This window comes from Mycobacterium sp. NPDC050551 (assembly GCF_040674075.1).
Classification (GTDB): Bacteria; Actinomycetota; Actinomycetes; order Mycobacteriales; family Mycobacteriaceae; genus Mycobacterium.
In genome coordinates this window covers 243049-355384 of sequence record NZ_JBFARC010000004.1, presented here as the reverse complement: position 1 = coordinate 355384, position 112336 = coordinate 243049, and the positions used below count along the sequence as shown (strand labels likewise).

At 69.7% G+C, this 112336-nt stretch carries 108 protein-coding genes, 4 tRNA genes and 1 pseudogene (1 of these 113 cut by a window edge); 51 read left to right on the top strand and 62 right to left on the bottom strand.

Annotated features, from left to right (window positions below; genetic code table 11):
* Window positions 1-301, bottom strand: partial view of a helix-turn-helix domain-containing protein gene (locus AB0K11_RS18230; RefSeq protein ID WP_364979543.1) — the 5' portion only. It extends 173 nt beyond the left edge of the window; 301 of the gene's 474 nt are visible here — the first part of the coding sequence; the start codon lies at window positions 299-301; its stop codon lies off the left edge, out of view.
* Window positions 302-401: 100 nt separating this feature from the next.
* On the opposite strand from AB0K11_RS18230, the gene AB0K11_RS18225 reads away from it, so the two are divergent.
* Window positions 402-1586 (top strand): thiolase family protein, encoded by a 1185-nt coding sequence (locus AB0K11_RS18225; protein ID WP_364979540.1) that lies wholly within the window; start codon window positions 402-404, stop codon window positions 1584-1586.
* Between the two features lie 48 nt (window positions 1587-1634).
* On the opposite strand, the gene AB0K11_RS18220 is transcribed toward AB0K11_RS18225, so the two are convergent.
* From AB0K11_RS18220 to aspS, 3 genes are read right to left on the bottom strand one after another with little or no spacing between them, the layout of a single operon-like run.
* The gene (locus tag AB0K11_RS18220) at window positions 1635-2060 is read right to left on the bottom strand and encodes a nitroreductase family deazaflavin-dependent oxidoreductase (RefSeq protein WP_364980456.1); all 426 of its coding nucleotides are present in this window, start codon (window positions 2058-2060) and stop codon (window positions 1635-1637) included.
* A gap of 53 nt (window positions 2061-2113) precedes the next feature.
* Complete coding sequence (locus AB0K11_RS18215) at window positions 2114-2566, bottom strand: nitroreductase family deazaflavin-dependent oxidoreductase (RefSeq protein WP_364979537.1); 453 nt, start codon at window positions 2564-2566, stop codon at window positions 2114-2116.
* Window positions 2563-4338: an aspartate--tRNA ligase gene (aspS, locus tag AB0K11_RS18210; protein ID WP_364979534.1), complete on the bottom strand. Its 1776-nt coding sequence runs from the start codon at window positions 4336-4338 to the stop codon at window positions 2563-2565. Before aspS ends, AB0K11_RS18215 begins: the two co-directional genes overlap by 4 nt.
* Before the next feature lie 76 nt (window positions 4339-4414).
* On the opposite strand from aspS, the gene AB0K11_RS18205 reads away from it, so the two are divergent.
* Both AB0K11_RS18205 and AB0K11_RS18200 read left to right on the top strand, forming a co-directional pair.
* Entirely contained in the window at window positions 4415-5302 is an 888-nt protein-coding gene (locus AB0K11_RS18205; RefSeq protein ID WP_364979531.1) for an oxidoreductase, read from the top strand.
* A gap of 25 nt (window positions 5303-5327) precedes the next feature.
* Window positions 5328-5827 (top strand): annotated as a pseudogene (locus AB0K11_RS18200) (SRPBCC family protein).
* On the opposite strand, the gene AB0K11_RS18195 reads toward AB0K11_RS18200, so the two are convergent.
* Entirely contained in the window at window positions 5824-7320 is a 1497-nt protein-coding gene (locus tag AB0K11_RS18195; protein WP_364979528.1) for a carboxylesterase/lipase family protein, read from the bottom strand. The pseudogene AB0K11_RS18200 and the gene AB0K11_RS18195 overlap by 4 nt on opposite strands.
* 73 nt (window positions 7321-7393) lie before the next feature.
* Here AB0K11_RS18195 and AB0K11_RS18190 point away from each other — a divergent pair, with 73 nt between their 5' ends.
* The 3 genes from AB0K11_RS18190 to AB0K11_RS18180 are packed head-to-tail and all read left to right on the top strand — an operon-like array spanning window position 7394 to window position 10443.
* Window positions 7394-8275, top strand: coding sequence for a neutral zinc metallopeptidase (locus AB0K11_RS18190; RefSeq protein ID WP_364979525.1), 882 nt, complete (start codon window positions 7394-7396; stop codon window positions 8273-8275).
* Window positions 8268-9914: a DUF885 domain-containing protein gene (locus tag AB0K11_RS18185; RefSeq protein WP_364979522.1), complete on the top strand. Its 1647-nt coding sequence runs from the start codon at window positions 8268-8270 to the stop codon at window positions 9912-9914. The genes AB0K11_RS18190 and AB0K11_RS18185 overlap by 8 nt, the downstream gene beginning before the upstream one ends.
* Window positions 9907-10443, top strand: coding sequence for a DinB family protein (locus AB0K11_RS18180; RefSeq protein WP_364979519.1), 537 nt, complete (start codon window positions 9907-9909; stop codon window positions 10441-10443). Before AB0K11_RS18185 ends, AB0K11_RS18180 begins: the two co-directional genes overlap by 8 nt.
* Before the next feature lie 11 nt (window positions 10444-10454).
* Here AB0K11_RS18180 and AB0K11_RS18175 read toward each other — a convergent pair whose 3' ends face one another.
* Together AB0K11_RS18175 and AB0K11_RS18170 are read right to left on the bottom strand one after the other, a co-directional pair.
* Window positions 10455-12191, bottom strand: coding sequence for a glycoside hydrolase family 3 N-terminal domain-containing protein (locus AB0K11_RS18175; RefSeq protein WP_364979516.1), 1737 nt, complete (start codon window positions 12189-12191; stop codon window positions 10455-10457).
* A 40-nt stretch (window positions 12192-12231) separates the two neighbouring features.
* Window positions 12232-13122 carry an acyl-CoA thioesterase domain-containing protein gene (locus AB0K11_RS18170; RefSeq protein WP_364979513.1) on the bottom strand — a complete coding sequence of 297 codons (891 nt, stop codon included), beginning with the start codon at window positions 13120-13122 and terminating at the stop codon, window positions 12232-12234.
* Window positions 13123-13265: 143 nt separating this feature from the next.
* On the opposite strand from AB0K11_RS18170, the gene AB0K11_RS18165 reads away from it, so the two are divergent.
* The 4 genes from AB0K11_RS18165 (at window position 13266) to AB0K11_RS18150 (ending at window position 17678) form a co-directional block, all read left to right on the top strand.
* The gene (locus AB0K11_RS18165; protein WP_364979510.1) at window positions 13266-13904 is read left to right on the top strand and encodes a TetR/AcrR family transcriptional regulator; all 639 of its coding nucleotides are present in this window, start codon (window positions 13266-13268) and stop codon (window positions 13902-13904) included.
* Window positions 13905-13994: 90 nt separating this feature from the next.
* Window positions 13995-15224, top strand: a complete 1230-nt coding sequence (locus AB0K11_RS18160) for an amidohydrolase family protein (protein ID WP_364979506.1) — start codon at window positions 13995-13997, stop codon at window positions 15222-15224.
* Between the two features lie 49 nt (window positions 15225-15273).
* Window positions 15274-16416 carry an acyl-CoA dehydrogenase family protein gene (locus AB0K11_RS18155; protein ID WP_364979503.1) on the top strand — a complete coding sequence of 381 codons (1143 nt, stop codon included), beginning with the start codon at window positions 15274-15276 and terminating at the stop codon, window positions 16414-16416.
* Entirely contained in the window at window positions 16413-17678 is a 1266-nt protein-coding gene (locus AB0K11_RS18150) for an acyl-CoA dehydrogenase family protein (protein ID WP_364979500.1), read from the top strand. Before AB0K11_RS18155 ends, AB0K11_RS18150 begins: the two co-directional genes overlap by 4 nt.
* Before the next feature lie 3 nt (window positions 17679-17681).
* Here AB0K11_RS18150 and AB0K11_RS18145 read toward each other — a convergent pair whose 3' ends face one another.
* The 5 genes from AB0K11_RS18145 to AB0K11_RS18125 form a co-directional block, all read right to left on the bottom strand.
* Window positions 17682-18698 (bottom strand): Rv2578c family radical SAM protein, encoded by a 1017-nt coding sequence (locus AB0K11_RS18145; RefSeq protein ID WP_364979497.1) that lies wholly within the window; start codon window positions 18696-18698, stop codon window positions 17682-17684.
* A gap of 24 nt (window positions 18699-18722) precedes the next feature.
* Entirely contained in the window at window positions 18723-20810 is a 2088-nt protein-coding gene (locus AB0K11_RS18140) for a xanthine dehydrogenase family protein molybdopterin-binding subunit (RefSeq protein WP_364979494.1), read from the bottom strand.
* Window positions 20807-21796: a xanthine dehydrogenase family protein subunit M gene (locus AB0K11_RS18135; RefSeq protein ID WP_364979491.1), complete on the bottom strand. Its 990-nt coding sequence runs from the start codon at window positions 21794-21796 to the stop codon at window positions 20807-20809. Before AB0K11_RS18135 ends, AB0K11_RS18140 begins: the two co-directional genes overlap by 4 nt.
* Complete coding sequence (locus AB0K11_RS18130; protein ID WP_364979488.1) at window positions 21793-22314, bottom strand: 2Fe-2S iron-sulfur cluster-binding protein; 522 nt, start codon at window positions 22312-22314, stop codon at window positions 21793-21795. Before AB0K11_RS18130 ends, AB0K11_RS18135 begins: the two co-directional genes overlap by 4 nt.
* A gap of 89 nt (window positions 22315-22403) precedes the next feature.
* Window positions 22404-22823, bottom strand: coding sequence for a hypothetical protein (locus AB0K11_RS18125; protein ID WP_364979485.1), 420 nt, complete (start codon window positions 22821-22823; stop codon window positions 22404-22406).
* A 231-nt stretch (window positions 22824-23054) separates the two neighbouring features.
* Between AB0K11_RS18125 and urtA the strand changes: the two genes are divergently transcribed.
* From urtA to AB0K11_RS18090, 7 genes are all read left to right on the top strand, one after another.
* Window positions 23055-24320: an urea ABC transporter substrate-binding protein gene (urtA, locus tag AB0K11_RS18120; RefSeq protein ID WP_364979482.1), complete on the top strand. Its 1266-nt coding sequence runs from the start codon at window positions 23055-23057 to the stop codon at window positions 24318-24320.
* A 4-nt stretch (window positions 24321-24324) separates the two neighbouring features.
* A complete protein-coding gene (gene urtB, locus AB0K11_RS18115; RefSeq protein WP_302913948.1) occupies window positions 24325-25209 on the top strand; it encodes an urea ABC transporter permease subunit UrtB in 885 nt (294 codons plus the stop codon).
* Window positions 25206-26333: an urea ABC transporter permease subunit UrtC gene (urtC, locus tag AB0K11_RS18110; protein ID WP_364979478.1), complete on the top strand. Its 1128-nt coding sequence runs from the start codon at window positions 25206-25208 to the stop codon at window positions 26331-26333. The genes urtB and urtC overlap by 4 nt, the downstream gene beginning before the upstream one ends.
* Entirely contained in the window at window positions 26330-27163 is an 834-nt protein-coding gene (urtD, locus tag AB0K11_RS18105; protein WP_364979475.1) for an urea ABC transporter ATP-binding protein UrtD, read from the top strand. The genes urtC and urtD overlap by 4 nt, the downstream gene beginning before the upstream one ends.
* Window positions 27163-27855, top strand: coding sequence for an urea ABC transporter ATP-binding subunit UrtE (gene urtE, locus AB0K11_RS18100; RefSeq protein ID WP_364979472.1), 693 nt, complete (start codon window positions 27163-27165; stop codon window positions 27853-27855). The genes urtD and urtE overlap by 1 nt, the downstream gene beginning before the upstream one ends.
* A gap of 124 nt (window positions 27856-27979) precedes the next feature.
* Window positions 27980-28519 carry a hypothetical protein gene (locus AB0K11_RS18095; protein ID WP_364979469.1) on the top strand — a complete coding sequence of 180 codons (540 nt, stop codon included), beginning with the start codon at window positions 27980-27982 and terminating at the stop codon, window positions 28517-28519.
* A gap of 70 nt (window positions 28520-28589) precedes the next feature.
* Window positions 28590-29699 carry an MBL fold metallo-hydrolase gene (locus AB0K11_RS18090; RefSeq protein ID WP_364979466.1) on the top strand — a complete coding sequence of 370 codons (1110 nt, stop codon included), beginning with the start codon at window positions 28590-28592 and terminating at the stop codon, window positions 29697-29699.
* On the opposite strand, the gene AB0K11_RS18085 is transcribed toward AB0K11_RS18090, so the two are convergent.
* From AB0K11_RS18085 to AB0K11_RS18075, 3 genes are all read right to left on the bottom strand, one after another.
* Window positions 29700-30686, bottom strand: coding sequence for an amidohydrolase family protein (locus AB0K11_RS18085; RefSeq protein ID WP_364979463.1), 987 nt, complete (start codon window positions 30684-30686; stop codon window positions 29700-29702).
* 206 nt (window positions 30687-30892) lie between these two features.
* Window positions 30893-32161 carry a histidine--tRNA ligase gene (hisS, locus tag AB0K11_RS18080; RefSeq protein ID WP_364979461.1) on the bottom strand — a complete coding sequence of 423 codons (1269 nt, stop codon included), beginning with the start codon at window positions 32159-32161 and terminating at the stop codon, window positions 30893-30895.
* A 4-nt stretch (window positions 32162-32165) separates the two neighbouring features.
* The gene (locus AB0K11_RS18075; protein ID WP_364979458.1) at window positions 32166-32834 is read right to left on the bottom strand and encodes an MBL fold metallo-hydrolase; all 669 of its coding nucleotides are present in this window, start codon (window positions 32832-32834) and stop codon (window positions 32166-32168) included.
* A 131-nt stretch (window positions 32835-32965) separates the two neighbouring features.
* Here AB0K11_RS18075 and AB0K11_RS18070 point away from each other — a divergent pair, with 131 nt between their 5' ends.
* The 3 genes from AB0K11_RS18070 to AB0K11_RS18060 all read left to right on the top strand — a co-directional run bounded on the left by AB0K11_RS18070 (window position 32966) and on the right by AB0K11_RS18060 (window position 36091).
* Window positions 32966-33865, top strand: a complete 900-nt coding sequence (locus tag AB0K11_RS18070) for a peptidylprolyl isomerase (RefSeq protein ID WP_364979455.1) — start codon at window positions 32966-32968, stop codon at window positions 33863-33865.
* 85 nt (window positions 33866-33950) lie between these two features.
* A complete protein-coding gene (locus AB0K11_RS18065; RefSeq protein ID WP_364980453.1) occupies window positions 33951-34847 on the top strand; it encodes a peptidylprolyl isomerase in 897 nt (298 codons plus the stop codon).
* 98 nt (window positions 34848-34945) lie between these two features.
* Window positions 34946-36091 carry a hypothetical protein gene (locus AB0K11_RS18060; RefSeq protein ID WP_364979452.1) on the top strand — a complete coding sequence of 382 codons (1146 nt, stop codon included), beginning with the start codon at window positions 34946-34948 and terminating at the stop codon, window positions 36089-36091.
* Here AB0K11_RS18060 and AB0K11_RS18055 read toward each other — a convergent pair.
* The 6 genes from AB0K11_RS18055 to yajC form a co-directional block, all read right to left on the bottom strand.
* Window positions 36058-38376, bottom strand: a complete 2319-nt coding sequence (locus AB0K11_RS18055; protein ID WP_364980450.1) for a RelA/SpoT family protein — start codon at window positions 38374-38376, stop codon at window positions 36058-36060. The genes AB0K11_RS18060 and AB0K11_RS18055 overlap by 34 nt on opposite strands.
* 81 nt (window positions 38377-38457) lie before the next feature.
* Window positions 38458-39003, bottom strand: a complete 546-nt coding sequence (locus tag AB0K11_RS18050) for an adenine phosphoribosyltransferase (protein ID WP_364980447.1) — start codon at window positions 39001-39003, stop codon at window positions 38458-38460.
* 29 nt (window positions 39004-39032) lie between these two features.
* Window positions 39033-40676: an ABC transporter substrate-binding protein gene (locus AB0K11_RS18045; RefSeq protein WP_364979449.1), complete on the bottom strand. Its 1644-nt coding sequence runs from the start codon at window positions 40674-40676 to the stop codon at window positions 39033-39035.
* Window positions 40677-40682: 6 nt separating this feature from the next.
* A complete protein-coding gene (gene secF, locus AB0K11_RS18040; protein ID WP_364979446.1) occupies window positions 40683-41981 on the bottom strand; it encodes a protein translocase subunit SecF in 1299 nt (432 codons plus the stop codon).
* Window positions 41982-43847 (bottom strand): protein translocase subunit SecD, encoded by a 1866-nt coding sequence (gene secD / locus AB0K11_RS18035; protein WP_364979443.1) that lies wholly within the window; start codon window positions 43845-43847, stop codon window positions 41982-41984.
* 78 nt (window positions 43848-43925) lie between these two features.
* On the bottom strand, window positions 43926-44312 hold the full coding sequence (yajC, locus tag AB0K11_RS18030) for a preprotein translocase subunit YajC (protein ID WP_364979440.1): 387 nt from the start codon (window positions 44310-44312) through the stop codon (window positions 43926-43928).
* 431 nt (window positions 44313-44743) lie between these two features.
* Here yajC and gabT point away from each other — a divergent pair, with 431 nt between their 5' ends.
* Window positions 44744-46084 (top strand): 4-aminobutyrate--2-oxoglutarate transaminase, encoded by a 1341-nt coding sequence (gene gabT / locus AB0K11_RS18025; protein ID WP_364979436.1) that lies wholly within the window; start codon window positions 44744-44746, stop codon window positions 46082-46084.
* A 10-nt stretch (window positions 46085-46094) separates the two neighbouring features.
* Entirely contained in the window at window positions 46095-47528 is a 1434-nt protein-coding gene (locus AB0K11_RS18020) for a gamma-aminobutyraldehyde dehydrogenase (RefSeq protein ID WP_364979433.1), read from the top strand.
* 7 nt (window positions 47529-47535) lie between these two features.
* Here the strand turns inward: AB0K11_RS18020 and AB0K11_RS18015 are convergent, their stop codons facing one another.
* Both AB0K11_RS18015 and AB0K11_RS18010 read right to left on the bottom strand, forming a co-directional pair.
* Window positions 47536-47907: a hypothetical protein gene (locus AB0K11_RS18015; RefSeq protein WP_364979430.1), complete on the bottom strand. Its 372-nt coding sequence runs from the start codon at window positions 47905-47907 to the stop codon at window positions 47536-47538.
* 189 nt (window positions 47908-48096) lie between these two features.
* Window positions 48097-48864: a hypothetical protein gene (locus AB0K11_RS18010; protein WP_364979427.1), complete on the bottom strand. Its 768-nt coding sequence runs from the start codon at window positions 48862-48864 to the stop codon at window positions 48097-48099.
* Between the two features lie 268 nt (window positions 48865-49132).
* Between AB0K11_RS18010 and car the strand changes: the two genes are divergently transcribed.
* Window positions 49133-52666 (top strand): carboxylic acid reductase, encoded by a 3534-nt coding sequence (car, locus tag AB0K11_RS18005; protein WP_364979424.1) that lies wholly within the window; start codon window positions 49133-49135, stop codon window positions 52664-52666.
* 128 nt (window positions 52667-52794) lie between these two features.
* Complete coding sequence (locus tag AB0K11_RS18000; protein ID WP_364979421.1) at window positions 52795-53883, top strand: GGDEF domain-containing protein; 1089 nt, start codon at window positions 52795-52797, stop codon at window positions 53881-53883.
* Window positions 53884-53917: 34 nt separating this feature from the next.
* On the opposite strand, the gene ruvB is transcribed toward AB0K11_RS18000, so the two are convergent.
* The 4 genes from ruvB to AB0K11_RS17980 form a co-directional block, all read right to left on the bottom strand.
* Complete coding sequence (gene ruvB, locus AB0K11_RS17995) at window positions 53918-55000, bottom strand: Holliday junction branch migration DNA helicase RuvB (RefSeq protein ID WP_364979418.1); 1083 nt, start codon at window positions 54998-55000, stop codon at window positions 53918-53920.
* Between the two features lie 2 nt (window positions 55001-55002).
* Window positions 55003-55593 (bottom strand): Holliday junction branch migration protein RuvA, encoded by a 591-nt coding sequence (gene ruvA, locus AB0K11_RS17990; protein ID WP_364979415.1) that lies wholly within the window; start codon window positions 55591-55593, stop codon window positions 55003-55005.
* Entirely contained in the window at window positions 55590-56183 is a 594-nt protein-coding gene (ruvC, locus tag AB0K11_RS17985; protein WP_364979411.1) for a crossover junction endodeoxyribonuclease RuvC, read from the bottom strand. The genes ruvA and ruvC overlap by 4 nt, the downstream gene beginning before the upstream one ends.
* An 89-nt stretch (window positions 56184-56272) precedes the next feature.
* On the bottom strand, window positions 56273-56596 hold the full coding sequence (locus AB0K11_RS17980; protein WP_364979403.1) for a hypothetical protein: 324 nt from the start codon (window positions 56594-56596) through the stop codon (window positions 56273-56275).
* 136 nt (window positions 56597-56732) lie between these two features.
* On the opposite strand from AB0K11_RS17980, the gene AB0K11_RS17975 reads away from it, so the two are divergent.
* Together AB0K11_RS17975 and AB0K11_RS17970 are read left to right on the top strand one after the other, a co-directional pair.
* Complete coding sequence (locus AB0K11_RS17975) at window positions 56733-57965, top strand: mechanosensitive ion channel domain-containing protein (RefSeq protein WP_364979400.1); 1233 nt, start codon at window positions 56733-56735, stop codon at window positions 57963-57965.
* 44 nt (window positions 57966-58009) lie between these two features.
* Complete coding sequence (locus AB0K11_RS17970; protein WP_364979397.1) at window positions 58010-58411, top strand: nuclear transport factor 2 family protein; 402 nt, start codon at window positions 58010-58012, stop codon at window positions 58409-58411.
* On the opposite strand, the gene AB0K11_RS17965 is transcribed toward AB0K11_RS17970, so the two are convergent.
* Entirely contained in the window at window positions 58412-59164 is a 753-nt protein-coding gene (locus tag AB0K11_RS17965) for a YebC/PmpR family DNA-binding transcriptional regulator (RefSeq protein ID WP_264014244.1), read from the bottom strand.
* A 112-nt stretch (window positions 59165-59276) separates the two neighbouring features.
* Window positions 59277-59711 carry a hypothetical protein gene (locus AB0K11_RS17960; RefSeq protein ID WP_364979393.1) on the bottom strand — a complete coding sequence of 145 codons (435 nt, stop codon included), beginning with the start codon at window positions 59709-59711 and terminating at the stop codon, window positions 59277-59279.
* A gap of 72 nt (window positions 59712-59783) precedes the next feature.
* On the opposite strand from AB0K11_RS17960, the gene AB0K11_RS17955 reads away from it, so the two are divergent.
* A complete protein-coding gene (locus tag AB0K11_RS17955) occupies window positions 59784-60995 on the top strand; it encodes an acyl-CoA dehydrogenase family protein (RefSeq protein WP_364979390.1) in 1212 nt (403 codons plus the stop codon).
* Window positions 60996-61146: 151 nt separating this feature from the next.
* Window positions 61147-62748, top strand: a complete 1602-nt coding sequence (locus AB0K11_RS17950) for a hypothetical protein (protein ID WP_364980444.1) — start codon at window positions 61147-61149, stop codon at window positions 62746-62748.
* Between the two features lie 58 nt (window positions 62749-62806).
* On the opposite strand, the gene pdxT is transcribed toward AB0K11_RS17950, so the two are convergent.
* From pdxT to AB0K11_RS17890, 12 genes are all read right to left on the bottom strand, one after another.
* Window positions 62807-63388: a pyridoxal 5'-phosphate synthase glutaminase subunit PdxT gene (gene pdxT / locus AB0K11_RS17945; RefSeq protein WP_364979388.1), complete on the bottom strand. Its 582-nt coding sequence runs from the start codon at window positions 63386-63388 to the stop codon at window positions 62807-62809.
* Complete coding sequence (gene tesB / locus AB0K11_RS17940; protein ID WP_364979385.1) at window positions 63385-64227, bottom strand: acyl-CoA thioesterase II; 843 nt, start codon at window positions 64225-64227, stop codon at window positions 63385-63387. Before tesB ends, pdxT begins: the two co-directional genes overlap by 4 nt.
* Before the next feature lie 3 nt (window positions 64228-64230).
* Complete coding sequence (pdxS, locus tag AB0K11_RS17935) at window positions 64231-65148, bottom strand: pyridoxal 5'-phosphate synthase lyase subunit PdxS (RefSeq protein WP_364979382.1); 918 nt, start codon at window positions 65146-65148, stop codon at window positions 64231-64233.
* A gap of 66 nt (window positions 65149-65214) precedes the next feature.
* Window positions 65215-66243, bottom strand: a complete 1029-nt coding sequence (locus AB0K11_RS17930) for an NUDIX domain-containing protein (RefSeq protein WP_364979379.1) — start codon at window positions 66241-66243, stop codon at window positions 65215-65217.
* The gene (locus AB0K11_RS17925; RefSeq protein ID WP_364979377.1) at window positions 66240-67427 is read right to left on the bottom strand and encodes a glycosyltransferase family 4 protein; all 1188 of its coding nucleotides are present in this window, start codon (window positions 67425-67427) and stop codon (window positions 66240-66242) included. The genes AB0K11_RS17930 and AB0K11_RS17925 overlap by 4 nt, the downstream gene beginning before the upstream one ends.
* 31 nt (window positions 67428-67458) lie before the next feature.
* Window positions 67459-68361 (bottom strand): phosphatidylinositol mannoside acyltransferase, encoded by a 903-nt coding sequence (locus AB0K11_RS17920; RefSeq protein ID WP_364979375.1) that lies wholly within the window; start codon window positions 68359-68361, stop codon window positions 67459-67461.
* A complete protein-coding gene (gene pgsA / locus AB0K11_RS17915) occupies window positions 68358-69068 on the bottom strand; it encodes a phosphatidylinositol phosphate synthase (protein WP_364980441.1) in 711 nt (236 codons plus the stop codon). The genes AB0K11_RS17920 and pgsA overlap by 4 nt, the downstream gene beginning before the upstream one ends.
* Window positions 69065-69697, bottom strand: a complete 633-nt coding sequence (locus tag AB0K11_RS17910) for an HIT domain-containing protein (protein ID WP_364979373.1) — start codon at window positions 69695-69697, stop codon at window positions 69065-69067. The genes pgsA and AB0K11_RS17910 overlap by 4 nt, the downstream gene beginning before the upstream one ends.
* A complete protein-coding gene (gene thrS, locus AB0K11_RS17905) occupies window positions 69694-71748 on the bottom strand; it encodes a threonine--tRNA ligase (protein WP_364979370.1) in 2055 nt (684 codons plus the stop codon). Before thrS ends, AB0K11_RS17910 begins: the two co-directional genes overlap by 4 nt.
* Window positions 71749-71864: 116 nt before the next feature.
* A complete protein-coding gene (locus AB0K11_RS17900; protein ID WP_364979367.1) occupies window positions 71865-72356 on the bottom strand; it encodes a TIGR02611 family protein in 492 nt (163 codons plus the stop codon).
* The gene (locus AB0K11_RS17895) at window positions 72353-72988 is read right to left on the bottom strand and encodes a PaaI family thioesterase (RefSeq protein WP_364979364.1); all 636 of its coding nucleotides are present in this window, start codon (window positions 72986-72988) and stop codon (window positions 72353-72355) included. Before AB0K11_RS17895 ends, AB0K11_RS17900 begins: the two co-directional genes overlap by 4 nt.
* Before the next feature lie 24 nt (window positions 72989-73012).
* Entirely contained in the window at window positions 73013-73885 is an 873-nt protein-coding gene (locus AB0K11_RS17890) for an aldo/keto reductase (RefSeq protein ID WP_364979361.1), read from the bottom strand.
* A gap of 37 nt (window positions 73886-73922) precedes the next feature.
* Between AB0K11_RS17890 and AB0K11_RS17885 the strand changes: the two genes are divergently transcribed.
* The gene (locus tag AB0K11_RS17885; RefSeq protein ID WP_364979358.1) at window positions 73923-74420 is read left to right on the top strand and encodes a DUF1990 domain-containing protein; all 498 of its coding nucleotides are present in this window, start codon (window positions 73923-73925) and stop codon (window positions 74418-74420) included.
* On the opposite strand, the gene AB0K11_RS17880 is transcribed toward AB0K11_RS17885, so the two are convergent.
* Window positions 74407-75495 carry a hypothetical protein gene (locus AB0K11_RS17880; protein WP_364979356.1) on the bottom strand — a complete coding sequence of 363 codons (1089 nt, stop codon included), beginning with the start codon at window positions 75493-75495 and terminating at the stop codon, window positions 74407-74409. The genes AB0K11_RS17885 and AB0K11_RS17880 overlap by 14 nt on opposite strands.
* Before the next feature lie 61 nt (window positions 75496-75556).
* On the opposite strand from AB0K11_RS17880, the gene AB0K11_RS17875 reads away from it, so the two are divergent.
* The 3 genes from AB0K11_RS17875 to AB0K11_RS17865 all read left to right on the top strand — a co-directional run bounded on the left by AB0K11_RS17875 (window position 75557) and on the right by AB0K11_RS17865 (window position 77111).
* Window positions 75557-76270, top strand: coding sequence for a GAF and ANTAR domain-containing protein (locus AB0K11_RS17875; protein ID WP_364979353.1), 714 nt, complete (start codon window positions 75557-75559; stop codon window positions 76268-76270).
* Between the two features lie 107 nt (window positions 76271-76377).
* Window positions 76378-76779 (top strand): phage holin family protein, encoded by a 402-nt coding sequence (locus AB0K11_RS17870; RefSeq protein WP_364979350.1) that lies wholly within the window; start codon window positions 76378-76380, stop codon window positions 76777-76779.
* Complete coding sequence (locus tag AB0K11_RS17865) at window positions 76776-77111, top strand: DUF3618 domain-containing protein (protein WP_364979347.1); 336 nt, start codon at window positions 76776-76778, stop codon at window positions 77109-77111. The genes AB0K11_RS17870 and AB0K11_RS17865 overlap by 4 nt, the downstream gene beginning before the upstream one ends.
* Window position 77112: 1 nt before the next feature.
* Here AB0K11_RS17865 and AB0K11_RS17860 read toward each other — a convergent pair whose 3' ends face one another.
* Window positions 77113-78258: a glycosyltransferase family 87 protein gene (locus tag AB0K11_RS17860; RefSeq protein WP_364979344.1), complete on the bottom strand. Its 1146-nt coding sequence runs from the start codon at window positions 78256-78258 to the stop codon at window positions 77113-77115.
* Between the two features lie 181 nt (window positions 78259-78439).
* Window positions 78440-78514 (bottom strand) — tRNA-Val (locus tag AB0K11_RS17855).
* Window positions 78515-78805: 291 nt separating this feature from the next.
* Here AB0K11_RS17855 and AB0K11_RS17850 point away from each other — a divergent pair.
* The 3 genes from AB0K11_RS17850 to AB0K11_RS17840 all read left to right on the top strand — a co-directional run bounded on the left by AB0K11_RS17850 (window position 78806) and on the right by AB0K11_RS17840 (window position 79066).
* A tRNA-Gly gene (locus AB0K11_RS17850) sits at window positions 78806-78878 on the top strand.
* 28 nt (window positions 78879-78906) lie between these two features.
* A tRNA-Cys gene (locus tag AB0K11_RS17845) sits at window positions 78907-78980 on the top strand.
* 11 nt (window positions 78981-78991) lie between these two features.
* Window positions 78992-79066 (top strand) — tRNA-Val (locus tag AB0K11_RS17840).
* 59 nt (window positions 79067-79125) lie between these two features.
* Here the strand turns inward: AB0K11_RS17840 and AB0K11_RS17835 are convergent.
* The 5 genes from AB0K11_RS17835 to AB0K11_RS17815 form a co-directional block, all read right to left on the bottom strand.
* Complete coding sequence (locus tag AB0K11_RS17835; protein WP_364979341.1) at window positions 79126-79452, bottom strand: hypothetical protein; 327 nt, start codon at window positions 79450-79452, stop codon at window positions 79126-79128.
* A 275-nt stretch (window positions 79453-79727) separates the two neighbouring features.
* Window positions 79728-80150, bottom strand: a complete 423-nt coding sequence (locus AB0K11_RS17830; protein WP_364979338.1) for a hypothetical protein — start codon at window positions 80148-80150, stop codon at window positions 79728-79730.
* 151 nt (window positions 80151-80301) lie between these two features.
* Window positions 80302-80748: a hypothetical protein gene (locus tag AB0K11_RS17825; protein ID WP_364979336.1), complete on the bottom strand. Its 447-nt coding sequence runs from the start codon at window positions 80746-80748 to the stop codon at window positions 80302-80304.
* A gap of 117 nt (window positions 80749-80865) precedes the next feature.
* Entirely contained in the window at window positions 80866-82464 is a 1599-nt protein-coding gene (locus AB0K11_RS17820; protein ID WP_364979333.1) for a protein kinase family protein, read from the bottom strand.
* 89 nt (window positions 82465-82553) lie between these two features.
* Complete coding sequence (locus AB0K11_RS17815) at window positions 82554-82964, bottom strand: helix-turn-helix domain-containing protein (protein ID WP_364979330.1); 411 nt, start codon at window positions 82962-82964, stop codon at window positions 82554-82556.
* Window positions 82965-83018: 54 nt separating this feature from the next.
* Here AB0K11_RS17815 and AB0K11_RS17810 point away from each other — a divergent pair, with 54 nt between their 5' ends.
* Genes AB0K11_RS17810 through AB0K11_RS17780 form a run of 7 tightly spaced genes read left to right on the top strand, consistent with a single transcriptional unit; the run spans window position 83019 to window position 86927 of the window.
* Window positions 83019-83495 carry an SRPBCC family protein gene (locus AB0K11_RS17810; RefSeq protein ID WP_364979327.1) on the top strand — a complete coding sequence of 159 codons (477 nt, stop codon included), beginning with the start codon at window positions 83019-83021 and terminating at the stop codon, window positions 83493-83495.
* Between the two features lie 57 nt (window positions 83496-83552).
* Entirely contained in the window at window positions 83553-84272 is a 720-nt protein-coding gene (locus AB0K11_RS17805) for a Clp protease N-terminal domain-containing protein (protein WP_364979324.1), read from the top strand.
* A gap of 41 nt (window positions 84273-84313) precedes the next feature.
* Complete coding sequence (locus tag AB0K11_RS17800; RefSeq protein ID WP_364979320.1) at window positions 84314-84790, top strand: sigma-70 family RNA polymerase sigma factor; 477 nt, start codon at window positions 84314-84316, stop codon at window positions 84788-84790.
* Window positions 84787-85380: a methylated-DNA--[protein]-cysteine S-methyltransferase gene (locus AB0K11_RS17795; RefSeq protein ID WP_364979318.1), complete on the top strand. Its 594-nt coding sequence runs from the start codon at window positions 84787-84789 to the stop codon at window positions 85378-85380. The genes AB0K11_RS17800 and AB0K11_RS17795 overlap by 4 nt, the downstream gene beginning before the upstream one ends.
* Window positions 85381-85416: 36 nt before the next feature.
* A complete protein-coding gene (locus AB0K11_RS17790; protein ID WP_364979315.1) occupies window positions 85417-85845 on the top strand; it encodes a PPOX class F420-dependent oxidoreductase in 429 nt (142 codons plus the stop codon).
* A gap of 48 nt (window positions 85846-85893) precedes the next feature.
* Window positions 85894-86385: a hypothetical protein gene (locus tag AB0K11_RS17785; protein ID WP_364979312.1), complete on the top strand. Its 492-nt coding sequence runs from the start codon at window positions 85894-85896 to the stop codon at window positions 86383-86385.
* On the top strand, window positions 86373-86927 hold the full coding sequence (locus AB0K11_RS17780; RefSeq protein ID WP_364979309.1) for a GNAT family N-acetyltransferase: 555 nt from the start codon (window positions 86373-86375) through the stop codon (window positions 86925-86927). Before AB0K11_RS17785 ends, AB0K11_RS17780 begins: the two co-directional genes overlap by 13 nt.
* Here the strand turns inward: AB0K11_RS17780 and zapE are convergent.
* Window positions 86894-88003 carry a cell division protein ZapE gene (gene zapE / locus AB0K11_RS17775; protein ID WP_364980438.1) on the bottom strand — a complete coding sequence of 370 codons (1110 nt, stop codon included), beginning with the start codon at window positions 88001-88003 and terminating at the stop codon, window positions 86894-86896. The genes AB0K11_RS17780 and zapE overlap by 34 nt on opposite strands.
* Here zapE and AB0K11_RS17770 point away from each other — a divergent pair.
* The 3 genes from AB0K11_RS17770 to aftC are packed head-to-tail and all read left to right on the top strand — an operon-like array spanning window position 88002 to window position 91711.
* Window positions 88002-88775: a pyrimidine reductase family protein gene (locus AB0K11_RS17770; protein WP_364979306.1), complete on the top strand. Its 774-nt coding sequence runs from the start codon at window positions 88002-88004 to the stop codon at window positions 88773-88775. The genes zapE and AB0K11_RS17770 overlap by 2 nt on opposite strands.
* Before the next feature lie 31 nt (window positions 88776-88806).
* Window positions 88807-90378, top strand: a complete 1572-nt coding sequence (locus AB0K11_RS17765; RefSeq protein ID WP_364979303.1) for an alpha/beta hydrolase — start codon at window positions 88807-88809, stop codon at window positions 90376-90378.
* Between the two features lie 43 nt (window positions 90379-90421).
* Window positions 90422-91711, top strand: coding sequence for an arabinofuranan 3-O-arabinosyltransferase (gene aftC / locus AB0K11_RS17760; protein ID WP_364979300.1), 1290 nt, complete (start codon window positions 90422-90424; stop codon window positions 91709-91711).
* Between the two features lie 27 nt (window positions 91712-91738).
* Here aftC and AB0K11_RS17755 read toward each other — a convergent pair whose 3' ends face one another.
* Together AB0K11_RS17755 and AB0K11_RS17750 are read right to left on the bottom strand one after the other, a co-directional pair.
* Window positions 91739-92311 (bottom strand): class I SAM-dependent methyltransferase, encoded by a 573-nt coding sequence (locus tag AB0K11_RS17755; RefSeq protein WP_364979297.1) that lies wholly within the window; start codon window positions 92309-92311, stop codon window positions 91739-91741.
* Between the two features lie 24 nt (window positions 92312-92335).
* Window positions 92336-93097 (bottom strand): helix-turn-helix domain-containing protein, encoded by a 762-nt coding sequence (locus AB0K11_RS17750; protein ID WP_364979294.1) that lies wholly within the window; start codon window positions 93095-93097, stop codon window positions 92336-92338.
* A 92-nt stretch (window positions 93098-93189) separates the two neighbouring features.
* Between AB0K11_RS17750 and msrB the strand changes: the two genes are divergently transcribed.
* Entirely contained in the window at window positions 93190-93600 is a 411-nt protein-coding gene (msrB, locus tag AB0K11_RS17745; RefSeq protein ID WP_364979292.1) for a peptide-methionine (R)-S-oxide reductase MsrB, read from the top strand.
* A gap of 80 nt (window positions 93601-93680) precedes the next feature.
* Here msrB and AB0K11_RS17740 read toward each other — a convergent pair whose 3' ends face one another.
* The 6 genes from AB0K11_RS17740 to AB0K11_RS17715 form a co-directional block, all read right to left on the bottom strand.
* Entirely contained in the window at window positions 93681-93992 is a 312-nt protein-coding gene (locus AB0K11_RS17740; RefSeq protein ID WP_364979289.1) for a hypothetical protein, read from the bottom strand.
* A 59-nt stretch (window positions 93993-94051) separates the two neighbouring features.
* Window positions 94052-96400, bottom strand: coding sequence for a bifunctional diguanylate cyclase/phosphodiesterase (locus AB0K11_RS17735; RefSeq protein WP_364979286.1), 2349 nt, complete (start codon window positions 96398-96400; stop codon window positions 94052-94054).
* 214 nt (window positions 96401-96614) lie between these two features.
* The gene (gene hemQ, locus AB0K11_RS17730; protein WP_364979283.1) at window positions 96615-97310 is read right to left on the bottom strand and encodes a hydrogen peroxide-dependent heme synthase; all 696 of its coding nucleotides are present in this window, start codon (window positions 97308-97310) and stop codon (window positions 96615-96617) included.
* A gap of 4 nt (window positions 97311-97314) precedes the next feature.
* The gene (locus AB0K11_RS17725) at window positions 97315-98679 is read right to left on the bottom strand and encodes a protoporphyrinogen oxidase (protein ID WP_364979280.1); all 1365 of its coding nucleotides are present in this window, start codon (window positions 98677-98679) and stop codon (window positions 97315-97317) included.
* A complete protein-coding gene (gene hemE / locus AB0K11_RS17720) occupies window positions 98676-99740 on the bottom strand; it encodes a uroporphyrinogen decarboxylase (RefSeq protein ID WP_364979277.1) in 1065 nt (354 codons plus the stop codon). The genes AB0K11_RS17725 and hemE overlap by 4 nt, the downstream gene beginning before the upstream one ends.
* A 45-nt stretch (window positions 99741-99785) precedes the next feature.
* Window positions 99786-101288 (bottom strand): hypothetical protein, encoded by a 1503-nt coding sequence (locus tag AB0K11_RS17715; protein WP_364979274.1) that lies wholly within the window; start codon window positions 101286-101288, stop codon window positions 99786-99788.
* A gap of 175 nt (window positions 101289-101463) precedes the next feature.
* Between AB0K11_RS17715 and AB0K11_RS17710 the strand changes: the two genes are divergently transcribed.
* The gene (locus AB0K11_RS17710; RefSeq protein ID WP_364980435.1) at window positions 101464-102000 is read left to right on the top strand and encodes a DUF3000 domain-containing protein; all 537 of its coding nucleotides are present in this window, start codon (window positions 101464-101466) and stop codon (window positions 101998-102000) included.
* Between the two features lies 1 nt (window position 102001).
* Window positions 102002-103294, top strand: coding sequence for a ribonuclease D (locus AB0K11_RS17705; protein ID WP_364979270.1), 1293 nt, complete (start codon window positions 102002-102004; stop codon window positions 103292-103294).
* Here the strand turns inward: AB0K11_RS17705 and dxs are convergent.
* A complete protein-coding gene (dxs, locus tag AB0K11_RS17700) occupies window positions 103291-105204 on the bottom strand; it encodes a 1-deoxy-D-xylulose-5-phosphate synthase (protein WP_364979267.1) in 1914 nt (637 codons plus the stop codon). The genes AB0K11_RS17705 and dxs overlap by 4 nt on opposite strands.
* 186 nt (window positions 105205-105390) lie before the next feature.
* Here dxs and nhaA point away from each other — a divergent pair, with 186 nt between their 5' ends.
* Window positions 105391-106734: a Na+/H+ antiporter NhaA gene (gene nhaA, locus AB0K11_RS17695; protein WP_364979264.1), complete on the top strand. Its 1344-nt coding sequence runs from the start codon at window positions 105391-105393 to the stop codon at window positions 106732-106734.
* Here nhaA and AB0K11_RS17690 read toward each other — a convergent pair.
* On the bottom strand, window positions 106731-107957 hold the full coding sequence (locus AB0K11_RS17690; protein ID WP_364979260.1) for a class I SAM-dependent RNA methyltransferase: 1227 nt from the start codon (window positions 107955-107957) through the stop codon (window positions 106731-106733). The two genes, nhaA and AB0K11_RS17690, sit on opposite strands and share 4 nt — an antisense overlap.
* Window positions 107954-109948, bottom strand: coding sequence for an APC family permease (locus tag AB0K11_RS17685; RefSeq protein WP_364979257.1), 1995 nt, complete (start codon window positions 109946-109948; stop codon window positions 107954-107956). The genes AB0K11_RS17690 and AB0K11_RS17685 overlap by 4 nt, the downstream gene beginning before the upstream one ends.
* 102 nt (window positions 109949-110050) lie before the next feature.
* Here AB0K11_RS17685 and AB0K11_RS17680 point away from each other — a divergent pair, with 102 nt between their 5' ends.
* Both AB0K11_RS17680 and AB0K11_RS17675 read left to right on the top strand, forming a co-directional pair.
* Window positions 110051-110725 (top strand): TrkA family potassium uptake protein, encoded by a 675-nt coding sequence (locus tag AB0K11_RS17680; protein ID WP_364979254.1) that lies wholly within the window; start codon window positions 110051-110053, stop codon window positions 110723-110725.
* Window positions 110722-111387: a TrkA family potassium uptake protein gene (locus tag AB0K11_RS17675; protein ID WP_364979251.1), complete on the top strand. Its 666-nt coding sequence runs from the start codon at window positions 110722-110724 to the stop codon at window positions 111385-111387. Before AB0K11_RS17680 ends, AB0K11_RS17675 begins: the two co-directional genes overlap by 4 nt.
* 7 nt (window positions 111388-111394) lie before the next feature.
* Here AB0K11_RS17675 and AB0K11_RS17670 read toward each other — a convergent pair whose 3' ends face one another.
* The gene (locus AB0K11_RS17670; RefSeq protein ID WP_364979248.1) at window positions 111395-112228 is read right to left on the bottom strand and encodes an MFS transporter; all 834 of its coding nucleotides are present in this window, start codon (window positions 112226-112228) and stop codon (window positions 111395-111397) included.
* Between the last annotated feature and the right edge of the window lie 108 nt (window positions 112229-112336).

The window sequence follows — 112336 nt, the reverse complement described above, 5'->3', positions numbered from 1 at the left end:
TGAAATCGGTGCCGGCGTCGGTCAGCACGTACTCGTCACGGCTGCGCTGGCCCGGCACCTGGTAGGGGCGGCGGGTGAGCAGGCCGGCGTCGACGAGTTCGGACAGCCGCGCCGACGTGGCGGCCTTGGTGATGCCGACCCGACGGGAGAAATCGTCGAAACGTGTGGTGCCGTAATAGGCCTCGCGCATGATCAGCATCGCCGACTTGGTGCCCAGCAGGGCCATGGTCTTCTCGATCGGGCATTCCCCCACCGCCGACCAGGCGTCGCGATCGGCGAGCGGCCCCTGCAGCACTGCCATTGGAATCAAACCCCATCCCTGAGTTGTTCTAACTATACCCAGGTGGTATATCTGGGTCCACATCAGAATACTCAGCGCTGAGCATCAGGAGGCCATTCACATGACTGGATTCGCAGGACGGGACGCCGTCATCGTCGGAGCCGTGCGCACCCCGGTAGGCAAGGGCAAGGCCAGCGGCGCCCTGCACGACGTGCTGCCCGTCGACCTGCTCGCCCACAGCCTCAAGGAACTGATCGCCCGCACCGGCGTCGACCCCGCCGAGATCGACGACGTGATCGCAGGCGCCGTGACACAGGTCGGCGACCAGGCGGTCAACATCGCCCGCAACGCGGTGCTCGGCGCCGGCCTCCCCGAGACCTTGCCCGGCACCACCATCGACCGGCAGTGCGGCAGCAGCCAGCAGGCCATCCACTTCGCCGCCCAGGGCGTCATCTCCGGTGCCTACGACATCGTCGTCGCGGCCGGTGTGGAGTCGATGTCACGCGCCCCGATGGGCTCGAGCGTGCTGCCCGGCAGCGACCCGTTCGGGACCGGCTTCGCCGCGCGCTACCCCGAGGGGCTGGTCCCCCAGGGCATCAGCGCGGAGCTGATCGCCGCCAAGTGGGGTCTGTCGCGCACCGAACTCGACGAGTTCTCCGCAGGCAGCCACGAGAAGGCAGCGACCGCCACCAAGGAGGGCCGGTTCGACGCCGAACTGGCACCGATCGCCGGGCTGAGCACTGACGAGATCATCCGGCCGGGCACCACCGTGGAGACACTTGCCGGCCTCAAGCCCGCGTTCTACAACCCGGCGTACGAGGCCCGCTTCCCGCAGATCGGGTGGTCGATCACGCCGGGCAACTCCTCGCCGCTGTCCGACGGCAGCGCCGCGGTGCTGATCACCACCACCGAGGCGGCCAACCGGCTGGGCCTGCGGCCGCTGGCCCGCATCCACTCGATGACGGTGGTGGGTTCCGACCCGCTGTACATGCTCACCGGTGTCATCCCGGCCACCGAGAAGGTGTTGACCCGCGCCGGCCTGACGCTCGCCGACATCGACCTGTTCGAGGTGAACGAGGCGTTCGCGCCGGTGGTTCTGGCCTGGGCCCGCGACACCGGCGCCGACCTGTCGAAGACGAACGTCAACGGCGGCGCCATCGCGATCGGGCATCCGCTCGGGGCCAGCGGCGCCCGGATCATGACCACGATGGTCAACGCGCTCGAGCAGCGCGGCGGCCGCTACGCCCTGCAGACGATGTGTGAGGGCGGCGGCATGGCCAACGCGACGATCATCGAACGGTTGTAGCGATTCCGGCGCGGTTTCGTTTCCCGAGCGAACGAAACCGCGCCCGAATCACGCCCGGACGAGCTCGAAGAGCGGGATGATCCGGTCGGTCTTGGCCTGATACTCGCCGAACTGCGGAGCCAGCTCGACGACGCGGGGGTACAGCGCGTTGCGCTCGTCCAGCGGCAGCTCGTGGGCGTCGGCGTCGAAGGCCTCGGTGCCGATCTCCACGTGCACCCGCGGATTCGCCCGCAGGTTGTGCACCCACGCGGGAGCCTTCGGTGCGCCGCCGAAGGAGCCGGCGATCAGGATCCGGCCGTCGACGTCGAAGTACACCAGCGGCGACACCCGCGGCTTCCCCGACTTGGCGCCGACATTGGTCATCAGCACGATGTCGGAACCCTCGAACGGCCCGCCGACCTTGCCGCCGTTGGCGCGGAACTCCTCGACCACCTTGCGGTTGACGTCGTCGAGCACGTCGCGGTCGGTTGCCATGTTCTCTGTGTTGATCTCAGTCACGACACAAGTCGACCGCGGCGACGGAAGATCTATTCCCGGCGGGTCAGCTCGAACAGCGGGATGACCCGGTCGGTCTTGGCCTGATAGTCGGCGAACACCGGTGCCAGCTCGACGATCTTCGGGTAGGCCGCGTCGCGTTCGCCTGCGGGCAACTCGCGCACGTCGACGTCATAGGCCTCGGTGCCCACCTCGATGTGCGCCTGCGGATGGGCGCGAAGGTTGTGCACCCACGCCGGGTCCTTCGGCGCACCGGCGTAGGAGCCGATGATCAGCATCCTGCCGTCGACCGTCAGGTAGGCCAGCGGCGAGAGCCGGGGCTTTCCGCTCTTGGCGCCGGTGGTGTGCAGCAACAGCAGGGTGGCGCCCTGGAAGGGGCCGCCGACCTTGCCGCCGTTGGCACGGAACTCTTCGACGATGGCCTTGTTGAAGTCGTCGAGCGCCGCGGTGTCCGCGACGAGCTTGTTCTTGTCGATGTCGCTCATGGTTGATCAGACTTCTTCGGCTTGGCGTCTATTCCCGACTCCCGACGCTGCTGGGCGGTGATCGGCGCGGGGGCACCGGTCAGCGGGTCGGCCCCGCCGCCGGACTTCGGGAACGCGATCACCTCACGGATCGAGTCCGTGCCCGCCAGCAGTGCGACGATGCGGTCCCAGCCGAACGCGATGCCACCGTGCGGCGGGGCGCCGAAGGTGAACGCCTCCAGGAGGAATCCGAACTTCTCCTGCGCCTCGTCGTGGTCGATGCCCATCATCGCGAACACCCGCTCCTGGACGTCGCGGCGGTGGATACGGATCGACCCGCCGCCGATCTCGTTGCCGTTGCAGACGATGTCGTAAGCGTTGGCCTTGGCGGCGCCGGGATCGGTGTCGAAGGTGGCCTCGGACTCCGGCTTGGGCGCCGTGAAGGCATGGTGCACGGCGGTCCACGCCCCTGAGCCGACTGCGACATCGCCTGCCGCCGTTGCCTCTTCGGCCATCTCGAACAACGGCCAGTCCACCACCCAGGTGAACGCCCAGGCGGTCGGGTCGATCATGTCGAGGCGCTTGGCGATCTCGATGCGCGCCGCACCGAGCAGGGCGCGCGCCGAGCGGGCGGTTCCGGCGGCGAAGAACACGCAGTCCCCCGGCGCCGCGCCGACGTGCGCGGCCAGGCCGTCGCGCTCGGCGTCGGTGAGGTTCTTGGCGACCGGACCGCCGAGGGTGCCGTCCTCGGCGACCAGCACGTAGGCCAGCCCCTTGGCGCCGCGCTGCTTGGCCCACTCCTGCCAGCCGTCGAGCGTCCGCCGAGGCTGCGAGGCGCCGCCCGGCATCACCACCGCACCGACGTAGGGCGACTGGAAGACCCGGAACGGCGTGTCGGCGAAGTACTCGGTGCACTCGACCAGTTCCAGGTCGAACCGCAGATCGGGCTTGTCGGAGCCGAAGCGGCGCATCGCGTCGTCGTAGGTGATGCGCGGCAGCGGCAGCGGCAGGTCATAGCCGATCAACGCCCACAGCGCGCGGAGCACCTGCTCGGAGATCGCGATGACGTCCTCGGCGTCGACGAAACTCATCTCCATGTCGAGCTGGGTGAACTCCGGCTGCCGGTCCGCCCGGAAGTCCTCGTCGCGGTAGCAGCGGGCGATCTGGTAGTAGCGCTCCATGCCCGCCACCATCAGCAGCTGCTTGAACAGCTGCGGGCTCTGCGGCAGCGCGTAGAACGAGCCGGGCTGCAGCCGGGCAGGCACCAGGAAGTCGCGCGCGCCCTCCGGGGTCGACCGCGTCATCGTCGGCGTCTCGATCTCGACGAAGTCGTGCTCGGCGAGCACCCCGCGCGCGGCGGCGTTGACCCGCGACCGCAGCCGGATCGCCTGGCCCGGCCCCTCGCGGCGCAGGTCGAGATACCGGTACCGCAGCCGGGCCTCTTCGCCTGCGACCTCGTCGAGCTGGAACGGCAGCGGTGCGCTCTCGCTGAGCACGGTCAGCGAGGTGGCGTTCACCTCGATCTCACCGGTCGCGATCTCGGCGTTCGCGTTTCCCTCGGGCCGGGTCTCCACCACGCCCTCGACCGCGACGCAGAACTCGGCCCGCAGCCGGTGCGCCGCCTCGAGCACCCCCGCCTCGCGGAACACCACCTGGGTCACCCCGGACGCGTCGCGCAGATCGATGAAGATGACGCCGCCGTGGTCGCGCCGGCGCGCCACCCAGCCGGCCAGCGTCACCGTCTGACCGGTGTCGGCGGGCCGCAACGAACCGGCGGCATGACTGCGCAGCACGAAATCTCCTGGGGGTTGCCTGACAAGACGACCGCCACAGTCTAGTGGTGGCGTTCGCGTCGGTAGCTTGGCGCGTATGGGCACACGCGTCGCGGTCATCGGTCCCGGGGCCATCGGCGCCACCGTCGCCTCCTACCTGCACGCCGCCGGCCAGCCGGTGCTGCTGTGCGGCCGCAGCGCCCGTGACGGCGTCGAGGTGCGCCGCGACGACCGGGACCCGATCGTCGTGCCGGGGCCGGTGCACACCGATCCCACTGCCGTCGAGGGGGCGGTCGACGTCGTGCTGCTGGCCGTCAAGGACACCCAGAACGAACAGGCCGGCCACTGGCTGGCCCGGCTGGCCGACGAGAACACCGTGGTCTGCGCGCTGCAGAACGGGGTCGAGCAGACCGAGCGGGTGGGCCGGTACTGCCCGGCGGCGACGGTGGTGCCCGCCGCGGTGTGGATCTCGGCCGAGGTGCAGCCGCAGGGCTGGGTTCGACTGCGCACCGACGCGCGGCTGGTGCTGCCCGACACCCAGGCGGCGGGGACGCTGGCCGACCTGCTGCGGCCCACCGGGATGACCGTCGAGCTCGATCCGGACTTCATCTCCGCCGCCTGGCACAAGCTGCTGGTCAACGCCGTCATCGGGTTGATGGTGCTCACCGGCCGGCGGACCGGGATGTTCCGCCGCGACGACGTCGACGCGCTGGCGCGGCGCTACCTCGACGAGTGCCTCGCGGTGGCACGCGCGGACGGCGCGACCCTCGGCGACGGCGTTGCCGACGAGATCCTCGGGATGCTGCGGCAGTCGCCTCCGGACATCACCACCTCGATGCTGACCGACCGCGAGGCACACCGGCCGCTGGAGTGGGACATCCGCAACGGCGTGATCGCCCGCAAGGCGCTGGGCTACGGGGTGGCGACGCCGGTCAGCGACGTGCTGGTGCCCCTGCTGGCCGCGGCCAGCGACGGCCCCGGCTAGACACCGTGCCCTAGGGTGTATGCCCATGTTCCCCTGCGAGCGCGTACCCCTGACGTTCATCGACACGGCGCCGTACCGCTTCGTCAGCACCGTCGACCTCGCGATCACCCCGGAGCAGGTGTTCGAGGTGCTCGCCGACGAGACGTCCTGGCCGCAGTGGGCGACCGTGATCACCAACGTGACGTGGACCAGCCCCGAACCCCGCGCCGTGGGCACCACCCGCCGGGTCGAGATGCGCGGCGGCATCGTCGGCGACGAGGAGTTCCTGGCCTGGACGCCGTTCAGCCACCTGGCCTTCCGCTTCAACGAGGCTTCGACCCGCAGCATCGCCGCGTTCGCCGAGGAGTACCGGGTGTCCAGACGCCCGGCGGCAGCCACCTCACCTGGGTGATGGCGATGAAACCGAACGGCGTCGCCGCGCGGCTCGGCATGACGCTCGGCGGCCCCGTCATGGGTTGGCTGTTCCAGCGCTTCCTGCACAACCTGCGCCGCTACACCGACGAGCGGTATCCGGCGGCCGGCTAGTACATCCCCGCCCACGCGCTGCGCCGGACCTCGTCCGGGTCGTCGACCGAGACGTCTCGGGTGGACCGGATCACCCGCGTACGGCGCTGCTCGCCGTCGTAGCGCGGCCAGTCCTCGCGCCACACCTGCCCCGGCGCCCAGCCGCGGGTGGCGAAGTCCAGCCAGGTGCGCTGCATCCGCCGCCCCACCGCCGGCTGCACCCGCCTGCCCAGCGGATGGATCTTGCGACCCAGGTACGACGCGTAGCTGTGCTGGATGTGCACGATCTCGCTGCCGTGGGTGGCGCCGAGCCGCAGTGCCCGCAGCGTCCAGGTGGTGTGGTCGAAGCGGTAGACGTAGGTCGGCGCGTGCGCACTGTAGGCGTCGGCGAACGCCCACGTCGGCGCGCCGAACATGACGTCGGAGCCGAAGGCGATGAGCGCGCGGCGGCGGGGGAACTCCGGGTAGGCGGCCAGCAGCCGGTCCCGCACGTCCGGCGGCCTGCGACGCAGGTAGGCCTCGACGCCGGCCACCGTCGTCGGCAGCATCGGCGGCTTGCCCCAGGCGAACATCGACGCCTCGTGGCTGTTGGTGCCGATGATCAGCGGCACCGGGGCGACGGCGCCGGCCCGTGCCGCGTCGATCGGGTGCTGCGGCAGCAGGTCGACACCGTGGGTGAGCCCGTAGGCGAGCGTCGGACTCTCGGCGGCGCTCTCCAGCTGCAGCTGTCCCGCGGCGCGGCGTAACTGCCGCTGCGGCAACGCTTTCAGTGAATCCGGAGCGACGCCAGCCAGCTGCAGGAACCGCTCGGACCGGCGGGCCCTGATCTCCCGGTCGGCGATGAGTGGCAGTGCGGGGCTCTGGGCGATCGCGCGATGGAACAACCCGCCGGCGGCCGGGCTGGCCAGCAGCGCGAGCACCGAGGTGGCGCCCGCGGATTCGCCGAACACCGTCACATGGTCGGGGTCGCCGCCGAACGCGGCGATGTTCTCGCGGACCCAGCGCAGCGCGGCGATCTGGTCGCGCAGACACAGGTTGTCGTCGAAGCCGTGCCCCAGGTCGCCCAGTTCGAAGCCGCCGAAGACGCCGAGCCGGTAGGTCACGTTGACCACGACGACGTTGCCGTTGGCGGCCAGCCGCGACCCGTTGTAGAGCTGCAGCTGGCCGGCGCCGTAGACGAACGCGCCGCCCGGGATCCACACCATCACCGGCAGCCGGCCACCGGTGGCCGGCGACCACACCGTCAGCGTCAGGCAGGCCTCGTCGCGGATCTTCGGGTCGTCGCGGCCGCCGCCGACGAAGGACCTGCCCTGCGGCGGCAGCGGTCCGTGCTCGACGGCGTCGCGCACCCCCGTCCACGGCTGCGGCGGCAGCGGTGCGGTGAATCTGCGCTCACCGACCGGCTGGCGGGCGTACTCGATCCCGCGCCAGACGGCGACGCCGCCCTCGGTGGTGCCGCGCAGCCTGCCGAGCGTCGTGTGCGCGACGGTGGGCACTTCGGCGACGACGGACACGCCTGAATCGTAGTGTGGCAAGCTGAACGCGGCGTATCGCCGAGCATTTCGGCCAGTACAGATGAGGTGTGCGATGACCTTCAACGAAGGTATGCAGATCGACACGAGCACCACATCCACCGGCGGAGGGGGTCGCGGCCCGGGCCGCGGCATCGCGGTCGGTGGCGGTGGGCTGGGCTTGATCGTGCTCGTCGTCGCGCTGTTCCTCGGCGTCGACCCGAGCACGGTGATGCCGCAGCAGGGCGCACCCGGCGCCGAAGCGGAGGGCTTCGACACGAGCCAGTGCCGCACCGGGGCCGACGCCAACCGCATCGCCGAGTGCCGGGTGATCGCGACGGCGAACTCCCTCGACGGCATCTGGCCGCAGCTGCTGCCGGACTACACCCGGCCGCGGGTCAAGCTGTTCACCGGCCAGGTCAACACCGCCTGCGGAGCGGCATCGAGCGAGGTCGGACCGTTCTACTGCCCCGGCGACCAGACGGCGTACTTCGACGTCGGGTTCTTCGACGTGCTGAAGGACCAGTTCGGTTCCAGCGGTGGGCCGTTGGCGCAGGAGTATGTCGTCGCCCACGAGTTCGGCCACCACGTCCAGCAGCTGCAGGGCTCGCTGGTGCGGGCCCAGGAGGATCCCGAGGGTGCGACCGGCGGCGGTGTGCGCACGGAACTGCAGGCCGACTGCTATGCCGGCGTGTGGGCGCACTACGCCGCCATCACCAAGCAGCCGGGCACCGATGTGACGTACCTGGAACCCCTCACCGACAAGGACATCGCCGACGCCCTGTCGGCGGCGTCGGCCGTCGGCGACGACCGCATCCAGGAGGCCGCCACCGGCCGGGTGAACCCCGAGGCGTGGACGCACGGCTCGTCCGAGCAGCGGCAGAAGTGGTTCACCGAGGGCTACCGGACCGGCGATCCGGCGTCCTGCGACACCTTCGCCGCAACCGACCTTGGGTAGGGCGGCCACGGCCGTCGACGCCGTCGCGGAACGCTACCTCGACACCGTTGCAGCCCTGGATCCCTGCGCCGCAACAGAAATGGGCATCGTCGGCCACGACGACGACATCACCGACTACTCCCCCGACGGGGTGAGCGCCCGCGCCGAGGCCGCCCGCGCCGCGCTGCGCGAGCTCGACCGGGTGAGGCCGGTCGACGAGGCCGACCGGGTGACCATTGCCGCCATGCGGGAGCGCCTCGGCGTGCTGATCGACCTGAACGACGCCGGCCTCGACCTCGGCGAGCTCAACGTGATCGCGTCGCCGCTGCAGTCCATGCGCGACGTGTTCGACCTGATGGCCACCGACACCGAGGACGACTGGGTGCTGATAGCCCGGCGCCTCGCCCGGCTTCCCGACCGGGTGGCCGGTTACGCGCAGGCCCTGCGCACCGCTGCCGAGAGCGGTCACGCGCCCGCGGTGCGCCAGGTCGCGCGCGGCATCGAACAGGCCGCGGGGATCCAGCACCTGCTGGTCGACATGGTCGCGGGCGCGGCGCCGCAGAGCGCCGCGCTGTACGAGGATCTGCAGCAGGCGGCCGCCAACGCCGCGAACGCCTACCACGAGCTGGCCCGGGTGCTCGGCGACGACATCGCCCCGCAGGCCGAGCCGGACGACGCGGTCGGCCGCGACCGATACCGGCTGTGGTCGCGGAGCTTCCTCGGCGCAGCGGTCGACTTCGACGAGACCTACGAGTGGGGACTCAAGCTGCTCGACAGCATTGTGGCCGAACAGAAGTCGATCGCCGACCGGCTCTATCCCGGGTCGTCGGTGGCCGGCGCACTGAGGCAGCTCGAACACGAGCCGCGGTACGTGGTGCACGGCACCGACGCGCTGCAGGCGTGGATGCAGGACCTCTCGGACCGGGCGGTCGAGTCGCTGGCGGGCGCCCACTTCGAGATCGACCCGGCGCTGCGCAACCTGGAGTGCCGGATCGCACCGACGCACACCGGCGGCATCTACTACACCGGGCCCTCGGAGGATCTGAGCAGGCCGGGCCGGATGTGGTGGTCCGTCCCGCAGGGGGTGGACGTCTTCCACACCTGGCAGGAGACGACGACCGTCTTCCACGAGGGTGTTCCCGGGCACCACCTGCAGATCGGACGCGCGGTGGTGTTGGCCGACAGGCTCAACCGCTGGCGCAGGCTGGGCTGCTTCGTCTCGGGCCACGGCGAGGGCTGGGCGCTCTACGCCGAGCGGTTGATGGCCGAACTCGGCTGGCTCGACGACGACGGCAACCGGATGGGCATGCTCGACGCGCAACGGTTCCGTGCCGCCCGCGTCGTCATCGACATCGGCGTGCACTGCGGGATGACCGCTCCCGACGGCGGCACCTGGGACGCCGAACGGGCATGGAACTTCCTGCAGTCCCACAGCGCGATGGCCGAGGAGAACCTGCGCTTCGAACTCGACCGCTACCTTGGCTGGCCCGGGCAGGCGCCGTCGTACGCGATCGGTCAGCGGATCTGGCAACGACTGCGCGACACCACGCTGGAGCGCGGAGTCGACCTCAAGGAATTCCATCGTCGCGCACTGGATCTCGGCGGCCTGCCGCTGGACGTGCTGAGCGCAGCGGTGTCAGGCGATTTCGCCGATGGCTGACGGCGCGCTCGAACCCGACACCAAGGACTGGACCTGGGTGCTGTCGCGGCCCTGCCCGGAATGCGGATTCGACGCCGGTGCCGTATCGCATCTCGACGTCGCCGATCGCATCCGCTCGGATGCCGACGAGTGGCTGCGCCGGCTGGGGGCGGCCGACGCGGCGATCCGGCGCAGGACGGCGGTGTGGTCCACCCTCGAGTACGGCTGTCACGTGCGCGACGTCCACCGGATCTTTCACACCCGCGTGCAGTCGATGCTGACCCAGACCGAGCCACTGTTCCCCAACTGGGACCAGGACCAGACCGCACGCGACGACGACTACGCCGCGCAGAGCCCGGCCGTGGTGGCGGGCGAACTCTTCGACGCCGCGGTCATTGTCGCCGACACCTACGCCGCGGTCCCGCCGGACGGCTGGTCGCGCCGCGGTCTGCGCAGCAACGGAAGCGAATTCACCGTCGCCTCGATCGCCGTGTACCACCTGCACGACGTCGTGCACCACGCGTACGACGTCGACGTCGCAGGACGCTGAGGCCGGCCGCCTCAGCGGTAGCGCAGGCCGTGCCCGAACCGGAACACCGGGTCGGCCGTGTCGAAGGCGACGTCCGTCCGGCTCGCCGCCACCGCGGCGTCCGAACGCGGCAGGTCGAACGGCAGCGATCCGCGGGGCGCCGACTCCCCGAACAGCACCTCGATCAGGGCGTCGGCGGCGACGCCGAAGTTCGCGATGATCGCACCCGCCGAATCGACGATCGGCGTGAGCACGGCGGGCCGCTCCAGGTAGACGTCGACGACGGTGGGAACGACGGCGCACACGTCGTCGACCTGCTGCAGCACATCGGCGGCGAACTCCAGTGAGCCGTGGTGGAACATCGCCGCGATGCCGTCGCCGGCCGGCTCGTAGGGCGTGGCCAGCCGCAGCAGCGCGACGTCGGCCTGCTCCGGGTCGGCGACCAGGGTGGCGCGGCCCCCGACGTCGTCGGGCGACAGCTCCGGGGCGTAGAGCCGGATGCCGGGTGTCAACGGCAGCAACGGTTTTCCCGCCGCGCCGTTGGTCAGCAGGGTCAGCGCGTCCTGCTGCGCACGGCGCCCGGCGGCGACGAAGTCGGCACGCCCGACCGTGACGGCGGCGTGTTCGGTGTCGGCGAACGGCTCGTCGAAGAGTCCGAGCGCGACCTTCACCCGCAGCAGCCGGCGCGCCGACCGGTCGATGCGTGCTTCGCTGACACGGCCGTCGGCGACGAGGTCCAGCAGGACGTCGGTGCAGTGCTCCCCGCCGAACTGGTCGACGCCGGCATCGAGCACCGTGAGCATCCGCTCGTGCCGGTCGAGGTGCTCGACGCCCCAGGCCCGCGCCGTGCCGAGGTCGCCGAGTCGGGGGTTGTCGGTGATCAGACCCCAGTCGGTGCACACCACGCCGTCGAACCCGAGCTCGTCGCGCAGCACACCGGTGATCACCGACCGGTTGAAGCCGAAACCCACTTCGTCCCAGTCGGTTCCGACCGGCATGCCGTAGTACGGCATCACCTCGGCCGCGCCGGCCGCCAGCGCGGACCGGAACGGCCGCAGGTGGTACTCCCGCGCCCCGCCGGGGTAGACCTGTTCCCGGCCCCATGCGAAGTGCGGGTCCTTGCCGTCGCGTTGCGGCCCGCCGCCGGGAAAGTGCTTGACCATCGCGGCCACCGACGTGGTGTTCAGCGAATCCCCCTGCAGTCCGGCGACATAGGCTGCGGCCAGAAGTGACGTCAGGTCGGCGTCCTCGCCGAACGTCGCGTTGATGCGCGGCCAGCGGGCCTCGGTGGCCAGGTCGATCTGCGGGTGCAGCGCGACGCGCAGCCCGACCGCCAGGTACTCCTGCCGGGCGATGTCGGCGAACTCGCGCACCCGCTCCGCCGACCCGATCGCCGCCAGCCCCAGCGGTTCCGGCCACCGGGAGTACGCCCCGGCCATCATCTGTGCCAGCGGGTTGTCCGTGAAGTGGTGCCGTGGATCGGTCGAGAAGGTCACCGGGATCCGGTGCGGCCGCTGCAGAGCGCGGCGTTGCACACCGTTGGCCCAGTCGGCGAACTCGCGACCGTCCGGGCTGGGGCCCAGCAGGTTGAAGTGCGTCAGCCCCAGGTCGAGCAGCGTCTGCACGGACGGCAGCGGCATCCCCTCGAAGCCGTCGCCCGGATCACTGATCACGGCCATGGTGTGGAACATCAGCGCGACCTTCTCGCCGATCGGCAGCCGGGCGAGCAGGTCGTCGACGCGCTGTTCGAGGTCTGCTCCGTCGGTCACCGAATCCAGCGTGCCGGAAGTCCGGCAGCGGTGCCAGCGGCTACAGCCTGGAGTGCTCGGCGATGCCGGTGTCGGTGGTCCGCAGCGGTCGGATCAACGCGTCCTGGCTGAAGGAGGCCAGCAATTCGCCCGCCTCGGTGTGCACGGCCCCGCGGACATAGGACATGCCCGCGCCCACCTGGGTGCTCTCGTGGGAGTAGAGCAGCCACCCGTCCCAGCGCACCGGCTCGTGGAAGCTGACGGTGGCGGTCATCGGCGCGGTGGACACCGTCAGGTGCGCCTGCGCGGTACCGATACCCTCGTGGGCCCGCATGGTCGTCGAAATGCCCAGGTGGCCCGTGAAATACGCGATGAGCGCCTTGGCCAGCTCGTCGCGGGCGGGGATCGGGTCGTAATGCAGCCAGGCGTAGAGCTCCGGCGGGCCGACCTCGTCGGGGCTGTTCACGTCCAGCACGTCGACCAGCCGCACCTGGCGGCCGGTCATCGGCATCGAGGCCTCGTTGGCGTCGTCGGGGCCTGCCACCTCGGGACGCGGCAGATGGTGGCGGATGACGTCACCTGACGGCACGTCGGTGAACACCGTCACCGTGATGGCGCGCTTGCCGTTCTGCGACGCCGACACCACGGCGGTGGCCGTCGACCGGCCTTCGGCCACCACGTCGATCTCGAGTTCCACCGGCGGGCCGACGAGCACCGCGCGGGCGAAAACCGCGTGCACCGAACGCACCGACTTCTCCGGGAAGCGTTTGGCCGCAGCGACGATCGCGGCGCCGAGGATCTGCGTGCCCTCCACGACCTGGCGTTCGTCGACTCCGGCGATACCGGTCTGCACGGTGAACCGGTTGTCTCCGGCCGGTTCGGCGTCGAACAGGTCGAGCAGCATCCCGATCGTCCACTGCGCCTGCGCGGACTCCGTCGATTCCGTCGTCATAGGTCTTGACCCCTCGTTCCGTGATGTCGCGTCGGTGCGCCGTCGGCCTCGTGCGAGGAACACAGTAACCGGAAGGCGCACGAGCCTCTACAAAAGCGGTAACGTCATTCTCGCAGCTGCAGCCGGACGGGAAGGGTGCTCCCATGGCGAACGCGAACGGCCGGGCGGCGACCCCGGGCCGGGTCGACTCCGAAGCGCGCGCCGCGCGGTTCATGAAGTCGGCGCTGACCATCCTCGGCGAGACGGGCCGCACCGACTTCACCGTGCTGGAGGTGGTGGAGCGGTCCAAGACCTCGCTGCGGTCGTTCTACCAGCACTTCTCCACCAAGGACGAGCTCCTGCTGGCGCTCATCGAGCGGATCATGGCCGAGTCGACCCAGCACTGGCGGGCCCAGACCGACGGCCTGGACGGTGTCGAGGCGCTGCGCGTGCTGATCGACCGGATCTGCACGCCGGCCGAGAGCAGCACACAAGACCGGGTGAACCGCGGCCTGACCTTCTACAACGACCATCTCTCCGAGAGCCTGCCGCAGGACTACGCCCGCGTGCTGTCGCCCCTGCACCGGCTGATCGGCGACATCATCGGCCGCGGGATCGCCGAAGGCGCGTTCCGCGACGACGTCGACGTCGACAGCACCGCGGCGCTGATCATGCAGAACGTGCTGGGTGCCATGCGCTTGCGGGTGCTGGGCGCCGAACTGAACGGCGTGCCGATCGAAGGGGGGCACATCTTCGACTTCTGCTCGCGCAGCCTGCTCGCACAGTCAGGTCGAGCCACCTGACGGCGTTACACCTGAGGCCGGTTTCGTCACCCGCCCGAAAGTGGTAACTTCATTACCACTTGCAGCCAACAAGACTTCCAGGAGGCGGACATGCCCTCACGCGATCTGTCATATCCCGTGTTCGACGCTGACAACCACTTCTACGAGCCGCAGGAAGCGCTGACGCAGTTCCTGCCGGACAAGCGCAAGGGCATCATCGACTACATCGACGTCAAGGGCCGCACCAAGATCGTCGTGCGCAACCACATCAGCGACTACATCCCGAACCCCACGTTCGAAGTGGTCGCCAAGCCCGGAGCCCAGGAGGAGTACTTCCGGCACGGCAGCGGCGGCAAGAGCTTCCGCGAGATCATGGGCAAGCCGATGAAGGCCATCCCGGCGTTCCGCAACCCCGAGGCCCGCCTCGAGGTGCTCGACGGCCTCGGCCTGGACTACACGATCATGTTCCCGACCCTGGCCAGCCTGGTCGAGGAGCGGCTCAAGGACGACCCCGACGCGATCCTCGACATCATCCACGCGCTCAACCAGTGGATGTACGAGACGTGGCAATTCAACTACGAGGACCGGATCTTCTCCACGCCGGTCATCAACCTGAGCGTCGTCGACCGGGCACTCGAAGAACTCGAGTGGTGTCTGGAGCGCGGCGCCAAGACCGTGCTGGTGCGCCCGGCGCCGGTGCCCGGCTACCGCGGCACCCGCTCGATGGGGCTGCCCGAGTTCGACCCGTTCTGGGACGCCTGCGTCAAGGCCGGCATCCCGGTGTGCATGCACGCCTCCGACAGCGGCTACGCGGAGTACCTGAACGACTGGGAGCCCGCCGACGAGTACCTGCCGTTCAAGCCGACCGCGTTCCGCATGGTCTCGATGGGCAAGCGGCCCATCGAGGACACCATGGCGGCGCTGGTCTGCCACGGCGCACTGACCCGCAACCCTGATCTGCGCATCCTCTCCGTGGAGAACGGCGCGTCCTGGGTGCCGTACCTGTTCTACCAGTTCAAGGACGTCTACTCGAAGATGCCGCAGGAGTTCCCCGAGGACCCGATCCAGGCGTTCCGGCGCGGCGTGTACGTGGCGCCGTTCTGGGAGGACGACTTCAAGAAGATGGGCGAACTCTGCGGAATCGACCGCGTCATCTTCGGCTCCGACTGGCCGCACCCCGAGGGCCTTGCCGACCCGATCAATCTGGTCGGCGACCTGGAGGCGCAGGGCCTCGACGAAGAGGGCATCCGAAAGGTGATGGGCGGCAACCTGGTCGACCTGTTCAAGGTGCCGAACAAGAAGGTGTTCAAGCCCGACGTGCCCGCGCTCGTCATCGCCTGACCCGTGCGCTGAGCACCCCACCCATCCCCACGAAGGCTGAACGGATCTCATGACCGAAGTGGCAAGTCCAGAACAGATGCTGTTCGCCTCCACCGCGCAGGCCTTCCTGGAGAAGGAGGCGTCGCTGACCCGGGTGCGGGAACTGCACGCCGAGGGCGCCTCCTTCGACCCGGGGTGGTGGCGTCGCGCCGCCGAGCTCGGTTGGACCAGCCTGCTGGTTCCCGAGGAACTCGGCGGCGGGAGCGTGTCGGGCGACGGCGTCGCGGACCTCGCACTGGTCGCCGAACAGATCGGCCGCACCGTCGCGCCGGGGCCGCTGCATCCGGTCAGCACGGTGCTCGCCGGGCTCGTCGACGCATCCGACTCCGAACGCCACGCCGAGTTGATCGAAGCGCTGGTCGCCGGTGAGACGGTGGCGTCGTGGGCGGTCTGTGAGCCCGGTACATCCTGGAATCCGTTGCACGCCAAGGTGACGGCGATGCTGACCGATGGCGGCTACCGCATCGACGGCGTCAAGGACCGGGTGGAGGCGGGCGCCCAGAGCGCCGTGCTGCTGGTCACCGCGCGCGTCGGCGACGATCTGCGGCAATTCCTGGTACCGACCGACGCGGCCGGTGTCTCGATCACCGAGCAACGTTCGGTCGACCTGGTGAAGCGCTACGCACGGGTCGAGTTCGACGGCGTCACCGTCGACGAGTCGGCGACCGTGGGGACGGCGGCCGACACCGCTGCGCTGATCGACCGGCAGACTCAGGTCGCGCAGATCCTGCAGTGCGCCGAGGTGGTCGGGATCCTGGACACCGTGGTGGGTTTCACCATCCAGTGGGCCTTCGACCGGCACTCCTTCGGCCGGCCGCTGGCGTCCTACCAGGCGCTCAAGCACCGCTTCGCGGACCTGAAGATCTGGCTGGAGGCCTGCCGGGCCGCCACCCGCGCCGCCGTCGCGGCGGTGGCCGGCCGCTCCCCCGACGCGGCGTTCGCCGTCAGCGTGGCGAAATCCTATGTCGGAGAACACGCCGCACCGATGATCCAGCACGCCGTACAGCTGCACGGCGGCATCGGCGTCACCTGGGAACACGACCTGCACCTGTATCTGCGCCGCGCCACGCTCTACCGGTCGATGCTCGGCACGCCCGAAGACCACAACCTGCGCGTGTATGCGCTGTCCGAGGAACTGGAGTCCGCGTCATGACCGAGACCGCATCGCAGGATCAGGCGACTCCGGCGGTCGGCGAGTCCGTCGAGGAGTTCAAGGCGAGGGCCAAGGCCTGGCTGGCCGACAACATGCCCCGTATCGACCCGGCGAACCCGCCGGACTCCGACCGCGGCGAGGAGGCCCCGTGGCTGCGGGCCCGGGAACTCCAGAAGAAGTTGCACGCAGGCGGATTCGCCGGAATCTGCTTCCCGCGCGAGTACGGCGGCCTGGGTTACCCGATCGCCTACCAGCGGGCGTTCGACGCGGTGTCCAAGGACTACGAGCTGCCGATCATCCTCAACACCCCGACGTTCACGATCTGCGCGGCGACGATCCTCGACACCGGTACCGAGGAGCAGAAGCGTGCGCACATCGCCGGGGTGATCCGTGGCGACGAGATCCTGGTGCAGCTGCTGTCCGAACCCAGCGGCGGATCCGACCTCGCCGGGGTGATCACCCGGGCCGACCGCAAGGGCGACACGTGGGTGATCAACGGCGCCAAGACGTGGAGCACCAGTGCCTTCGCCGCGGACTACGGCCTGCTGCTGGCCCGCACCGACTGGAACGTGCCCAAGCACGAAGGGCTGACGATGTTCATGGTGCCGCTCGACGCACCGGGCATCACGATGCGGCGCATCAAGCAGGTCGACGGCGGCGACGAGTTCTGCGAGGAGTTCTTCGACAACCTCGAGCTCGGTGACGACGCGGTGGTCGGCGAGGTGAACAAGGGCTGGGAGGTCGCCTCCCGGCAGCTCTACCACGAGCGGCGCGCGGTGGGCGGTGGCTCGGAGTTCGCCAGCGGCATCGGCCCGGAGGGTGTGACCGATCAGCCGGTCGACTACCGGGCGCTGCTGGCCGAGACCGGCCAGGCCGACAGCGAACGCGCTCGCGAGATGGCCGGGCGGGCGCTGGTGCGGCGCGCGGTGCAGGAGCAGCTGATCGACCACGTCTACCACGGAGTGCTGGACGGATCGCTGCCACCGGCAGCCGGATCGATCATCCGGATCACCCACGCCGAGTCGATCCAGTTCGAGATCGACACGGCCGTGGCGCTGTCCGGCGCGGCCGGCGTGGTCGACGCGGGCGACCGGCTGATCCGCTACGGCGACCGCTACCTGTCGCGGCAGACCGCGTCGCTGGGCGGCGGTACCACCGAGATCGCCCGCAACATCATCGGCGAACGGGTGCTCGGCTTCCCCCGCGAACAGGCCGCCGACCGCGGCGTACCGTTCAAGGACGTCAAGCGCAACAAGGCCTGACCCCTAGAACAGGGTCGGCTGTACCGGCACCGCCGCGGCGGCCACGGGGACGATGTCCGGCGTCGTGATCCGCCGGTCCCTCGCCAGACCGTGCCGGGCGATCAGCGGCGCCGCCCGCTCGTGCAGCGACCGGCGGTAGTCCTCGGGCAGATACGCACCGCGGCGGTACAACTCGCGATAGCGCCCGACCAGATGCGGGTGTGAGCGCGCCAGCCACGACATGAACCACCCGCGCGTGGAGCCACGCAGGTGCAGCCCGAACACCGTGACACTGTCGGCGCCTGCGGCCGCAATCTGTCCGAGCAGGCCGTCGAGGTGCTCGGTGGAGTCGGTCAGATGCGGCAGCACCGGCGCCACCATCACATGGCACGGCAGGCCGGCGTCCCGGATCGCGGCGATGAGACCGAGCCGGGCCTGCGGCGACGGTGTCCCCGGTTCGACGTCGCGGTGCAGGTCCGGGTCGCCGACCGCGAGCGACACCGCGACGCTCACCGGCACCCGCCGCGCCGCCTCGGCCAGCTGCGGCAGGTCGCGCCGGAGCAGTGTCCCCTTGGTGAGGATGGACATCGGTGTCCCCGAATCCGCCAGCGCGGCAATGATTCCCGGCATGAGCTCATAGCGGCCCTCGGCTCGCTGGTAGGGGTCGGTGTTGGTGCCGAGCGCCACCGTGTCCCTGGTCCACGACGGCCTGCGCAGTTCGCGCCGCAGCACGTCGACGACGTTGGTCTTGACCACCACCTGGGAGTCGAAGTCGACGCCGTTGTCGAAGTCGAGGTATTCGTGGGTGGGGCGGGCGAAACAGTACCGGCAGGCGTGCGAACACCCGCGGTAGCCGTTGACCGTGTACTGGAACGGCAGCATCGAAGAGTTCGGCACCTTGTTCAGCGCCGACTTGCACAGCACCTCATGGAACGTGATGCCGTCGAACTGCGGCGTGCGGACACTGCGGACGAAGCCGATGCGCTGCAGGCCCGGCAGCGCTCCGTCATCGACGCCGACACCCTGCCCGTCCCACCGCACCCCTTCATTCGAACTTGTGTTCGATCAGATGTCAAGTAGCGCGTCGCACATCACCGGCAGGTCGCGGACCCGGACACCGGTGGCGTGGTGGACGGCGTTGACGACGGCGGCGGCCGCGCCGACGATGCCGATCTCCCCCGCACCCCGCGAGCCCATCGGATTCGCGTGCTCGTCGACCTCGTCGAGCCACCGCGCCTCGATCGCCTGAACGTCGGCGTGCGCGCTGATGTGGTAGGTCGCCAGATCCTGGGTGACCACATGACCGAAGCGGTGATCGCGCACGCTCTCCTCGTGCAGCGCCATCGACAGCCCCATCGTCATGCCGCCGATCAGCTGGGAGCGCAACGTCGCCGGGTTGATCGCCCGCCCGATCGAGAACACCCCGAGCATCCTCGACACCCGGATCTCGCCGGTGAACCGGTTGACCCGGGCCTCGACGAAGTGCGCCCCGAAGGAGTACATGCTGTACTCCTCGGATTCCGGGTTGTCCGGCGCCTCGGCGGTGACTTCTGCGCCGGCCGCAGGCGCGTCGCCGTGCTGCTCACGGAACGCGCGCACGGCGTGGACGATCGCACGTCCCCAGGAGTTGATGCCCGACGAACCGCCGGCCACCGACGCCTCGGGGAGGTCGGTGTCGCCGATCTGCAACTCGACGGAGGTCATCGGGCAACCGAGAGCGTCCGCGGCGATCTGGGTCAGGGTGGTCCAGGTGCCCGTGCCGATGTCGGCGGCGCCGATCGCCACGACGTAGCGGTCCGGCCCGGTGCAGGAGATCCGGGCGGAGTTGCCGGGCATCATCATCGCCGGGTACACCGCCGCGGCCACCCCGGTGCCCACCCACCACTCCCCCGACTGGGTCGTCCGTGGAGCCGGATCGCGCTGCGCCCAGCCGAATTCGTCGGCGCCGCGCCGCAGGCACTCGACCAGGTGGCGGCCCGACCACGGTTTACCCTCCTCCGGGTCGACGTCGGGTTCGTTGCGGACACGCAGTTCGATGGGATCCATGCCGACGGCCGCGGCCAGCTCGTCGATGGCGACCTCCGCCGCGAACATGCCCGGGCACTCACCCGGTGCCCTCATCCAGAACGGCACCGGAACGTCGAGCGCGGCCAGCCGGTGCGACGTGCTGCGACTCGGCGAGGCGTACATCATCCGCGAGACGATCGCGGTCTGCTCGGCGTACTCCTTGACCGCCGAGGTCAGCTCGACCGCATCGTGGGAGACGGCGGTGAGCCGGCCGTCCCGGTCGGCGCCGAGGCGGATCCGCTGGTGCGTCGGTGTGCGGTACCCGACGAGGGAGAACATCTGCTGGCGGGTGAGCGCCAGCTTCACGGGGCGGCCCTCGGTGCGCTGGGCGGCCAGCAGCGCCAGCACCTCGTGCGCATGCGGCGACCCCTTGGAGCCGAAGCCGCCGCCCACGTGCGGTGAGATCACCCGCAGCTGTTCGGGTTCCAGCCCGAAGATCGGCGCAAGGCTCTTTCGGGCGGCGTGCGTGCCCTGGATCGAGTCGTAGAGCGTCACCCGCGGGCCGATCTCCCAGACCGCGATGCAGGCGTGCGGTTCCATCGGGTTGTTGTGCTCGATCGGCGTCGAGTACCACTGGTCGACCACATGGTCGGCCGCTGCCAGCGCGGCCGCCACGTCGCCCTCCGCGGTGTCCGGCGGGTGGGACGGATTGACCTTCTCGGGCGTGTACAGCTTCGGGTCGTCGACGCGCAGTTCGGTGTCGTGACCGTCGACGTCGTACTCGACGCCGATCAGGCCGGCGGCCTGACGTGCCGTCTCGGCCGTCTCCGCGACGACCCCGCCGATCAGCTGCCCGCGAAAATGCACCTCGGCGTCCTGCAGTATCGACAGCTCCCCGTCGGAGTCGTCCGCCAGCGCGGGCGCGTCGAACACGGTCAGCACGTCCACCACACCGGGCAGGTCGCGGGCCGCGGCGACGTCCATGGCGGTCACCCGGCCACGGGCCACCGTCGCCTGCACCGGATGCACGTACAGCGGCTGCGTCACCGGATGTTCGAACGCATAGGGCGCGGTGCCGCTGACCTTTGCACGCCCGTCGAGCCGGCGCACCGGTGTGCCGATCTCGTTGATCTGCACGGCGGTCATGCGCCGTCACCCCCTAGCCCCAGCAGTGTCGCGGTGATCGCCCCGCGCGTGAGTCCGATCTTGAACTCGTTGCCCTGCAGAGGATGTGCCTGCTCCATCTCGGCTGCTGCTGCGCGGGCGTAGTTCGCCTCGGTGGCCGCCGTGCCGATCAGGGAGCGTTCGGCGACCCTGGCGCGCCACGGGCCGTGCGCCACTCCGCCCAGCGCGATCCGCGCCGAGCTGACGACTCCGTCGTCGACCACCAGCTCGGCGGCCACCGACGTCAACGCGAACGCGTAGGACGCCCGGTCACGCACCTTGCGGTACTCCGACCGCGCTCCCACGGGCGGCGGCGGCAGTTCCACAGCGGTGATCAGCGCTCCGTCGGGCAGTACGGTGTCGCGCTCGGGGTGGTCGCCGGGCATCCGGTAGAAGTCGGTGACCGGGATGCGGTGCTCACCGTCACCGTCGAGCGCCACCACCACGGCGTCCAGCGCTGCCAGCGCCACCGCCATGTCGGACGGGTGCACCGCCACACAGTGTTCGGATGCGCCGAGGATCGCGTGATAGCGCACGTAACCGCCGATTGCGGAGCAGCCGGTGCCCGGCTCCCTCTTGTTGCACGGCGTCGTGACGTCCTGGAAGTACACACACCGGGTGCGCTGCAACAGATTTCCACCGGTGGTGGCGAGGTTGCGCAACTGTCCGGACGCACCGGACAGCGTCGCGCGGGCCAGCGCCGGGTACCGGCTGCGGACGACGGGGTCCACGGCCACCTCGGTGTTGCGCTCGTTCGCGCCGATGCGCAGCCCGCCGTCTTCTGTCGGGGTGATGCCGGTCAGCGGAAGGCGGCTGATGTCGACCACCAGCTTCGGCTCCACCACACCGAGTTTCATGTGGTCGACGAGATTGGTTCCGCCGCCGAGGAAGACCGCGTCGCTGCGCCCGGCGAGCGTCCGCACGGCGTCTTCGGCGGTGTCGGCGAGCTGGTAGGTGAACGGGATCACGGGTTCGCCGCCTGACGGATCGCGGCGACGATGTTCGGATACGCCGCGCAGCGGCACAGGTTCCCGCTCATCCGCTCACGGATCTCGTCGTCGGTGAGTTCGGGGTCGGCCTCCAGGTCCTCGGTGACGAAACTGGGTTGGCCGGCCTTCACCTCGTCGAGCATGGCCACCGCCGAACAGATCTGACCCGGGGTGCAGTACCCGCACTGGAACGCGTCCTGTTCGACGAACGCCTCCTGCATCTCGTGCAGGGCGTCCCCCTCCGGCAGCCCCGCGGCGGTGGTCACCCGCGCGCCATTCTGCGCGACGGCGAACGTCAGGCAGCTGATCGCCCGCCTGCCGTCGAGCAGCACGGTGCACGATCCGCACTGCCCGTGGTCGCACCCCTTCTTCGGCGACGTGATGTGCAGGTGCTCGCGCAGCAGGTCGAGAAGCGTGACTCGATTGTCGACGTGCACCGTGTGGTGACGACCGTCGACCTCGATCGTGACGTCGGTGGTGGAGACGGGAACGGTCATCGGGGCGGGGTACCCGGGGCCCGGTGTCCGAAACGGTGACCGCCGGCCCGACCCGGCCTCATGTCGTCGCGGGCTGAGCCGCTACCGCGCTACCACTGCGACCCGAAGCACTGCGGGCTGTAGGGATGGTCCTGCGCGACGATGACCTGGCCGCCGGCGGTGACCTCGCAGTGCGCGTTGGGCGCCGCCACACCGCCGCGGGTGGCGCTGCTCACCTGGAGGAACGCCCACTGCGGATCCTCGAGCGACGTCTCGAACACCCACGGCGCGCCCGGCGTGATGGTCAGCTTGTCGCGCTTGATGTAGGCGTACGCGTCGGCGTTGTAGGCGTCCATGCTCGGCGGCTGAGCGGTCAGGTAGGTCAACGTGAAGTCCGCGGGCCCGGCCACCGCGAGGGTGTAGGTGACCTTCTGCCCGGCCGGCTGGGCGACCGACGTCGCCTGACTCACCGCACATCCCGCGGCCGCCACCACGAGTGCCGCCCCGATCCGCGTCGTCGCTGTTCGCATGTCCGTCACATCGACCCAAGCTACCCGAGCGTTACAGCCGCGCGCGGTACCCGGTGTCGGACAGGACAACACACGCTGACCAACAGGTTAACCGGTTCGTCACACGGTGACATTTCGCAGAAACACCAGCGCTCTAACGTGCCGATTCGACACCGCCACGGTGCCCCACCTGCGTGTTCCCCGGCAGAGATATTTCGGAGAGACCGCAGTTGACATGACGAAAGGCTGTTCATGCGACTACCTCGACGTGCTGCGTTCACCCGGTCCGCCTTGGCGACGGGAAGCATCGCGCTGGCCACCGCGATGGTGCTTGCGGGCTGCGGCACCCGTGCCGGCGACACCGAGGCCGCCGGCGCCGAATCATGCGCGGACACCTCGGGTCCCACCATCAAGGTGGGGTCGCTGAACTCGCTGTCCGGCACGATGGCCATCTCCGAGGTCACCGTCCGCGACGCCATCAAACTCGCGGTAGACGAGATCAACGCCGCCGGTGGCGTGTCCGGCAAGCAGATCCAGCTCATCGGCGAGGACGGCGCGTCGGAACCGACCGTCTTCGCCGAGAAGGCCGAGAAGCTCATCAGCAGTGACTGTGTGGCCGCGGTCTTCGGCGGTTGGACGTCGTCGAGCCGCAAGGCGATGCTGCCGGTCTTCGAGAGCGCCAACTCGCTGCTGTACTACCCGGTGCAGTACGAGGGCCTCGAGTCGAGCAAGAACATCTTCTACACCGGAGCCACCACCAATCAACAGATCGTGCCCGCGCTGGACTACCTCAAGCAGCGCGGCGTCAAGTCGCTCTACCTCGTCGGCAGCGATTACGTGTTCCCGCAGACCGCCAACCGGATCATCAAGGCATACGCCGCCGCCAACGGCATCGAGATCAAGGGCGAGGACTACACCCCGCTCGGCTCGACGGACTTCTCGACGATCGTCAACAAGGTGCGCACCGCCGACGCGGACGCCGTCTTCAACACCCTCAACGGCGATTCCAACGTGGCGTTCTTCCGGGAGTACAAGAACGTCGGGCTCACCCCGCAGGCAATGCCGGTGGTGTCGGTGTCGATCGCCGAGGAGGAGGTCGGCGGCATCGGTGTGCAGAACGTCACCGGCCAGCTCACCGCGTGGAACTACTACCAGACCATCGACACCCCGGTGAACAAGGCGTTCGTGGCGGCCTACAAGAAGGCCTACGGCGCGAACAAGCCCACCTCGGACCCGATGGAGGCCGCCTACGTGTCGGTCTACCTGTGGAAGAACACCGTCGAGAAGGCGAAGTCGTTCGACGTCAAGGCCATTCAGGACAACGCAGGCGGTGTCTCGTTCGACGCACCGGAGGGCAAGGTCACCATCGACGGGGAGAACCACCACATCACCAAGACCGCCCGCATCGGCGAGATCCGGCCCGACGGGCTGATCTACACGATCTGGGAGTCGCCCGGCCCGATCGAGCCGGATCCGTATCTGAAGTCCTACCCGTGGGCCGCCGGCCTGTCCAGCTGATCCCATGGATGTCCTGATCGGGCAGCTGGCAACGGGATTGAGCCTCGGCTCGATCCTGTTGCTGGCCGCACTCGGACTCTCGCTGACCTTCGGTCAGATGGGGGTCATCAACATGGCCCACGGCGAGTTCATCATGGCCGGCTGCTACACCGCGTACGTGGTGCAGCAGCTCGTCACCAGTGCCGGTGCGTCGCTGCTGATCTCGCTGGCGGTCGGATTCGTCGTGGGTGGCGCGATGGGCGCCCTGCTCGAGGTGACGCTGATCCAGCGGATGTACCACCGGCCGCTGGACACCCTGCTGGTCACGTTCGGCGTGGGGCTGGTCCTGCAGCAGGTGGCCCGCGACATCTTCGGCGCCCCCGCGGTCAACGTGGTGGCTCCGGCGTGGCTGTCGGGGGGCGTCGAGATCTTCGGCGCGGTGGTGCCGAGAACCCGGATCTTCATCCTGGTGCTCGCGGTCGCCTGCGTGGCCGTGCTCGCGACCCTGCTCAAGGCCAGCCCGATGGGCAGGCGCATCCGCGCGGTGGTCGCCAACCGTGACCTCGCGGAGACGAGCGGGATCTCCTCCCGCAAGACCGACATCACCACCTTCTTCATCGGTTCGGGCCTCGCGTCGGTGGCCGGTGTCGCGCTGACGCTGATCGGCTCCACCAGCCCCACCATCGGACAGAGCTTCCTGATCGACGCCTTCCTGGTGGTGGTGGTCGGCGGGCTCGGCCAGATCAAGGGCACGGTGATCGCGGCGCTGGCGCTGGGCTTCTTGAACTCGTTCATCGAGTACAACACCACCGCGTCGCTGGCCAAGGTGATCGTGTTCGTGATCATCGTGATCTTCCTGCAGGTCCGCCCGCAGGGCCTGTTCACCGTCCGGACCAGGAGTCTCGTATGAGGACCATCATCGGACGGTGGCAGACGTGGGCGGCCTTCGGGGTCGCGGCGCTCGTGTTGTTCGTCGCGGCGCCCGCCGTGCTGTCGGACTTCCGGCTCGGCCTGCTCGCGAAGTTCCTGTGCTTCGCGATCGTGGCCGTCGGCATCGGATTGGCGTGGGGCCGCGGCGGAATGCTCGTGCTGGGTCAGGGCGTCTTCTTCGGCCTCGGCGGCTACATGATGGGCATGCACCTCAAGATCGCCGACGCGCAGATCCGCGGTGACGACGTGCCGGACTTCATGCAGATCGCCGGCGTGCGCGAACTGCCGGCCTACTGGGCGCCGTTCGCCTCGCCTGCGTTCACCCTGCTGGCGATCGTGGTGGTGCCCACGGGCATCGCCGCCGTTCTCGGTCTCGGCGTGTTCAAGCGCCGCGTCAAGGGCGCGTACTTCGCGATCCTGTCGCAGGCCCTGGCGGCGGCACTGGCGATCCTGCTGGTCGGCCAGACGGGTCTCGGTGGCAGCAACGGGCTCAGCGGCTTCCGCACCTTCTTCGGGTTCACCCTCAACGACCCGGTGAACCGGCGAATGCTGTTCTTCATCGCCGCGGCCACACTGCTGGTCGTGGTGGCGGTGGTCCGGCAGTTGATGCAGAGCCGATACGGCGAACTGCTGGTGGCCGTGCGTGACGGTGAGGAGCGGGTACGTTTCCTCGGCTACGACCCGGCCAACATCAAGGTGGTGGCGTACACCGTGGCGGCGCTGTTCGCGAGCGTCGCGGGCGCGCTGTTCACCCCGATCGTGGGCTTCATCGCGCCGTCGCAGGTGGGTATCCTGCCGTCGATCGCGTTCCTGATCGGCGTGGCGATCGGTGGCCGCACCACACTGCTGGGCCCGGTGCTCGGCGCGATCGGGGTGGCCTGGGCGCAGACGCTGTTCTCCGAACGCTTCCCGTCGGAGTGGATCTACGCCCAGGGCCTGCTGTTCATCGTCGTGGTGGGCTTCTTCCCGGCCGGTTTCGCCGGGCTGAGCGTGCTGGCCCGCCGCTACCGGCGGCGCAAACCCAATGCGCCGCAAACGAATCCGACGTCGTCGGAACAGGTCGGCGAGCCAGAACCCGACACCAGAGTGGGAGCCGCGACATGACCACCGCGCAGGCGCAGCCGCAGCCGGTGGCAGGCGGAAACATCGGCATGGGCACCGAGTACCTCGAAGTACGCGGGCTGACGGTCGATTTCGACGGGTTCAAGGCGGTCAGCGACGTCGACCTGACGCTGTTCCAGGGCGACCTGAGGTTCCTGATCGGACCCAACGGGGCCGGCAAGACCACGGTGATCGACGCCATCACCGGCCTGGTTGCCGCCTCGGGTTCGGTGAACAAGTCGGGGGTCGAACTGCTCGGTAAGAAGGTGCATCGGATCGCCAGGCAGGGCGTCGGTCGCACCTTCCAGACGGCCAGCGTGTTCGAACAGCTCACGGTGCTGCAGAACCTGGACATCGCGGCGGGCGCGGGCCGCTCACCGTGGACGCTGCTGCGCCGGCGTTCCGGAGTGCTGCCCGCCATCGAGGAGGCCCTGGAGACCATCGGCCTGACCGACCTCTCGGGCAAACCGGCTGGAGTGCTCGCCCACGGGCAGAAGCAGTGGCTGGAGATCGGCATGCTGCTGGTGCAGAACGCCGACGTGCTGCTGCTCGACGAGCCGGTAGCCGGGATGAGCACCGAGGAACGCGAGGAAACCGGGAACCTGTTGCGGCGCATCGGTGGTGAGCGCACCGTCGTGGTCGTCGAGCACGACATGGATTTCATGCGCGCCTTCGCCACCTCGGTGACGGTGCTCGCGCGCGGCCAGGTGATCGCCGAGGGTTCGGTGGCCGAGGTCCAGGCCAATCCCAAGGTGCAGGAGGTGTACCTCGGCACCGCCGCGGCGGGCGCCGAAGGCATACCGGACGAACTGATCGAGGAAGTTGGCGACTGATGCTCGAACTCATCGACGTCCGCACCGGCTACGGCCGGTCGGAGGTCATCCACGGTGTCAGCCTCGAGGTGCCGTCCGACGGGGTCGCCGCGGTGATGGGCCACAACGGCGCGGGCAAGACGACGTTGTTGCGCGCCGCGGTGGGGCTGCTGAAATGCACTGCGGGCACGGTGCTCTTCGACGGTGAGGACATCACCAGGCTGCGACCCAGCGCCCGGGTCGCGCGCGGCCTGGCGTACGTACCGCAGGGCCAGCAGTCGTTCGGGCAGTTGACGACGGCGGAGAACCTGCAGGTCGTCGCCGACGGGCGCAAGAACGGCAGGAAACTGATCGACGAGCAGCTCGACCTGTTCCCCGCCTTGAAGGAACTGCTGACCCGGCGAGCGGGCCTGCTCTCTGGCGGTCAGCGTCAGCAGCTGGCGATCGCCCGTGCGCTGATCACGTCGCCGACGTGCCTCATCCTCGACGAGCCGACCGAGGGCATCCAGCCGTCGGTGGTCGCCGAGATCGAGGCGGCGATCACCGCGCTGACCGGGCGGGGCGATCTCGGCGTGCTGCTCGTCGAGCAGCACATCGGTTTCGCGCTCGAATCGTCGCAGCGCTACTACATCCTGGAGGCCGGCCGGGTCACCTCGAGCGGCGCCGGCGGATCGGCGTCGGAGGCCGACGTGCGCGCCGCGATGGCCATCTGACCTGCAGGTGCCACCCGCGAGCGTGCCGGGTGCGCCCCCGCTTGCGTGGCGTGTGTTGGACGACACGCGGCTGAATCCGGGCATCCGCGCACGATCACGCCCGTCGAGCGGGCACACTCTCCGCGTGACCGAACCATCAGTGTTTGCGGACTCCGGCAGATTCGTGGTCGCCGAGGACGGCCCGAAGGTGCTGGTCATCGACCGTGGCCGTACGGCGCCGGAGGTGATGGTGCTGGTGTTGACGATCTTCAGCCTGGTCTTCGGCGGGTTCGGCGTCGTCTCGCTGTTCTCGGCCTTCACCGGCACGCTCTCGCTCCGGTCGTTGGTGATCGGCGGCTTCTTCTTCGCCATCGGGGTGGTGTCGCTGCTGGTGATGAATCGGATCAACGAGTCCATCGAGCGGGCGCGGTCGATGCCGCTGAGCACCATGCGCCCGGTGGCCGTGTTCGACCGCAGACACCGGGTGTACCTCGACGCGGACGGCGAAGTCGTCGCGCCGCTGGATCAGGTCCGTTTCGAGCGCAGGATGCAGATGACGTCGAGCGCGTCCAAACTGGTGGCGGTCACTCCCCGCGGCGCGCGGGACCTGCTGCGCGGCACGCCGTTCAACGGCGTCGGCAAGCTCGACGGGGTGCTGACGGATCTCGTGCACGCCGGTCGATAGCGGTTTATTGACGGCCGAGACTGTCCACGTTCGGGTCACGGCGGCGTCGCGGTGACCTAGCATCACGCTCATGGCCGATGCGGACGGTTGCGGGTGCTCACAGCCGTTGTCCGCGTTGTCACGCCGGGCCATGATCACGGCGTCGGTGTCGGCGGTGGTCGGGGGCGCCGCCGTCGGCTCGGCGGGCTTCGGTTCGGCGGCACCGCCCCTGGCGCAGACGCTGCCCGAGAACGCGCTGGTCACCCTCGGAGTACAGGCGGGGCCACCACCCGTTCCGCACAGGACCGGCGTCTCGTCGGCACTGAAGATCGGCGCCGCCGTCTATCAGATCGATTGCGGGCTGGGCTCGTTGAACGCGTTCACCGACGCGGGCTTCCGGTTCGACGATCTACAGAGCATGTTCATCACCCACCTGCACACCGACCACATCGTCGACTACTACAGCTTCTTCCTCTCCGGTGGCTACACCGCGGCCAAAGGCAAGGCGGCGGTGCGGGTTTACGGTCCAGGGCCTGCGGGCGGCCTGCCGCCGAGCGAGGTCGGTGACCCGCAGCCGGCCACGGTCAACCCCGCTGAACCCGCTCCGGGACTGGCCGCGACCAGCCGGGCGCTCCTGCAGGCCTACGCCTACACCAGCAACATCTTCATCCGCGACATGGGCACCGTCGACATCGAGGATCTGATCGATGTGCACGAGATCGCGGTGCCGCCGGGCTCCAGTCATGTCGACAGATCACCGAGAACCGCGCCCTTCCCCGTGATGTCCGACGACAACGTGACCGTCACCGCGACGCTGGTCTCGCACTACGACGTGTACCCGGCGTTCGGCTTTCGCTTCGACATGAGGAAGTCGCCGGTCTCCGTGACGTTCTCGGGTGACACCACCAAGTCCGACAATCTGGTGGAACTGGCCCGCGACACCGACATCCTGGTGCACGAGGCGCAATTCAGCCTCGACGACGCCTACTACAACGACAGGTTCCCGCCCGACTACCTCGTGCGGTCACACACCTCGGCCGAGCAGGTCGGTGAGGTCGCGGCGGCGGCGAACGCCGGACACCTCGTGCTGAGCCACTACTCCCCCACCGACCTACCCGATTCGCAGTGGCTCGCCGCGATCGGGAAGCACTACACGGGCCCGGTGACCGTGGCCAGGGACGGCCAGGTGTTCGCGCTCTGATCAGCCCAGCCGTGCGGGCAGGCGAGCACCGAACAGCCGCACCGCGTTACCGGAGCCGACCATCCGCCGAGTGGCGTCGTCCATCGGGAATGCGGCAAGGAAGTCGGCTCCGGCCTGGTTGTCGTCCATCGGGTAGTCGACCGAGAACATCACCCGGTCGGCGCCCATCACCTCCAGCGTGCACGCGAATGCCGACGGACAGAAGTTCCCGCTGGTGGTGACGAAGACGTTGCGGCGCAGATACTCCGACGGCAGGTGCTGCAGCCGGTTCGCCGAACCCGAGCCGCCGAGCCCGTAGTAGCGGTCGGTGCGGTACGCGGCGAACGGCAGCATCTCCCCGAGGTGGCCGATGATCATCTGCAGTCTCGGGAACTTGTCGAACAGGCCCGAATAGATGAGCCGCAGCAGGTGCGTGCCGGTCTCGACGGCGAAGCCCCACGACGCCAGGTGCAGGCCGGCATCGACGTAGGGTGCGAACCAGGCGTCCATCACCGCGGGGTGCGGCGTGGTGGGGTGCAGGTAGATCGGAACCCCGAGCGCCTCGGCCTGTCCGAAGAGATCCTCGTAGGCCGGATCGTCGAGATACCGGCCGCGACTGTGCCCGTTGACCAGTGCGCCGACCAGTCCGAGTTCTGTGACCGATCGGCGGAGTTCGTCCGCCGCCGCACCGGGGTCCTGAGTCGCGAGGGTGGCGAAACCACCGAAGCGATCCGGGTGTGCGCGCACGGTCTCGGCCAGGTCGTCGTTCGCCAGGCGTGCCAACTCGACGGAGCGCGCGACGTCGTCCTCCTGCTGGACGCCCGGATCGAACAGAGACAGGATCTGGAAATCGATGCCTGCGGCGTCCATCTGCTCCAGCCGCAGCGGGCCGCGGTCGTAGAGCCTGTCGTAGGCCACGGTGTCGTGGGATTGCAGCCAGGTGCCCACCACGTTCCCGACGCTGGCCGGGTCCCACGCGTAGTGCTCCTCGAGCGCGATCAGCGACATCGGCACCTCCGGCGGGTCGGTGACCGGACCCTACCGCGACGCCCCGCGCGGGTGGAGGGTTCGCGCGGATGCGGGTGTCAGCGCAGGTGATGGCGTAGCGGCGCCAGAATGCCCCGACTGAATCCGGTTCCGCGCGGGCGAGTGTGCGACGTGTCGTCGTCCAGCTGCCGATCAAGCGGCAACACGCCGCGCGGTCGATGAGAGAGTCAGCCCAGACGGGTCAGCACGTCGGCGACCACGCCGTCGATCGGCACGTCGACCTGCGCACCGGTGGCGAGGTCCTTCACGCCGACGGTGCCCGCGTCGATGTCCCGGTCACCGGCGACCAGCGCGAGCACCGCACCCGACCGGTCGGCGGCGCGCAGCGCGCCCTTGAGCCCGCGGTCGCCGTACGCCAGGTCGACGCTCACCCCGGCGCCGCGCAGTTCGGCGGCCAGCACCGCGAGCCGGAGCTTGGCCCGCTCCCCGAGCGGCACCCCGAACACGTCGACCGCCCGGGCCCGTCCGACCTGCTTGCCCTCGGCCTGCAGCGCCAGCAGCGTGCGGTCCACCCCCAGCCCGAAGCCGATCCCGGACACGTCCTGCCCGCCGAGGCGGCGCATCAGGCCGTCGTAGCGCCCGCCGCCGCCGATCCCGGACTGAGCGCCCAGCCCGTCGTGGACGAACTCGAAGGTGGTTTTCGTGTAGTAGTCCAGACCACGCACCATCCGCGGGTTGATCACATACGGCACGCCGAGTGCCTGCAGGTGGGCCTGCACGGTCTCGAAATGCTGCCCGGCGCTGTCGGAGAGGTGGTCGAGCATCACCGGTGCGTCGGCCGTCATCTCCCGGACGTGCGGCCGCTTGTCGTCGAGCACCCGTAGCGGGTTGATCTCCGCGCGGCGCCGGGTCTCCTCGTCGAGGTCGAGCTCGAACAGGAACTCCTGCAGCAGCCGGCGGTACTGCGGTCGGCAGGTGTCGTCGCCGAGGGAGGTGAGCTCGAGCCGGAAGCCGTCGAGTCCCAGCGACCGGAAGCCGCTGTCGGCGACCGCGATGACCTCGGCGTCCAGCGCGGGATCGTCCACGCCGATGGCCTCCACGCCGACCTGTTGCAGCTGCCGGTACCGGCCCGCCTGCGGTCGCTCGTACCGGAAGAACGGCCCCGAGTAGCAGAGTTTGACCGGCAACGCGCCGCGGTCGAGCCGGTGCTGGATGACCGCGCGGATGACGCCCGCGGTGCCTTCGGGCCGCAGCGTCACCGACCGGTCGCCGCGGTCGGCGAAGGTGTACATCTCCTTGGACACCACGTCGGTCGACTCGCCGACGCCGCGGGCGAACAGCGCGGTGTCCTCGAAGATCGGCAGCTCCACGTCGCCGTATCCGGCGCGCCGCGCCGTGGCCAGCAGGCCGTCGCGCACGGCGACGAATCCCGCCGACTCGGGCGGCAGGTAGTCCGGGACACCCTTGGGCGCCTGGAAGGAAGACGGATCCGTCACGTTGTCAGCCTCTGAGGAACGGGTTGGTGCGGCGCTCGTCGCCGATCGTGGACTTCTCGCCGTGGCCCGGCAGTACCACGGTGGCGTCGTCGAGCACCAACAGTTTGGTCAGGATCGAGCCCAGCAGGTCGCGGCCGCTGCCGCCGGGCAGGTCGGTGCGTCCCACCGACCGGCGGAACAGGGTGTCGCCGGTCAGCGCCACCTCGGTGGCGTCGCCCTCGAGCCGGAACACCACCGAACCCCGGGTGTGGCCCGGGGTGTGGTCCACGGTCACCACCATGTCGCCGAGGTCGAGCTTCTCGCCGTCGGCGTCGAGTTCGATCACCTGCCGCGGTTCGCGGAACACCGCGCCGAAGGCCATCCGGCCCAGGCCGCCGAGGAAACCCGAGGTGAAGTCCTTGACGGGATCGGTCAGCATGTACCGGTCGTCGGGGTGGATGAACGCCGGGCAGCCGTACATGTCCGCGACCTTCTGCGCCGACCAGATGTGGTCGATGTGGCCGTGGGTGAGCAGCACCGCCGCCGGGGTGAGGCGCTGTTCGTCGAGGATGCGGCGCAGCGGGCCGAACGCCCGCTGGCCGGGGTCGACGATCACGGCGTCCGATCCCGGCCGCGGGGCCAGCACGTAGCAGTTGCACTGCAACATGCCCGCGGGGAAACCGGTGATCAACACGTCCACGAGTTTCCCATGCCGGATCTCCCGCGCCGATCCCGTGGGTCGTTCACCGTCCACTCAGCAACCTTTGGCACACTCGGTGCCGACCGGACGCGACGAGCGGCGGAAACGAGAAGGGACTACCGGCGGTGCCCACCAACGAACAACGACGTGCAGCGGCCAAGCGCAAGCTCGAGCGACAGCTGGAGCGGCGGGCACAACAGGAACGCAGGCGGCGCCAGCTCACGATCATCGGATCGGTGGTCGGCGTGCTCGTGGTCGTCGGCGCCGCCGTCTTCGGCTTCCTCTTCCTGAAGGACGACTCGAACTCCGACACCGCCTCGGCCGCACCGAGCAGCTCGACCACCCCGGCCGCACCGACGCCGTCGGCAGACGGTCTGCTTCAGCTGCCGGCGTTCGCCGCACCCGCCGGTCTGGGCTCGAAGTGTGAATACCCGGCCGGCCAGGAGCCCGCGAGCAAGAAGGTCAACCCGCCCCGCGCCGGTGCGGTGCCCACCGACCCGGCAGAGGTCAGCGTCAGCATGACCACCAATCAGGGCAACCTCGGCCTGGTGCTCGACAACGCCAAGGCGCCGTGCACCGTCAACAGCTTCGCCAGTCTGGCGCAGCAGGGTTACTTCAACGACACGGTGTGCCACCGGCTGACCGCGTCCACCGGCCTCAAGGTGCTGCAGTGCGGGGATCCGACCGGCAAGGGCACCGGCGGACCGGGTTACGGCTTCGACAACGAGTATCCGACCAACCAGTTCCAGCCCGACGATCCGGCGCTGCAGAGCCCGGTGGTCTACCCGCGCGGCACCCTGGCGATGGCCAACACCGGCGCCCCCGGCTCCAACGGCAGCCAGTTCTTCCTGGTCTACGGCGACTCGCAGCTGCCGCCGAACTACACGGTGTTCGGCAAGATCGACGAAACCGGGCTGGCCACCCTCGACAAGATCGCCGCGGCGGGCGTCGTCCCCGGCGAACGTGGGGCCGACGACGGCGCACCGACCAACGAGGTGAAGGTCACCTCGGTTCTGCTCGACTGAGTCCGGCACACCCGACGTGACCGCGCCGCCGCCCTACGGCGGGTACCCGCCCTATCCCGGACCGCCGCCCCGGTCGACGAACGCGATGGCGATCGCCGCGCTGGTGTGCGCGTTCCTGTTCGCGCCGCTGGGCATCATCTTCGGCCACATCTCGCTGGCGCAGATCAAGCGCACCGGAGAGGACGGCCGCGCGCTCGCCTTGACCGGGCTGATCGTCGGCTACGTCGCGACCGTGCTGAGCATCGTCTTCGTCGTGCTGATGGTGCTCTTCCTCGTCGCGGTGTCACATGAGATCGACAACCGGCCGAGTGGCCCGGTCTACACCGCCGCTCCGCCGCCATCCGGGTCGGCGTTGCCGGCGTTCGACCCTCCGCAGCCGCCGGGCACCAACTGCCAGTACCCCGCCACGCCTGCCGCGGCGAGCAAGCGGGTCACCGCGCCACGAACCGGCAGGGTGCCCACCGAGCCGGCGACGGTCGATGCCGGCATCGAGACCAGCCGCGGCAACATCGGCCTGACGCTGGAGAACGCCAAGGCGCCGTGCACCGTGAACAACTTCGCCAGCCTGGCCCAGCAGGGCTTCTTCGACGGCACCACCTGTCACCGGCTGACGACCTCACCGGTGCTGAAGGTGCTGCAGTGCGGCGATCCGTCGGGCACCGGCGCCGGCGGGCCGGGTTACCGCTTCCCGAACGAGTACCCGACCAATCAGTACCGGCTGTCCGATACGGCGCTGAAGCAGGCGGTGACCTATCCGCGCGGGACGGTGGCCATGGCGAATTCGGGTGTGGGCACGAACGGCAGCCAGTTCTTCCTGATGTACGCGGACTCCCAGCTGCCGCCGACCTACACGGTGTTCGGCACCGTCGACGAGACCGGGCTGGCGACGCTCGACGCGATCGCGGCCGGCGGTGTCGCCGACGGCGGCGACGACGGCCCGCCGGCACGCGCCGTCACGATCACGCAGGCGCGGCTGGACTGACACCCGCCGGTGGTGGTGGAATTCGCCGCCGCGCGTCCGCCGCCGGCCGGGGTGTAATGGTGTGACCCCGTTCGCGGGTCGGTGAGGGGGACGGTCCGATGAGCATGGCGCCACCACCCGGCGGCCCGTGGCCGCCTACCGGCACCGCTCACGGTCCGTGGCAGCCGGCGCCACCGCCCGCTCCGAAGCGTGCGTTGCGCTGGCTCGTGATCGCCATGCTGGCCGTCATCGTCTGCGGGTATGCGTTCGCGCTGGTGCTGACCCGGGACCGGTGGGCGCCGGGCGCCACCTCCGGGGACCGCACCGAGCTGACGCTGCGGCCTGCGCCGGGATCGTCGGCCTCCGCGGATTCCCTCGAACGCGCCCGCGGCGTCCTCGAGGCGCGCGCCGCCGCCCGGGGCGGGCGCGGCGCGCGGGCGACGGTGAGCGACGACGCGATCATCCTGTCGGTGCCCGGGACCGACGACGAGTGGGGCGACATCGGTGCGGCCGGGCGACTCGATCTGCGTCCGGTCATCCACGCGACCGAGGCACAGTCGGCAGGCGGACCGACGGACAGGCCGAAGACGCCGAGCCCGCAGGCGGTGGCCGACGAGAAACAACTGCGGCAGAGCGCCGACCCGTCGATCCAGCTGCTGGCGTTGCAGTTCCAGGCGACCCGCTGCGGCGACAACGACGCGCTGGCGGGCCGCGACGACCCGGACCAGCCGTTGGTCACCTGCTCCCAGGACGGCAAGACGGTTTACCTGCTCGGCAAGACGATCATCGATGGCGAAAGCATCCAGAGCGCGGGCCGCGAATACGACGAAGGAAGCCGCCGATGGGTGGTGGACCTCGAATTCGACAGTGCGGGCGCCGGCCGCTGGGCACAGTTCACCGCTTCCAACATCGGCACGCAGGTGGCCTTCACACTCGACACCGCCGTCCTCAGCGCACCCGAGATCATGGAGGCCATGCCCGGCGGACGCACGCAGATCGCCGGGAACTTCACCGAGGACGACGCCCGCGACCTCGCCGCTGCGCTGCAGGGCGGGGCGCTGCCCTTCCCGCTGACCCTCGAGTCGTCGACCACTGAAACCGTTCCGCTGCAGGACAACTCAACGGCTTGGCGGATCGGGCTGCTCGCCGCAGGGGCCGTCGTCGTGGCACTGGTGATCGGCGGCGTGCTGCTGGTGGTCGGTGCCGGCCGCGGCCGGGGCGCGGCGCCCGGCTACGCCGCCGACGTGACGCGGTACACGTCGTAGACGCCCTCCACGTTGCGCACCACGCCGAGCAGGTGGCCCAGGTGTTTCGGGTCGCCCATCTCGAAGGTGAACCGGCTGATCGCCACCCGATCGTTGGACGTGGTCACGGACGCCGACAGGATGTTGACCTTCTCGTCGGCCAGCACCCGGGTGACGTCGGACAGCAACCGGTGCCGATCGAGCGCCTCGACCTGGATCGCCACCAGGAACACCGACGACGGCGATGGCGCCCACTCGACGTCGATCAGTCGTTCTGCTTGCAGCCGAAGGGAATCGGCGTTGGTGCAGTCGGTGCGGTGCACACTCACCCCGCCACCGCGGGTGACGAAGCCCATGATGTTGTCGCCGGGCACCGGGGTGCAGCACTTGGCCAGTTTCGTCAGAACCCCGGGCGCGCCGGGCACTGCGACACCGGTGTCGTCGGTGCTGCGCTGACGCATCGGCATGGTGGCCGGTGTCGACCGCTCGGCGAGTTCGTCCTCGGCCGCCTCGTCGCCGCCGAACTGGGCGAGCAGACGCTGCACCACGTGGCGGGCCGACACGTGGCCCTCCCCCACCGCGGTGTAGAGCGCCGACACGTCGACGTAGCGCAACTCGCGCGCCAGCGCCGCCGTCGACTCCGCATTCATCAACCGCTGCAACGGAAGTCCACCGCGACGCACTTCGCGGGCGATGGCGTCCTTACCGGCCTCGAGCGCCTCCTCACGGCGCTCCTTGGCGAACCACTGCCGGATCTTGGCCTTCGCCCGCGGTGACACCACGAAGCTCTGCCAGTCACGTGACGGTCCCGCGTTGGGCGCCTTGGACGTGAAGATCTCGACCACTTCGCCGTTCTCGAGCTTGCGCTCCAACGCCACCAACCGGCCGTTCACGCGCGCACCGATGCACCGGTGACCGACCTCGGTGTGGACCGCGTACGCGAAGTCCACCGGCGTGGAACCGGTGGGCAGTGTGACCACGTCACCCTTCGGGGTGAACACGAAGATCTCCTGCACCGCGAGGTCGTAGCGCAGCGACTCCAGGAACTCGCCGGGGTCGGCGGCCTCCCGCTGCCAGTCGAGCAGTTGGCGCATCCAGGCCATGTCGTCGATCTCGGCGGCGGCGTGCCCGGCGGGAACCGCGTTGCGGCCCTTGGACTCCTTGTACCGCCAGTGCGCGGCGATGCCGTACTCGGCGGTGTGGTGCATGTCGCGGGTGCGGATCTGCACCTCGAGCGGCTTGCCCTCGGGTCCGACGACGGTGGTGTGCAGCGACTGGTACACGCCGTACCGGGGTTGGGCGATGTAGTCCTTGAACCGGCCCGCCATCGGCTGCCACAGCGAGTGCACCACGCCGACCGCGGCGTAGCAGTCCCGGATCTCGTCGCACAGGATCCGCACGGCCACCAGGTCGTGGATGTCGTCGAAGTCGCGGCCCTTCACGATCATCTTCTGATAGATCGACCAGTAGTGCTTGGGCCTGCCCTCGACCACGGCGTTGATCTTGGACTTGCTCAGCGTGGCGTTGATCTCGGCGCGGACCTTCGCCAGATAGGTGTCGCGCGACGGCGCCCGGTCGGCGACCAGCCGAACGATCTCCTCGTACTTCTTCGGGTGCAGGATCGCGAACGACAGGTCCTCGAGCTCCCACTTGACGGTCGCCATGCCGAGGCGGTGTGCCAGCGGCGCGATGACCTCGAGCGTCTCGCGGGCCTTGCGCGCCTGCTTCTCCGGCGGCAGGAAGCGCATGGTGCGCATGTTGTGCAGCCGGTCGGCGACCTTGATCACCAGCACCCTGGGGTCGCGGGCCATCGCGATGATCATCTTGCGGATGGTCTCGCCCTCGGCGGCGGTGCCCAGCGCCACCTTGTCCAGCTTGGTCACACCGTCGACGAGATGGCCGACCTCGCTGCCGAACTCGGCGGTCAGCGCGTCCAGTGTGTAACCGGTGTCCTCGACGGTGTCGTGCAGCAGGGCGGCCACCAGCGTGGTGGTGTCCATGCCCAGCTCGGCCAGGATGTTGGCCACCGCGAGCGGATGGGTGATGTACGGGTCGCCCGAGCGCCGCAACTGGGTGGCGTGCCGCTCCTCGGCCACCTCGTAGGCCCGCTGCAGCAGCTGCAGGTTCGCCTTCGGATGGATCTCCCGGTGCACCGCGACGAGCGGCTCGAGCACCGGGTTGAGCGTGCCGCGCTGGGCGGTCATCCGGCGCGCCAGCCGGGCGCGGACACGCCGCGACGCGCTGGAAGTCGTCTTGGGGGCCTCCGGCGGCGCGGCCTGCTCGGCCTCCGGTGACACCACCGGCATCGGCTGGGTCTGCGTCAGGGACCCGTCATCAGCCACTGTCACACCTCCTGCCCACGTCGCCGTCCGTGTCGAGGATATCCCTCACACCGTGTGCAAGCTGGTGACCGGGAGCGGGGCCACCACCTCGCGGCCACCGAGTGCGGTCAGTTCGAGCACCACGGCGGCGCCCAGCACGGTCGCGCCGCCGCTGATGAGCAGCTTGTTCGCGGCCGCAACCGTTCCCCCGGTGGCCAGCACGTCGTCGATGATCAAGATGGTGCGCCCCGTCAGGTCGAGGCCGTCCGCCGGGATCTCCAGCGTGGCGGTGCCGTACTCGAGCTGATAGGTCTCCGTGTGCACCGGTGGCGGGAGCTTGCCGCCCTTGCGCACCGCCAGCACCCCGGTGCCCAGCCTGATGGCGACCGCGGCGCCGAGCAGGAACCCGCGGGCGTCGATGCCCGCGATCAGGTCGGCGCCGTCGGCGGTGGCGGCCAGGGCGTCGGTGACCGCGGACAGCCCGCCCGCGTCGGCGAGCAGCGGCGTCAGGTCCTTGAACTGGATGCCCGGCTCGGGGAAGTCGGGAACCTCGCGCATCATCGTCGCGACGAGCCGGGAGATCTCGCTCCGCTCCTGCCCGCCGGTGCCAATCCCCGAGTCGCTTCGCTCCTGCCCGCCGGTCACTGCGACAGCCGCCAGCGGTCCATGTTCCAGCCCGCGCCCCAGCGCGTCGGATTACTGCTCACCGCATACATCTTGTCCGAAGTCAGCAGCGTGCGCTGCTGGCGGTACAGCGGCAGCGTCGGCACGTCCGCCCACAGCACCGGCGCGCCCTCGCCGATCAGCCGGGCGAGCTCCTTGGGGTCGGACGTCACCGCCAGCGAGCCGGTCACCCCGTCGATGCGCGGATTGGAGTAGCGCGGCAGGTTGTTGCCGTTGCCGGTGTGCAGCGCATAGGCGTCCATCGCCGACGAGCCCGTCGAACCGCTGCCCGCCGCGCCGCCGGTGCTCGCCAACAGGACGTCGATGTCGTTGTTGCGCAGGGACAGCGGGCCGATCCCCGCCCCGGCGGAGTCCTGAACGGTGATGCCTGCCGGTGCGCACGCCTTGGCGATCGCGCCGACGGTGGCCGCCAGTCGCGCGTTGGGTGTCTGGTAGCCGATCCGCACCGTGAGCGGCCGATTGTTCAGCGCGGCCCGCGCGGCGACCGGATTGGCCGCCGTGAACTGCGCCGCCTCCGGCACGTTCTCGGTGGCGCCGAATGCGTCCTCGTTGGCCGGGTTGAGCCGCGAATTGGCAATGGGGAGTTGGGCGTTACGGGCGATGACGTCGCGCGGCGTGCACAGCGCGACCGCACGACGAGCCGGCGGGGCGGCCAGCGGTCCCACGGGCGCGAAGATGAGCTGCTCGATGCCGGCCGACGGGCTGTCGCTGCGGACGTAGTCCTCGGGCAGATTGAGCGTGCCTGACGACCCGGCCGCGATGTCGACCACGTCGAAGGCGCCCTCGTTCACCCGGTCCTGGATGTCGGCGCCGCGCGGCCACACCGTGATGCGTCCGGTGACCGGCTTGGCGCCCCACCACTTGTCGTTGGCCACCAGCACCACCGCGCCGTCGCCGGTCACCGACTCCAGCTTGTAGGGCCCCGACGACGGGAACTTCTTCAGGTCCACATCGGGCCGCAGATCCCAGGTGGTGTTCCACGCCTGCGCGATGCGGTCGATGGTGCCCAGATCACCGGACTGCAGCGCGGTGGTGACGTCGACGCCGAGTTCGTCGGCGAGGACGTGCGAGGGCATCAGTGCGGTGGCGGCGAACAACTGGCCGAAGTCCACGAATCCCCGGTCGGGCGCGAACGACACCCGGGCCCGTTTCTGGCCGGGAGCGCAGTCGACCGAGGCGATGTCGCTGTAGCCGGACCGGTTGGCGGCGTCGAAGCCCGGGAACCGGCCGGACTGGGCGACCCACGCCAGCACCAGGTCGTCACAGGTGATCGGCTTGCCGTCGGAGTACACCGCCTTGTCGCTGATCTGGTAGTCCAGCACCAGCGGCGTGCGGCCGAACACCGAGATGGTGCCGAAGTCGTGGTCGCCGACGATCTGGCCGTCGGGCCCGTGGTAGTTGAACCCGGTGAGGACACGGGCGAACGCCTGCGGTCCGCCCGACGCGGCGCCGGTCACCGTGTTGGTGTTGTACGTGCTCAGCGACCCGTCGACGGCGTAGTCGATGGAGTCGGCCGAGCTGCCCGAACACGCTGACGCGAGCAACGCGGTGATCGACAGCGCCGCCGCCAGCGCGACGGCGCGCCGCTTGAGGGCTGCCATCGGCGTCTACCGCCGGGGGCTCCGCTTGCCCGCAGGCCGCCCGGTCTTGCTGGCGGTCGGGCGCACCGGTCGCGCGCCCACAGCGGGTTTGGTGCCGGCCGATGCGGTGACCGTCTCGGTCTGCTCGGCCTTTCTGTCGTCGGCTTCTGTGGCGTCGTCGGCCTCGGTGTCGATGTCGTCCGCCGCGCCGGCGTCGGCGGCCGCCGCCGAACTCTTGGCTGCGGCACCCGTCCGGCGCCGCAGCACCCGGCGGTTGTGCGTGCGGACCTTGTCGGTGCGCTCCCGCAGCGTCACCAGCAGCGGGGTGGCGAAGAAGATCGACGAATAGGTGCCGACGATGACGCCGACCAGCTGGACCAGCGCGAGATCCATCAGGGTGCCGACGCCGAGCAGCCACACCGCGATGACCATCAGCGCGAGGATCGGCAGCACGGAGATCAGGCTGGTGTTGATCGACCGCATGAAGGTCTGGTTGATCGCCAGGTTGGCATGTTCGGCGAAAGTGCGCCGGGTGGTGTGCTCGAAGCCCTCGGTGTTCTCCTCCACCTTGTCGAACACGATCACCGTGTCGTACAGCGAGAAGCCGAGGATGGTCAGCAGGCCGATCACGGTCGCCGGGGTGACCTCGAAGCCGACCAGTGAGTACACACCCGCCGTGACGATCAGGTCGAAGAACAGCGTGACGATCGCGGCGACCGCCATCCACAGTTCGTAGCGCACACCGATGTAGAGGGCCGCCAGCACCAGGAACACCAGCAGGGCGATCAGCGCCTTCTGGGTGATCTGGCCGCCCCACGTCTCGGACACCGCGGAGTCGCTGATCACCTGTTCGCTGGGCTGCCCGTCCGCGCCCTTCGGCTGGAACTCGTCGAACAGCGCGCTGCGCAGATTCGCGGCCTCGTCGTTGCTCAGCGTCTCGGAACGGATCTGCACCGTCGCCGAGTCACCGCTGCCCACCACGACCACCGATTCCGGCGGCCTGCCGACGGCGTCGGTGAACACGGTCTCGACCTGGGTGGTGGTCGCCGTGCCGTTGACGCCGTTGACCGGCATCGACACCTTGGTGCCGCCCTCGAAGTCGATGCCGAAGGTGAAACCGCGGATGACGATGCTGAGGAGGCAGACCGCCACGATGCCGCCGCTGATCAGGTACCACAGCTTGCGGCGCCCGATCACCTCGAAGGCGCCGGTGCCGGTGTAGAGCCGGACGAAGAAACCGTGTTTCGGCGCGGTCGAGCCCGCTTCGGCGGGCGCCGCCTCGACGGCGGTCGACGACTTCTTGGTGTTGCGGTTGATGGCCGCCATCTACTGTCCCCGTCCCGTGGTCGCATGCGACGCGGCGCGTCGTTCCCGGGCGATCTGCTGCACCGCGCCGAGCCCGTTGAACTTGGGCTTGGCCAGCGTCGGAGACGTGGACGCCAGGTACACCAGCGGCCACGTCACCAGGAACACCACGACGACGTCGAGGATGGTGGTCAGCCCGAGCGTGAACGCGAAGCCCTTGACCTGCCCGACGGCCAGGAAATACAGCACCGCGGCGGCCAGGAAGCTGACCGCGTTGCCCGACAGAATCGTCTTGCGCGCCCGCGCCCAACCGCGTGGCACCGCCGAGCGGAACGACCTGCCCTCGCGGATCTCGTCCTTGATGCGTTCGAAGAACACCACGAACGAGTCGGCCGTGGTGCCGATACCGATGATCAGACCGGCGATACCGGCCAGGTCGAGCGTGTAGTTGATGTATCTGCCCAGCAGCACCAGGATCGCGAAGACCATCGCGCCCGCGGCCACCAGCGACAGGGCGATGAGCAGACCGAGCACGCGGTAGTAGAGCAGCGAGTAGAGCAGCACCGCGGCGAGGCCGACGGCGCCGGCGATCAGGCCGGCGCGCAGTGACTGCAGCCCCAGCGAGGCCGACACCGTCTCGGCCTCCGACGACTCGAACGACAGCGGCAGCGACCCGTACTTGAGCACGTTCGCGAGTTCGCGCGCGGTGTCGTTGGTGAACGACCCGGTGATCTGGGTGCGGCCGCCGGGGATCGCCTCGCGGATCTCGGGTGCGCTGACCACCTGCGAGTCGAGGGTGAACGCGGTCTGGGTGCCGACGTTGGCCGCGGTGAAGTCGGCCCAGATCTTGGCGCCCTCGTCCTTGAACTGGACGTCGACGACGTACTGGCCCTGCTGCTGGTCCAGCCCGGACGTGGCGTCCTGGATCTGCTCACCGCTCATGATCGACTTGTTGAGCAGGTAGACCGTCTGGCCGTCGGTGGAGCAGGTGATCAACGGCAGGTTCGGGTCGTCGTTGCCGGCCAGCACGTCCTCGTCGCCGCAGCGGGTGGCCTGGAACTGCAGGGCCAGCAGCTGGATCGACGGGTCGGCGCTCTGCCGCAGTTGCTTCTCGTCGGAGATCCGCTGCGCGAGGTCTTTCCGCTCGTCACCCTGACCGGGCGGGTTCTGACCCGGCGGCGCCTGGCCCGGAGGGGCCTGACCCGGAGGGGCGTTCTGTGCGGGCGGCGCCTGCTGGCGCGGGGTGGCGGGCGCGGGTTCGGTGGTGGGGTCTCCCGGCGCCGGCTGCTGCGGGTAGGGCCGCGGCTGTGGTGCGGGCTGCTCACCGGCTGGCGGCGCCGGCGCGACGACGCCGGGCGGCAGGCCTTCGGGCCCACCGGGCAGGATGCCGGGCGGCAGGCCGCCCGGTCCGCCGGGCAGGCCGGGTGCGCCCCCGGGTCCGCCGGGCAGTCCGGGTGCGCCCTCGGACGGCGGTTGTCCCTCGGCGTTGCCTTCACCGGGCGCCTGGGCCTGGATCGCGTGGATGACCGGGCGGATGTAGAGGCGCGCCGTCTGACCCAGGTTGCGGGCCTCGTTGCCGTCGTTGCCCGGCACCGTGATCACCAGGTTCTCCCCGTCGACCACGACCTCGGATCCGGAGACACCGAGGCCGTCGACGCGGGAACTGATGATCTGCTGGGCCTGGGCCAGGGCGTCACGGGTAGGCGGCGAGCCGTCCGGGGTGCGCGCGGTCAGGGTGACCCTGGTGCCGCCCTGCAGGTCGATTCCGAGCTTCGGGTCGGGCTTCTTGTCTCCGGTCAGGAACACCAGGAGGTAGACGCCGACGAGCAGCACCAGAAAGAGCGTCAGGTAGCGGGCAGGATGCACCGGCGCCGAAGACGATGCCACGTTGGTTGGGTCTCCTCGAGATCGAGATCAGTTGCTCAGCACGGCAAAGAGTACGTGCTCGGGCTGAGTGCTCTGCTGTCAGTCTTTCTTCAGCCGGTCCGAATCGGCGGTGGAGTCGACGACGGGAGCGCTCTCGGTCACCTCGGTGGCCGACGAGGTGAGCTCGGTGGGCGCGTCGATGTCATCGTCGTCGTCGTAGTCCTCGGCGTCGGAGGTGATGCGGTCCCGCACGGCCAGCTTCATCCAGGTGGTGACCACGCCGGGGGCGATCTCGAGGTCGATGTTGTCGTCGGTGATGCCGGTGACGGTGCCCTGCAGGCCGGACGTGGTGTGGATCCGGTCGCCGATCTGCAGCGACTCGTGCAGATCGATGGTGGCCTGCATCGCCTTCTTCTGGCGGCGCGAGGCGAAGAACATGAATGCGCCCAGGATGATGAGCAGGGGCAGGAAAACGACCAGGTCCATAACGGCAACAGTCTTTCGTGTCGGCTTGTGCGGCGACGGCGCCCCGGTTCAGTCAGGTCGCGATGCCTCGTAGTTGTCCAGTGTGCCATTCCGGCAGCTGGCAGCAGACTGCCCCGTGCCTTCGCTTCAGCACGGCGACGGCCTGCGCCCCCTGAGATGGAAGCGATCGGACCGATCCTGCGCAGGACGACGCCGGGGCCACACCGTCCGGTCTGGCTCGGTTCCCGGCGTTCGGCTATTCCGTCACACAATGCCGGCGTTCACCACCGATATCGCAATTTTTCGCCCATTCTGATACGAATTCCCTAGCGCGTTGGGTCGGCGGGCGCCGTTTCCAGTCGCGTCGGGCCCGTCGCCGACTAGGCTCGGTGCCGAAGCCGAACCCCCTCGCCGTGCCTTCAGAAACGCCCCGTGATCGCAGGAGTCGTGCCGTGACCAATCTCGAGCAGAGCCGCCACCTCGTCACCACAGTTCCCGGTCCGAAGTCGCAGGCGCTCATCGACCGCAAGGCAGCAGCCGTGTCGCGCGGCGTGGGCACCACCATGCCGGTGTACGCGGCGCGGGCCGGCGGCGGAATCCTCGAGGACGTCGACGGCAACCGGTTCATCGACCTGGGCTCGGGCATCGCCGTCACCACCATCGGGAACGCGTCGCCACGGGTGGTCGACGCGGTGCGCACGCAGGTGGCCGAGTTCACCCACACCTGCTTCATGGTCACGCCCTACGAGGGCTACATCGCGGTCGCCGAGGCGCTCAACCGGCTCACCCCGGGCGACGAGGACAAGCGCTCGGCACTGTTCAACTCGGGCTCGGAGGCCGTCGAGAACGCGATCAAGATCGCCCGGGTCTACACCGGCAGGTCGGCCGTGGTGTCGTTCGACCACGCCTACCACGGCCGCACCAACCTGACGATGGCGCTGACCGCGAAGGTGATGCCCTACAAGCAGGGCTTCGGCCCGTTCGCCCCCGAGGTCTACCGCGCGCCGCTGTCCTACCCGTTCCGCGACGCGGAGTTCGGCAAGGAGCTGGCCACCGACGGCGAGCTGGCCGCCCGGCGCGCCATCGACGTGATCGACAAGCAGGTCGGCGCACCGAACCTGGCCGCGGTGATCATCGAACCGATCCAGGGCGAGGGCGGCTTCATCGTGCCCGCCGAGGGTTTCCTGCCCACCCTGCTCGACTGGTGCCGCCACAACGGGGTCGTGTTCATCGCCGACGAGGTGCAGACCGGCTTCGCGCGCACCGGGGCGATGTTCGCCTGCGAGCACGAAGGCATCGCGCCCGACCTCATCGTCACGGCCAAGGGCATCGCCGACGGCCTGCCGCTGTCGGCGGTCACCGGCCGCGCCGAGATCATGGACGCACCGCACGTCTCCGGGCTGGGCGGCACCTACGGCGGCAACCCGCTGGCCTGCGCCGCCGCCCTGGCCACCATCGAGACCATCGAGTCCGACGGGCTGGTCGCGCGCGCCCGCGAGATCGAGACGCTGATGAAGGACCGGCTGCACCGGCTACAGGCCGAGGACGAACGCATCGGCGACGTGCGCGGCCGCGGCGCCATGATCGCCGTGGAGCTCGTCAAGCCCGGCACCACCGAACCGGACGCCGAGCTCGCGAAGAAACTCGCCGCCGCCGCCCACGCCGCCGGGGTCATCGTGCTGACCTGTGGCACCTACGGCAACGTGCTGCGGTTCCTGCCGCCGCTCGCCATCTCCGACGACCTGCTCGTCGAGGGACTCGACGTGCTCGCCCTCATCCTCGCCGACCTGTAAAGGAGCCCCTATGACCACGGTGCAGAACTTCATCAACGGCGAACTCGTCGACTCGGTGTCCGGCGCCACGATGCCGCTCGTCGACCCGTCCACCGGCGAGGAGTACGGCTCCGCCCCGGTGTCCAACGAGCAGGACATCGACAACGCCTACGCGGCGGCGTCGACGGCCTTCAAGACGTGGAAGAAGTCCACTCCCTCCGACCGGCAGAAGGCGCTGCTCGGCCTGGCCGACGAGGTGGAGAAGGCCGCCGCCGATCTGATCAGGGCCGAGGGCCGCAACACCGGCAAACCCGACCATGTGACGGCGGCCGAGGAGATCCCGCCGATGGTCGACCAGATCCGGTTCTTCGCCGGCGCCGCGCGCGTCCTCGAGGGCAGGTCGGCCGGCGAGTACATGGCCGATCACACGTCGTGGATCCGCCGGGAGCCGATCGGCGTGATCGGCCAGGTCGCGCCGTGGAACTACCCGATGATGATGGCGATCTGGAAGATCTGCCCGGCGATCGCGGCGGGCAACACCGTGGTGATCAAGCCGAGCGACACCACGCCGGTCACCACCGTGATGCTGGCCGAACTCGCGGCCAGGCACCTGCCGCCCGGTGTGCTCAACGTCGTCACCGGCGACCGCGTCACCGGCGCCAACCTCGTCTCCCACCCGACGCCGGAGATGGTCGCGATCACCGGGTCGGTGGCGGCCGGCCGGGCCGTGGCGGTCAGTGCCGGCGGCAACCTCAAGCGCACCCACCTCGAACTCGGCGGCAAGGCGCCGGTGATCGTGTTCGACGACGCCGACATCGCGGCCGCGGCCGAGGGCATCGCGACCGCCGGCTATTTCAACGCCGGCCAGGACTGCACCGCGGCCACCCGCGTGCTCGCGCCCGCCTCGATCGCCGGCGACCTGACCGAGGCACTCGCCGAGCAGGCGAAGGCGGCGACGACGACGTTCGGCAGGGCCGCCGACGACGAGGACGCCTGGGTGCCGCCGGTGAACAACGTCAACCAGATGCAGCGCGTGCTGAGCTTCTTCGAGGACGTGCCCGGCCACGCGAAGGTGGCCGCCGGCGGAAACCGGCAGGGCGACAAGGGTTTCTACGTGGAACCGACCGTGGTGGGTGGCCTGCTGCAGGACGACCGGATGATCCAGAACGAGATCTTCGGCCCCGTCATCACGGTGCAGAGCTTCTCCGACGAGGACGAGGCGCTCGGCTGGGCCAACGGCGTGGAGTACGGGCTGGCGTCGTCGGTGTGGACCAGGGACGTGTCCCGTGCGATCCGCATGTCGAACGCGCTGGACTTCGGCTGCGTGTGGATCAACACCCACATCCCGCTCGTCGCCGAGATGCCGCACGGCGGGTTCAAGTCATCGGGCCACGGCAAGGATCTGTCGATGTACGGCCTGGAGGACTACACGCGCATCAAGCACGTGATGGTCTACACCGGCTGACGCGCGACTAGGTGGTCAGTAGCGCGACGACGATGGCGCGCAGTTCGTCGGCGGTGAACCCGTCGCCGTCGACCTCGGCGGCGATCAGGTCGGACAGCAGATCGTCGGCCGGCCCCGCGCAGCGCGCCGCGACCATCACGTCGATGTAGGAGCCGAGCGCCTCGAGAGCGAACTCGTCGGCCTCGTCGGCCCAGCAGGCGACCTGCACCCAGTCGCGGCTCGGCAACCCGAGGGCACTGAACAGCACGCAGGACCACCGGCCCAGTGCGATCTCGGCGATCTCGTCATGGCTCTGCTGTGCCGCCGACGGGTTCAGGCGTTCGGACAGCGCCCGGTGCACCTGCTCGGAGAGACCGTGCAGACGAAGTGGCGTGGTCATCGAAAGCCTCCTGTTCTCGGGACGGCACTGCGGTACGTCACCACCGTCAGGTAACCACTTCGTCGGGCTAACCACCATCAAAGGTGTTGTGGAACACAAAGTTCCAACCTTCGTTCGGTCTGCTGGTGTGGGAAGTATCACAGAACGGCCGCCGAGCGCAATGCTCGGCGGCCGTGACTGCACAGCGGTTCAGCGGTGAGCCAGCGTGTTCCCACTACCCCGGTTGCGGAGCCGGCTGAGCAGACCGCGACGCCGCGGGGCGGCTTCCACGGGCTGACCGGTCGGCCCGTAACCGGTCGGCTGGCCGACGGGCTGCTGCCCGATCGGCTGCTGGCCGATCGGTTGCTGGCCGACGGGGCCTTGCCCGACCATCGGCTCGTGCGTGCCGTGCTGGTCGACGACGGGCTGTGAACCCGTGTTGGTGGTGAGCGGCGCATCGACCGGCCGCTGCGCATAGGCGATGTCACGCGCGCTGCGGACGGACAACCGGCCGATCGCGAGCGCGCCGAGGAACACGATGAGTGCACCGAGGCCGTAGAAGTAGGTCAGTTCCAGCCAGACCCGCTTGGTGTCGTTGGTGGCCACCGGCGCGCCGGCGTTGCCGAGGCCGAGCGGACCGGCCAGTGCGCGCCCGACGACGAACCATGCGCCGGCCGCCACGCTCAGCCAGCCACCGAGCATCGCCGTCGCGCGATTGCGTGAGGTCAACATCAGGAAGCCGCCGACCACGGTCACCACGCCGGGCAGGACTTCGAGCCACCCGCGGGCCGTCGTCCACGCCCAGACCTGGTCCGGGGTGAAGGCGAAGTCGAAATAGGGGCCGATGAAGGGGACGAGCGCACCCCAGAGACCGAGCAGGATCAACAGGAATCCACTGGTCGCACCTCGGCTGCGCGGAATGCGCATCCGTCCTCCCCGAACGCGCGCCGGGGTGTCCGTGCTGTCGTAGTCCTTCATGGTGCCTCCTTTGTTGAGGCGGGAGTACCCGTCCGGTGCCCTGCTGTAACGCCGCCGCGCGACCCGCGCCACCTGTTGTTACGCCGGTTTCGGCCGCTGGCGCGACGCCGCGACCGGGTGCGCGATCCGACGACCCACGAGAGCGACATCACAATACATTGACAGCCTATGTACAGCTGATCTGGGAATAACCTTAGTTTTACTAACGTAGTTCTGATCAGGCGCAGCGTCGCGTCACAATCTGCACCGATTGCACTGGAGATCGCGCATGTCCACTGAGACCCCCGACGAGCGGCTCGCTCGTCGTATCGCCCAATTGACCGCCACCGACCCGCAATTCGCCGCCACCACCCCGCTCGCGGACGTCAGCGCCGCAGCCGCGGCGCCCGGCCTCCGGCTGCCCGAGGTCATCGAAACGGTGATGACCGGCTACGCCGACCGGCCCGCACTCGCCCAGCGCACAGTGCGCCTCGTCGAGGACCCGTCCACAGGCGACACCATCGCCGAGCTGCTGCCGTCGTTCGACACCGTCACCTACGGCGACCTCTGGGCGCGCGTGCAGAACCTGGCCGCGGTCTGGCAGGACAACCCCGTTCACTCCGGTGACCGCGTCGCCATCCTCGGCTTCACCAGCGTCGACTACACCGTCGTCGACACCGCCACCATGCTGCTCGGCGCGGTATCGGTGCCGCTGCAGACTAGCGCCCCGGTCGAGCAGCTGCGGCCGATCGTCGCCGAGACCGAACCCACCCTGATCGCCGCAGGCATCGACATGCTCGACGACGCCGTCGAGCTGGTCCTCACCGGACACCAGCCCGCCCGCCTGGTGGTCTTCGACTACCGGCCCGAGGTGACCGCACAGCGCCAGGCCTTCGAGGCCGCTCAGCGCAGGCTGGCCGACGGCGATCGGGATGTGCCTGTCGAGACGCTCGTCCACGAGCTCGCCCGGGGCGCCGGATCGCCGACCGCGACGACGGCGCCCGCGGCCGACGCCGACCCGCTGAGCCTGCTCATCTACACCTCGGGCAGCACCGGCGCCCCCAAGGGTGCGATGTACCCCGAGCGCAAGGTCGCCGACATGTGGAAGGCCGCCAACAACAACGGCTTTCACGAGCAGAACCCCGTGGTCCCGTCGATCACGCTGAGCTTCATGCCCATGAGCCATGTGATGGGCCGTGGCATCCTCGTCGGCACGCTCGCCGCAGGCGGCACCGTCTATTTCGCCGCCAGGAGCGACCTGTCCACCCTGTTGGAGGACCTCGCGCTGAGCCGGCCGACGCAGCTCAGCTTCGTCCCGCGGATCTGGGACATGATCTTCCAGGAGGTCACCAGCGAGGTCGACCGGCGCACCGCGGACGGCGCCGACCGGTCCACCGCCGAGGACGAGGTGCTGGCCGAGACGCGCCGGAACCTGTTGGGCGGGCGCTTCGTCGGGGCCATGACGGGTTCGGCGCCGCTGTCCGCCGACATGAAGACCTGGGTGGAACGGTTGCTCGACATGCACCTCGTCGACGGCTACGGCTCGACCGAAGCCGGCGCCGTGTTCGTCGACGGCGTGGTCCGTCGGCCACCGGTGATCGACTACAAGCTCGTCGACGTCCCCGATCTCGGGTACTTCCACACCGACCGGCCGCATCCGCGCGGCGAGCTGCTGGTCAAGTCGGAGCAGCTGTTCCCCGGCTACTACCGTCGGCCCGAGCTGTCCGCCGAGATGTTCGACACCGAGGGCTATTACCGCACCGGCGACATCGTCGCCGAGCTCGGACCCGACCGGTTGCAGTACGTCGACCGCCGCAACAACGTGCTCAAGCTCTCGCAGGGCGAATTCGTGACGATCGCCAAGGTGGAGTCGGTGTTCGCGACCAGCGCACCGGTGCGCCAGATCTACATCTACGGCAACAGCGCGCGGTCCTACCTGCTCGCCGTCGTCGTGCCGACCGAGGACGTGCTCGCCGAGCACGAGCCGGCCGAGCTCAAGGCGCTGCTCACCACCGCCCTCCAGGACGCCGCGAAGGCGGCCGGGCTGCAGTCCTACGAGATCCCCAGGGACTTCATCGTCGAACCGCAGCCGTTCACCCTGGAGAACGGGCTGCTCACCGGCATCCGCAAGCTGGCCCGCCCGAAGTTGAAGCAGCACTACGGCGAACGGCTCGAGCAGCTCTACGTCGACCTCGCAGAAGGACAGGCCGACGAGTTGCGTGCGCTGCGCCGCGACGGTGCCGGCCGGCCGGCTCTGGAGACCATCGGCCGGGCGGCGGGCGCTCTGCTCGGCGCGGCGGCATCCGACGTGCGGCCCGACTCGCACTTCACCGACCTCGGCGGCGACTCGCTGTCCGCGCTCACCTTCGCCAACCTGCTCAACGAGATCTACGGCATCGACGTGCCGGTCGGCGTCATCGTCAGCCCGGCCAACGACCTGCAGGCGCTGGCCGGCTACATCGAAGCGGAGCGCACCTCGGGCACCAGGCGGCCCAGCTTCGCCGCGGTACACGGCCCCGACACGGCCGAGGCGCATGCCCGCGACCTCACCCTCGACCAATTCATCGACGCCCGTACGCTCGCCGACGCCGCGTCCCTGCCCGCACCCCGCGGCGAGGTGCGCACAGTCCTGCTCACGGGTGCGACCGGATTCCTCGGCCGCTACCTGGCGCTGGACTGGCTCGAGCGGATGTCACTCGTCGGCGGCACTGTGATCTGCCTGGTGCGCGCCAAGGACGACGACGCCGCACGGCAGCGCCTGGATCAGACGTTCGACAGCGGCGATCCCGAGCTGCTGCGGCACTACCGCCACCTCGCCGCCGATCACCTCGAGGTGATCGCCGGTGACAAGGGCGAGGCGAATCTCGGCCTGTCCGAACAGACCTGGCGCCGACTCGCCGACACCGTGGATCTGATCGTCGATCCCGCCGCCCTGGTCAACCACGTGTTGCCGTACAGCCAGCTGTTCGGGCCCAACGTGGTGGGCACCGCCGAACTGATCCGTCTCGCGCTCACCGCCAGGCTCAAGCCGTTCACCTACGTGTCCACCATCGGTGTCGGCGCAGGCATCGAACCCGGCAACTTCACCGAGGACGGCGACATCCGCGTCATCAGCCCGGTGCGCCGGATCGACGACAGCTATGCCAACGGCTACGGCAACAGCAAGTGGGCAGGCGAGGTGCTGCTCCGGGAGGCGCACGACCTGTGCGGCCTGCCGGTCGCGGTGTTCCGCTGCGACATGATCCTGGCCGACACCACCTACGCCGGGCAGCTCAACCTCCCCGACATGTTCACCCGCACCATCCTGAGTCTGGTGGCGACCGGCATCGCGCCGGCGTCGTTCTACGAACGCGACGCCGACGGCGGGCGCAGCCGCGCCCATTACGACGGCCTGCCGGTCGAATTCATCGCCGAGGCCATCGACACCCTCGGCGCCCAGGCGGTGGCCGAGCGCGGGGCGGGCTTCGAGACCTACCACGTGATGAACCCCTACGACGACGGCCTCGGGCTCGACGAGTTCGTCGACTGGCTGGTCGAGGCCGGCTACCCGATCAGCCGCATCGACGACTACCGCGCCTGGCTCGACCGGTTTGAAACGGCCATGCGCGGGCTGCCACAGCAACAACGTCAGTATTCGCTCCTGCCGCTGCTGCACAACTATCAGCAGCCGGAGAAGCCGATGCGTGGCTCGCTCGCACCGACGGATCGATTCCGCACGGCGGTGCAGGAGGCCAAAATCGGGGCCGACAAGGACATTCCGCATGTCACGCCGTCGGTCATCGTCAAGTACGCCACCGATCTGCAGCTGCTCGGATTGTTGTGACGTCACCGGCAGATGCCGGATGCTGACACATTGCTGATGTTCAGCAAACCGGTCGTTGAATAGGTAACATCCCGTACCAACGCCGACGCGAGGGCAGTTGCGCGGCGAACCGTACGGGGGCGCGAGTAGTGGGACGGATCCGCCAGTGGTGGGGGCAACCCGACAACTTCCACTGGCTCTCCGAATATCTCGGCGCGCGTCAATTGCAGCGCTTCACCCGGTTCATGATGGGCACCATCGTGGCCGCGCTCGGCGCGGTGCCGGTGCTGATGCTGTGGAGTCCGTCCGGCCCGCACTCCCCCGTCGGCCGCGCCGTGGCGGTGCTCGTGGCGGTGTGCTGTGCCGCGATGGCGACGATGTGGTTCACCCGGTGGCCGACGCATCAGCAGTCCGCCACGTTCGCGGTCCTGTCCAACGGGTGCATCGCCGCGTCCTGCCTGATGGAGGTCAATCCCGAGACGGCGCTGCTGGGTTCGATGGCGTTCGCCGCCCTGGCCGGATACGTCGCGTTCTTCCATTCCGTGCGGTACCTGACGCTGACGCTGTTCACGGCCGCGGGCACGGCACTGTTCGCCGCCTGGGAGATCGCCGCAGCCGGTGACGTGGCCATGGCGGCGGCCAAGCTGCTGGTGGTCTTCGTCGGCGTGCTCGCCGTGCCGTTCTCGGGTCAGGTGCTCGTCCACCTGCTCAGCGCCGACGCACTGAACGCGAACACCGACCCGTTGACCGGACTGCGGAACCGGCGCGGTTTCAACCGGGGCGCGCGGGAACTCATCGCCGCCTCGACCGGGGATCCGCCGCCGTGCTTCACCGTAGTGATGCTCGACCTGGATGGGTTCAAGAAGGTCAACGACACCCAGGGCCACGCGATCGGCGACCGGATATTGATCGCCGTCGGTGACAGCCTGCGGCGGGCCAGTCCCGCCGGGTCGGTGGTCGCCCGCGTCGGCGGCGAGGAGTTCCTCGTGGCCGAGACGACGCCCGCGAGCGAGGCCCAGGTGACCGCCGAGCGACTGCGCCGGGCGGTCGCGGCCAACCCGTGGGGCGTCACCGCGAGCCTCGGCGTTGCCAGCGTGACCTTGCTCAGCATCGACGGCGACACCACCCGGCGCATGGTCGGCCATCTCGTCGACTCCGCCGACGCTGCCATGTACGAGGCGAAACGGGCGGGCGGCAACCGGATCCGGCACAGCGGGGCGGCCGTCTTCCGCACCTGAGATCGCCTGCGCCGCCGCCTATCTCGTGCTTCTGCTACTCGAACAGGTCGGGCTGACCCAGTGCGGTGGCCCGACTCGGCGGTGACATGCCGAGGTGGGTCCAGGCCTGCGCGGTGGCCACCCGGCCGCGCGGGGTGCGCGCCACCATGCCGGCCCGCACCAGGAACGGCTCGCACACCTCCTCGACGGTGGTGGCCTCCTCCCCCACTGCGACCGCCAGCGTCGACACTCCGACCGGTCCGCCGCCGAAGCTGCGGGTCAACGCCGACAGCACCGCCCGGTCCAGCCGGTCGAGGCCTAGTTCGTCGACGTCGTAGACCGCGAGCGCGGCCTTGGCGATGTCGCGGGTGATCACGCCGTCGGCCCGCACCTCGGCGTAGTCGCGGACCCGGCGCAGCAGCCGGTTGGCGATCCGCGGCGTGCCGCGCGAGCGCCGCGCGATCTCGGCGCCCGCATCGCCGCCCAGGGTGATGCCGAGGATGCCGGCCGACCGGGCCAGCACGCGTTCGAGTTCGGCCGGTTCGTAGAAGTCCATGTGCGCGGTGAACCCGAACCGGTCGCGCAGCGGGCCGGTCAGCGCGCCCGACCGGGTGGTGGCGCCGACGAGGGTGAACGGTGCCACCTCGAGCGGAATCGACGTTGCGCCGGGACCCTTGCCGACGACCACGTCGACGCGGAAGTCCTCCATCGCCAGGTACAGCATCTCCTCGGCCGGCCGGGCGATGCGGTGGATCTCGTCGATGAACAGCACGTCACCCTCGACGAGGTTGGACAGCATCGCTGCGAGATCGCCGGCACGCTCCAGCGCAGGACCCGACGTCAGCCGCAGCGACGATCCCAGTTCGGCGGCGATGATCATCGCCAGCGACGTCTTGCCCAGCCCCGGCGGGCCGGACAGCAGGATGTGATCCGGTGTGCCGCCCCGATTCTTGGCGCCCTCGAGCACCAGTTGCAGCTGTTCGCGCACCCGGGGCTGGCCGATGAACTCGCGCAGCGAGCGCGGCCGCAGGCTGGCGTCGACGTCGCCCTCGCCGACGGTCAGCGCCGCGGAGACCTCGCGCTCGTCGGGTGCCTCGGCGGAATCGGAGTCCTCCGGGCTGTTCGCGAAGCGGCCCATCGCTACTTCTTACCCAGCATCGACAGCGCGGCGCGCAGGGCGGCCGCCGTGCTCGCGCCCGGATCGTCGGCGAGCACCTTGTCGGTGGCCTCCTCGGCCTGCTTGGCGGCGAAGCCGAGGCCGACGAGGGCCTCCACGACCGGTGCCCGGACCGCGTGACCGCCGACCGCCGAACCGCCCGCGGCCGGGCTGACCGGTCCGATCTTGTCGCGCAGTTCGAGCACCAACCGCTCGGCGCCGCGCTTACCGATGCCCGGCACGCGGGTGAGCGCGGTGACGTCGCCGTCGGCCAGCGCCTGGCGCAGCGCCTGCGCATCGTGCACCGCGAGGGTCGCGAGCGCGATCTTCGGACCGACACCCGACACGCCGAGCAGGGTGAGGAACAGGTCGCGGGCCTCGGAGTCGGCGAAGCCGTACAGCGTCATGGAGTCCTCGCGCACGATCATCGCCGTGATGAGGCGGGTCTCGGCGCCGCGCCGCAGTGTGGACAGCGTCGACGGGGTGGCCATCACCTTGTAGCCGACGCCCGCGGCCTCGACGACCACATGGTCGAGCGCGATGTCGATCACCTCGCCGCGCACCGACGCGATCACGTCGTGCTCCGCGACGGCGCCGGGGACGAACCCTTCTTCGTCTTCGCCTTGAGCGTGGCCCGGTATCGGCGCTGCTGTTCGGCCGCCAGCGCCTCGGCGGCGGCCATCCGCGCGATCATCGGCGCGCGCCAGCAGTGACAGATCGCCAGTGCCAGGGCGTCGGCGGCGTCCGCCGGCGTTGGCTTCGCTTGTAACGCAAGGATTCTGGTGACCATCTCGGTGACCTGCGCCTTGTCGGCCCGGCCGTTGCCGGTGACGGCGGCCTTGACCTCACTGGGAGTGTGGAAGTGCACGTCGATGTCACGCCGGGCCGCGGCAAGCGCGATCACGCCGCCGGCCTGCGCCGTGCCCATCGCGGTGGACGCGTTCTGGTGGGCGAACACCCGCTCGATCGCGATGACATCGGGCCGGTGGGTGTCCATCCAGTGCTCGACGGCGTCGCTGATCGCCATCAGCCGGCGCGCCAGCGGCTCGTCGGCGGCGGTGCGGACCACGTCGACGTCGAGCGCGACCACCTGGCGGCCCTTGCCGCTCTCGATCACCGACAGCCCACAACGGGTCAACCCGGGGTCGACTCCCATCACGCGCACGCCAGCCCCTTCCCGAACAGCTGTTCGACACCCTAGCGCGCCCGCGCTGCCGGGCCGGGTGGCGACACGCGGGCATCGCGGCGTCCGGGTCAGAGCGTGAAGTGCCCGGACCGGCTGCCCTGGCCGATCTCCAGGGCCAGGTCGTTCAGCCTGCGACCCGAGGCCGACCAGCCGCGCACCAATTCGTCGCCGACCTGGGCGTGGGCCCGCTCGATGATGATCCGCCACCGCTGCAGGCCGAGGAATTTCGTCGCCAGCCAGAACGGCCACACCAGCAGGAAGGGTGCGGCGATCAGCAGTGCGAACCAGCCGAAGAAGTCGATGTCGGCCCAGTCGCCGATGTCGCCGAACGGCCACCATTTGCGCTTGAGGTTCCACTGGACACCGTTCGGATCCGTCACGACTACCGCCACGCGGCAATTGTGCTGCCAGTGAGCGAATTCCGGGTGATATCCGGGCAGCCGCCCGTTGCGCGATGTGACGTCGCGGGCAACCGCCGCTACCGTCGCGGGGGACCTGACCTCGATCCGTGGAGCTGATTTCACCCCGATGCCAGACGAGAACGAATTCGAGTCCGCCACCAATCTCGCCGTCACCCTGGCCTGGGCCTGTGGGGCCGTGGTCGCCGCGTACCTGGTGGGAATCGTCCTCACCTGGGGGGTGCGGCGGATCGGCCGCCGCAGTGCAGTGCTCTGCGACGTCGCGACGCTCACCCGCAGGCCGCTGCGGGCGACGCTGATCGTCTTCGCGGCGTCAGTCGCCGTGCAACGCACCTCCGACGACGCCGACCCGTGGCGCGGCTGGGTCGACCACACGATGCTGATCGTGAACATCGCCACCGTCACCTGGCTGTTGACCAGCCTGGTGATGGTCGTCGAACGCCGGATGATCGCCCGCTACGGCGGCGGCGCGGAGGACGAGGTGACCGACGCCGACCGCGTGTGGCGCCGGATCCGCACCCAGGTGACGGTGTTGCGCAGGCTCGCCATCGCCGTCGTCGTCATTCTCGGCATGGCGGCGATCCTGATGACGTTCCCGTCGTTCTCCGACATCGGGACCACACTGTTCGCCTCCGCCGGTGTGCTGTCGGTGGTCGCGGGCCTGGCCGCGCAGACGTCGCTGGGCGCGGTGTTCGCCGGCATGCAGATCGCCTTCTCCGGCGCGATCCGGGTGGGCGACGTGGTGGAACTCGAACAGGGCCAGTGGTGGGGCCGCATCGAGGAGATCACGCTGACCTATGTCGTGGTGCGACTGTTCGACGAGCGCCGGCTTGTGCTGCCGTGCACCTACTTCACCACCACCCCGTTCGAGAACTGGACGCGCAACGCCACCGAGATCATGGGCACCGTCGAGTTCGACGTCGACTTCTCCGTCCCGTTCGACGAGATGCGCGCCGAACTGGACCGCCTGCTGGCCGCCAGCGACCAGTGGGACGGCCGCCGCGGCGTGCTGCAGGTGACCGACGCCGTCGGCGGGGTGGTGCGGGTGCGCATGATGGTCAGCGCCCCCAACGCCGGGGCCCTGTTCGACCTGCGGTGCGCGGTGCGCGAGGGAATGGTCTCGTGGGTGCAGCGCACCCCGCACGCCGTGGTGCCCGCCCAGCGCATCAAACCGGCGCCTGCCGAGGCCGAACGGCCGGCTCGCCGCGGCCGGGACACCGAGACCGCCCGCGTGGCGGCCGGCCTGTTCACCGGGAGCCCGGAGGCCGAGGAGCGCGGCCGGGCGTTCGACGACACTGTCGACTACGCGGACGAGCTGGTCACGCCGAACGGACGCGCCTGACGCACTCGCCCTCGTGCGCGTGGGCACCGATCTACCATGCGCTCATGGCATTCACCGGCCCGGCCGCCGACCGGCAATCCGTGCGCGAGCGGCTCGAGCTCTACAGCGACGCCGTGGTCCGGCAGGACCTCGAGGCCTATTTGGGGTGCTGGGCCGAGGACGGCCGTCGAACCGGCGCCGGCGGTGAGTGCCAGGGCATCGATGAGCTGCGCACCCACTGGAGCGAGGTGTTCGGCGCCGTCGAGAAGATGGCGTTCTTCGTCCAGGTCGCGGCCATCGAGATCGACGGCGACCGGGCCCGGGCGCGGTCGAGCAATCTCGAGATCATGCAGTTCCGCGATGGCCAAGCGATGCGACTGGTCGGCGAGTACATCGACGAACTGCGCCGCGATGCCGGCGAGTGGGTGTTCACCCACCGCGACTACCAGGTGCAGCTGACGTTCTAACTACTCCTCGATCTGGGCGAGGATCTCGTCGGGGATGTCGGCGTTGGTGTAGACGTCCTGCACGTCGTCGCTGTCCTCGAGCGCGTCGACGAGCTTCATGATCTTGCGCGCGCCCTCGGCGTCCAGCGGCACCGTCACCGACGGCTGGAATCCCGCCTCGGCGGAGTCGTAGTCGATACCGGCTTCCTGAAGGGCGGAGCGGACCGCGACGAGATCGGTCGGCTCGGAGAGGATCTCGAAGCTGTCGCCCAGATCCGTGACATCCTCGGCGCCGGCGTCGAGCACCGCGGCGAGCACGTCGTCCTCGGCCAGGCCGTTCTTCTCCAGCGTGATGACGCCCTTGCGGGAGAACAGGTAGGACACCGAACCGGGGTCGGCCATGTTGCCGCCGTTGCGGGTCATCGCGACGCGCACCTCGCCCGCGGCCCGGTTGCGGTTGTCGGTGAGGCACTCGACGAGCACCGCGACCCCGTTGGGGCCGTAGCCCTCATAGGTGATGGTCTGCCAGTCGGCGCCGCCGGCCTCTTCACCTGCGCCGCGCTTGCGCGCGCGCTCGATGTTGTCGTTGGGCACCGAGTTCTTCTTCGCCTTCTGAATGGCGTCGTAGAGCGTCGGGTTACCGGCCGGATCGCCACCGCCGACGCGCGCGGCCACCTCCACGTTCTTGATCAGCTTGGCGAAGTTCTTGCCACGCCGGGCATCGATGATCGCCTTCTTGTGCTTCGTGGTGGCCCACTTGGAATGGCCGCTCATCGGGGACTACCTCGCTCTGGTCGGTGCTCTGCTCGATCGGTGGCAACCCGACGATTCTACGTGCCGCGATGCCGGCCGTGAGTGGGCAACGCGCGACGCGGGCCGCGCAGCCTCAGCGGACCGCCTCGAGCGGGGTCAGCGCGACGACGCGGTAGCCGACACCGGCCGGCCAGCCGATGTGCGCCTGCAGCCAGACGTGGATCCACGTCGGCGCCCCGGACGGGTCGTCGACGAAGGTCGCCGAGGTGTTGATCACCGCACCGGTGTCGCCGGTCGCCTGCAGTGTCATCGACAGCGTCAGCGTCGCGTCGCCGAGCGCCGCGCGTTCGTAGGCAAGGCTGTCGGGCAGGAAGAAGCCTGCCTCGAAGGTCGCGTTGCGCAGTCCGCGCGGCGCACTGCGGGAGCGTTGCATCGCCGGTCCCGAGACGTACGGCTTACCGTCGAACCAGGCCGTTCCGGTGTATTCGGTGCGGCGTGCCTCGCCGCCGCCGGGCATCCGCACCACGGTGTCGATCCTCGGCTGGGGTTCCACCTCGACCAACGTCATCGGCCCACCTCACCTCTGTTACATGCGCCACAGCACTACTGCGGTGAACTTACTCCGGAGTAAGATCGGCCCATGTCGTTCTCCCTAGAACTGTCCCCCGACCTCATCCACGTCCGGGACTGGGTCCACGATTTCGCCGCCGACGTCATCCGCCCGGCCGCCGCAGAGTGGGACGAGCGCGAGGAAACGCCCTGGCCGATCATCCAGGAGGCCGCCAAGGTCGGGCTGTACTCGATGGAGTTGTTCGCCGAGCAGGCGGGCGAACCCACCGGCCTCGGCCTGCTCGTGGTGTTCGAGGAGATGTTCTGGGGCGACGCCGGCATCGCGCTGTCGATCCTGGGCACCGGGCTGGCCGCCGCGTCACTGGCGGCCAACGGCACGCCCGAGCAGCTCGGCGAGTGGCTGCCGCAGATGTTCGGCACCGTCGACGACCCGAAGGTCGCCTCGTTCTGCTCGTCGGAGCCCGGCGCCGGCTCCGACGTCGGCGCCATCCTGACCAAGGCCCGCTACGACGAGGCCACCGACGAGTGGGTGCTCAACGGAACCAAGACGTGGGCCACCAACGGCGGCATCGCCAACGTCCACATCGTCGTGGCCTCGGTGCACCCGGATTTGGGCACCCGCGGCCAGGCGACGTTCATCATCCCGCCGGACACACCGGGTTTCACGCAGGGCCAGAAGTTCCTCAAGCACGGCATCCGGGCGTCGCACACCGCCGAGGTGGTGCTCGACGACGTCCGCATCCCGGGCCGGCTCATCGTCGGCGGCAAGGAGAAGTTCGACGAGCGCATCGCCAGGGCGCGCGAGGGCAAGAGCTCCAAGGGCCAGGCGGCGATGGCCACGTTCGAACGCACCCGGCCCACCGTCGGCGCGATGGCCGTCGGGGTGGCACAGGCCGCCTACGAGTACGCACTCGACTACGCCAGGCAGCGGGAACAGTTCGGCCGCAAGATCGGTGAGTTCCAGGCGATCGCCTTCAAGCTCGCCGACATGAAGGCCCGCATCGACGCGGCGCGCCTGTTGGTCTACCGCGCCGGCTGGATGGCCCGCAACGGCAAGACGTTCGACAACGCCGAAGGGTCGATGGCCAAGCTGGTCGCCAGCGAGACCGCGGTCTACGTCACCGACGAGGCGATCCAGATCCTCGGCGGCAACGGCTACACCCGCGACTACCCGGTGGAGCGCATGCACCGCGACGCCAAGATCTTCACCATCTTCGAGGGCACCAGCGAGATCCAGCGGCTGGTGATCGGGCGAGCGGTCACCGGTCTGCCGATCCGCTGACCTGGGCCGGCGACACCGGCGACACGGATTGCTGCAGACGGAACATCGCCGTCACAGACCCGAAACAAAGTCGCCCTAATTTTGCCGAATGACTCAAGAGCTCAGCGACGAGGTGCGGCGCAACGAGGCGGTCGAGGCCGACCTCGACACCATGACCGCCACCAAGGAGACGCTGGAGGACTACACGCTGCGCTTCGCGCCGCGCAGCTACCGCAAGTGGTCCACCCGGGTGGTGGGCATCTCGGCCCTCGGCGGCATCGCCTATCTTGCGGACTTCGCGATCGGCGCCAACATCGGCATCGCCTACGGAACCACCAATGCGCTCTGGGGAATCCTGATCTTCGCGGTCGTCGTGATGGTGACCGGATTCCCGGTGGCGTACTACGCGGCGCGTTACAACATCGACCTCGACCTGATCACCCGCGGCAGCGGATTCGGCTACTACGGCTCGGTGGTCACCAACGTCATCTTCGCGACGTTCACGTTCATCTTCTTCGCCCTCGAGGGCTCGATCATGGCCCAGGGTCTCGAACTCGGTCTCGGCATCCCGCTGTGGGCCGGCTACGCGCTGTCCACCATCATCATCTTCCCGCTGGTGATCTACGGCATGAAAGTGCTGTCCACGCTTCAGGTCTGGACCACCCCGCTGTGGCTGGTACTCATGGTCGCGCCGTTCGTCTACCTGGTGGTCAGTCATCCGGAATCGGTCGGCGACTTCTTCGCCTACCAGGGTGAGAGCGGAACCGGCGGCTTCGACCTCGGCATGACGCTGCTGGCGGCGGGCGTGTGTCTGTCGCTGATCGTCCAGATCGCCGAGCAGATCGACTACCTGCGGTTCATGCCTCCCCGCACGCCGGAGAACAGCCGCAGCTGGTGGACCTGGATGTTCCTCGCCGGACCCGGCTGGGTGATCTTCGGCGCCATCAAGCAGGTCGTCGGCCTGTTCCTGGCGGTGTACCTGATCGCCAACGTCTTCGACGGCGCCGTGGCGAACGCCAACGAGCCGGTGCACCAGTTCCTGGAGATATACCGGAACTTCCTGCCGCCATGGCTGGCGATGACCCTCGCGGTGATCCTCGTGGTGATCAGCCAGGTGAAGATCAACGTCACCAACGCCTACTCCGGGTCGCTGGCGTGGACCAATTCGTTCACCCGGGTCACCAAGCACTACCCGGGCCGGCTGGTGTTCCTCGCGTTCAACCTGGTGATCGCGCTGATCCTGATGGAAGCCAACATGTTCGCGTTCCTGAACTCGATCCTGGGTTTCTACGCCAACTGCGGTATCGCCTGGGTCGTCGTGGTGGCGTCGGACATCGTGTTCAACAAGTACCTGCTGAAGATCTCGCCGCTGCAACCCGAGTTCCGCCGCGGCATGCTCTACGCGGTCAACCCGGTCGGCTTCGTGTCGCTGTTCGTCGCCGCGGGGGTGTCGCTGCTGACGTTCTTCGGAGTGCTCGGCGAGGCGATCCGGCCGTACTCACCGCTGGTCGCCATGGTGCTCGGACTGGTGCTGCCGCCGATCCTCGCCGTCGCGACCAAGGGCAAGTACTACCTGCGGCGCACCGACGACGGCATCGACCTGCCGATGTACGACGAGCGGGGCAACCCGTCCGGCGAGCACCTCAAATGCCATGTCTGTTATCACGATTTCGAGCGGCCGGACATGATGAAGTGCGCGACGCACGACGCGTTCGTCTGCTCGCTGTGCCTGTCCACCGACAAGGTCGCCGACCACGTCCTACCCGCCTCCTGAGTGATTTCGGCGCGCTTTCGATCGGTCAGCGATCGTGAGCGCGCCGAAATCGCCAGATCTAGAGGGAGTCGACGAAGAGCTTGTGCACGCGGCGGTCGCCGGTGATCTCCGGATGGAACGCCGTCGCCAGCACCGGGCCCTGCCGCACCGCCACCGGATGGCCCGCGGCCGTGGCCAGGACCTCGACGTCGGGCCCGACCCGTTCCACCCACGGTGCCCGGATGAACACCGCGTGCACCGAACCGTCGAGGCCGGTGAAGTCGATGTCCCCCTCGAACGAGTCGACCTGACGGCCGAAGGCGTTGCGCCGCACCGTGATGTCGATCGCCTTGAGCGGGTCGGCCTGCCTGCCCGCCGCGCCCGCGTCGAGGATCTCGGTGGCCAGCAGGATCATCCCCGCGCACGACCCGTAGGCCGGCATGCCGTCGGCGAGGCGGGCGCGCAGCGGGTCGAGCAGGTCGAGCTCACGCAGCAGCAGGCTCATCGTGGTCGATTCCCCGCCGGGGATCACCAGCGCGTCGACCGCCTCGAGTTCACCGCGCCGCCGCACTGTCACCGCGTCGGCGCCTGCCTCCTGCAGCGCCGCCAGATGCTCGCGGGTGTCGCCCTGCAGTGCGAGCACCCCGATCCGGGGGCTCACTCCCCCGCCGGCGAATAGTCGCGCTTGAAGCGGGTCAACCCCTCCTGCATCACCGCCGCGACCATCTCGCCGTAGCGATTGAAGAGCTTGCCCTGCGTCAGCGCACGACCACCGCACGCCGACGGCGACGACTGGTCATAGAGCAGCCACTCGTCGGCGCGGAACGGCCGCATGAACCACATCGCGTGATCCAGCGAGGCGATCATCAGATGCTTGCGCTCGTCGGGATGGTTCACCTGCGCCGAGCCGAGCAGCGTGAGATCGCTCAGGTAGGCCAGGGCGCAGATGTGCAGCACCGGATCGTCGGGCAGCGGGTCGGTGTGACGGAACCACACCTGCTGCTGAGAAGCCTTGCCGGGCAACCGGTGTACCTGCTCGCGCGGCACGATGCGGACGTCCCACTCGGCGAACTGGGCGAATCCGGCGTCGTCGAACGCCCCACCGGAACGGAAGCTGGGCAGGTCGTCGGGCGGTGGCGCGCTGGGCATCACGTCCTGGTGTTCGATGCCGCTCTGGTCGGCCTGGAACGACGCCGACATCGAGAAGATCGTCTCGCCGTGCTGGATCGCGCTGACCCGCCGGGTGCAGAACGAGCCGCCGTCGCGGAGCCGCTCGACGATGTACACCGACGGCGCCTTGGCGTCACCGGGCCGCAGGAAATACCCGTGCAGCGAGTGCACCTGGAACAGCGGGTCGACGGTCCGCACCGCGGACACCAGCGACTGGCCGGCCACATGCCCACCGAAAGTGCGCTGCAGGAAACCGGATTCGGGACTGAACACACCGCCGCGGTAGATGTTGACCTCGAGCTGCTCCAGGTCGAGGATCTGTTCGATCAAGGCTTACCAGCCGCGTTCGGCCAGCCGGTGCGGCTGCGCGATGTCCTCGACGTTGATGCCGACCATGGCCTCGCCCAGCCCGCGCGACACCTTCGCCAGCACGTCGGGGTCGTCGTAGAAAGTGGTGGCCTTGACGATCGCGGCCGCGCGCTCGGCGGGATTGCCCGACTTGAAGATGCCCGAGCCGACGAACACGCCCTCGGCACCGAGCTGCATCATCATCGCCGCGTCCGCCGGCGTCGCGATGCCGCCCGCGGTGAACAGCGTGACGGGCAGCTTGCCCGCCCGCGCCACCTCGGCGACCAGTTCGTAGGGCGCCTGCAGCTCCTTGGCCGCTACGAACAGCTCGTCCTCCGACAGCGACGTCAGCCGGCGGATCTCGCCGCCGATCTTGCGCATGTGGGTGGTGGCGTTGGACACGTCGCCGGTACCGGCCTCACCCTTGGAGCGGATCATCGCCGCGCCCTCGGTCAGCCGCCGCAGCGCCTCGCCGAGGTTGGTGGCGCCGCACACGAACGGCACGGTGAACTTCCACTTGTCGATGTGGTTGGTGTAGTCCGCCGGGGTCAGCACCTCGGACTCGTCGATGTAGTCGACGCCGAGGCTCTGCAGGATCTGCGCCTCGACGAAGTGGCCGATGCGGGCCTTGGCCATCACCGGGATGGTGACGGCGTCGATGATGCCCTCGATCATGTCGGGGTCGCTCATCCGCGAGACGCCGCCCTGGGCCCGGATGTCTGCGGGCACCCGCTCGAGCGCCATCACCGCCACCGCGCCTGCGGCCTCGGCGATGCGTGCCTGCTCGGGGGTGACCACGTCCATGATGACGCCGCCCTTGAGCATCTCGGCCATGCCGCGTTTGACCCGGGCGGTACCCGTCTGCGCGGACCCGTTGGTCGACCCGTTCGATGCGGTTTCCACTACTATCTCCTCCGAAGCGCTACTGATCCAGTCTAAACGAGCTGCCAAATCGATTAGATCCGCAGTTCAGCGGATCGACAGCAACTCGCGGTGGACGGACCCGTCCGCCAGTTCGTTCGCCTCCGCCAGCAGCTCAGCGAGCTGCCGGGGATACACCGCCTCGCCGGCGGCCACCAGTTCTCCGATCATTGTCGCATCGCACCAGCGGTGGCCGTGAATGTAGCGGCGCTCGAGGTCCGTGCGGTGGACCGCCGACACCTCGAACCGCCGGGTCCGGTACACGAAGAACAACTCCACGCTGCGCATCACCGAACCGTTGAAGTCGATGGTCGCCTCCCGATGCCACACCGGCCCGATCAACTGCGACCGGTCGATGCGCAGGCCCGTCTCCTCGAACACTTCGCGCACCGCGGTGTCGGGCAGCTCCTCACCGGGAGCCACCGCGCCCCCGATCGTGAACCACCACCGTGGCGGGTCGGCGTCGACCGACGCCGGGTCGGAGCCGCAGAACAGCAGCACCGCGCCCGAATCGTCGAGCAGCACCACGCGCGCCGACGTGCGACGGCTGACCGGACCGGCGTCGTCGGCCGACACCTCCGCGCGTTCGGCGATCTCGAAGTACGTCGGCAGCGCCGCCGTGCCGCCGAGCCGCAGCAGGCGCACCGCGAAACGCTCCCGCAGCGCCAGGGTGTCGCGCACCGCGTCGTTGTGGAACCGCCGCGCCAGCAGCACCCGCGCCTCGGCATCGGCCAGTTCAGCGAGCAATGGCACCGGAACGGCCGCCGGGTCGACCATCGTCAGCGCCGAGGACAGGTCGTTCTCTGAGGCCTCCCGAGCCGACCGCGGCGCCCGCTCGGCGGCGTCGGCCAGCGCAGCCAGCCGCTTGCCCTGCGGTGCGCCGGCATAGGCGTCCACAGCCACCGCGCGGGCCACCACCGCCCGGCGAGCCAGCGCCGCGTCCAGCGCCTGCCAGCTCAGGTCGTAACGGACGTGCAGTCGGTTCAGCCGGTTGGCGGTCTGGAACGCCCAGCCGCCGACCAGCAGCAGCGTCACCAGGAGTATCGCGACGAGGACGATCACGAGCCATCCGGTCACGTCGCTTCACCGGCTGCCCTGCTCCTGGCCGCCGCACTCGCGGCCCGGGGCGATTCCCCCTCGCCCGCCACTCGCACCTTGCGCCCCGACCCGGCCACCGTCTCGTAGACCCGCAGGATCTGCCGCGCCACCACCGACCAGTCGTAGCGGCGGACGGCGTCGGAGGCGGCATCGATGTAACGGCGCCGGACGGCGTCGTCGTCGAGCACCTCGACCAGCCCGGCCGCCAGCGCGTCCGCGTCGTCGACCGTCACCAGCCGCCCGGCCGCCCCGTCGAGCAGCACCCGGCGGAACGCATCGAGGTCGCTGGCGACCACCGCCGTGCCCGCGGCCATCGCCTCCACCAGCACGATGCCGAAGCTCTCCCCGCCGGTGTTGGGCGCGCAGTACACGTCGGCGCTGCGCATCGCCGACGCCTTGGTCGCGTCGTCGACCTGCCCGAGGAACCGCAGGTGCCCGGCGAGATCCTTGGCGTCTTCCCGCAACTCGTCCTCGTCGCCGCGCCCGACGACCAGGATCTCGATGTCGGGGAAGCGCTCGACCAGCGCGGGCAACGCCCGCAGCAGCAGCGCCATCCCCTTACGGGGTTCGTCGAAGCGGCCGAGGAACAGCACCGACCGCCCCGGCCTGGGGTAGCCGTCCAGCAGCGGCGCCTCTGCGAACGACGCCACGTCGACGCCGTTGGGGATCTCGACCGCGTCGGACCCGAGCGCCTCCATCTGCCAGCGCCGCGCGAGATCCGACACGGCAATGCGGCCGACGATCTTCTCGTGGTACGGCCGCAGCAGGCCCTGGAACACCGACAGCGTCAGCGATTTCGTGGTCGAGGTGTGGAACGTCGCGACGATCGGCCCCTCGGCCGCCTGCAGCGCCAGCATCGACAGGCTCGGGGCGTTGGGCTCGTGCAGGTGCAGCACGTCGAATTCGCCCTGCTGCAACCACTTCTTGACCTTGCGGTGGGTGGCGGGGCCGAAGCGCAGCCGCGCCACCGAACCGTTGTACGGGATCGGCACCGCCTTGCCGCCGGACACCACGTAGTCGGGCAGTTCCACGTGCGGCGACGACGGCGCCAGCACGCCGACCGTGTGGCCGCCGGCGCGCATCACCTCGGCCAGTTGGAGCACGTGCGACTGCACCCCGCCCGGCACGTCGAACGAATACGGGCACACCATGCCGATTCTCATCAGCGCACCCTGTTCTTCGCGCAAGCGCTCATCACTGCGCCTCCCGCAGGCGTGCCTGACGTGCCTCCGACAGGTCCGCCAGCCACTGCGGCTGCATCATGTGCCAGTCGGCCGGGTGCGCGGCGATGTTGTCGGCGAACCGGTCGGCGAGTGCCTGGGTGACGACGGTGACGTCGGCCGACGACACGTCCAGCGGCGGGAACACCCGCATCCCCCACCCGTCATCGGTGAACCAGCAGTGCACCGGCAGCAGCGCCGCCCCGGTCGCGATCGCCAGTTTCGCCGGCCCGGCGGGCAGCCGGGTCGCCTCCCCGAACAGGTCGACCTCGACGCCCGTGCGGGTCAGGTCCCGCTCAGCCATCAGGCACACCACGCCGTTGTCAGAAAGCCGTTCCCGCAGTACGTCGTACGGCGGTCGCTCACCGCCGGTGTGGGTGATCACCTCGAATCCCAGGCTCTCCCGGTACGCGATGAACCGGTTGGCCAGCGACTCGGGCTTCAGACGCTCGGCCACGGTGGTGAAGGGCCCGTGATTCTGCACCAGCCACACACCGGCCATGTCCCAATTCCCGCTGTGCGGCAACGCCAGCACCACGCCGCGACCGGCCTCGAGTGCCTGCCACACGTAGTCGATGTCCTGCACCTCAAGCTGGCGGCCGATTTTCTCGTGATCCATCGTCGGCAGCCGGAACGCCTCGCGCCAGTAGCGGGCGTAGGACGACAGCGAGGCCTCGACGAGCGCCGCCGGAACGTCCTCGGCGGACGTGCCGATCACCCGTGCCAGATTCTTGCGCAGCTGCTCGGGCCCACCGTCGCGGGCGGCGTACCACGCCCCGAGATCGAAGGCGTTGCGCGCCACCAGCTCCGGCATGGCGCGCACGAGCCGCCAGCCGCTGGCATAGCCGAGATCCGTCAGCCGGCCGCCGAGACTCACCGCTCGCTCGTCTCCGGTTCCCCGCCCCGGTCGGTGTCGTCGGCGCCCTCGTCCGCGGCGCCTGCTTCGTCCTTCGCGGGTATCGGATCCATCGCACCCGCCGAGAGCCGCACCGAGTGCAGCCGCTGCAGCACGGTCACCACGCTGGCGACCGCCAGCACCCACATCGCCACCTGCACCAGCCACGGCACGTGCAGGAACGGCACGCCCGAGAGCCCGGTGCCGATCAGCACGATGACCAGCCGTTCCGGCCGCTCGATGAGGCCGCCGTCGCCCTTGAGGCCGCTGGCCTCGGCCCGCGCCTTGATGTAGGAGATCACCTGGGAGGTGACCAGGCAGATCAGGGTGGCGACCACCAGTGCCGGGTTGTCCATCCCGAACGCCGCCCACCAGGCCAGACCACAGAAGATCGCACCGTCGGCGATGCGATCGCAGATCGCGTCGAGTGCGGCGCCGAAACGGGTGCCGCCGCCGCGCTCGCGGGCCATCGCGCCGTCGAGCATGTCGGCGAGCACGAAGAACGCCACCGCGAAGGCGCCCCACCACAGCTGTCCCATCGGGAACAGCGTCAACGCCGCGATCACGGTGCCCGCCGTGCCCAGGATGGTGATGCTGTCGGGGGTGAGCCCGACGCGCAACGCGCCCTTGGCGATCGGGCGCGACAGTTTTGTGTACGCCGCGCGCGTCATCAGATAGAAGTTGCTCAGTTCCCCGACCCCCCATCGCTGCGCTCACCCAGCGTCGCAGCCCCGGTGCGCTCCGACTGGCCCGCCGCCCACTCGGTGGCCAGCAGCTCGCGGGTCTCCCGCAACAGCTGCGGGATGATCTTCGATCCGCCGATGATCGTGATGAAGTTGGCGTCGCCGCCCCACCGCGGCACCACGTGCATGTGCAGGTGCTCGGCCAGCGATCCGCCCGCCGAGTGGCCCAGGTTGAGCCCGACGTTGAAACCGTGCGGGCTGGACACCGCCTTGATCACCCGAATCGCCTGCTGCGTGAACGACATCAGCTCGGCGCTCTCCGCGTCGTTGAGGTCCTCGAGCTCGGAGACCCGCCGGTACGGCACCACCATCAGGTGGCCGGGGTTGTACGGGTAGAGGTTGAGCACCGCGTAAACCTGGGCGCCGCGCGCCACCACCAGGCCGTCCTCGTCGGGCATGGTGGGGATGTCGGTGAAGGGCTGCGACGACATCGACGAGTCGGACCCCTTCTTCATGGGGGCCTCGGCGATGTAGCTCATCCGGTGCGGCGTCCACAGCCGTTGCAGATGGTCGGGGTCGCCGACGCCGTGGTCGACGATCGAGCGGTTGTCCGCGTGGCTCGCGTCACCTGTCACGTCTGCGCGCCCACCTTCACCAGATCCGCTGTCGGGGCGGCATTCTCGCGATCGGCGATCCACTTCACGATGGTCGCCACCGCCTCGTCGCGCGGCACCCCGTTGATCTGCGTGCGGTCGCCGAACCGGAAGCTCACCGCACCGGCGTCGACGTCCTTGTCGCCGGCCAGCAGCATGAACGGCACCTTCTGATTCGTGTGATTGACGATCTTCTTGGCCATCCGGTCGTCACTGGAATCCACCTCGACGCGCACTCCGCGCGCCCGCAGCGCGGCGGCCACCTCGTCGAGGTAGGCCACGTGCGCGTCGGCGACCGGCACGCCCACCACCTGCACCGGCGCCAGCCACGCCGGGAAGGCGCCGGCGTAGTGCTCGGTGAGGATGCCGAAGAACCGCTCGATGGAGCCGAACAACGCACGGTGGATCATCACCGGGCGCTGCCTGCTGCCGTCGGCGGCGGTGTACTCGAGTTCGAAGCGTTCGGGGAAGTTGAAGTCCAGCTGGATCGTCGACATCTGCCAGCTGCGGCCCAGCGCGTCGCGGGCCTGCACCGAGATCTTCGGGCCGTAGAACGCCGCACCGCCCGGATCGGGCACCAGCTCCAGGCCCGACTCGGCGGCCACCTCGGCGAGGGTGGAGGTGGCCTCCTCCCAGATCTCGTCGGACCCGACGAACTTCTTCGGGTCCTTGGTGGACAGCTCGAGGTAGAAGTCGGCGAGGCCGTAGTCGCCGAGCAGGTCGAGGATGAACTGCAGCAGCGACGCCAGCTCGCCGCGCATCTGGTCGCGGGTGCAGAAGATGTGGGCGTCGTCCATGGTCAGGCCGCGCACCCGGGTCAGGCCGTGCACCACGCCGGACTTCTCGTACCGGTACACCGCGCCGAACTCGAACGCGCGCAACGGGAGTTCGCGGTAGGACCGCCCCCGCGCCCGGTAGATCAGGCAGTGCATCGGGCAGTTCATCGGCTTGAGGTAGTAGTCCTGGCCGGGCTTGCGTACCGTGCCGTCCTCGTTGAACTCGGCGTCGATGTGCATCGGCGGGAACATCCCGTCGGCGTACCAGTCGAGGTGTCCGGAGGTGTGGAACAGCTGCGCCTTGGTGATGTGCGGGGTGTTGACGAACTCGTAGCCCGCCTCGATGTGCTTGCGACGGGAGTAATCCTCGAGCTCGCGCCGGACGATGCCACCTTTTGGGTGGAAAACCGGTAGGCCCGAACCGATTTCGTCAGGGAAGCTGAAGAGGTCGAGTTCGGATCCGAGCCTGCGGTGGTCGCGGCGCTGTGCCTCCTCGAGGAGTTCGAGGTGCCGGTCTAGCGCCTCCTGCGACTCCCACGCCGTGCCGTAGATGCGTTGCAGGCTGGCGTTCTCCTGGTCGCCTCGCCAGTACGCCGCCGAACTGCGGGTCAGCTTGAACGCCGGGATGTACCTGGTGGTCGGGATGTGCGGGCCCCGGCACAGGTCGCCCCAGATACGTTCCTGGGTGCGAGGATTGAGGTTGTCGTAGGCGGTGAGCTCGTCGCCACCGACCTCCATCACCTCGGGATCGCCGGACTTGTCGTCGACGAGTTCGAGCTTGAAGGGTTCGGCGGCCAGTTCAGCGCGCGCCTCGTCCTTGGACGCGTAGACGCGCCGGGAGAACAGCTGGCCGTCCTTGACGATCTTGCGCATGCGCTTCTCCAGCGCCTCCAGATCGTCCGGAGTGAATGCGCGCGGCACGTCGAAGTCGTAGTAGAAGCCGTCGGTGATCGGCGGGCCGATGCCCAGCTTGGCTTCGGGGAACATCTGCTGAACGGCCTGGGCGAGCACGTGGGCGGCCGAGTGCCGGATGACGCTGCGGCCGTCCTCGGTGTCGGCCGTCACCGGCGTGACATCGGCGTCGGCTTCGGGCGTCCAGGCCAGGTCGCGCAGCCGGCCCTCGCCGTCGCGGACCACGACGACGGCGTCCGGTGCGCCCCGGCCGGGTAGCCCCGCCTCCCGGACCGCCGCCCCGGCGGTGGTCCCGGCAGGCACCCGGATCGGGGCTGCTGGGGCGGGACTGGCGGCGGCGCTCATCGCGGACTCTCCGTTGTGTCGAGGGTGGTCGGAAAACTCAGGTCGCGACCATGCTATCGGGGTGCCATCGTGGTCACACGGCACGCCCTGAACCCACTCGAAGCGCCCGCCTGCCCCTAGGAGCCCAACCCGATCGGGCTGTTCAGCCAGGGATGGTCGATGCCGAACAGTTCTCCGGTCCAGTCGACGGCGCCGAGCAACCACAGCGTCGCGAACACCACCAGCGCCGTGAGCAGCCCACCCAGGATCTGGACGACGGCGCCCTGGCGGTGGAACCAGTCCATCACCTTGTCGTAGCGCTCCTTGGCGTAGGCCAGCAGTCGCCGCGCCCAGTCGAACTCGGTGGCCAGGATGCCCAGGCCGATGAAGACGATGGCCCAGCCGGGTCCGGGGTACGGGATGGCGAGGATGCCGAGGCCGAACACGGCCAACCCGATCACCCCGACGGCGATGCGATAGAAGAACTCGACCCGAGGACGCTCGTGCAGCCGGTCCCGCCACCGCGCCCAGCGGCGTTTGACCGCCGAGAACCGCGACTCGTCGTCGGTGTCCGTCTCCGCGGTGTCCCTCTCCGGGGCCGTCTCGTCGCGCTCTGGCGTGGTGCTCACGGCTGTCCCGGGTTGAGCTTGACGAACAGGGCCTCGGCCTCGGCCAGCACGTGCTCGCCGTCGAGCAGTCGGCCCGTGACGAAGATCTTGCGGCCCTCGATGCGGTCGATGCCGGCGTCGACCTGCAACTTGCGCTCCACCGGAGCGATCTTGCGGTAGTTGACGTGCAGGAACGCCGTGCGCTGGTAGCGGCTGCGGGTGAGTTTGTAGGCGGCGTAGCCGAGCACCGAGTCGAACAGCAGCGCCACCGCTCCCCCGTGTGCGGCGCCGTTGCGGCCCAGGTAGAAGCGGCGGAACTCGGCCTCTCCGGTGATCCGGTCGTCGTCGGTGCGGCGCAGCAGCATCGGCACCTGCAGGATGTTCCCGCGGTTGGGCAGATCCATCCGGCGGCCCGACGGGGCGTGCCACTCGTCGGCGCGGTGCGGCGCCAGCAGTGCCGAAACCCGCTCGATCAGGTCGGCGGCCTCGCTGATCACCTCGTCGGGCGCGTCGACGCACCGGGCGTCGTCCTGCAGGGTGCGCACGGCGTCGACGAATCTGCCGTAGTCGGGGCCGCCCCGGGTGGTGGGGACCGGCGGGTTGAAACCGCCGCCGGTCGCCGGTGTCGACGTCTGCGTGGAGTCGGTGCTCACCCCGTCACCGTATGGGTCGCGGGGTCAGCCGGCTTCGCCGGCACGGCTGAGCGTCTCGAACTCGTCGTCGGACAGCGTGATCTGTGCGGCGGCGACGTTCTCCTCGAGGTGGGCGACGCTCGACGTGCCGGGAATCGGCAGCACCACCGGCGAGCGCTTGAGCAACCACGCCAGGGCGAGCTGCGACGGCGTGGCGCCGTGGTCGTCGGCGATGCGCTGCAGCGGCCCGCCCGGAGCGGCCAGAGGGCCCGCGGCGAGGGGGAACCACGGGATGAAGCCGATGCCCTCGTCGGTCACCTTGTCCAGCAGTGGTTCGGCAGTGCGGGTGCTGACGTTGTACATGTTCTGCACCGAGACGATGGTGGCGACCTTCTGAGCAGCCGCGAGCTGGTCGACGTCCACCTCGGACAGGCCGATGTGGCGGATCTTGCCCTCCTGCTGCAGCTTGCGGAGTTCGCCGACCTGGTCCTCGGCGGGGAACTTGCTGTCGATGCGGTGCAGCTGGAACAGGTCGATGGTGTCGACGCCGAGGCGGCGCAGGCTGGTCTCGCACTGCTGACGCAGGTACGCCGGGAAGCCGAGCGGCGTCCACTCGTCGGGTCCGGTGCGCAGCAGGCCGGCCTTGGTCGCGATGACCAGCCCGTCGGTATAGGGGTGCAGCGCCCGGCGGATGAGGTCCTCGGAGACGTAGGGCCCGTAGGAGTCGGCGGTGTCGATGAAGTCGACGCCGAGTTCGACGGCGCGGCGCAGCACCCGGATGCACTCGTCGGGGTCGGCGGGTGGGCCCCACACGCCCTTGCCCGCCAATCGCATCGCGCCGAATCCGAGCCGGTTGACGGTCAGATCGCCGCCGAGGGAGAACGTTCCGGATGCGCTTACGACGGTTTCGTTGGCCACGACAACGACCGTACGCCGCGGGTGAGAAGGTGGCGGGGTGAAGCTCAGCGACCTCGCCGGACTGCAGTTGACCTACGACGAGGTGGGCGCGACGGCCGGCCCGTTGCCCGCGGGTTACCACCACGTGGTCGAGTCGGCGGTGATCGGGCATGGCAGGCAGCGCTTCGACGAGGCCGGCGCGGCGGTGATGCGGTGGGGCATGCTGCGCGGGGCCGGGGTGCGGGTCGACGCGAGCTCGGAGGTCGCCGCGGTGGGGTCCGAGGTGGTGGTCGGAGTCGGGCCGGTGCGGGCGCCGTGCCGGGTGGTGTACGTGGTCGACGAGCCCGACCGGCGCGGGTTCGCCTACGGCACGCTGCCCGGCCATGCCGAGTCGGGTGAGGAGTTGTTCTCAGTGCGCTTCGACCCGGCCACCGAGCAGGTGTACGCCGAGGTGCGGGCGTTCTCCCGGCACGGCACCTGGTGGAGCAGGCTGGCGGCGCCGGTGACGTCGCTGATGCAGCGCATCATCACCCGGCGCTATCTCACGGCGCTGTAGAGAGCGGGACGCCCGGCCCGGCGGCGGGGAGTTCGGCGCGCGCCGCGACATCGAGGTGGTAGGTCAGCACCGCCAGGGTGAATACCCCGATCGCGAGTCCGATCAGCGCCGCGAAACCGACGGTCGCGAAGTCGACGAGCGCGTTGAGGAAGGTGAACAGCAGGGCGGCGTTGCGCAGCCACCGCAGCGGCCACACCTCGGCGGTGCGCCTGCGCGCGACCATCGCGGGCACCGCCATCGCGGCGGTCAGTGCCGCGCTGACGACCAGCAGGATCGACGCGACGCCCGCCCCGTCGAGATGCAGCGTCAGGTCGTCGTCCTGGTAGTCCCAGCCACCGAGCGCGATGCCGAGCAGGCCGAGCACCAGGCTGCCGAGTGCGCCCACGACCAACAGCCAGCCGACCACCGTTATCCATCGGGGACTGCGCAGGAAGCCCGGAACCACCCGGGGTGCCCACTGCTGCAGGCGGTGCACCCGGTCGCCCGCCGGGTCGGCCGACCGCAGCAGCGACCGGACGTGATCGACGTCGGCGGGGTCTGCTCCCTCCTGCTGCGCACGTTCCACCAGCACCAGCCCGACGGTGCGGCGGTGGTCGGCCAGGCCGCGGGCCAGCCCGTCGGCGGCGATGGCGGCGGCCGAGGCTAGGCACTCGCGACCCGACAGTGGCCGGAAATCCCGGAAGATCCGCGCGCCGACGAGGATGAGCACCACCAGCACGTACATGATCTCGGCGGCCGGGCCGTAGAAGTAGTCGTTGTCCTTGGTGACGAACTTGCCGACCTCGTCGAGGAACAGCCCGAACCCGATTCCGCCCATGACGACGGCGACGATGCGGGTGCCCGCCCCCAGCGTCAGCCAGCCCAGCAGCAGCGCCAGCATCATCAGCGCACCGCCCCACAGTGCGTGCGCGATGTGCAGGTCACCGCCCCCGACCTGGGGGTAACCGGTCAGCTGGAGGTACAGCCGGGTCAGCAGAATCGTGGCGATCGCGATGAGCACGAACGCCTCGGCAGCGCCCGGGCCGGTGGCGTGGCGGGTGATCGCGCCGCGGGGGGTGTGACCTGGGTTCTTCATGCATCCTCCCCGTGGTGCAACGCGTATTGTTGAGCAACCTATCGGAGGAGACGCTTTCAGGATGGTGCTGGTGAACGAGCCAACGGGGGCAGAGGGCACCCACCTCCGCATCGCCGAGATCGTGCAGGAACTGCACGGCCGTTCGGACACGGATTCGGAGACCGTGCTCGCCGAGCTCGTCGAACACGCCGCCGTGGAGATCCCCGGCGCGCAGTACGCCGGCATCACCGTCACCCGCGACGCCCGCCACATCGACACCCCCGCGGCCAGTCACAAGTGGCCGATGATGCTCGACGAGATCCAGCAGCGTCACGGCGAGGGGCCGTGCCTGACCTCGGCGTGGGACGAGAAGACGGTTCTGGTCGACGATCTCGAGCATGACGACCGCTTCCCGATGTACCGCCGGGATGCGTTGGAGCAGACGCCGATTCGTACGATCATGTCGTTTCAGTTGTTCATCGCCGGCGAGACGATGGGAGCACTCAACGTCTACGCCGAGGAACCCGGCGTCTTCGGCGAACAGACCCGCGACATCGGCCTGGCCTTCGCCGCGCACTCGTCGGTGGCGTGGAATTCCGCGCGGCGCGAAGAGCAGTTCAAGCGAGCGCTGGCCAGTCGAGACATCATCGGCCAGGCCAAAGGCATGGTGATGGAGCGCTACGGGGTCGACGCCGTGCAGGCGTTCGCACTGCTGCGGAAGCTGTCGCAGGATGCGAACGTGCCGCTGGCCAAGATCGCCGAGGACCTGATCGAGACGGCCCGCTCGGCGCACTAGCCGACGCTGCGTCCAACAGACACGCGATCAGCGGGCGACCGGGGGTTTGTACGGCGTCCGGCGGGGGCATGCCACGTCCAGCAGGCTAAACGGAGGTTGGGTGTGCCATGAGTGTGGAATCGAAGCCGGGCGCAGACGCGTCGGTCGGCGAATTGATGAGCCAGCTGTCGGCACAGACGTCGCGGTTGGTGCGCGACGAGTTGAAGCTGGCGCAGAAGGAGTTTCAGGAATCGGCCAAACACGCCGGCATCGGCGCGGGGCTGATCAGCGTCGCCGGATTGTTCGCTGTCCTGGGGCTGATGACCGTGATCGCAGCCGCGGTGGCGGCGTTGTCACTGGTGCTCGACGTCTGGGCGGCCGCGCTGATCGTCGCGCTGGTGCTGTTCGTCGTCGCGGGCATCGCCGCATTGATGAGCAAGAAACAGGCCGAGCAGGTCACGCCCGCGGCGCCGCGGACCGCGGAGACCGTCAAGGCCGACATCCAGGAAGTGAAGGACGCGCGCAAATGACCGCACCTGAGCCCAATCGCCCCGAGCCCGGCCCCGACGCCGGCGTCGAGGACATCGAGAAGGACATCGAGGCCACCCGCCAAGAGCTCGGCGAGACGGTCGAGGCACTGTCGGCGAAGCTCGACGTCAAGCAGCAGGCGAAGGACAAGGTCGAGGACACCAAGGCGCAGGCAAAGGCCAAGGTCGATTCGGCCAAGCACGCCGCGGTCGACAAGGCACACACCGCTCAGCATGCGGTGGCCGACAACCCGCAGAAGGCGGTGCCGGTGGCGGCCATCGTGGTAGCGGTCGCGGTGGCGGCAGGCATCGTCATCTGGCGACGACGCCACTGAGCTAGCCTGCCGCAGCGCAGTTTTCGCTGTTTTGGTCACGCCGGATCAGGCACGCCGCGATCACGGCGCCCACCATCAGGGCGAGACCGGTGATGACCTGCGCATTGCCGACGACCTGGCGAATCACGGCCTCTGCGCCCGTGGTGTCGGCGCGCGGCAGCGCGAAGTACGGGCCGACCGCGAACACGACACCCGCCGCTGCCAGCCACGGTCGCCAGCTTCGGTGCTCTCGGGTGAAGACCAGCGGGACGAAGATGACGACGTAGGCCCAGTGGTGGGTGACTGCCATCGGCGCGGCGAGCAGGGCGGCCAGTGCCACGACGGCGACAGCGGCTACGTGCATTCCGGCCTGAGTGAAGCGGTGACCAGCGAACACAGCCGCCGCGACGATCATCGCGACACCGAGCAACCAGAGGACGGTGCCTGCGAGTCCGGTGGCACCCAGTCGGGTGATCAGACCGGTGAGCGCCTGGTTGCGGTCGAAGTCGTGATTGCCGGCGCGATCTGTGCGGAAGAACTCCGTCGCCCAGAAGTAGAGCGATGCCTGAGGACGAACCAGGAATCCGATCGCCACAGTCGCAGCGAAGGCGGCCAGCGCCCTTGCCGCGCCGGCGAAGTCACGCCGGAGCAGCAGCACCAGGCCGAATGCCGCCGGGGTGATCTTCACGCCGGCGGCGATGCCGATGCCTATGCCGCGGAATCTGCGCGGGAGCACACCGAAGCAGTCGGCCACCACCAACGCCATCAGCACGATGTTGATCTGCCCGAACTCGAAGTTCGACCTGATCGGCTCCAGCACCAGCGCCGGTCCGAGCGCGGCCACGGCGGCCCAGTTGGTTGACGGCACGCGCAGTCGGGCCAGAACCGTGCGCAGAATCCACCACAGCAGGAACAGGTTGAGGGCGCTCCACCCGATCTGCAGCACCGCGAACGGCACGGCCACCATCGGAGCGAACAGGATCGCCGCGAACGGCGGGTAGATGAACCGGAATCCCGACGCGCTCGGGAACTGCTCGGAATACAACGGCAGGTTGCGAACGATGGCGTAGCCGGCGTCACGGAACACCGACAGGTCCAGATACGGGTGAGTGACGGCCTGCTCCATGTAGCCCACGCACATCGTCAGGCCCAGGAGTGCGCCGACCACCCATAGGGGCCGTTGCCAGGGATGCCTCTGCGAACGTCCGTTCTCCTGGATGTGCCGATCGACTTCAGCGTCGACCAGGTCACCTGGCGGGCTTTCCACGATGCGAGCGTTACCCCCGAATGCTTGTCGGAAAACCGGGTATCGAGCGGCCTCGCCCGGCTACTGGTTCTGGGGGGCTTGATGGTGGTCCCGGCTGGTTTCGAACCAGCGACCTTCCGCGTGTGAGGCGGACGCTCTCCCACTGAGCTACGGGACCTGGTGGGCCGGCCAGAAGTGCGCGGCCGAACGGTGTGGAAGATTATCACGCGCGGACTTTTCATCTGGAATCCGCTGGTCACCAGGTCGGCGAAGCTACAGTCGCCCCCGGGCGCGGCGGTGCGTGCCGGCGAGGGGGTTCTGCCGCGATTCGGAGACCGGCCACGGCTTCTCGCTGTCGCGGGGAGGCGTACCGGCTGTTCCGAACCCCCGGGTCGAGGGGATTTGTATAGCCAGGCTCGGGTGGACTATCGTCGTGCTTCGCGACGGGCGACGATCTCGCCCGTGGCGTGCGGATGTAGCGCAGTTGGTAGCGCATCACCTTGCCAAGGTGAGGGTCGCGGGTTCGAATCCCGTCATCCGCTCGAAGGTGCAGAAAGCATCAACCCCAGCGGTGGAGTGGCCGAGTGGTGAGGCAACGGCCTGCAAAGCCGTGCACACGGGTTCGATTCCCGTCTCCACCTCCAGCAGGAACCCGGCGCGATTAGCTCAGCGGGAGAGCGCTTCCCTGACACGGAAGAGGTCACTGGTTCAATCCCAGTATCGCGCACCACGCGTTATCGCAGTTCAAGGGTAGATGTGAAGACCTAATCGGCCCTCATGGTCGCTGCCTCAGCGGCAACCAAAGTGCTGGCGGTCAATCACTGCCTGATCGATGAAGCTCTGCGCTTCTGCCTCTGCTTCCGCGTCCCCGTCCTGCTGCGCCTGGAGGGATTGATCTGTTGCGGCTTCGATGATCAGACTGAGCATTTCGCACAGAATGGCTTTGCCGGAGCCCTTCTTGGGTTTCTTGGGTTTGTATACGACCGGCCCGACGCTGACTTGCCACTCCGACAAGTTCTCCCCAACCCACACCAACTCAACCTTCCGAGCACGATCCACAGGATCGTTCCTGCCGTGCTCCTCTTTCGGATTTTTGACCGGCGTGTTCTGCTTCATGATCTTCACCTCTACAACTCGGGTGTCGCCGATACGGCGCCACTACTAGGTAGTGTCTGCTCGCCGGCGCCGATGGGAGCGGGTAGTTCAGTACGTGCATTCGGCAACATCTGCACAGCAGATACCTGCACGCAGGCGGCACCGAGGAGACCGGTCGGGTGTGGTCCATCCTCGACATCACGCCGCTCGGCTGGTGGGAAGACTGGCAGGACGTGCCTTCCGGGCGGCCGCAAGGCACTCCCCGCAAGTGGTTCTGCCTTCGGAGCGGCTGTCGATCAGTCACCGACCCGGTTGCCGGTCCCGGTGACCGGGCCGACGACCGCACACACCGCGGGGTTCGCGAAAGTCCCGACGAGGGTGAAACTCTGGACGATGCCGTCGACGTCCGCGACCGGCGTGTAGACGGTGGTCTGAGGTCCGCAGCCCGCGACGGTGGTGAAGTGCCAACCGGCACCGATCCACGTGAGCTGTTGCGTGACACCGTCCGCGGTCACCGTCCCACCGCAGCGCCCACAATCGGACGCGAACTTCGCCACCGTGGTGGGCGTGGCAGTCCCGTAATGCGTGGTGACCGCATAAGTCCCGCTCAATATCGGTCCGTCGGCGTTGGCCGTCGCGGGCGACACCACTCCGGCGACCCCGGCGAGCAGCACGCCGCCGACGACGGCAGCCCCCAACGTGCGGGCAATCCTGATCATGTGCGCTCCCCCAGCCGCTCGCCCGACCCGATCGCCCATTCAGACCATGCCGAGAAGTGTCGCATCGGCAGGTCGCGGAGTCACTCGCTCAGCGAAATTCCCGGACCGGCTTGACCTGGGACCTTTCCTGATCAAGCAACGACGCAGGAGCTCAGGGCAGCCGGATGATGTTGAACGCCGCGGGCCGCATCGGCAGCACGCCCCGCCCGCAGTCCGCGGAGGCGACGTTCTGTCCCGCCGTGAACTCCGGGTTGATGAACGTCGTCTGCTCCGCACCGACCACCTGGCCATTGTCACAGGTCACGGCATCGTCCTTGTAGCGGGTGAACTTCCACGCATTGTTGACGAAGCGGTACTCGACGATGTTGTCCGGGCCGAAATCCATTGTCAGACAATCATTGCCGCATGAGGTGATGGTCACGTTCTCCTTGAACGGCGAACCCGTGTACCAGTCGAAGACGTACCTGCCGTTGACGGCCGGATTGGCCGAGGCCGGGCCCGCCAGCGCCGTGCCCGCCGCCGCCATGCCGGCGACAGCCGCGGCCACCGCAATCGAATTGACGGTCCCGGCAAATCGCCGCGCCTCGTGTCCGCCCATGTTGTCTGCCTTCCCGCCGCACCCGGTGGCCACCGGTTCGGCAGCCTCGACCGTACGAACCTATCCCGCCGCCGCGGCTCGCGCAGCAACTTCTGCGCGGCCTGTGGACAAACGTTCTCAGGCGGGCGGCGCCGCCGCGATCAGCCGCACCTCGGAGATCTCCGTCCGGCTCTTGCCGTCCATCGTGCCGAGCGTGGAGATCCAGACCACGACGTTCGACGTCGCCGCCCCGGCAGGCACCGGGATCCGGTTGCTGCCCGGCTGCACGGGAACCGGCGGGGTCAATTCGGTGGTGTCGGCCAGTGCACCGGGCGCACCTGTTGTCGCCGAGCGGATCTGGATCACCGTGCCGCTGCTCGCCAAATCAACGGTGACCGCGCTGAGGGTCGCGGGCTGACGAAGCTTGATCGACAGGCCGAGGCCCTCTTTGAACGTCGGGAACGGCACGGCGTCCCGGTAGGTGTCGGTGGTCCACGCCGTCGCCGGGTCACGGTCGACGGCCTTGCCCGCGTCGCCGGGGTTGTCGGGCGAGCCGCCGGGCGCGAACACCACGGCCTCGGCGACGTCGATCGGCGCGTCGGCTGCGGCCGCCCTCATCGTCTGACTGGTCGGCGGGGCGGCAGTGGTCGGGTTGAGCCCGAGCCGCTCGGCGTCCAGCGCGGAGTCCGAGTCGGTGTCGAGCACGTTGGTCAGCGATGACACGACCGCCACCACCGCGATGATGACGGTCACCGCCGCCGCGGCCAGCGTCACCCGCGTCAGTTGTCGTTTCGCGGTATCGGCCTGCTGCTCGGGTCCGACGTTGCCGAACCCCGCATAGCCGCCCGGAACCGAGGGAGGCGGCGGAGCGCCACCCGAGTCGTCCCCACCTCCGGCGTCGTCGGCCCGTGCCTGCCGCAACAACGTCATCAGCGTTGCGGCGCTGGTGATCCCGCCCTCGCGGACCAGTCCGGCCGCGGCGGCGGAGACCAGGAACGGTATGGCGGGGTCGATGGCGGCGGGCTCCTGAGGGCGACCGGTGGCGTCGGCGTCGACGGCCGTCCAGCCCGCCGGCATCGGGTCCTGAGCCGGCCAGCGGTCGACGAGCAGGGCGTAGAACGCGCCGCCTATCCCCCGCAGGTCCCCGCGCGGTGTCGCCTCGGGCGTGGTGCCCGGGAACGCCAGCACCGCATTGCCGTCGGTGCTGAGGCGCACCCGCGCCGGATGGTCGATGCTCAGCACCAGCCCGGCGCGGTGTGCGGCTTCGGCCGCGACGGCCAGCGACTGCATCGCACCGGCGACGCCGAGCGGCGACGGGTTGGTGTCGGCGACCTGGCGCAGCGTGCCGCCCGGCACCCAGTCGGACACCACCACGCCGAACGTGCCGGTGTGGAAGACCTCGCGCACCGCGGCGATCCCCGGCATGTCCAGGCCGCGTTGGCGCACGGTCAGCGAGAGCACCTCGTTCACCCGGTCGACCGTCAGCGACTCGTGCGGGTCCACCAGCGTCAGCGCCACCATGCGCCCGGCCGCGAAGTCGAAGGCCTGCCAGAACTGCAGATGACCGTGCCCGCCCTGCAGCGCCACCAACCGGAACCGGCCGTCGGCGATCAGCGCGCCCGCGGTGAACGGCCCCTCGTTGTCCACGACGGTGTCCACCGGGCCGAGGGCCGGGATGGCGGCGGTGGCATCATCGGCGTCGACGGACTGGTCATCGGGCATGTCATCGGTCTCCACCGCGCCGTCTCACCTCATCCCCTCACACAGGACCCTCGAGCTACTGCCGCAACGGATTACCCACGGATCGGCACTTCACGCGGCCGACCTCAGCGTCGGCCGGCGGAAGGCGACCGCATCACCCGAGCGGGCCGCCGCCAGTCACTACGCAGCGTAGCGCTCGGCGGCGTGCCGAACATCTCGCGGTAGGCCACGCTGAACCGCCCGGCATGGGCGAAACCCCAACGACCGGCGATGGCGGTCACCGTGTCGACCGAGGGGTCGGCCGCGAGGAGGTCGCGGTGCGCGCGGTCCAGACGGACGCTGCGCAGATACTCCAGCGGGGTGACACCGAGGTGGCGGCGGAACAGGTACTGCACCGATCTTGGGGTGAGTTGCGCAGCCGCGGCGATGTCATGCAGACCGATATCGGTGTCCGCGTTCTCGTGGATGAAGGCGACAATCCGGCGCAGTGCCGGTGGACGGGAAGCGCCGGAGGTGAGATCGAAGTGCCTGGACATCTCGGAAGCGGTTACCCGATAGCAAACTCGACAAAACACTGACACGATCGCTGTATGACCGACCGCTTCGAAGTCCAGCGCACCATTGCGGCGCCGCCGTCCGATGTCTTCACCGTTCTCTGCGACCCCCAGGGTCACGTCGCCATCGACGCCGCGGGCATGCTGCAGGATGCCGACGGCGAGCCGGTGCGCGCTGTCGGGGACAGCTTCGTGGTGCACATGGACCGCGAGGCGCTCAACGACTTCCCGCTCGGAAAGTACGACGTCACCATCAAAATCACGGACTTCGAGGCGGACCGGCTCGTGGCGTGGACGATCCTGGGCGATCTGAAGCCGCCGATCGGGCATGTCTACGGGTACCGGCTCGAACCGGTCGACGAGGGCACCCTGGTGACCTCGTTCTACGACTGGTCCGACATCGACCCGGTGTGGCGGGAGCGCGACATCTTCCCGATCCTCCCCGAGAGTGCGCTGCGCGCGACGCTCGGCATCCTCGACCGGACCGTGCGGCGCGGCTACCCCCGCGGCTGAGTGCCAGTCGTCAACCACGGGTTGACGACCACTTGCCGTCAACCTAGAGTTGACGGCATGAGCGAGTCCACCAAAATCACGAACCCCGTCCGCCTCGACGACCTCATCGACGCCATCAAGAAAGCCCACGACGAACCCCTCGAACAACTGACCGACGCGATGATCGCCGCGGACGCGCTCGGCGACATCGCCGACCACCTCATCGGGCATTTCGTCGACCAGGCCCGCCGCTCGGGCGCCTCGTGGACCGACATCGGGGCCTGCATGGGCGTGAGCAAGCAGGCGGCGCAGAAGCGGTTCGTCCCCAAACCGGAGTCGAACCCGCTCGACCCCAACGCCGGCTTCGGCCGCTTCACCCCCAGGGCCCGCAACGTCGTGGTCGGCGCCCAGAACCGTGCCCATGCGGCCGGCAACACCGCCATCGAACCCGCTCACCTCCTGCTTGCTCTCTTCGACGACCCCGACGGCCTGGCCGCCAGACTGCTCATCGGACAAGGCGTGGACGGCGCGAAGGTCTCGGAAGCCATCGACCTGCCGCCGCGCTCCGAAGGCGAGGTCCCGGCGCTCATCCCGTTCGACGCACCGGCCAAGAAGGTGCTGGAACTGACGTTCCGGCAGGCGCTGCGCCTGGGCCACAACTACGTCGGCACCGAACACATCCTGCTCGCGCTGTACGAAGCCGAGGACCAGGACGGGCACCTGCACCGACTCGGAGTCGACCGGGAGCGCTTCGAACGTGAACTCGTCACCGCGCTCGAATCGATCGTGAAGGGCTGATCTCACCGACAGCGTCGCCCCGGCGTCTACATGATGTGACAGTGCGACCGTTCGAGGACGTGGTAGCCGAGCACGGGGCGACCGTGCTGCGGGTCTGCCGCGCCGTCGTGGGGCCCGTCGACGCCGAGGACGCCTGGTCGGAGACCTTCCTCTCGGCGCTGCGGGCCTACCCTCGCCTGCCGGCCGACGCGAACGTGGAGGCCTGGCTGGTGACCATCGCCCATCGCCGGGCACTCGACGTCGGCCGGGCCACCTCGCGCCGGGCCGTGCCCACCGACCGCGTCCCCGAACGCCAGGCCGCCCACGCCGATCCCGCCGCGCGCGACCCCGACCTGTGGGCCGCACTGCAACGGCTGCCCACCAAACAACGCCAGGCGCTGGCCTACCACCATCTCGCCGGCCTCCCCTACGCCGAGATCGCCGGCCTGCTGGGGAACTCGCCCGACGCCGCGCGGCGGGCCGCGGCCGACGGACTCAAGACACTGCGCAAGATCTATCTGGAGGACGAAACCGCATGAGCCTCAACCTGTTCGACATCGCGCCCGACGACGACACCGCACTGCCGAGGCTGCATACCCGCCTCGAACGGGCCGCCGCCGACGCCGGCCTGCTCGACGTCGCCTACCGCACGATCGACAGTCCCGTCGGCCCCCTGCTGCTCGCGGCCACACCGGTCGGGCTGGTCCGCGTCGCCTTCGACATCGAGGACCACACCGCCGTGCTGGCCGCCCTCGCCGGCGCCGTCAGCCCCCGGGTGCTGCGCGCCCCGGACCGCCTCGACCCCGTCGCCCGCCAACTCGACGAGTACTTCGCCAAGCGCCGCACCGCCTTCGACGTCCCCGTCGACCTGCGACTCGCGGCCGGCTTCCGCCGCAGCGTCATCGAGCACCTACGGAGCATCGGCTACGGCCACCGCGCGAGCTACGCCGCCGTCGCCGCCGCCGTCGGTAATCCCCGCGCGGTGCGCGCGGTCGGCAGCGCCTGCGCCCACAACCCACTGCCGGTGGTGATCCCGTGCCACCGCGTGGTGCGCTCGGACGGCAGCACCGGGCAGTACGTCGGCGGCCAGGCCGCCAAGTCCGCGCTGCTCACCCTCGAGGCCGCGTGAGGGAATGAATCGACGCCCGCCGCCGTAGAACCCGACATGAACCTGCCCGACTCCGCCCGCGACCTCATCGATCGCGGCGCCGACGCCACCATGGTCACCATCAACCCCGACGGCAGCCCGCAGGCATCGCTGGTGTGGGTGGCGCTGCAGTCCACCCCCGACGGCGACGAGCTCGTCTCGGCGCACCTGTCGGAGAAGTATCAGAAGGTGCGCAACATCCGGCGCGATCCGCGGGTGACGCTGACGATCCTGCCGCGCAGCCACCCGGGCGGCCAGACGCCGTACCTGTCGATCACCGGCACCGCACGCATCGTCGAGGGCGGCGCCCCCGAACTGCTGACCGACCTCGCCGCGGTGATGCTCGGCCCCGACTCGGGTTTCCCGCCCGCGGGATCGCCGCCGGGCTTCCTCACCCGCATCCGCATCGACAAGGTCGGCGGGCTGGGGCCCTGGGTGGCCCAGTGACCCTCCAAAGGACCTGAAACACGTTTCAGTTTGTGGGATCATGCGTCCATGCGTCGCTGGCTCGTGCACCTCATCGCCGCGCTGACGGTCGTCGCGGGTCTCGCCGCCCCGACCGCCGCGGCCGCCCCGGCGCCGATCGGCCGCCTCGGCGAGCCGCTGCGGGTCTCGTTCGAAGGCCTGATCGCCGACGTCACCGTCCACAGCATCGACCCGTCGCCGGTGCCGCCGGGGTTCGGCTACCCGCCCCGGGCGCCGCGCTACCAGGTGTACCGCGCCCAGGTCAGCGTCCACGCGGTCCAGCTGCCGACGCCGTACGCAATGGCGATCACCTTCCAGTTCCGTGGCGTCACCCCCACCGGTGACGCGTACGAACCGCGCAACAGCGATGCGCCCGACGCCCTGGCGGCCGCGCTGACCAACGCGCCCGCCGGATCCACCGTCACCGGCGGTGTGTGGTGGGACTGCTACCGCGACCTGGTCTCCAACGTCGTGCTGATCGACAAGCTCACCGGCCAGCACCTCGCCCAGTGGAACGTCTAGACCCGCCCCTGCACGTTCGCACGCCCACGGCGACCGACCTCGCCGAACTCGCCGGCGTCGCGGCCCGCACCTTTCCGCTGGCTTGCCCGCCGGGCGCCACCGCCGAGAACATCGCCGCGTTCGTCGACGAACACCTCAGCGTCGAGCGCTTCGGCGACTACCTCGCCGATCCGGCCCGCGACGTGATCGTCGCGGAGCGCGACGGCCGGATCATCGGCTACGCCATGCTGATTCGCGGCGTCCCGGACGATGCCGACGTGCAGCGAGCCGTCACACTGCGGCCCGCCGTCGAACTGTCGAAGATCTACGTGGTGCCCGACGATCACGGCGCCGGCGTGGCGGCCGCACTGATGACCGAGGCGATCGACCGCGCCGACCGGTCCGGCAGCGCCTGCCTGTGGCTCGGCGTGAACCAGGAAAACCAACGCGCACAACGGTTCTACGCCAAGCACGGGTTCACCGTGACGGGCACCAAGACGTTCCGGCTCGGCGCCGGCGTCGAGCAGGACTACGTGCTGGTGCGTCCACTTTCCTCGGCCTGACCCGCCGCGGTCAGCGCCAGCAGCCGCGACGTCGCGCGCAGGTACTTCTTGCGGAAGCCGCCGGCCAGCATCTCCGCGCTGAAGATGGTGTCGAGCTTGGCGCCCGACGCCACCACCGGGATCCCGGCGTCGTAGAGCCGGTCGGTCAGCGACACCAGCCGAAGCGCCACACTCTGGTCGACGAGCGGATGCACCCCGGTGATGTACACGCCGGTCACGCCGTCGATCAGGGCCTGGTACCGCGACGGATGCATGGTCGCCAGGTGCCCGCACAGCGCGTCGAAGCCGTCGAGCACCGCGCCGTCCGGTGCGGCGCCGGCGCGCGCGGCGACCTCTTCGTCGGTCAGCGGCTCCGGCGCGGGCGGCAGGTCGCGGTGCCGGTAGTCCGGACCCTCGATCCGCACGGTGGTGAAAATCGCTGCCAGCGTGTTGATCTCGCGCAGGAAGTCCTGCGCGGCAAAGCGGCCCTCGCCGAGCTGCTCGGGCAGCGTGTTCGACGTGGCCGCGATCGACACACCGCGCTCCACCAGCGCCGAGAGCAGCCGGGAGATGAGCGTGGTGTTGCCGGGGTCGTCGAGCTCGAACTCGTCGATGCACACCAGCACGTAACCGGCCAGCAGGTCGATGCACTCGACGAAGCCGAACACCCCGGCCAGCTGGGTCAGCTCGCCGAACGTCGCGAACGCCGTCGGCGCCTCGCTGCGCGCGTCCACCCGGTAGTACGACGAGGCCAGCAGGTGGGTCTTGCCGACGCCGAAGCCGCCGTCGAGGTAGAGCCCCACACCGGGCAACACCTCGCGCTTGCCGAACAGCTTCTTCTTGCCTGCGCGCCGCGTGACGGCCTCGTCGCAGAACCGGATGCACGACTGGACGGCGGCGGCCTGCGACGGCTCGGCCGGGTCGGGACGATAGGTGTCGAAAGCGACGTGGGTGAAGGTCGGCGGCGGGACCAGGCTCGCCACCAGCCGTTCGGGGGTGACGGTGGGCTTGCGGTCGACGAGATGGCCCACCCGATTCGGCACATCACTGGACCCGTGCATGCAGGCAGCGTAGCGACGTGCTGCAATCGTGCGTATGCCCGAGACCGCTGCTGGGACACAGTTCACAGTGCTCGACGCGGTCGAGGTGGTGGACGACGAGCGCGTCGCGGACTTCTACCGCTACCCCGGCGACCTCACCCGCTGCTGGGTCCGCGGCAACATGATCACCAGCGTGGACGGCGGTGCGACGGCCGACGGCAAATCCGGCGCGCTCGGCGGCGACGGTGACCGGGCGCTGTTCGGGATGATGCGGGAGGCCGCCGACGTGATCCTCGTCGGCGCGTCGACGGTGCGGGTGGAGAACTACTCGGGGGCGCAGCTCGGGCCCGCCGCCCGTTCGGCCCGTCAGCAGCGCGGCCAGGCGGAGGTGCCGCCCATCGCCGTGCTGACCCGCGGCGGCCGACTCGACCACGACGCCAAGCTGTTCCATCGCACCGAGGTTCCGCCGCTGATTCTGACCAGCGCCGACGCCGCCCGCAGCACCCGGGACCGGCTCGGCGGGCTGGCCGAGGTCATCGACGCCTCGGGCGCCGACCCGGACTCCGTCGACGCCGCACGCGCGCTGACCGTGCTGGCCGAGCGCGGGCTGCTGCGCGTCCTCACCGAGGGCGGCCCCGGCATCCTCGGCATGTTCACCGGCGCCGACCTGCTCGACGAGCTGTGCCTGACGCTCGCCCCGGTGCTCGTCGGCGGCGACGCCAAGCGCATCGTCACCGGACCCGGGCAGGTCCACACGGCCATGTCCCGCAGCCACGTACTCGCCGATGCGCAGGGCTACCTGTACACGCGGTACGTGCGGGCCGACTGAGCACGCGGCGGGCATCGCTACTGTGGTCACCATGCGTCGGCACCCTGCGCTGCTCACGGCCTTGAGCATGTCGACCGTCACCGTGACGGTGCTGCTCGCCGGCTGCTCCCCCGGACTGGGCGCCAACCCCCGATTCGCCACCGACGCCGGCGCAGGCCCGCAGGGTGAGGCGCCGCCCACCCAGCAGGCCGAAGGGCCGCCGGCGATCGAGGTCCCCAAGAACGACCTGTCGTGGCGGGACTGCACGTCCCGGGTGTTCCGCGACGCCGGCGTCGACCAGGTGCCCGGCGTGACACTCGACTGCGCCGACTACGACTCCGACCTCGACTCGATCGACGGGGCCACCGGCTCGGTGACGATCGGCGTGGTCCGCGCCAAGACTGCACAGACACCTTCGGACGCCGGCCCACTCGTGATCACCACCGGAACCGACGTGCCGTCGTCGGCCCAGCTGCCTGCATGGTTGTCGCGCACCGGCGCCGACGTGCTGAAGGGCCGGCCCATCGTGGCCGTCGACCGGCGCGGCATCGGGATGTCCGGCGCGCTGGACTGCCGCGACACCTACGACCGCCAGGAGATGCGCGAGCAGGCCCAGTTCCAGTACGGCGACGACCCCGTCGCCAACCTGAGCGCGATCACCGTGACGGCCACCACCAGCTGCACCGACACCATCGCCCCCGGCGACTCCGCGTACGACAACGCCCACGCCGCCGAGGATCTCGAACGGCTGCGCAGCACCTGGGACGTCCCGGCACTGGCGATCCTCGGCATCGGCAACGGTGCCCAGGTGGCGCTGGCGTACGCCGGTTCCCACCCGAACAAGGTGGCCCGGCTGCTGCTCGACTCCCCGCTGCCGCTGGCGGTGGGCGCCGAGGCCGCGGCCGAACAGCGCATCAAGGGCGCACAGGCCGCGCTCGACGCATTCGCCGCCCAGTGCGCCGCGACCGCCTGCCCGCTGGGACCGGATCCCAAGGCCGCGGTCGACGGCCTGCTGGCCGACGCGCGGGCAGGTGACGGCCCCGGCGGTGCGTCGGTGTCCGCTGTCGCCGAGGCCATCTCCACCGCGCTGGCCTTCCCCCGCGGCGATCGCGTGGCCAGCACCAACGAGCTGGCGGCCACGCTGGCCGCAGCCCGCGGCGGCGACGACAGCGGTCTGCGCGAGCTGGTCACCCGGGCCGAGGATCTGCGCCAGAGCGACGGCCAGTTCGTCAACGCCTGCAGCGACGCCCTCAACCGGCCGACGCCCGACCGGGTCCGCGAACTCGTGGTGGCGTGGGGCAAGCTCTACCCGCAGTTCGGCGCCGTCGGCGCGCTCGACCTCGTCACCTGCCTCAACTGGCCGAGCGGTTCGGCGCCCGAGGAGCCTAAAGACCTCAAGGTGCCGGTGCTGCTGCTCGGCGTGCAGAACGACCCGATCGTGGGCAACGAGGGCGTGGCCGCGGTCGCCGCCACGGTCATCAACGCCGGCACCAACAGCAAGCGGGTGATGTGGCAGGGCATCGGCCACGGCGCCTCGATCTACTCACCATGCGCGCTGGCGCCCGTTGTCGGCTACCTCGACAAGGGCGCGCCACCGGAGACCGACACGTACTGCCCGGCCTGATCCGCCGGCCCCTGGCACCGGAGCGCCGGTGTAAGTTTCGCTCGTGCCGTTCACCGATTCGATCCTGAACGCCTTCCGGCCCCGCACCACGCCACCGAGCACCGCGACCGTCCTGCGGTCGGTGTTGTGGCCGGTCGCGATCCTGTCGATCATCCACCGCAGCTATGTGCTGGCCACCAACGGCTACATCACCGACGACTTCGCGCCGGTCTACCGCGCCGTCGTCAACTTCAAGCTCGGCATCGACATCTACAACGAGCACTTCGACCACGTCGACCCGCACTACCTGTATCCGCCCGGCGGCACCCTGCTGCTCGCGCCGTTCGGCTACCTGCCGGTCGACGCGTCGCGGTATTGGTTCGTCGCCTTCAACACCCTGGCCATCGTGCTCGCCGCCTACGTGCTGCTGCGGCTGTTCCGGTACTCGCTGGCCTCGGTCGCCGCGCCGGCGCTGCTGCTGGCGATGTTCTGCACCGAGTCGGTGACCAACACGCTGGTGTTCACCAACATCAACGGCTGCATCCTGCTGGCCGAGGCGCTCTTCTTCCTGTGGCTGCTCGACGGCAGACGCGGGCACGAGTGGCTGGCAGGCATTGCCATCGGGCTGACCCTGGTGGTCAAACCGTCGCTGCTGCCGCTGATGCTGCTGCCGCTGCTCAACCGGCAGTGGCGGCCGTTCGTCGGCGCGATCGGGGTGCCGCTGCTGTTCAACGCCGCGGGCTGGTTCCTGGTCAGTGACCCGATGAACTTCGTCTCACGCACCGTGCCCTACATCTTCGGCACCCGCGACTACTTCAACAGCTCGATTCTGGGCAACGGCATCTATTACGGCCTGCCGACCTGGCTGATCCTCGCGCTGCGGCTCGGGTTCGCGCTGCTGGCGGCCGCGTCGCTGGTGCTGTTGTACCGGCACTACCGCACCCGCGACCCGCGGTTCTGGATGCTCACCTCGTCGGGCGTGCTGCTGATCGCGTCGTTCCTGGTGCTGTCGCTGGGCCAGGGCTACTACTCGATGATGCTGTTCCCGTTCCTGATGACAGTGGTGCTGCCGAACTCGGTGATCCGCAACTGGCCTGCCTGGCTGGCGATCTACGGCTTCATGACGATGGACCGCTGGCTGCTCGGCCACTGGCCGACGACCGGGCGGTTCCTGGAGTACGCGAAGATCACCTACGGCTGGTCGCTGATGCTCGTCGTGGTGTTCGCCGTGCTGTACTTCCGCTACCTCGACGCCAAGGACGACGGCCGCCTCTACGAAGGCATCGACCCGCCGTGGCTGAAGAAGGTCGTGCCCAGCACCCCGTCGAAGCCCGAGGCGCCCGCGATCAGCTGACGATCCGCACCGGCTCGTGCGGCCGCATCACCGGGTCGCCAGAAAGCGCATGGCCTGACCGCGATAGCGCGGTTCGACGTCCACCGACAGCCCCTCGGCCCTGCAGGCGTCGCCGAGTTCGGGCGGCGTCAACAGCCGGAAGGGTGACCTGTCGAGGCGGTGCAGCCACGTTGCGGCCGGGGTGCGCACCAGGTCGTACCCCACGAACACCCCGCCCGGGCGCAGCACGCGGGCGATCTCCCCGACCGCGGTCTCCCAGTCGATGACGTGGTGCAGCATCAGGCAACTGACCACCGAGTCGAACGCCTCGTCGGCGAACGGCAGGGCGGTGGCATCGGCCGGCACCGCGCGTGCCGCCGGGTAGGGCCGCAGGCGGCGATCGGCCGTGGCCACCATGACCGGGTCGAGATCGGTGGCCGTCACCGAGGCACCGGGCAGCGCGTCTTGCAGCGCCGCTGCGACCGCGCCACTGCCAGAACCGATCTCGAGGACATCGCGGCCCAGTCGGTCGACCTGCAGCGTGCCCACGACGGCGTCGGTGCTGCGGCGCCACAGCGCCCCACAGCAGAATGCCCGCTCGATCCTCGACATCACCGGCATGACATCAGTGTCCGTGCGACGGGGTCACGCGCGCTTGAACGGATCCGTCCTGTTCTCCGCCAGAAGCTGCGCGACCTGGCTCGGCGCGATGCCGGCGAGCTCCCGGCACACCCGGTGGGCGTGGGCGCCGTCGGCGAAGCCAGCCAGGTGGGCCGCATCGGTGACCGACGCGCCGCGGTCGAGATGCGGCAGCGCGCTGAGCAGTCGCGACCACCGGGCGGTCGCCGAGAAGGACACACCTGTCTGCCTGCGGAACAGCCGACCGAGGTAATCCGGTGACACCGCGACCGCGCGGGCGACCGCGACGAGGTCGGCCCGCTTGGGCATGCTCGACGACACCACCTCGACGGCTCGGCGCAGCGCAGGGTGCACCGGCGGGCCGTCGGCCGGGTCGACACACGCAGTGCGCAGCACCTCCCGCACGGCGACGTCCGCCGCGCCCTGGAGATCGCCCGACCGGCAGCAGTCGGCGATCAGTTCCGCGGTGTCGTCGGCCAGCGGTGCGGTCCACACGCCTGCATCGTCGTCGCGGCGGCAGAGGCCGTTGAGCACCGCCCCGGTGCGGCCCACCGGGTTCACGTACGCCGACAACGCGATGCGCGCCCCGCCCGGCCGCAGCGCGTGCCGTGTCCCGCTCGCGATGACCGCAACCCGGCACAGCACGGTTCGACCGTCGTCGAGCACCACCGCCAGCGCACCGTCGAGCCCGACCGTCACCTGAACCGCGGGGTGGTGATGCAGGTCGATGTCGACGCCGTCGGTACCGGCCAGATCGCCCGCAAGCACCAGACGACCGGGCCGTGCACTCCACCGCCCTCGCATGCCCCACGGTATCCCGCCCCGGGTCCGCGGAGGCGTCGCTGCGCTAACTTGGAACCATGAGTACGCCCAAGGTGCAACTGACCGACGACCAGTGGCGCGACAAGCTCTCCGCAGAGGAGTTCGCGGTGCTACGCCGGGCCGGTACCGAGCGCCCCTTCACCGGCGAGTACACCGACACCAAGACCGATGGTGTGTACGAGTGCCGCGCCTGCGGAGCCGAATTGTTCCGCAGCAGCGAGAAGTTCGAGTCCCACTGCGGCTGGCCGTCGTTCTTCGACCCGGCCGACTCCGACGCGGTGATCCTGCGCCCCGACGACTCGATGGGCATGCCGCGCGTCGAGGTGGTGTGCGCGAACTGCCACAGCCATCTCGGGCACGTCTTCGAGGGTGAGGGCTATCCGACGCCGACCGATCAGCGGTACTGCATCAACTCCATCTCGCTGCGCCTGGTGCCGAAAGCACCGTGAACGCGTCGAGTGTGAACGTCACGACGAAAATCGCGCTCAAACGTCGTCAGGTTCACACTCGCGGCCGATGAAGGCCGGCGCTACCCGGGGTAGACCGCGAACTCGGCGTGGTCCTCGGTGTCGGCGACGCACTGGAACAGCAGCGGCGCCGTCATCGCCGTGCCGGACGAACAGGTGAACGGCGCGATGACCTGATACTTGTCGCCGTTGGGGTTGTACTGCGCCGCATAGTCCGACGCCGTGACGCAGTCGATGTCGCCGGCGGTGATGACGATGCTCTGGCCGTTGCGCGGCGGGCACTGTTCGCCACTGGGTTCCTGTGCGAGCGCGTCGGGTGCGGTGGCCATTGCGGAGACGAACAAGGTGGCGCCGACCCATGCCCAGGTGCTCATCCATTCATGATGCCGTTGCCTGCGCCGTCATCAGGGCATTTGCGGCGAATTGCTCGGTGTCAGCTCGTCGCCGCGGCCGGCACCGGCACCGGTGGGGTGATACCGCAGGCCAGCAGATCCAGCATCGTCGCGGGGTCGACCGGCGGGCTGAAGTAGAAGCCCTGCGCCACCCCGCAGCCGAACTCGCGTAACCGGTCGGCGGTCTTGGCGTCCTCGACGCCCTCGGCCACGGTGACCATGCCGAGCACCTTCGTCAGGTCCACCACCGCACGCACCACCGCCGCCGCACGAGGGTCGGAGACCACCGGCGCGATGAGCCGCCGATCGAGCTTGACCTCGTCGATGGGCAGTTCGCGCAGATAGCTCAGCGCCGAGTAGCCGCTGCCGAAATCGTCGATGGCCACCCGTATCCCGCGCTCGCGCAGGTCGTTGAGCACCGAGCGGGTGCGGCTGATGTTGTCCAGCAGCAGGTCTTCGGTGATCTCCACGGTGAGTGCGTCCGCGGGCAGGTGGCGGTGTTCGAGTGCCTCGGCGATCCGTGCGGGGAGCTTGACGTCGGCGACCGCGGGCGCGAACAGGTTGATCGCCACGGGCACGCCGAGGCCGGCGCGATACCAGCGGGCCACGTCGTCGAGGGCCATGTTCAGCACGAGCCGGGTGATGGGCGCCATCAGACCGTGCCTGCGGACCAGCGGCAGGAATTCGTCGGGCGCCAGCATCCCGCGCTCCGGGTGCGGCCACCGCAGCAGCGCCTCCGCCCCGACCACCTCGCCGGTCTGCAGATCGATCTTCGGCTGGTAGACCAGCGTCAGCCCGTAGTGGTCAATGGCGTGGCGGAGCTCACCGAGCAGCCGCACCGCGTCGGCTCCCCCGCCACGCTTGCCGCTCTGCCCGGCGGACCACCCGGCGTCCTCGGGATACAGCAGCGCCATTTCGCTGCTGAAGACGTGAACGCCGCCGGTGCGCGAGCGTTTGGCGGCGTACATCGCCAGATCGGCCTGCTTGAACAGACTCTCGGCGGTCAGGTCCGGCTCGTCGGCCTGATTCTCGAAGCTCGCCACGGCGAGCCCGACGCTGGGCCGCATCAGCAGCTGATGGCCGTCGATCACGAACGGCTCGTCGAACACCTCGACCACCCGGTGCGCGACGCGGTGCGAGTGGTCGACCCGGCCCTCGAGCAGAACCGCGAACTCGTCGCCACCCAGCCGGGCCACGGTGTCACCGGTGCGCACGCAGCCCACCAGCCGCTCGGCGACCCGGATCAGCAGCGCATCACCGGCGGGGTGGCCGAGGCTGTCGTTGACCAGTTTGAAGTCGTTGAGGTCGAGCGACAGCAGGGCCACCGCCCGGTCGTCGCGCTGCCGCAACTGCATCGCGTGGGTCAGCCGGTCGTTGAAGAGGGCGTAATTGGCCAACCCGGTCAGCGGGTCGCGCAGCGCCTGGTCGGCGACGACGTTCAGCAGCCGCCGGTTCTCGGTGACCACGACGAACTGCCGCAGCAACACCGCCAAGACCAGGCCGAGCGCCACGGGTACGACCGGACCGGTGGTCATGTGGGGCAGGAATTCGATGGTGCCCACCACACCCGCCAGCAGCAGGGGCACGTAGGGCAGCAGTGCCGACGCCTGCGACGGGATCTGCGGCACGTCGTTGTCCTCGTCCGCAGCGTCCCGGCCGACGAGTGCGGCGACGCCCGTCATCAGCAGACCGGCCAGCCAGCCCAGGTCGAAGATGCCCGCGTAGTAGCTGTCCTCGGCGACCTGGTAGGCGAATCCGCTGTCGGAGACCGCCATGAACGCGACGCCGACGGCCACGAGCACCAGCGGCAGCCGTTGCCCCGCCCGGGTTCGGCCCAGCACCAGCACCGCCACCGTGAGCACGACGAGGTCCGACACCGGGTATGCCAACGACAGCGAGAGCGAGAACAGGCTCTCCCCGCCCGCCTCGTAGACCCGCCGCAGCACCGTCACCCACGACACCACGAACAGCGACCCGGCGACGATGAGTCCGTCCAAAACGAACCGGGTCCGGGACTGGCCGGTGTGACCCGCCGGGAACAGCAGCAATGCCAGACCGGCGCCGACGGGGAAGACCAGGTAGGCCGCGTCGGCCGGCGACGGGAACGGCGAGCGGCCGAGGATGAGCTCGTAGTAGGCCCACAAGATCTCGCCGACCGTCCAGCCGATCAGGCCCACGGTCAGCGACAGCCACGCCGCTCGCTGGCGGCCGCGCGTCGCACGGACGGCCAGGACGGCACAGCCGGTGGAGAACATGCCGAGGAACACGAAGGCGAGGTCGCTCATCACCAGGACGGTGCGCGGCCCGCCCCACCCGGCCACCGTCCACACCGCGACGACGGCGGTCAGGGCGGTGGCGACGGCGATGGTCCGCACCGACCTGAGTCGCATGGAATTCTCCTCGCCGTGTGCGCACCCGAAGTGCCGATCTTAGCAAAGCCGATCACGTCGCCATCGAACGATGGCAATTCTTTGCCGAACGGCAGCGCTGCGTGCTTATTGCGTGCTCTACACGCCAGGGCGGAGACTAGCCGATTTCCCACAGTCGCGCGCGTCGGCAAGACGGAACCTAGCGCGCAGCATGAGCAAATTCAGCGAGCGGCAGTCAGGGCAACCGGGCGATGAGTTCCTCGACCCCGACCCGCGGACCCGTGAAGAACGGGGTCTCCTCGCGAACGTGGCGGCGCGCGTCGGTGGCGCGCAGATCGCGCATCAGATCGACGATGCGGTGCAGCTCCGGCGCCTCGAACGCCAGGATCCACTCGTAGTCCCCGAGCGCGAACGCGGGGACGGTGTTGGCACGCACGTCCTTGTAGCCGCGGGCGGCCATGCCGTGCTCGGCAAGCATGCGGCGGCGTTCCTCGTCGGGCAGCACGTACCAGTCCAGCGACCGCACGAACGGGTAGACGCAGATGTAGTCGCCCGCGGGCTCGCCGGCCACGAACGCTGGCACATGGCCCTTGTTGAACTCGGCGGGACGGTGCAGCGCCACGGTGCTCCATACGGGCGTGCTCGCGCGGCCCAGCGTGGTGCTGCGCCGGAAGTCCGAGTAGGTGGCCTGCAGCGCCTCGACGTTGTCGGCGTGCGTCCAGACCATGAAGTCGGCGTCGGCTCGCAGTCCCGCCACGTCGTAGACACCGCGGACCACCACGCCGTCGTCCTCGCGCTGCTTGAGGAACGTCGCGGTCTCGTCGACGACCGCCCCGCGGTCCTCGCCGAGCGCGCCGGGCGTCGCCGCGTACACCGAGATCATCGAGTACCGGATCATGGCGTTGAGGGCGTCGTAATCGAGCTTGGCCATGGACCTATCGTGCCACGCCCGACGGCGCCAGCAGCGTGGCCGCCGCCCGGGTGGCCGACGCCACACAGGCCGGGACGCCGATGCCGTCGAGGTACCCGCCCGCCACCGCGAGCCCGCGCGGCAGGCCGGCGCGCAACTCGGCCACAAGGGCGGCGTGGCCGGGCCCGTACTGCGGCATCGCGTCGATCCACCGGTGCACGTGGCTGTCCTCCGGCTCGGCGCGGATGCCGAAGACGTCCTCGAGATCCCGCGCGGCCCAGGACAGCAGGTCCTCGTCGCCGGCGCTGCGGGCCAGATCGTCGCCGAAGCGGCCGTAGGACAGCCGGACCAGCTCGACGTTCCCTCGCCGGCCCCACTTGCGCGACGACAGCGTGATCGCCTTGGCATGCAGGCGCTCGCCCCCGGCGACCAGCACCCCCGACTGCTGTGGCAGCGGGGTGCCGCCCGGCAGGGCCAACGCCACCAGTGCCGCAGAGGCCACCGGGATACGGCGGGCAGCAGCCGCGGTCCGCGGCGCCACCGCCTCGATCACCCGCGGCAGGCCCGGCGCGGGCAGCGCCAGCACGACGGCGTCCGCGGGCCACGCGGTGCCCTCGTCGTCGACCACCGACCAGCCCTGCCCGGAGCGGTCGACGCGCTCGACGGCGACCTGCGCCCAGCGCACGTCCGCCTGCCGGACGAGGTGGTCCAGTAGCACCGCGTAACCACCCTCGACGGCGCCGAACACCGAACCCGTCACCGGCCCCGCGCCGGCCAGTGCCTGGCGCACCGCGTCGGTCAGCGACGGCGCGCCGCGATCGAGCGCCGACGCCAGCGTCGGCACCGCCGACCGCAGGCCGATGGTGGCCGCCGATCCGGCGTACACCCCGGCGAGCAGCGGGTCGACCGAACGGGTGACCACCTGGTCGCCGAACCGCTCGCCCACCACGGCGCCGACCGCGGGATCAGCGCTGGGGTCCCATGCCAGCGGGCGGGCGCCCTCGTCGGCGACACGGGCCAGGGTGGCGTCGTCCACCAGGCCGGCCAGCGCAGACGCCTGCGCCGGGATGCCCTGCAGGGTGCCCTGCGGCATCGGGTGTAGCCGGCCCCGGCTGTAGATCAGCGGCCGGACACCCGTGGTGCCGATCTGCCTGTTCGACAGGCCCAGTTCGGCCAGCAGTGCCGGCACCTCGGGCCTGCGGGCGATGAAGGCCTCCGCCCCCACATCGAGCGGCTGCCCGCCGACCCGTTCGGTGCGCAGCACCCCGCCGAGCCGGTCGGCGGGGTCGAACAGCGTGATGTCGGCCTCCGGGCCGCTCGCCACCCGCAACCGGTAGGCGGCGACGAGACCGGAAATGCCGCCTCCGACAACGCAGTAGCGGGCCGTCACAACGAGTGCACCAGTTCGACAGCCTGGGTGATGATGCCGGGATCGGTGGCGGGCAGCACGCCATGGCCGAGGTTGAACACGTGCCCCGCGGCGCCGGCGTCCACCGCACGCCTGCCGTCCTCGACCACCGCGCGCACCGCGCGCTCCACCACCGGCCATCCCGCGAGCAGCACGACGGGATCGAGGTTGCCCTGCAACGCGATCCCGGGGTCGACGCGGGCGGCGGCGTCGGCCAGCGATGTGCGCCAATCCACCCCGACCACACCGGGTGCTCCTCGTCCCGCGACCGCCTCGCTCATCGCGCCGAGAAGTTCGGCGGTGCCCACCCCGAAGTGCGTCATCGGCACGCCCGCGGGCGCAAGAGCGGCGAACACCCGTGCCGTGTGCGGGAGCACATAGCCGCGGTAGTCGGCGAGCGACAGCGTGCCCGCCCAGGAATCGAACACCTGGATCGCGTCCACCCCGGCATCGACCTGCGCCTGCAGGAAGCCGATGGTGACGTCGGTGAGCGCGGTCATCAACGCATGCCAGGTGTCGGGCTCGCCGAGCATCATCGCCTTGGTGCGCTCGTGGTGTTTGCTCGGACCGCCCTCGACCAGATAGGACGCCAGCGTGAACGGCGCGCCGGTGAAGCCGATCAGCGGCACGTCCCCGAGCGCGCGCACCAGCATCCCGATCGCGTCGGCCACCGGCGCAACCTGTTCGCGCTCGAGCGGTCTCAGTGCCGCCACGTCGTCGGCGGTGCGGATCGGGTGCTCGATCACCGGGCCGACGTCGGGCACGATGTCCAACGCGATGCCCGAGGCCCGCAGCGGAACGACGATGTCGGAGAACAGGATTGCGGCATCGACGCCGTGCCTGCGCACCGGCTGCAAGGTGATCTCGGTGATCAGCTCGGCGTCGAAGCACGCCTGCATCATGGTGTTCTTCGCCCGCAGCTCGCGGTACTCCGGCAGCGACCGGCCGGCCTGCCGCATGAACCACACGGGCACCCGGTGGGGCTTGCGGCCGGCCGCGGCGGCCAGGTAGGGCGACTCGGGCAGCTCACGACGCATATTCATCGCGTCCAATGCTGCCACGCGGCACGACACCGGGCGTCGGGCGGATCAGCCGAGGGCGGCCTCTATGCTCTTGCGGACACCCTTCTTCTCCACCAGCTGGTCCTCGGACAGTGTGGGCGGCCACGGCCGCGGGCCGATGCACCGCGGGATGGTCTGCGGGCTGCCGCCCGGCGTCTCGGGCTTCTCCCAGTCGAACGTGACGGCGCGCCACGTCACCGGCGCGTCGAACGCCGCGTGCAGGCACTTGAACTTCGCGCGCGCGAAGGACGTGCTGTCCCCCGCGAAGGCCACCTCGCGGAAGGAGACGTCCTCGCCGTTGAAGCGGATGTCCTCGAACGAGACGTCCGCGCCGTCGAACACCGCCCGGTCGAACGAGACCTGCCCGGCCCGCAACCGTGCGCTGGCGAAGGTGGTGACCGGCGTGACGAACCGCGCCCCGTCGAACGACACCCGGTCGGCGTCGAATGCGGCGCCCTCGAACGACGTGGCGTCGCCGCTGAAGGTCGCCCCGTCGAAGCGCACCCGGCGGCCGCGGAACACCGCCCCGGCGAACGACGCGTCCTCGAACAGCACGCCGGTGAAGTCGAAGTCGTTTCCGGCCCACGACGCGTCGGCGTCGCGCTGCAACCGGCCGGCGATCACCCGCACGACGGTCTGGCGGACCGCCCCGTCGTTCTGCCGGATGGCCTGCCTGCGGCTCTCCTCGATGTTCGTCGCAGGCGCGGTGGCGGTCCAGGTGGTGGTGGAGACCAGCTCGGCGAGGTGGTTGGCGCCGAACTCGGGGTCATACGGCAGCCGCAGATAGCCGCACAGCACGTCGATGCACTGCTGCCTACGGGCGAACGTCGAGCTCTCGTCGGCCGCTGCGGCCAGCGCGAACACCCCGGCGATCCGGGTCGCCGCCTCGGCGTCACCCAGCTGCGCCGAAGCCGCGCCGAAGCGTTCGGCGAAGCGGCCCCGCTCGGCGTCGAGCTGCCGCCGGAACACCAGCACGACCAGCACCGCCACGGCGGCGCCGATCAGCAGCGGCAGCGCGGCGCGCAGCGTCGAGGAGGAGGTGTCGGTGGCGCCCGCCGGAAACACCTCACCGGTGAGTTTCCAGGTGAGTACCGCGGCCACCCCGGCGCCCAGGACGGCTGCCAGCACCACGGCGCCGAACAGCGGGATTCGGGTGGCGCGCCTGCGAGAGGCGGTCAGGCTGCTGCGCAATTCGCGCCGCAGTGTCTGCGCCGGGTGACAGATCCGGGCGACGGCCGCCCCCACCAGCAGGGCGGCCACCACCGCGCACGCCAGGCGCAGCGCCCCGAACGGCAGCCCCGCGTCATGCGCCCGCGACGAGACCGCGGGCAGCCCGAGCGCCCAGTACACCGCCCAGCCCGCGGCCACCGCCGCGGCGGCGACCAGAACCGCGAGTACCGGCGCGGGGGTGTAGCGAACGAGCCGACGGCGCCGACGCGGAGCGTCCGGTGGGCTCTGTTCTTCGGGTTCGGCGTCGGACCGGTTCGGTTTCGAGAGTTCTTCGATGGCGTCAGCAAGCCGTTCAGGCATGGTGATCATCGTCTCATCAGCCCGCGGATCCACGGTGCACCAGTTGACGGGATCCGGCGTAGCGGGGTTCATGATCGAATTCGGCGCGCCTGACGACACGCCCGGCCGGATGGGTCTAGCGTCAAACGGCGTGACCGCAGGCGAACCGGCTCAGTTCCGTACGGCGGTGGCGGCGATGAACGCCACCACCGTGCGGTCGGAGATCGAGCTCGGTCCGATCCGGCCGCCGCAGCGGCTGGCGCCCTACAGCTACGCACTGGGCGCCGAGGTCCGCCACCCCGACACCACGATCGTCCCCGAACGTTCGGAGGGCGACGCGTTCGGCCGGCTCATCCTGCTGCACGACCCGGAGGGCGCCGAGGCGTGGGACGGCACGATGCGGCTGGTCGCCTACATCCAGGCCGACCTCGACTCCAGCGAGGCGGTGGACCCGCTGCTGCCGGAAGTGGCGTGGAGCTGGCTGGTGGAGGCGCTGGATTCGCGGGCCGAGCACGTGACCGCACTGGGCGGCACCGTCACCGCCACCACGTCGGTGCGCTACGGCGACATCTCGGGTCCGCCGCGCGCCCACCAACTCGAACTGCGGGCGTCGTGGACCGCGACGAACCTCGAACTCGGACCCCACGTCGAGGCGTTCTGCGAAGTCCTCGAGCATGCCGCCGGACTTCCGCCGACCGGGGTGACCGACCTGAGCTCACGCACCCGCGCTTGACATGACCGAGGCGCTTCCCCCCGATCCGGACGACACCGACGCGGATCCCGACACCACACCGGTTGAGCCCGAGGCCATTCCGCTGCTGGCCCCGGCCGACGGGGTGCCGAATCTGTCCGTCAGCCGTTCCGAGATCGCGGCCGCGGCCGAACTGCTGGCCTCCGGGCACGGACCGTTCGCCGTCGACGCCGAACGCGCGTCCGGCTTCCGCTACTCCAACCGGGCCTACCTCGTGCAGATCCGGCGCGCCGGGGCGGGCACCGTGCTGATCGACCCGGTGAACCACGGCGATTCACCGATCGACGTGGTGGCGCCGGTGGCCGCGGTGATGGCCGAGGACGAATGGGTGCTGCACGCCGCAGACCAGGATCTGCCGTGCCTGGCCGAGATCGGAATGCGCCCGGCGCGGCTCTACGACACCGAACTGGCCGGCCGGCTCGCCGGCTTCGAACGGGTGAACCTCGCGGCGATGGTGCAACGACTCCTCGGGCTGCAGCTGATGAAGGGCCACGGCGCGGCGGACTGGTCGAAGCGGCCGCTGCCCGCGGACTGGCTCAACTACGCCGCGCTGGACGTGGAGGTGCTGCTCGAGCTGCGCGACGCGATCGCCGCGGTGCTCGAGGAGCAGGGCAAGACCGATTGGGCCGCACAGGAATTCGAGCACCTGCGGACGTTCGAGGCGTCCCCCACCCGGCGTGACCGGTGGCGGCGGACGTCGGGGATCCACAAGGTGCGCAATCCGCGGGCGCTGGCCGCCGTGCGCGAGCTGTGGACCACCCGTGACCACATCGCCCGACGCCGCGACATCGCGCCGGGGCGGATCCTGCCCGACGCGGCGATCGTCAACGCCGCCACCACCGACCCCGACACCGTGGAGAAGCTCACTGCGCTGCCGATATTCGGCGGCTCGAAGCAGCGCCGCAGCGCGCAGGTGTGGCTCGACGCCTTGATCCGGGCGCGGGAGAACAACGACCCGCCGGACTCCGCCGAAACGTCGAACGGACCGCCGCCGCCGTCGCGCTGGGCCCGGCGCAAACCCGAGGCCGCGGCCCGGCTCGAGGCCGCCCGCGCCGCACTGTCCGCAGTGTCCGAGCGCGTCACGGTGCCTGCGGAGAACCTGATCACCCCGGAGGTGGTGCGCCGGCTGTGCTGGGACTGGCAGCCCCCGGAGTCCGGGGACGCCACCGCCGCAATCGAGGAGTTCCTCATCGAGGCGCGGGTGCGCCCGTGGCAGCGCGAACTCGTGGTGCCCGTGCTGGCCGACGCGCTGAGTAGCGCAGCGCCCCAGGACTAGTCGAGGCGCTCGCTGACCTCGGACTCCGAGACCGCGGTGCCCAGCGCCGCCACCCATCCGGTGATCTGGCGCGCGATGTTCCGGTCGGTGATGCCGACATCGGCAAGCACCTCGCTGCGGGAGGCGTGCGCGAAGAACTGCTGAGGCAGCCCCACGTCGCGGCACGGTACGTCGATCTCGCTGCGGCGCAACGTGGCCGACACCGCCGACCCGATGCCGCCCGCGACGCCGTTGTCCTCGAGGGTGACCACCAGCTTGTGCGCGCGGGCCAGCTCGGCGATGGCCTCGGGCACCGGCAGCACCCAGCGCGGATCCACGACGGTGACGCCGATGCCCTGGTTGCGCAGCCGCTCGGCCACCTCCAGCGCCATCGCCGCGAACGGCCCGACGGCGACCAGAAGCACGTCGTCACCCATACCGGCGGCGGGCACCGCGAGCACGTCGACCACACCCCGTCGTTCGACTGCCGGGATGTCCTCGCCCACATCGGCTTTCGGGAACCGGATGGCGGTAGGACCGTCGTTGACGTCAAGCGCCTCGCCCAGTTCCTCGCGCAGCCGGGTGGCATCGCGCGGCGCGGCGACCCGCATGCCCGGGACCACGCCCAGCAGCGACAGGTCCCACATGCCGTTGTGGCTGGCGCCGTCGCTGCCGGTGACCCCGGAGCGGTCGAGCACCATGGTGACCGGCAGCTTGTGCAGCGCGACGTCCATCATGATCTGGTCGAACGCCCGGTTCAGGAACGTCGAATAAATGGCGACCACCGGGTGCAGCCCGCCCATCGCCAGCCCGGCGGCCGACGTCATCGCATGCTGCTCGGCGATGCCCACGTCGAAGAAGCGGTCCGGGAAGCGGTCGCGGAACACCGACAAACCGGTCGGACCCGGCATGGCGGCGGTGATCGCCACGATGTCGCGGCGCTTGGCGCCGTAGTTGACCAGCGCCTCGGCGAACGCCGACGTCCAGCCCGGTCCGGCGACCTTGGTGGCCTGGCCGGTCGCGACGTCGATGACGCCACAGGCATGCATCTGGTCGGCCTCGTCGTTCTCGGCCGGCGCGTACCCCATGCCCTTGCGGGTGACGACATGCACGACGACCGGGGCGTTGAACCCGCGGGCGTGCCGCAGGGCGGACTCGACCGCGTGCTCGTCATGGCCGTCGATGGGGCCGACGTACTTCAGGCCGAGGTCGGTGAACATCACCTGCGGGGCCAGCGCATCCTTGATGCCCGCCTTGATGCTGTGCATGCACTGGTAGCAGACCTCGCCGATGACGGGCACGCCGCGCATCGCCTTGCGTCCGCTCTCCAGGATCCGCTCGTAGCCCGGCTGCAGGCGCAGCGCAGCGAGGTGGTCGGCGAAGCCGCCGATGGTCGGCGCGTAGCTGCGGCCGTTGTCGTTGACGACCATCACCACCGGCCGGCGCGCGGCGGCGATGTTGTTCAACGCCTCCCAGCACATACCGCCGGTGAGCGCGCCGTCGCCGACGACGGCGACCACGTGCCGGTTGCGGTGTCCGGTGAGCTCGAAGGCCTTGGCCAGCCCGTCGGCGTAGGACAGCGCCGAACTGGCATGGCTGGACTCCACCCAGTCGTGCTCGCTCTCGCTGCGCGACGGATAGCCCGACAGCCCGTCCTTCTTGCGCAGGGTCTCGAACTCGTGGCTGCGGCCCGTCAGCATCTTGTGCACGTAGGCCTGGTGGCCGGTGTCGAAGATGATCGGGTCGTGCGGCGAGTCGAAGACCCGGTGCAGGGCCAACGTCAGTTCGACGACACCGAGGTTGGGGCCGAGGTGTCCACCGGTTGCAGCGACCTTGTGGATCAGGAACTGGCGAATCTCGCCCGCCAGAGCGCTGAGCTGGGACTGAGTCAGGTGCTGCAGATCAGCGGGACCGCGGATCTGTTCAAGCATTCGACCAGTTTACGCACGGCGACCGGTACGGGTCCTGTCGAGCCGGGACCTTCACAATCACGTCACAGTGCGCGTCACGCGCCTCGGTACACTTCCTCCTCGGTGCGCCGGGAAGTCTGGTCGGCACCGCGGATGCCCGTCCCGGGCCCGCGGTTCGGTGGATGTCGATGAGACGAGGTGTCGGCTGTGTCACAGAACCCGCAGACGGAATCGGGCGGGTCCGGCCCGCTGCCGCGCCGCCTGCTGTCCCGTGGGTCGTGGGCCGAGGCGTCGCGCGTCGCCGATGTCCTGCGCCAGGAGACCGTCGGCGGGGCCGTCCTGCTCGTGGCGTCGGTGGTGGCGATCGGCTGGGCCAATTCGCCGTGGTCGGCGTCCTACACGGCGCTGCGTGACCTGTCCGTCGGCACCGACCGCTTCGGACTGCACCTCGACCTGACACTGGGCACCTGGGCCGCCGACGGTCTGCTGGCGATCTTCTTCTTCGTCGTCGGGCTCGAGCTCAAGCGCGAGTTCGTCGCCGGCGATCTTCGCGACCCGCGCCGCGCTGCGCTGCCCATCGCGGCCGCCGTCGGCGGGATGGTGGTGCCGGCCTTGATCTTCGTGGCGATGACCTACCCGGTCGGTGACGGCGCCACCCGCGGCTGGGCGATCCCGACGGCCACCGACATCGCCTTCGCGGTCGCGGTGCTGGCCGTCATCTCGACGCATCTTCCTGCGGCGCTGCGCATGTTCCTGCTCACCCTGGCCGTGGTCGACGACCTGCTGGCGATCACGGTGATCGCGGTGTTCTACACCGAGGAGATCAAGCTGTGGGCGCTCGCCGCGGCCGCCGTGCCACTGGCGCTGTTCGCGGTGCTGGTGCAGCGCCGGGTCCGGTCGTGGTGGCTGCTGGTGCCGCTCGCCCTCGCGACGTGGGTGCTGATGCACGAATCCGGCGTGCACGCGACGGTGGCCGGAGTGCTGCTGGGCTTCACCGTTCCCGTGGTGCGCAGCCGGGCCGCGGGCGGACCCGACGCCGGGCCGGGTCTCGCCGAGCACTTCGAGCACCGGATCAGGCCGCTGTCGGCGGGCGTGGCGATCCCGGTGTTCGCGTTCTTCGCCGCCGGTGTGACGGTCGGCGGCCTGACGGGACTGACCGACGCGCTGACCGACCCCATCGCCATGGGCATCGTGCTCGGCCTGGTGGTCGGCAAGACCGTCGGCGTCTTCGGCACCGCGCGGTTGCTGGCCGCAGTGACCAGGGCGTCGCTGGACAGTGCGCTGCGCTGGGTCGACGTGTTCGGCATGGCGATGCTGGCGGGCATCGGCTTCACGGTGTCATTGCTCATCGGCGACCTCGCCTACGGCGACGACAGCGGCCGCGAGGACCACGTGAAGATCGGCGTGCTCGTCGGGTCGCTGACGGCGGCCGTGCTCGCGACGGTGGTGCTGCGGCTGCGCAACCGTCAGTACCGCGCCGTGCACGAAGAGGAGACCCGGGACGCGGACCACGACGGCGTCCCCGACGTCTACCAGCGGCCCGACAGCTAGGCCGCCAGCACCGCGATGCACTCGACGTGATGAGTGAGCGGGAACGCGTCGAACACCCGCAGCTCCTCGACGCGGTACCCGTGTCCGCGGTAGAGCCCGACGTCGCGCGCGAACGCCGCCGCCTCACAACCCACGTGGATCACCCGGGGCACACCCGCGGCCGCCAGCTGGTCGATCACCTCGCGGCCTGCGCCGGTGCGCGGCGGGTCGAGCACCGCCACGTCGGCCGGCCGCCGCTCCGCCGCCAGCGCCCGCCGCACCGAATCGGTGACCACCGACACCTGGCCGAGGTCGGCCAGCGCCGCACGCCCCGATCGGGACGCGCCACGTGAGGTGTCGACGCTGAGCACCCGGCCGCTCGCCCCCACTTCTTCGGCGAGCACCGCGGCGAACACGCCCGCGCCGCCGTAGAGATCCCATGCCGTCATGCCCGGCTGCAGGCGGGCCCACTCGCCGATCAGCGCGCTGTAGTGCCGCGCGGCGTCGCGGTGGGACTGCCAGAACGCGGTGACAGGTACCCGCCACACCCGCTCCCCGACGCGCTGCACCGCCTCGTAGCCGCCCTCCACGACCTCGGTGGCCGACCGTCCGCCGGTCCGTGGCCCGGACTGCACGACGTGGCGGGTGCCGTCGTCGTCGACCGCGACGTGCACGTGCGCCCCCGGCGGCCAGCTGCGCTCGGCGAGACCGTCGAGCATGCCGGGCGGCAGTTGCGCGCAGTCGAGGTCCTCGACCAGCACCGGGCTGTGATAGCGGTGGAAGCCGGCCCGGCCCTCCGGCGAGGTGTCCAGCCTGACCCGGGTGCGCCACCCGGTGGCGGCAGGCGTGCCGACCGGCTCGGCGACCGGTTCACCGCTCGTGCCGCCCTCGCCCCACTCGTAGCCACCCAACCGGGCCAGCTGGTTGGCGACGACGGCGCCCTTCAACCGGCGGGCGGCGTCCGGTTCGGCGAACGCCAAATCGCAGCACCCGGCGCCGTCGACACCCGCGATCGGGCACAGCGAATCGATCCTGTCGGCGGACGGCTCGATCACCTCGAGAACATCTGCGTGCCAATAGGATTCGCGACTGCTGACCACCCGCACCCGGACCGTCTCCCCCGGCAGTGCGTAGCGCACGAACACCACGCGGCCGTCGTGGCGCGCGACGCAGCTGCCGCCGTTGGCGGCGGGCCCGGTGGTGACGACGAGTTCGCCGGGGTCGGCCGGCGCGGCAGCGCTCACTCCAGGAAGCCCCTCCGGGCGTCACCGGGGGCCGACTGCGGCGCCAGCGTCTTCAGCCGCTCCGAGGAGCTCAACTGCCACGGCACCGACGTCACCATCACGTTGGGCTCGAAGAGCAGCCTGCCCTTCAGCCGCAGGGCACTCTGGTTGTGCAGCACCTGCTCCCACCAGTGCCCGACGACGTACTCGGGGATGAAGACCGTGACCACCGTGCGGGGCGACTCCTTGGTGACCCGTTTGACGTAGTCGAGCACCGGTCGGGTGATCTCCCGGTAGGGCGAGGCGATCACCTTGAGGGGGACGTTGATGTCGCTGTCCTCCCACTTGTGCACCAGCGCACGGGTTTCGCCGTCGTCGACGCTGACGGTGATGGCCTCCAGCTGGTCGGGGCGGGTGGCGCGCGCGTAGGCCAGCGCCCGCAGCGTCGGCAGATGCATCTTCGACACCAGCACGATCGCGTGGTTGCGGCTCGGCAGCACGATGTCGCCCTCTTCGGCCTCCTGCTCCTCGAGTTCGCGCGCCACCGTGTCGTAGTGCTTGCGGATCAGCTTCATCACCACGAACAAGATGACCATCGCCAGGATCGCGATCCACGCACCGACCAGGAACTTCGTCACCACCACGATGACCAGCACGGTGCCCGTCGCCGTCAGCCCGATGCCGTTGATCACCCGGCTGCGCATCATCTTGCGCCGCAACACCGGATCGGTCTCGGTGCGCAGCAGCCGGGTCCAGTGCCTGACCATGCCGATCTGGCTGAGCGTGAACGACACGAAGACACCGACGATGTAGAGCTGGATCAGCGCGGTCACCTGGGCCTGGAACGCCACCACGAACGCGATCGCCGCGAACGCCAGGAACAGGATGCCGTTGGAGAACGCGAGCCGGTCGCCACGGGTGTGCAGCTGGCGCGGCAGGAAACGGTCCTGGGCCAGTATCGATCCGAGGACCGGGAAGCCGTTGAACGCGGTGTTGGCGGCCAGCACCAGGATGAGCGCGGTGACCAGGGCGATCAGGAACAGCCCGATCGGGAAGTCGTGGAACACCGCGTCGGCGAGCTGGGCGATCAGCGTCTTCTGCTGGTAGTTCGCCGGGGCGCCGCCCAGCTGTTCCAGCGGCCGCTCGGCCATCTGCACGCCGGTCTCCTTGGCCAGCATGATGATGCCCATGAACAGCGTGACGGAGACGACGCCCAGCAGCAGCAGCGTCGTCGCGGCGTTGCGGGACTTGGGTTTCCGGAACGCCGGAACACCGTTGCTGATGGCCTCGACGCCGGTCAGCGCCGCCGACCCGGAGGAGAAGGCGCGCGCGACCAGGAACACCAGTGCGAAGCCGAGGATGTCACCGTGTTCGGAGTGCATCTCGAAGCCCGCCGACTCGGCGCGCAACGGTTCGCCGAACAGGTGGATCTGCACGAAACCCCAGATCAGCATGATGGCCATGCCGATCATGAAGGCGTAGGTGGGAATCGCGAAGGCCGTGCCGGATTCCCGGATGCCACGCAGGTTCAGCGACGCCAGGATGAGGATCGCCGCGACCGCGAACCACACCTTGTGCTGACCGATGAACGGCACGGCCGACCCGATGTTGCTCATCGCCGACGACATCGACACCGCGACGGTCAGCACGTAGTCGACGAGCAGGGCGCTGGCGACGGTCAGGCCTGCGGTCGGGCCGAGGTTGGTGGTCACCACCTCGTAGTCGCCGCCGCCCGACGGGTAGGCGTGCACGTTCTGCCGGTAGCTGGCGATCACGATCAGCATCACGCCCGCGACGGCGAGGCCGATCCACGGCGCCATCGAGTAGGCGGTCAGACCCGCGACCGACAGCACCAGGAAGATCTCCTCCGGCGCGTACGCCGTGGAGGACAGCGCGTCGGAGGCGAAGACCGGCAGCGCGATCCGCTTCGGCAGCAGCGTGTGCGACAGCCGGTCACTGCGGAACGGCCGGCCCAGCACGAGCCGACGCGCTGCGGTCGAAAGCTTGGACACGAGGTCCAAGGGTAAGCGCAGTCGGGTTTGGCGGTAGCGTTCGACGTGCGCGGAGTCGAAGTCCATTTCTCCGCCGGCGTGCTGTCTGAAAGGGACCGTCAGGTGCGTGTAGTGGTGATGGGTTGCGGCCGGGTCGGCGCGTCGTTGTCGGACAGCCTGTCGCGGATCGGCCATGACGTCGCCGTCATCGACCGCGACAGCACCGCCTTCCACCGGCTGAGCCCCGAGTTCCCCGGCGAGCGGGTGCTGGGCATGGGGTTCGACCGCGAGGTGCTGCTGCGCGCGGGCATCGAGGGCGCCGGCGCGTTCGCGGCGGTGTCGTCGGGCGACAACTCGAACATCATCTCGGCGCGGGTGGCCCGCGAGACCTTCGGCGTGGAACGGGTGGTCGCGCGCATCTACGACGCCAAGCGCGCCGCGGTCTACGAACGCCTCGGCATCCCGACGGTGGCCACCGTGCCCTGGACCACCGACCGGTTGCTCAACGTGCTCACCCGGGAGACCGAGACCACCAAGTGGCGTGACCCGTCGGGCAACGTCGGGGTCGCCGAACTGCCGTTGCACGAGGACTGGGTGGGCCGCCGGGTCACCGACCTGGAGGCCGCCACCGCCGGTCGGGTGGCGTTCCTGATCCGGTTCGGCAGCGGACTGCTGCCCGACCCCAAGACCGTGATCCAGGCCGGCGACCAGGTGTACATCGCCGCGGTGGCCGGTCACATCGCCGAGGCGCTGGCCATCTCGGCGCTGCCGCCGAGCGAGGACAGCGAGGCCCGATGAAGGTCGCGATTGCCGGCGCCGGCGCCGTCGGCCGCTCGATCGCCCGCGAGCTGCTCGAGAGCAATCACGAGGTGACGCTGCTCGAACGCAACCCCGACCATGTCGACGTCGACGCCATCCCCGCCGCGCACTGGCGTCTCGGCGACGCCTGCGAGCTCAGCGAGCTCGAATCGGTGCGCCTCGAGGAGTTCGACGTGGTGATCGCGGCGACGGGCGACGACAAGGTCAACGTCGTGGTCAGCCTGCTCGCCAAGACCGAGTTCGCCGTGCAGCGGGTGGTCGCCCGGGTCAACGATCCCCGCAACGAGTGGCTGTTCGACGAGAACTGGGGCGTCGACGTCGCGGTGTCGACACCCCGCATGCTGGCCTCGCTGGTCGAGGAGGCCGTCGCGGTCGGTGACCTGGTGCGGTTGATGGAGTTCCGCAAGGGCCAGGCCAACCTGGTGGAGATCACGCTGCCCGACGACACCCCGTGGGGCGGCAAACCGGTCAAGCGGCTGGAACTGCCCCGCAACGCCACCCTGGTGACGATTCTGCGCGGGGCCCGGGTGATCGTGCCCGAGGCCGACGAACCGCTCGAGGGTGGTGACGAACTGCTTTTCGTCGCGGTCGCCGAGGTCGAGGACGAGCTGCGCGACGTGCTGCTGAACCGCCCGAAGTGAGCGCCGCTCAGCGGTAGGCGGGTGGCGGCGTCACGCGGTCGTGGCAGATCGCCGCGACGTCCGGGGTGATCCGGTCGAGGTCGACGCGATCGTTGCGGATCCCCACCGCCGACACCGCGCCGGCCACCACGAACAGCCCCGCGACCACCAGTACGCCCTGCCGGAAACCGTCGAAATCCATTGTCCCGCCGATGATCACACCGGTGAACGCGATGGCGATCAGACCGGCCACCCGCGACACCGCGTTGTTGACCGCCGAACCGACACCACTCTGGGCGGGGTCGACCGCGGCCAGCACGGCAGACGTCAGCGGAGACACCGTGATCGACAGTCCGAGGCCGAAGGCCACCAGGCCGGGCAGCATCTGTGTCCAGAAGTCGAAGGGCTCGTGGGCGGTGGCCATCAGCACGGCGCCGGCGGCGGCCACCAGCGGACCGATCGCCATGTACAGCCGCGGGCCGTGCCGCCCGGCCAGCGCGCCGAACCGGCGGGCCAGTAGGAACGACAGCAGCGGCATCGGCAGCGTGGCCAGCCCGGCCGCGGTGGCCGACAGCCCGGCCGCCTCCTGCAGGAACAGCGCGACGATGAGCGTGGTGAGCGACACGGCCGCGTAGAGGAAGACCGTCGCGAGGTTGCCGACCGCGAAGTTGCGCGCGGAGAAGATCCCCAGCGGCATCATCGGATGCGGCGTGCGGCGCTCCCACCACGGGAAGGCCAGCAGGCAGACCACGCCCACCGCCAGACTCCCCCACACCGCCGGATCGGACAGGCCGAGGCGCTGCTGCTCGATAAGGGCGAAGACGGTGCCGGTGAGCCCCACCGCCGCCAGCACCGCGCCCACCACGTCGAGGGGGGGGGGCCGGGGGGGGGGCGGCCCCCCCGGGGGGGGGGGGGCGGGGGGGGGGGGGGGGGGCGGGCGGGGGGGGGGGGGGGGGGGGCGGCCGGGGGT

Excerpts from the sequence above, each read along its gene's own strand:
- msrB (WP_364979292.1), top strand. The coding sequence starts at position 93,190 with ATGAGTACGCCCAAGGTGCAACTGACCGACGACCAGTGGCGCGACAAG.
- AB0K11_RS18055 (WP_364980450.1), bottom strand. The coding sequence starts at position 38,376 with ATGCCGGTGGTGTCACCGGAGGCCGAGCAGGCCGCGCCGCCGGAGGCC.
- AB0K11_RS17870 (WP_364979350.1), top strand. The coding sequence starts at position 76,378 with ATGAGTGTGGAATCGAAGCCGGGCGCAGACGCGTCGGTCGGCGAATTG.
- AB0K11_RS18020 (WP_364979433.1), top strand. The coding sequence starts at position 46,095 with ATGACCACGGTGCAGAACTTCATCAACGGCGAACTCGTCGACTCGGTG.
- AB0K11_RS17790 (WP_364979315.1), top strand. The coding sequence starts at position 85,417 with ATGAACCTGCCCGACTCCGCCCGCGACCTCATCGATCGCGGCGCCGAC.
- AB0K11_RS18190 (WP_364979525.1), top strand. The coding sequence starts at position 7,394 with ATGACCTTCAACGAAGGTATGCAGATCGACACGAGCACCACATCCACC.
- AB0K11_RS18015 (WP_364979430.1), bottom strand. The coding sequence starts at position 47,907 with ATGACCACGCCACTTCGTCTGCACGGTCTCTCCGAGCAGGTGCACCGG.
- AB0K11_RS17810 (WP_364979327.1), top strand. The coding sequence starts at position 83,019 with ATGACCGACCGCTTCGAAGTCCAGCGCACCATTGCGGCGCCGCCGTCC.
- AB0K11_RS17830 (WP_364979338.1), bottom strand. The coding sequence starts at position 80,150 with ATGATCAGGATTGCCCGCACGTTGGGGGCTGCCGTCGTCGGCGGCGTG.
- AB0K11_RS18220 (WP_364980456.1), bottom strand. The coding sequence starts at position 2,060 with ATGGCAACCGACCGCGACGTGCTCGACGACGTCAACCGCAAGGTGGTC.
- hemQ (WP_364979283.1), bottom strand. The coding sequence starts at position 97,310 with ATGGCCAAGCTCGATTACGACGCCCTCAACGCCATGATCCGGTACTCG.
- AB0K11_RS17960 (WP_364979393.1), bottom strand. The coding sequence starts at position 59,711 with ATGACGTTGGTCGAGGTGGAACCCCAGCCGAGGATCGACACCGTGGTG.
- AB0K11_RS18165 (WP_364979510.1), top strand. The coding sequence starts at position 13,266 with ATGGCGAACGCGAACGGCCGGGCGGCGACCCCGGGCCGGGTCGACTCC.
- urtA (WP_364979482.1), top strand. The coding sequence starts at position 23,055 with ATGCGACTACCTCGACGTGCTGCGTTCACCCGGTCCGCCTTGGCGACG.
- AB0K11_RS18170 (WP_364979513.1), bottom strand. The coding sequence starts at position 13,122 with ATGACGACGGAATCGACGGAGTCCGCGCAGGCGCAGTGGACGATCGGG.
- AB0K11_RS17735 (WP_364979286.1), bottom strand. The coding sequence starts at position 96,400 with ATGCGACTCAGGTCGGTGCGGACCATCGCCGTCGCCACCGCCCTGACC.
- AB0K11_RS18180 (WP_364979519.1), top strand. The coding sequence starts at position 9,907 with ATGGCTGACGGCGCGCTCGAACCCGACACCAAGGACTGGACCTGGGTG.
- AB0K11_RS17795 (WP_364979318.1), top strand. The coding sequence starts at position 84,787 with ATGAGCCTCAACCTGTTCGACATCGCGCCCGACGACGACACCGCACTG.
- AB0K11_RS17715 (WP_364979274.1), bottom strand. The coding sequence starts at position 101,288 with ATGCCTGAACGGCTTGCTGACGCCATCGAAGAACTCTCGAAACCGAAC.
- AB0K11_RS17770 (WP_364979306.1), top strand. The coding sequence starts at position 88,002 with ATGCCCGAGACCGCTGCTGGGACACAGTTCACAGTGCTCGACGCGGTC.
- AB0K11_RS17970 (WP_364979397.1), top strand. The coding sequence starts at position 58,010 with ATGGCATTCACCGGCCCGGCCGCCGACCGGCAATCCGTGCGCGAGCGG.
- car (WP_364979424.1), top strand. The coding sequence starts at position 49,133 with ATGTCCACTGAGACCCCCGACGAGCGGCTCGCTCGTCGTATCGCCCAA.
- AB0K11_RS17785 (WP_364979312.1), top strand. The coding sequence starts at position 85,894 with ATGCGTCGCTGGCTCGTGCACCTCATCGCCGCGCTGACGGTCGTCGCG.
- urtD (WP_364979475.1), top strand. The coding sequence starts at position 26,330 with ATGACCACCGCGCAGGCGCAGCCGCAGCCGGTGGCAGGCGGAAACATC.
- AB0K11_RS17925 (WP_364979377.1), bottom strand. The coding sequence starts at position 67,427 with ATGAGAATCGGCATGGTGTGCCCGTATTCGTTCGACGTGCCGGGCGGG.
- AB0K11_RS17765 (WP_364979303.1), top strand. The coding sequence starts at position 88,807 with ATGCGTCGGCACCCTGCGCTGCTCACGGCCTTGAGCATGTCGACCGTC.
- AB0K11_RS18215 (WP_364979537.1), bottom strand. The coding sequence starts at position 2,566 with ATGAGCGACATCGACAAGAACAAGCTCGTCGCGGACACCGCGGCGCTC.
- dxs (WP_364979267.1), bottom strand. The coding sequence starts at position 105,204 with ATGCTTGAACAGATCCGCGGTCCCGCTGATCTGCAGCACCTGACTCAG.
- AB0K11_RS18090 (WP_364979466.1), top strand. The coding sequence starts at position 28,590 with ATGGCCGATGCGGACGGTTGCGGGTGCTCACAGCCGTTGTCCGCGTTG.
- AB0K11_RS18010 (WP_364979427.1), bottom strand. The coding sequence starts at position 48,864 with ATGAAGGACTACGACAGCACGGACACCCCGGCGCGCGTTCGGGGAGGA.
- AB0K11_RS17865 (WP_364979347.1), top strand. The coding sequence starts at position 76,776 with ATGACCGCACCTGAGCCCAATCGCCCCGAGCCCGGCCCCGACGCCGGC.
- hemE (WP_364979277.1), bottom strand. The coding sequence starts at position 99,740 with ATGAATATGCGTCGTGAGCTGCCCGAGTCGCCCTACCTGGCCGCCGCG.
- AB0K11_RS18130 (WP_364979488.1), bottom strand. The coding sequence starts at position 22,314 with ATGACCGTTCCCGTCTCCACCACCGACGTCACGATCGAGGTCGACGGT.
- AB0K11_RS18205 (WP_364979531.1), top strand. The coding sequence starts at position 4,415 with ATGGGCACACGCGTCGCGGTCATCGGTCCCGGGGCCATCGGCGCCACC.
- AB0K11_RS17675 (WP_364979251.1), top strand. The coding sequence starts at position 110,722 with ATGAAGGTCGCGATTGCCGGCGCCGGCGCCGTCGGCCGCTCGATCGCC.
- AB0K11_RS18140 (WP_364979494.1), bottom strand. The coding sequence starts at position 20,810 with ATGACCGCCGTGCAGATCAACGAGATCGGCACACCGGTGCGCCGGCTC.
- urtB (WP_302913948.1), top strand. The coding sequence starts at position 24,325 with ATGGATGTCCTGATCGGGCAGCTGGCAACGGGATTGAGCCTCGGCTCG.
- AB0K11_RS18225 (WP_364979540.1), top strand. The coding sequence starts at position 402 with ATGACTGGATTCGCAGGACGGGACGCCGTCATCGTCGGAGCCGTGCGC.
- AB0K11_RS17740 (WP_364979289.1), bottom strand. The coding sequence starts at position 93,992 with ATGAGCACCTGGGCATGGGTCGGCGCCACCTTGTTCGTCTCCGCAATG.
- AB0K11_RS18060 (WP_364979452.1), top strand. The coding sequence starts at position 34,946 with ATGAGCATGGCGCCACCACCCGGCGGCCCGTGGCCGCCTACCGGCACC.
- AB0K11_RS17825 (WP_364979336.1), bottom strand. The coding sequence starts at position 80,748 with ATGGGCGGACACGAGGCGCGGCGATTTGCCGGGACCGTCAATTCGATT.
- AB0K11_RS18125 (WP_364979485.1), bottom strand. The coding sequence starts at position 22,823 with ATGCGAACAGCGACGACGCGGATCGGGGCGGCACTCGTGGTGGCGGCC.
- AB0K11_RS17950 (WP_364980444.1), top strand. The coding sequence starts at position 61,147 with ATGACCGCCACCAAGGAGACGCTGGAGGACTACACGCTGCGCTTCGCG.
- secF (WP_364979446.1), bottom strand. The coding sequence starts at position 41,981 with ATGGCGGCCATCAACCGCAACACCAAGAAGTCGTCGACCGCCGTCGAG.
- yajC (WP_364979440.1), bottom strand. The coding sequence starts at position 44,312 with ATGGACCTGGTCGTTTTCCTGCCCCTGCTCATCATCCTGGGCGCATTC.
- AB0K11_RS17710 (WP_364980435.1), top strand. The coding sequence starts at position 101,464 with ATGAACGCCACCACCGTGCGGTCGGAGATCGAGCTCGGTCCGATCCGG.
- AB0K11_RS17815 (WP_364979330.1), bottom strand. The coding sequence starts at position 82,964 with ATGTCCAGGCACTTCGATCTCACCTCCGGCGCTTCCCGTCCACCGGCA.
- AB0K11_RS17965 (WP_264014244.1), bottom strand. The coding sequence starts at position 59,164 with ATGAGCGGCCATTCCAAGTGGGCCACCACGAAGCACAAGAAGGCGATC.
- AB0K11_RS18150 (WP_364979500.1), top strand. The coding sequence starts at position 16,413 with ATGACCGAGACCGCATCGCAGGATCAGGCGACTCCGGCGGTCGGCGAG.
- AB0K11_RS17705 (WP_364979270.1), top strand. The coding sequence starts at position 102,002 with ATGACCGAGGCGCTTCCCCCCGATCCGGACGACACCGACGCGGATCCC.
- ruvB (WP_364979418.1), bottom strand. The coding sequence starts at position 55,000 with ATGGGCCGCTTCGCGAACAGCCCGGAGGACTCCGATTCCGCCGAGGCA.
- AB0K11_RS18155 (WP_364979503.1), top strand. The coding sequence starts at position 15,274 with ATGACCGAAGTGGCAAGTCCAGAACAGATGCTGTTCGCCTCCACCGCG.
- AB0K11_RS18160 (WP_364979506.1), top strand. The coding sequence starts at position 13,995 with ATGCCCTCACGCGATCTGTCATATCCCGTGTTCGACGCTGACAACCAC.
- AB0K11_RS18085 (WP_364979463.1), bottom strand. The coding sequence starts at position 30,686 with ATGTCGCTGATCGCGCTCGAGGAGCACTACGCGTGGGACCCGGCCAGC.
- thrS (WP_364979370.1), bottom strand. The coding sequence starts at position 71,748 with ATGAGCGCCGCCGCCAGTCCCGCCCCAGCAGCCCCGATCCGGGTGCCT.
- urtC (WP_364979478.1), top strand. The coding sequence starts at position 25,206 with ATGAGGACCATCATCGGACGGTGGCAGACGTGGGCGGCCTTCGGGGTC.
- AB0K11_RS17755 (WP_364979297.1), bottom strand. The coding sequence starts at position 92,311 with ATGCCGGTGATGTCGAGGATCGAGCGGGCATTCTGCTGTGGGGCGCTG.
- AB0K11_RS17835 (WP_364979341.1), bottom strand. The coding sequence starts at position 79,452 with ATGAAGCAGAACACGCCGGTCAAAAATCCGAAAGAGGAGCACGGCAGG.
- AB0K11_RS18065 (WP_364980453.1), top strand. The coding sequence starts at position 33,951 with ATGGCGATCGCCGCGCTGGTGTGCGCGTTCCTGTTCGCGCCGCTGGGC.
- AB0K11_RS17955 (WP_364979390.1), top strand. The coding sequence starts at position 59,784 with ATGTCGTTCTCCCTAGAACTGTCCCCCGACCTCATCCACGTCCGGGAC.
- AB0K11_RS18045 (WP_364979449.1), bottom strand. The coding sequence starts at position 40,676 with ATGGCAGCCCTCAAGCGGCGCGCCGTCGCGCTGGCGGCGGCGCTGTCG.
- urtE (WP_364979472.1), top strand. The coding sequence starts at position 27,163 with ATGCTCGAACTCATCGACGTCCGCACCGGCTACGGCCGGTCGGAGGTC.
- AB0K11_RS17880 (WP_364979356.1), bottom strand. The coding sequence starts at position 75,495 with ATGAAGAACCCAGGTCACACCCCCCGCGGCGCGATCACCCGCCACGCC.
- AB0K11_RS17975 (WP_364979400.1), top strand. The coding sequence starts at position 56,733 with ATGCCAGACGAGAACGAATTCGAGTCCGCCACCAATCTCGCCGTCACC.
- AB0K11_RS17875 (WP_364979353.1), top strand. The coding sequence starts at position 75,557 with ATGGTGCTGGTGAACGAGCCAACGGGGGCAGAGGGCACCCACCTCCGC.
- AB0K11_RS17805 (WP_364979324.1), top strand. The coding sequence starts at position 83,553 with ATGAGCGAGTCCACCAAAATCACGAACCCCGTCCGCCTCGACGACCTC.